A 115,343-nucleotide genomic window follows, 5' to 3' on the forward strand; every position below is an offset into this window, starting at 1 on the left:
CCGCTTCTTTAGGGTTAGTAGCTCCTATCAGTTTTCTGAAATCTTCTACTGCATTGTCTTTTTCAAGAATCATAGGCACTATTGCACCTGAAGACATATAAGTAGTAAGGTCGTTATAAAACGGTCTTTCTTTGTGTACTTCATAAAACTGACCTGCTCTTTCTTTAGTAAGCAAGGCCTTTTTCATTGCTACAATTTTAAAACCTGCTTCTTCAATCATTTTTATAATTGCTCCGGTATTACCTGCACCTACAGCATCAGGTTTTATCATTGTAAAAGTTCTGTTTCCAGCCATAATTGAATTTGTATTTTGTTGATCTCAGGCAAAGCTAAAAACAATCTTGAAATAAACGCTCTCTATGTTCTTAAAATCCTGCTTTTTGATAATCGTGTGGAGGTATTTTGTATATGAAGGATTTTATTATCAATTTTGCCGTTTATCAAAACTTAAACCAGCCTTTTCATTAGGCAGAGATAAGGAACAATGCAAAATCTGGAAGCTTTTAAAACGCTCATCAGTACTCCGAAGAAGGTGGTAATTACTACGCACCATAAGCCAGATGCTGATGCGTTAGGATCCTCTTTAGGTTTAGCTGAGTATCTAAATATGAAGGGACACGATGCTACCGTGATCACTCCTACTGATTATGCAGACTTTTTAACCTGGATGAAAGGTAATGATCAGGTGATAGTGTACGATGAGGGGAATGAAGAGGTATCATGTCAACTAATAAGAGAGGCTGATATAATTTTCTGTCTGGATTTTTCCAGTCTGCAGAGAATCAATGGCCTTGGCGATAAAGTAGCACAGGCACAATGTGCGAAGGTACTTATTGATCACCATCTGGAGCCTGAAGACTTCGCTGACTTTCAAATGTGGAGTACAGAAGCCGCGGCTACTGCTGAACTTATTTATGATCTTATTCATCTCTTAGGAGATGAAGCCTTAATCAATAAAGATATTGCTGAAGCCTTATATGCCGGTATTATGACAGATACAGGAGGTTTTAAGCATTCTAATACAACTCGCCACGTGTTTAGAGTATGCGGAGAGTTAGTAGATAAAGGTGCTGATGCCGCTAAAGTGTCTAAACTGGTATATGATACCAATAGCCTCGATAAACTCAAATTCTTAGGTTTCGCACTCAGCGAAAGACTTACAGTAATGCCTGAGTTAAACACCGCTTACTTTGCCATTTCTGCTGAAGACCTTGAGCAATTCCGGTCAAGAACGGGAGATACTGAAGGGCTGGTAAATTATGCCCTTTCCATAGAAGGAATTAAGTTTGCAGCACTAATGATAGACAGAAAGGATGTGGTTAAAATCTCTTTCAGGTCTGTTGGCGGTTTTTCTGCTAATGAATTTGCTCGTAAGCATTTTGAAGGTGGCGGTCATAAAAACGCAGCCGGAGGCATGTCTGGATTATCCTTAGAAGAAACCGTGGATAAGTTTAAACAACTACTCAACGAATATAAAAACGAATTAAGTAACCCTATAAATACATACGCTTAGATGATTAATAAAGTAAACCTAATGTTGGCGCTATTAGTGGCAGTGGTCTTGCAATCTTGCGGACAAAAAGAAAAACAAACTGCTTCTGGTCTTACCTATACTATCTTAGAAAAAGGGGATGGAGAGGTAATTAAAGACAGCCTCTTTCTTGTAATGAACATGTCATATAAGGATGATAATGATTCTACCTGGATGACCACTGCAGAAAAAGGTATTCCTGCCATCGTTCCTAAAAATGATTCTATCTGGAGTACTAGCCAGGGAAGTATTGAGGAAATATTAAATGAATTGAGCGTAGGAGACAGTGTAAGCTTTAAAATTAGCGTGGCTGACTTCTTTGCTAACAGCGTAAAATCACCAGTGCCTCCTACAGTAAATAAAGAAGGTACGCTTACTTTTAATATTGGTGTTGAAGATGCTATGACTCAGGATGAGTTTATGGCTTGGAGACAAGAAATGATGCAAAAACAACAAGCTAAAATGGCAGAAGAAGCTGATGCACAGTTAGAAACTGACGTTAAAATCATAGAAGATTATCTTGCTGAAAATAACATTGAAGCTGAGAAAACTGAGTCTGGATTATACTATGTGATTCAGGAAGAAGGAGAAGGAGATAAGCCTGAAGTAGGTCAAACTGTAGAGGTAAACTATGCAGGTCATGTATTAGACGGTCCTTATTTTGATACAAGCATTGAGTCTGTAGCTAAAGAGCAAGGTATTTATAATGAAAACAGACCAAACGGATATGCTCCTTTACAATTTCCACTAGGAAGAGGAAGAGTGATAAAAGGATGGGATGAAGGCGTTGCGTTATTAAGCAAAGGTGGAAAAGCTACTTTATATGTTCCTTCTGGTCTTGCTTATGGCCCCCGTCAAAGAAGTGAAGAAATCAAAGCTAACTCTATCTTAGTTTTTGATGTGGAATTAGTAGATATTCAGTCTGCTGACGCTAAATAAAAAATATTTTAATCGGTTCAATCAAGTAAGATGAAAATCTGCTTTGCTACCAATAATAAAAACAAACTTGAGGAGGTGCAGAATATGCTACCTCCTCATTTTGAATTAGTCTCATTAGAAGGCGTGGGCTGTACTGAAGAGTTGAGAGAAGATCAGGATACTCTGGAAGGAAACTCACTGCAAAAGGCACAATACGTTTTCGATACATTTGAATATTCATGCTTTGCTGATGATACCGGTCTTGAGGTGCCTTCTATCAATGGAGAGCCGGGAGTGAAATCTGCCAGATATGCGGGAGATCAGCGAGATAATGAAGCCAACATTCAACTTTTACTAGATAAACTTGAGGGGAAGGAAGATCGTAGTGCCCAATTTAGAACTGTGATCACATTGGTTACGCCAGATGAAACCAAGCAGTTTGAAGGAGTAGTAAAAGGAAAAATTATATCACAAAAAGTGGGAGAAAAGGGCTTTGGCTATGATCCTGTTTTTGTGCCAGAAGGGTATGACGTTACCTTCGCCCAAATGTCTATGGACGAAAAAAACAAAATAAGCCACAGAGCAAGGGCTTTTAATAAACTATCAGATTATTTATCATCTTCAAAATTTTAATTAGCAGTGAATCCTTATATAATTGGCATAACAGGCGGTAGCGGATCAGGAAAAACCCTTTTTTTTAAACAGCCTTTTACATCAGTTTGATAGTAATGATATCTGCCTCATTTCTCAGGATAATTATTACCTGCCTCGTGAGCAGCAGCCTTTAGATGAAAATGGGGTTAAAAATTTTGATACACCGGAGTCTATAGATGCTAAGGCTTTTGCTAATGACATAAGAAAAATAAAATCTGGTCAGCCTTTCGAACGTCTGGAGTATACTTTTAATAATCCTGCTGTAACTCCCAAAACACTCACTTTCAACCCTTCTCCTATTGTAGTGATAGAAGGCTTGTTTGTAATGTATTATAAAGAAGTAAGAGATTTGCTAGATCTAAAACTGTTTATTTCAGCCAAAGATCATATAAAGCTAAAAAGAAGAATCATTAGAGATAAGATAGAAAGAGGGTATGATCTTGATGACGTGCTTTACCGATTTGAAAAGCACGTGATGCCTACTTTTGAAAAGTACCTGGAACCTTTAAAGGATGATGCTGATTTGATCATTCCTAATAATAAGAACTTCGATTATGCGTTAGAAGTCCTTTCAGGCTTTTTCAAAACTAAACTTAATGAGTCCCATTCTTGATATATTTATGAATATCACTACATTTGTAGGCTCTTGATATAATGAAGACTAACTCAGCCATACGAAACTACAAGCATTCTATAGGTATTTGCCTGGGCATAATAGCCGCATTGGTAATTATTACCTCAGAAACATGCTACTATGGCTATCTCGCGAGTCAGACTTCATCAATAGAAGTATCACAGGATGATAATGGCGATGATGGAGAACATGCTATCATTAGCATTAGTAAAGATGCTGTTACCTCTATTGCTCATCTGTTTATACAGCAGGTACTACATTTTATATCAGACATATATTCTGCTAGTGCTGACGATGTAATAGAGATTCCAGAGAGCATCCCTGATTTTAATTCTTATTTCAGAACTCTTTTTCGGTTGATAATATCACCGAATGCCCCATGATTTAGATAATCCCTATCTAAAATATTTTACTATTTAATTTATATAATCGCCTGAAGTAAGCGTCAGGTGTATTTATAACTATTCAAGCTTACTAACATAAAACAAACTTTTAAAACAATGCGAAACAAAGGTGCAGTTATCGTTTTAACCGTCGTGGTTACTTTGCTTTGTATCTATTATCTCTCGTTTACTTTCGTTTCCAGAGGTATTCAGCAAGATGCAATAGATATAGCCACAGACGAATCTGGAGTGGTAGATTTAGGTAAAAAACAGGCCTATTTAGACTCTATTTATAACCTACCTGTTTATAATCTTTTTGGTGCTGAGTTCACTTATAAAGAAGTAAAAGACACAGAGCTGAACCTTGGGCTCGACCTTCAGGGAGGTATGCATGTTACTCTTGAAGTTTCTCCTATAGACATTATTAAAGGACTTAGCGGAAACAGTAATAATCAGGCATTCCTTACTGCTATAGAAAAAGCAAAAGAAAGACAGAGAGAAAGTACTACTCAATTTGCTGATCTTTTCCTTGAGGCTTATCAGGAAACTACTGATGTGCCATTGGCTAATGTTTTTGCTACGGCTGCTAATAGAGGCAGAATAAGCCGTGGTGATAGTGATGAGGCAGTAATGGATGTGGTGAAAAGTGAAATTGATGACGCTATCGATAGATCATTCATCATTTTAAGAACTCGTTTAGATGAATTCGGTACATCTCAGCCTGTTATTCAGAAACTGGAAGATCAAGGTAGAATTCAAATAGAAATACCTGGTGCTGATAATCCTGAAAGAGTAAGAAAATTATTACAAGGAGTAGCTAAGCTAGAATTTTGGGAAGTAGCAGAGCCTGCAACTCTTAATAACTCTTTAATGGCTATCAACAGTTTGTTGGTTAATGAAGAGAAAGCAAAAAGCGCTCTTGGAGAAGATACAGACTTGGCAGCTGATACTAAAGAAGAAGTAGCAGAGCAAGAAGAAGAGCAGGATCTTGGTGCGGCACTATCTGCAGAGGGAGATTCTTCTGAGGAAGTAAGCTTGGACTCAGCTTTAGGGAATACGGATTCTACTGCTAATGCCGTTGATTCTTTAACTAGCACGCAGTCTCCTTTATTTGAGCTTGCTGTTGGAGGTTTAATGTATGATCTTAGAGACACCGCTGTAATAGGTCAGATATTAAGGAGACCTGATGTGAAAGCTTTATTCCGAGGTGCTGTGAAACCTCTATGGGCTGTTAAACCAATCACTGATGAACAGAATGGTCGAGATTTATTACAACTTTATTTTGTAGAAACAGGAAGAGGAGGAGAAGCAAAACTTACTGGTGAGGTAATTACAGATGCTCGTCAAGAACTTGATCAGTATAGTAGACCTGCCATAAGCATGCAGATGAATGCTTTAGGTACCAGAGTTTGGGCTAAAATGACTGCAGAGGCAGCAAGTAAAAACCCTAGAGGCAGAATAGCTATTGTATTAGATAATGTAGTGTACTCAGCTCCTGGTGTTAATGGAGAAATACCTAATGGTAACTCTCAGATTACTGGAGATTTCACTCTGGATGAAGCTAAGGATTTAGCTAACATATTGAAAGCGGGTTCACTTCCTGCTCCTACAAAAATTGTAGAGGAAGCTATAGTAGGACCTACTTTGGGTGAAGTAGCTCGTAACCAGGGTATACTTTCTATGGTAGCAGGTTTGGCTATTGTAGTTATTTTCATGATTGGTTACTATGCAAAAGGTGGTATTGTAGCTAACATCGCTCTTGTATTTAACATCTTCTTTATTCTGGGAATTTTGGCTCAGTTAAAGTCAGCACTAACTCTACCTGGTATCGCGGGTATCGTGCTTACCATTGGTATGTCTATAGATGCTAACGTACTTATCTTTGAAAGAATAAGAGAGGAACTTAGAAATGGAGTGAAGTTGAAGGCTGCTATAACCGCTGGTTATCAAAAAGCATTTAGCTCTATTGTAGATGCTAACGTTACTACGTTACTTACCGCTATTATCCTTTTTGCTCTTGGTCAGGGACCTATCAAAGGTTTTGCAATAACCCTAATGATCGGTATTATTTGTTCTTTCTTCACTGCAGTATACATTACCAGAGTAATAGTAGAGTGGTGGACTAAGAAAGGTGATGAAAGCAAAATTTCATTCGAAACTCCATTCTCAAGAAATCTGATGGCTAACATGAATGTTGATTTCATGGGTAAGAGAAGAATGGCCTACATGATTTCATCTATAGTGATAGTAGTTGGTATAGCTTTGATTTTCATTCAAGGATTGAACCTTGGTGTAGATTTTAAAGGAGGTAGATCATATATAGTAAACTTTGGAGAGCCTGTAGTAGCTACAGATATGAAAGTAGCTCTTAGTAAGAGTTTTGAAGATGGTGGTACTGAAGTAAAGAATTACGGAAGCAACAGCATTGTAAAAGTGACTACTTCTTATATGATTGATGATGATTCTGATGAAGCTGATGATCAAGTACAATCAGCGCTTATCAAAGGTATAGCAGAATATACAGGTCAAGATTTCGTAGAGACTGACTCGCAGGTAGATTCAGAGCATTTCACTATCTCAGGTTCTTCTAAAGTAGGTGCTACTATAGCCGAGGATATTAAGAAGTCATCTTTAGAAGCTGGTATTTTTGCTATAATAGCTATATTCGTTTATATCCTTATCAGGTTTAGAAGATGGCAGTTTAGTACTGGAGCTATTATAGCTCTTATACATGATAGTTTATTTGTATTCGCAGCCTTTGGTATAGCAGGAGCGCTAGGATTTAAATTTGAAATTGATCAGGTTTTTGTAGCGGCTATACTAACTATCATTGGTTACTCTATTAACGATACCGTGGTAGTATTTGACCGTATTAGAGAGTACCTAGGCTTAGGTGCCGGTCGTGAGCGCTTAAAAGTGTTTAACACTGCTATTAACAGCACTATGAACCGTACTGTAATGACCTCATTCACTACTTTAATAGTTGTATTAATACTATTTATCTTTGGAGGTGAAGTATTGAGAGGGTTCTCATTCTCTCTACTTGTAGGTATTATTGTGGGTACTTATTCTTCAATTTTCATCGCATCTCCAGTGGTGGCAGATTTAGATAAGAAATTAACGGAATAGAACTGATAAAAATATTATAAGTTCAATAATAATCTTTAAAAAGCAGTAATTATTCAATAATTACTGCTTTTTTTATTATCAAAAAAGGTTTATAAATTATATAACATCGATATAAATTTCAATTAATATGATGTAATGTATTTTGATTATATTAACATTTATTGAAAAATAATGCGATTTAAATAAGTTAAAAGGTAACCTTTTTATTTTTCGTATTTATTAAATGATTGATATTGAGATATTAAAGGTTTTGTATAATTAAGGAGAGGGTTTTTTTATGTGATTGTTTACTCGTACAATAAACGCTTGTTATTTAAATTTTTTTGCCGGTCATTTTTGCGGAGGTTTCAGTTGTATTTAAAACTTAAACTATATTATGGCTGTAAAAACCTTACTACAAGAGAGCTATTGTGACATTACATTTGATGATTCTACCAAAGTGGTTACTGCGCAGTGGATTGGTTTCCTAAAAACGGATCAGGTTAAAAAAGGATGCGAACTTATGACCAAATTCATAAAGGAAAATGAAATTAAGCTGCACTTAAGTGATCACCGCCGTTTGAAAGTACTTTCTAAAGAAGTGCAGGAGTATTTGGGAGGGTCTTGGTTCCCTGAAGTGGAAAGCATTGGGCTAACTAAACTTGCGGTGCTTGTTTCTGATGATGTGTTTGCAAAAGCTACCGTAGACAAAGTAAATGAAACTGCGGTGGGATCATTAAAGATCCATACTTTTAATGCTGAGAAAGATTGTTTTGATTGGTTCAAGGAAGGAGAATATGCCGCAAACTCTTGATCAATCTTTCTTCTGGGAGAAAAAACTGTTTGTACAAGTAAGTCAGGATCTGTCTATAGCAGATCTTGACCCATTAGGAATGGATGATTTTTTCAAGCTTCTTCCAGAGTATAATAAAAAAGGTGATGTAAAAAAGCTTGTAGAAGGATTATACAAGCACTTGCCTTACCCTGATAAGTTGTCTGGTTTTAATTATGAAGAGGCTCTGGCTGCTATGAGAGACATAGGCATGCTATTAGGCTCTATTAAAAGACATGGCCACGAGCCTATAGATGAGGTGCCGGAGTTAGATTACGTTCTTGATATTTTGAGCGAAAAAAACGACCTACCCCCAAGAGATACTTTGCTACACTACTCAGTGTGGAACCCTGCCGGTGATAGAATGAGAACCTATACTCACTTTAATGATGAAAGAGGGTTAATAGAGAGTGTTAAAATGGCTATGACTCCGGTAGTAAAGGCGATTTATTACCTTATAGAACTGCATAATACTGATATAGATTCTAAGGAATTTGCTCCAATATGTGATATGGCAGATGCCTGCTTTAGGCAAATGGTGCAAGCCATAGTCTTTGCCAGAAAGAAAGTAGATACTGGTGTTTTTTCTCAGCATTTGAGATTTTACTATGATCCTATTAAATTATATGGCCGTGACTATCTAGGTCCGGGAGCAGTGGAAATGCCGGTATTTATTTATGATCACCTCTTATGGGGTTCAGATTGTGAAGATGAAGAGTATTATACTTTTCAGAACACTTACGTTCCTTACATTTTACCACAGCTGAGAGACGTTTATTATAACTACAGAGGTCAGGAGTCTTTGAGCTCTCGTGTTCAAAATAGTCTGCTGAAAGAAAATGTGTCAGAACATACAGTAAAATCAGCCGAAGCTCTAAGAAATATGTTCAAAACGCTTGTGAGCTTTAGAATGCCTCATAAGCATATGGCAGAAGAGGCTTATAGCAAACAATCAGAAAGAGCCACTGGTAGTGGCGGTTATAGTACTGGTATTTTAGCTGCTATAATAAAGATTATGAATGATAAGAGATATCAGCTAGATGATACTATGAAGTTAGCTGGTTATTTAAATAGTAATAATAAGATACCCGGATAATAGGTTATTCTTGATTTTGAACCTTAGCCAATTGGTAAAACAATTGGCTATTTTTTATTAACCTGATGTTACCTAATAGGTTAATATTAAGTGAATATGAACTCTCTCTTTCCTTTACATGCTGGTTTCTTTAAATAATTGTTAAAACTACCGGTAACGATTTAATTCCCTCATTTTACTTCCCTTCTTACGATTTCATTTTATAGTTATTAGTAAGCTAAATGGATTAAGCTCCTTTTATTAAACCATTGTTAATGAAGGCTCCATTTCATTAGCACTCTCATAATAAAAGCTTAATTCTGAGTTTCCAACCTCCGGAGATAATCTTCTCAACATTGCGGAAATAAATTTTTCAGATACCTGATCAAACTTATTTATATAACTAATCAAATCGTATGAAAAAATTCTATCAACTAGTTAAAGATACACGACATGGGCTACGTTCGGTAAGCATCATGTTGATGTCTCTTTTATTCTTGAGTGTACAGTTCTCTGCTGGGCACGCCGAGATCATGACCATTTCTAATAAGGAAATGCACGTGGTTGCAGCGATTACCGTAACAGGTACAGTGTTAGACGAAAACGGTATGCCTTTGCCAGGAGTGAATGTAGTAGAGAAAGGAACTAATAATGGTACTATTACAGATGCCAAGGGTAAGTTTTCAGTAAATGTAGCTTCTCCTCAATCTGTTTTGGTATTTAGTTTTGTGGGTACTACTACTGAAGAGGTAGTGGTAGGTAACCAGACCAGTATATCAGTAACACTGATGAACGATGTAAAGACATTAGGAGAACTGGTGGTGATGGGATACGGTACCCAAGAGAAGAAGGATGTTACCGGTGCTGTAGGTTCTATTGACAGTGAAGATTTTAATAAGGGTGTTATCACTTCACCTCAGCAATTACTTCAAGGTAAAATTGCCGGAGTAAGCGTTGTATCTTCTAGTGGTGAGCCTGGAGCTTCACAAAGCATGACTGTACGTGGCCCTAGTGGCTTAAGAAGTGGTAATAATCCTCTTTATGTGATTGATGGTATTCCTTTAGATAATTCTAACAGTGTAGGAGCTGTAGATCCGATGTCATTTATTAATCCGTCAGATATTGAATCTATAGATGTATTGAAAGATGCGTCAGCTACTGCTATTTATGGAGCCAGAGGAGCTAACGGTGTAGTAATGATCACTACCAGAAATGGAAAAGAAGGCCAATCAAGATTAGACTTCAGTTCTAGTGTTTCTTTTTCTAAAATAGCTCGTAAAATGGATGTTTACAGTGCTGATGAGTTTCGTGAGGTAGTTCCGGCTATTGGTGGTAACTTAAATGATGGCGGAGCCTCTACAGACTGGCAAGACCTGATTACCAGAACAGCCATTACGCAGAACTATAACATGTCATTAAGCGGAGGTACTAAAAACACTCAGTACTTTGCATCTGTCGGTTATCAGGATCAGGAAGGTATCATTAAAGAAAACGAGCTTAAGCGTTATAACGGTCGTTTGAAATTGACTCAAAATCTGGTAGATGACAGAATTAAAGTAGATGTTAACTTAAGTGCTTCGCGCGTAGATAATCAGCGTCCTAATTTTAATAATGTAATAGGAGATGCACTGGTAGCTAACCCTACCTATGCTGCTTATGATGCAGATGGCAACCCTGCTTATTATGGAGATGTGAGCAACCCGCTTATTCAGTTAGAGCAATATGATGATATTACCTCAACAGATAGAATAATAGGTAGCATTTCCCCTTCAGTAGAAATAATTAAAGGACTTACTTATAAGCTTAATTTAGGGGTTGACGTATCAAGAACTACCAGAGATGAGCAGTACATTCCTAACAGCAGATATGATCAGGAAGGAAGACTAAATTCTACTTTTTATAATAGAGATAACACTTTATTAGAGCATTACCTTACTTATGATTTTACTAAAGATGGTCATCATGCTAATATTTTAGCGGGTTATTCTTATCAAAAAGTATTTGAGCAAGAGAGATGGTGGAGCATTAGCAGGTTCCCGGAAAATGGTGTGGATCCAAGGTATAACCCTGGTCAGGGTCAAATTATTGACTTGAGCCAGGGAGATAACTACAGGGGTACTAATAAGCCTGACGGTTATGCTATTAAAAATGAGCTACAATCATTTTTTGGAAGAATTAACTATGACTTGTATGACAAGTATTTGTTCACTGCCAATGTAAGGGTAGACGGTAGCTCTAAGTTTGGGGAGAATAATAAATACGGTACGTTCCCTTCATTCTCTGCTGGGTGGAGAATTTCAGAAGAAGGTTTCATGGGTAATGGTCCTTTCTCAGATCTGAAATTAAGAGCAGGCTGGGGACAAACTGGTAATCAGGAAATTCCAGGAAAATTAAGCCAGGAATCTATTGAGTTAAGCACTGATGGTGGCGTGAGTTATCCTTTAGGCGATGGTGATTACCCTGCCGGTATCAACTATAATAGATATGCTAACCCAGATTTGAAATGGGAGGTAACTACACAAACCAATATAGGTTTAGACTTTGGCTTACTTGAAGGTGGCTTGTCTGGTTCAGTAGATGTATTCAGAAAAGTAACATCAGATGTATTATTATCTGTGCTTGATTCTGATCCTCTTCGTCCTCAAAATGCGGTTTATTATGACAACATAGAGGATATGGAAGTAATATCAAAAGGGGTGGAAGTTGCCTTAGATTATAAGCATAGCACTGCAGGAGGTGTTCGTTACGGAGTTGGTGCTAACGCCACTTTCCTTGATAATGAAATTACAGGTTCACCTTACACTGTAATCTACTCTGGTTCAGCGCAAGGTGGAGGTATGACTGGTGCTCTTGTTAATGGTTATGTAAATGGTCAGCCTATAGGTACTTTCTATTTACTTGATTTTATTGGGATAGACGAAGACGGAGCCAGCATGTACAGAGATGTAACTCCTGATGAAACCATTAATGATCAAGACAGGATTTCGGCAGGTAGCTCGTTACCTAAAACTACCTATAACTTCTATGGAAATGTAGGGTATAAAGGCTTTGATCTTTCTATAAACTTTAACGGTGTGTCTGGTAATAAACTTTATAATAACACCGCTAATGCTTTATTTACCAAAGCCAGATTATCAAGGTCACTTAATACTACGGATGCTGCTAATGCATATCCTAATGAGTCAATCAATAACTCTACCACTATATCTACGAGGTACCTGGAAGATGCTTCTTTCCTAAGGTTAAACAACCTTACACTAGCTTATACATTTAACACTGAAGATCTGAATATTAATGGTTGGGTAAAATCATTGAGGCTATCCGTAACAGGACAAAACCTGTTCGTGATTACTGATTATAAAGGATATGATCCTGAAGTAGATGTGAAAAGTAACTCAGGTGGATATCAGTCTTATGGTATCGATTACTTAGGGTATCCTAAAGCACGTTCAGTTGTATTTGGCCTTAATGTTTCATTTTAATTTATAGTAGAAAGTAATAATGAAAAAAATATTTTTATTAATCGGAATAATAGGTATTGCTTCTCTGTATAGCTGTACAGACTTAGAAGAAGAAATACTGGATGAGTCCACAGATGTAACTGGAGACGGTGGTGCAGAATCACTTTTAGCGCCTGCTTATGCTCCTTTACCAGAATTCTACAGACATACTAATTACTTTACTCTGCAAGAAGTAACTACAGATGAAGCTATTTTGCCATACCGTGGAGGTACTGATTGGGGGGATAATGGTAAGTTCATCAACTTGCATCAGCACACATTCACATCTACTAACGGAGCGGTGAATGATGCCTGGAATTCTATTACCACAGGTCTTACTTATTCTACTTCGGCAGTGGCCAGGTTAAGAAATGCTAATGATCCTGCTTTATCAAGCTTTTTAGCCGAAGCTCGTGGGTTAACAGCTTTTTATAACATGAAAAGTCTTGATTTATATGGTATAGTATTCAGGAAAAATGGGGTAGATTCTACCTCAGTAATACTGAGAGGAGAAGACGCATTTAACTATATAGAGAGTGAGTTATTAGACATAGTAGATGATTTGAGTAATGATGTAGGCCCAGGTCGTATTTCTCAAGATGCAGCTTATGGCTTATTGGCAAGATTATATTTGAATGCAGCGGTATATAGAGATGTATATGGAACTCCATCTTTCAGAAATGAGGATATGGATAAAGTGATTGATTATACTACCAGGCTTATTGAGTCAGGCAAGTATCAACTATCGCCTGAGTTCTTCGAAATATTTGATGATGAAAACCATACTAACCCAGAACTGATCTTTGCTATAGATCAAAGAGCTGATTTGAACGGACATAACCGTATGGCTTATTTCTCTTTATCAGGAAATCAGTTCCCATTACCTGACTACCCCAGAGCAAATGGTACTGACGGTGCAGCACTTACTTCTGATTATTACAGAACCTGGATTGAGGCCTACGGTGAAGATCCTCAAGGAATTGACCCAAGATTCCATAAGCACAATTTAGATACTACCATTACTTGTATTAATGGAGATGCCTTTGAAATTGACCGCGGTATTTTAAGAGGTCAGCAGTATGGGCTTCAGCATGATGCCAAGGGAGAGCCATTTGAAAGATGTGATGACGGTGGTTATGTAGTAGGTAAAATATATAATGTAACTCGCTCTGAGCCTGATGAACCCGTTATTTTTACAGAAAACATTGATTTCTCTCTAGAGGGCAGCGACTATGCTACCGGCTATAGAGTAGAAAAATATGAATTTAGTAAGCAGTCAGATACAGGAAGAAACAGAGGCGAAGCGGACCTTGTAGTACTTCGTTTGGCTGATATGTACCTGATGAGAGCAGAAGCTTACTTGAGAAGAAGCAATAATACAGCTGCTGCTTTGGAAGATGTAAACACTATTCGTGGTGCCAGAACTGCCAGATTTACTGCCCCTGATTTAAATTCAATTGATCTTGAGACACTTTACAGAGAAAGAGGTTTCGAGCTTTACTGGGAGCACCAAAGAAGAACTGATATGATCCGTTTTGGAAAGTATGAAGACACATGGACAGAAAAAAATAATTCTGATGTTACAAAAAGACTTTTCCCAATTCCTCAGTCTGCGATAGATGCTGCGTCTGATAGACCTGGATATTTGGTTCAAAACGAGGGTTATTAATCTTCAATAACTCATTTTTTTCAAGGATACCCGATGCTGTTTCGGGTATCCTTTCTGTTTTTTAATTATTTTAATTTTATATGAAAAGTACTTTAATATTATTGCTGATGAGCTTCTCTTCTGTGGTTTTTGCTCAGAAATATGCTACCTCTATTATTTTTGCGCATAATGATTATCAGCAGGCTATACCGTTATATGCGGCTTATCAGCAAAGAGTAGGTTATATAGAAGCAGATGTCTTTTTGGTGGATGGAGAGCTTATGGTGGCCCATACTAAGGAGGAGGTGAATCCTGGTCGAACTTTGGCAGTGCTTTACCTGGAGCCATTACATGAGCTGGTAGCTAAAAATAGAGGGCTGGCCTATGGTGAATCTCAGCAGAAACTCACTTTGATGATCGACCTGAAAACGGATGGTTTAGCTACCATAAAGGCAATAGTTAAGGAGCTGGAAAAATTTCCTGCATTGCTCAAGAGTCCTACCTTTAAAATAATGGTTAGTGGTAATGTGCCTGATCCGGCACAATGGGATCAGGTGCCTGAGTATATTCATTTTGATGGCCACTTGTCAGTAAATTATACTCCCACTCAGCTACAGCGCGTGGAGATGATCAGTGCAGATTTTACAAAATACACCCAGTGGAATGGTAAAGGCGTACTTACCACTCAGGATGCTAAGAAAGTGAAGGAGGCGATAGCCAAAGCACACGATTTAGATAAAAAAATAAGGTTTTGGGCTGCTCCAGATTTCATCAATGCCTGGATAGAACTGCGCAAGGCTGGGGTAGATATATTGAATTCTGATCATGTAGAGGAGCTAGCCGCTTTTATTAATGGTGCTGAAAAGAACTTTTATGTAAATGAAGATCTACATGAAGTATATACTCCCAAAAATGAGTTTAAAAAGAAAAGTCCAAAAAATGTAATTCTCCTGATAGGTGACGGAACAGGATTAGCACAGTGGTATGCTGGCTACACTGCTAATGGAGGTGCATTGAGCGTATTCAATATTAAGCACCTTGGCTACTCTAAAACTGATGCCAGTGATAGTTATATTACTGATTCTGCTGCCGGAGGTTCAGCTATGGCAGGAGGTAAGAAAACCAAGAATAGGTATATTGGGGTGGATCCTGCAGGTAATCCATTGCCTCTTATTACCGAAATACTGAAGAAAAATGATTTCAATACGGCTATTATTTCAGATGGTAATGTTACAGATGCTACGCCAGCATCTTTCTATGCTCATGTGCCGGAAAGAGGTATGAGTGAAGAAATAGCAGCTGATTTTCTAAAAAGTGATAATGATATACTCATTGGCGGCGGCTATAAAACTTTTACGCAAAGAAAAGATGAGAGAAATCTGGTAGAAGAACTGAAGGAGAAAGGATATTATGTTTCTACTTCATTTGAAGATATTCATAAGCAAGAGGCCAAGACTGTTTTGTTAGATGAGAAAGTTACCGCATCTATTAAGGATGGTAGAGGAGATTTTCTTACGCAGGCACTCATGGGGTCAATAGAAATATTAGAAAAGCAAAAGAAGCCATTTTTCATTATGGAAGAGTCTGCTCAGATAGATTGGGGTGGGCACGGAAATGATGTGAGCTTTTTAGTGAAAGAAGTGCTTGATTTTGACATTGCCATTGGTGAAGCTATGAAGTATGTAGATGAAAATCAGGAAACACTCCTTATTATAACGGCGGACCATGAAACTGGCGGGTTGGCTATAGTAGGAGGTGATTTCTCAGAGCGTTCGGTAAGGTCAACTTTTACTACTAATGACCATACAGGGGTGATGGTTCCAGTATTTGCTTATGGTCCGGGCTCTGAACTTTTCCAAGGAATATATGACAATACAGAGATTTATTCTAAAATACTATCTTTGTTAAAAGTAAAATAATTTGTGCCTTGTTTGTAATAAGGAGGTTGCATCAAATCTAGCTACTTAAGTAACTGATGATACAACCTCCTTGCATTGCTATGGTTAGGGATTATTATTTTTCAGCTTCACTATCCGAAATAATAGCACTTGGACCGGTAGATTCAAATAAGAAACCTCCATATGCCAGGTTGCCATGTTCGCTTAAGTCCATACCTTCCATTTGTTCGGCATCACTAGCTCTTAGGCCAACCGTCTTTTTAATAATAAAGAATACGATAAACATGGCTACGAAGGTGTAGATCATAACAGATACAATACCTACTAGCTGGATCCAGGTCTGGCCGAAGCCTCCGCCCATGAAAAGGCCGTCTTGTATGGTTGAGGTGTCATCCCAATACTGAACGTCTATGGCTCTTTCTCCAAAAAGGCCTACAGCTAAGGTGCCCCAGGCTCCACAAATACCGTGTACACTAATGGCGCCTACAGGATCATCTATTTTTAAAGTTCTCTCAAAGAATAAGCAAGAGAAGAATACAATAATACCGGCAATTAATCCAATGATTACTGCGCTGCTGGCGCTTACTGAAGCGCAAGGAGCGGTAATACCTACCAAGCCGGCCAACGTACCGTTTAAGGTCATAGACAGATCAGGTTTTTTAAATTTTATCCATGAAACTATTAAAGCTCCAATGGCGCCTGCGGCAGCAGCTAAAGTGGTAGTCACCGCCACATGAGAAATGCCTCCTATAGCTAAAAGGGTAGATCCCGGGTTGAAGCCGTACCAGCCAAACCAAAGGATGAAAACACCTAATGCAGCTAATGGCATGTTGTGCGCAGGTATAGCATTTACTTTTCCGCTCTTAGAATATTTGCCTAGTCGAGGGCCTACTAATATGGCTCCGGCCAAAGCGGCCCAGCCACCTACTGAGTGCACTACCGTAGAGCCGGCAAAATCACGGATACCCATGTCTGCTAACCAGCCGCCACCCCAGATCCAGTGGCCACTGATAGGGTATACTATAGCAGATAGTATGCAAGAGTACATGATGTATGAAATAAGTTTTGTTCTTTCGGCCATCGCTCCTGACACGATGGTGGCAGCAGTGGCAGCAAAAACTACTTGAAAGAGCCAGCCGGCACTAAGGCCATAGCCAGCATTGTCAGTAGGGGCGTTGGCTGAGCTTAAAAAGGCAAAGCTCGTGTCAAATCCAAGGAAGTTGGCATCTCCGCTACAGTACATAATAGCGTAACCTACCGCCCAGAATAATATGGCTCCGAAAGAAAAATCCAGTAAGTTTTTCATCATAATGTTTACTGAATTCTTGGCTCGGGTCAGGCCGGACTCTACCATGGCGAATCCTGCCTGCATGAAGAAAACTAAGAATGCTGCAAGGCATAGCCACATAATATCGGCTACCTCTTGCGGAAGATAAGCCACCTCTTCTACAGCGGGGGCTTCTTCTTCAATAACTTCAGTTACAGGTTCTGCTGAGGCTATGTTTTCTTCTGTTAATGTCGTGGTACTATCAGTGCTGGCGGCAGTGCTATCTTGAGCTTGTGTGCTTTGCGCAGCAAGTAATAAGGAAAGAGTGATAATTAAATATAGAAAATATGATATTGCCTTTTTAGTACTGGCAGGAATGATCCATCTGGAAGGAGATACCCACAGATGAGTAACTAATGATATGCTTTTCATTTACATTAGATTTTAGGGTTAAAAATTAGTTATGTCAGATAATTACAGGTAGGATAGGGTTTTAGAGAGCATCCTTGCCTTTATCTTTACTTCTGATTCTGTATAGTTCCAGCACCTCAGTAACTATGATTTTTCCATCACCTACGTTACCAGTGTATGCGGTTTCTAATATACAGTTGATCAGGTCGTCCAGAGTTTCGTCGGTGACTACTATTTCCAGACGTGTTCTGGGGATGAACCCCATGTCATAAGAGGTGCCTCGGTATTGCTGCTTGGCAGCATGTTCGGTACCAATGCCTTTAACTTCCGAATAGGTCATAAAGCCTATGCCTATTTTCGCAAGTTCAGCGTGAACTTCTTCAAATTTGGAAGTTCTAATGATTGCTTCTACTTTTTTCATGTTGGCATAATATTAATGTTACATCTACGAAATTTAGTTTATTTTTTTACCTAAATCTTCTTATTCAATGAATAATTTTTAAAAAATGAGTTAAAATTTATCCTTTTAGTCTTGATTTTAACAAAAATTAACCCGTGTTAACCTGCTTTTTATACCCGTAAGGCAGTGCTTTTCGTTTAAACATCATATATGGGCTGAGAAAGTAGCGTAGGAAGTAAGGCTGCTATGTGGAAGATAAGAGTATAAAGCAGTCTGAAAAGCAGGCCCATTTTAACGTAAGCTAATAGCTGTGTTATTAAAATTTAAAAAAGAAAAGTATGAATGTGCAAACAATATCACCCGACGAGGCTACCGAAACACTGCATGAGGTGTATGGTACGCTAAAAAAGAATAGAGGAAAAGTGGCTCGGTTATATGAGGCTCAAAGCCTTAACCCGAAAACCATGCAGCGAAGTGTTGATTTTAACATAGAGCTCATGTTTGGCCCTTCTCCTTTAAAGAGGTATCAAAAAGAAATGCTGGCGGTAGTAGTCTCAGTTTTTACAGACTGCAATTATTCACTGGCGCATCATAGAGAGGCATTATCGTATTATTGGAAAGCAGACCACAGGGTAACATCACTAATAGAAGATTATAATACGGCCGAAATAGGAAGAGCAAACCGGGCACTTTGTGCTTATGCAGAGGCGCTTACTAAAAACTTTGATGCCGCAAAGGTGAAGGAGGTAGTGCATAGGATGAAAGAGTTGGGAATGTCTGACAGAGAAGTGTTAGACGCCGCCACGATCATTAGTTATACCAATTTCCAGGTGAAGATGGTAAAGGGACTGGGAGTGGAGCTGGAGCCTGATGGAGGAGTAGGTTATTGGTATGATTAAAAAAAAGAGGGCTGCCTCAAAAGAAGTTAATCTCGAGGCAGCCTCTTTTTTAATAACGAATATAACTAGTCTATTGAATTTGCTTTAAGCAAAAATCACATTAACCCTTTTTTGGTAAGTAGCTTGCCGTTTGCATCAAAAGTGAGCAGCGTAGTTTCAGGCGCTTCAGCTTCCATGCTGTCATCTTCTTCTCCTTCCATATCTTCTTCATAGATTTCATCGGCCTGAATAGTAACAAGGTATAGGTTTTCATTTTTGCTGGTAGTGCGGTGCTCAGCAGCTATTATGCTGGAATCTAAAAAGTCATTAGAAATTTTATCAGCAATTTTTTCAGGTAAGTCGCTCTCATCTATCATTTGTGAGGTGTATAACCAGGTGCCATTAGCATCAAAGGCCACATTTTGCTCTGCTTCATCCATATAGAAATTGGCAACATAATGCTGAGCATCGTCTTTATCCCAGCTTACATCTTCAGCCTTGCTAAATTTGGTTTTGAATGTTTTCTGAACTTTTTCAGGAACTTTCACTGATTGCGCATTAGCCCAAATGGTGCATAGGACTAATAACATGGTTAGTAGATTTTTCATTGTTTTTGTTTTTTAATGGTTTTAAGATTTTTTTCAGTAGCCTTTTTTTCTTCGCATATCACTGCATGGTCAATGATTTGCTCTTCGCCAGGGGCATGGTCTATAGACGAGTACATCTGTTTAATTTTTTTCATATAGATGAAAATTTCAGATATGACGCAGACTCCTATTTGAAGTCACCTTCTTAAATCAGAAATATTTATAGTGACGTTTCAGGCAGCTTGCCGTCTAATAATGGATATGAAAAAAAGTATGCAGGATTTTATAGAATACAAGTTAAAAGCTTATCACTTTAAGCATAATATAGACGTAGCGGAGTGCCGTAAGCAGCTGATAGATATGGAGATTGCAGGCAGCAAAGGAGAGGTCTTTTATCAGTACGAAGCTGAAAAATATGCTTTTGTATTTAATTATGGGGTAGTAGTATTTTATAATTTCAGAAAGGAAGAGGTAAATCAGGAGCTGCAGCGCTTATTCCCTGAAGAGGAAAGAGAAGGTATGCTTAAAGATGATTTTGCCCTTTTGCTAAATGCTGAAGATGATATGAATATAAAGTTCAATCATTTGTCTTTAGCCAATATTAATGAAGGGGTGATAAAAATGGTGATGCTTAACCTGGCTCAAAGTCTGGCGCTTAGTTATTATGATCAGGTATCTCAGGAGCTGCTGGTAAAAATAAAAGTATTTACCAATCAGATGGAGGAGGAAGGTAAGCTGGAAATTGGTCGAAAAAACATTCAAAAATTTATAGGCAGGGCGTTAAACACCCAAAATAAAATAGCAGAGAACCTGTATATTTTTGATGCACCGCCTGTAACCTGGGAGAATGAATACCTGGAGCAGGTAAACAGAGTACTTTCCAGGCATTTTGATAGTGGGCCACGTTTCAGATCAATTGAAAATACTTTTAAAATAGTAGAGGCTAATCTTCAGGCTTTTATGGAGCTTTCTCATCATAAAGAGAGCAGTAAGCTTGAGTGGATTATCATTATTCTCATTTTGGTGGAAATAATGGATACTTTCATTACTAAGTTATTATAGGCTTAGGTAGATTTTTGTCTTTGTTTCATATAGAGTTTATTCAGCTTTTCTTTAGCTCTTTTTAATCGCATTTTTACCGCGCTTTCAGAGAGCCCCAAGGTAAGCTGTATATCTTTTATATGGTGCTTCTCTTTATACTTCATAAGTAACAGCAGTTTTTCTTCAGGCGAAATTTCTTCCAGCAGCTGGTTGAGAATGGTCATGGAAATTTCTTCTGGCACTTCGTCTACCCCTTCAATCATCTCAGAAATTTCATCCGCCATTTTTTCGGTAATTACCTGGGTAACATTTTTTTTGCTCTTCCTCAAATGGTCTATGCAGGTGTTATGAATAATAGAGAAAAGCCAGGTAGAGAATTTCGCTTGCCCTTTGAAGTCATTAACCTTTAGAAATAGCTTAATAAGTATTTCCTGACACAGGTCTTCGGCTTCGTCATCATCTTTTACATAACTGGTGCATTTTTTTAAAATATATTTTTCATGGCGCTCTGCTAAAAGCGTGAAATATGGCCCATTACCCCCTTTTTGGAGTAATAGTATCAGTTCTTCATCAGAAATTTTTTTATCAATCATAGTCTTACTGTGACTTTATTAAAGCCTTGCCGTCATATGGTGAAACAAATAAAACCATATTTCTAATCACCTCTGAGCATCCTGAAAAGGGCCTGAGATTCGGTCTGGTTTTAAGCGTGCTATTTTAATTTAATGATAATGATTTACACAGTAAAATGTTGCTTAAACTGAAAGAGAAAATTTTAGATCTGAATATAAAAGCACAGCCAGATGATGTAACCTGTGGGCCTACATGTTTGCATGGTGTGTATCAGTTCTATAAAGATGTGGTGCCTCTTAAGGAGGTGATTAATGAGGTGAAGCAGCTGTCATCAGGAGGTACGCTGGCTGTGGTATTGGCTAATCATGCGCTAAAGAAGGGCTATAAGGCTATTATTTATACTTATAACCTCAGCACATTTGATCTTTCATGGTTTAAGAATAAGGTAGACCTAAAGGAAAAGCTCAGGGCTCAGCTCGCTGTGAAAGGTGGTGACCCCAGGCTCAAGGTGGCTACTGATGAGTATTTGCAATTTTTAGAAAATGGTGGTCAGATTCGATTTGAAGAATTAACGCCTACGCTAATAAAAACTTTCTTAACTAAAGGCAGACCTATACTAACAGGTCTTAGCGCTACCTATTTGTATGAAAGCCCCAGAGAAACCGGAGAAGTGGTGATCCGCTATGACGATGTAGTGGGTGAGCCAGCAGGCCATTTTGTGATTATAAATGGCTTTAATCAGGAGGAAAGAATGGCTTATATAGCTGATCCATTAGATCCTAACCCTATAAGTGAAAAACAATATTATAAAGTGAGCTTTCAAAAACTTATTAACTCTATTATGCTTGGTGTAATGACTTATGACGCCAATCTTTTAATTATTTACCCTAAATAAATCATGCCTAAACTAATTATTACAGAAAATCCGGAGAAGTGGAATTTGAATTTTGAAGGGGTGGATGTTATCTCTCCGTCAGAATATTTTAGTAAGCCAGAGTATCAGGAAACCAAGAGATTTAAAATCATTAACCTTTGTCGCTCTCATCAATATCAGAGTTTAGGATATTATGTGTCACTGTTGGCGGAAGCTCGTGGTCATAAAGTAATACCTGAAATTGGTACGCTGCAGGATTTTAGGTTTCCTTCTCTTATAAAAGATGATGCAGAAGAGTTTGACGTACTTATTCAGAATAGCCTTAAAAAGGTTACTGAAGAGAAGGCGGTTATCAATATTTTCTTCGGACAGGTAGAAAACCCAGCTTATGCTAACCTGGGAGTTATGCTGTTTAACCTTTTTCAGATACCTATTATTCAGGCTGTATTTGTGAAAAAGGAGAAAAATAAATGGCAGCTGCACAGCCTTAAGCCATTGCACTTAAAGGAATTGGCTGCAGGTGATATTAGCAAGTTGCAAGAGGCACTTTATTATTATGCTACGGGTAAAAAAGTAGTACGTAAAAAATATAGCCGTAAAAAATATGACCTGGCTATAATGATGAGCCCTGATGATCCTAACCCGCCATCTAATGCTAAAGCGCTACAAAAATTTATAGCTGCAGCAGATAAGTTGGGATTTAATGCAGAGGTGATCACTAAGAATGATTTTGGTAAGCTGGTACAGTTCGATGCGTTGTTTATCAGAGAAACTACCAACGTAAACCACTATACTTATCGTTTTGCTAAAAAGGCAGAATCAGAAGGCTTGGCAGTGATTGATGATTCTAACTCAATACTTAAATGTACTAATAAAGTGTATTTGCATGAGCTGCTGGTGGCTCACAAAATAGCAGTGCCTAAGTCACATATTATTAGAAAAGATGATCACCAGATTCCTCCTGATTTTAACTATCCGTTGGTGATAAAACAGCCAGACGGTTCTTTCTCTAAAGGAGTGAAAAAAGTGGCCGATGAAGCGCAGCTCAAAGAAACGCTCAAAACATTATTTCAAAAATCAGAGCTACTCATTATTCAAGAGTTTGTGCCTACAGCCTATGACTGGCGTGTGGGGGTAATTAATAATGCGGCTTTATATGTGTGTAAATACTATATGGCGCAAAACCATTGGCAGATAGTAGATTGGAAAAAGAACGGAGAACACCGCGAAGGTAAAAGCGAAACGCTGGCGGTAGAAGATGCGCCCAAGGCTTTAATAGATACAGCCTTGAAAGCTACTTCTTTAATAGGAAGTGGACTCTATGGGGTGGATATTAAAGAGATCAATGGCAAGTTTTATGTCATTGAGATTAATGATAATCCCAATATTGATGCAGGTGTAGAAGATAAAGTAATTAAGAATGGCTTATACATGAAGGTAATGGAGACTTTCGTGGAGCGCCTCCATAAACGATGAATAACAGATTACATTTGTTCCAAGCCTATGGTGTAGAGCTGGAATATATGATTGTAGACAAAGAATCATTAGCCGTAAAGCCGGTTACTGATTTGCTTTTCAAAAAAATCACAGGAGAATTTGTAGGTGATATTGAGAACGGAGTCATTACCTGGTGTAATGAATTGGTGCTGCATGTGGTGGAACTTAAATGTACTGAACCTGAGCATAATCTTTCCCGGCTATTAGTGGAGTTTCAGGAAAACGTAGCTCAAATTAATGCTCATTTAGCTGATTTGGGAGCTATGCTGCTACCTACAGCGGCTCACCCGCTAATGGATCCGGCAAAGAACACTTTTTTATGGCCTCATGATAATAATGATATTTACGCGGCTTATAATAAGATTTTCAACTGCCACGGCCACGGGTGGTCTAACCTGCAAAGTACACACCTCAACCTGCCTTTTTATGATGATGAGGAGTTTGCCAGGTTGCATGCGGCTATTAGGTTAGTGCTGCCCATTCTTCCGGCTTTGGCGGCCAGCTCGCCCATTCTTGGAGGTAAGGACACCGGCTTTTTAGATAAGCGGCTAGACTATTATCAGAAAAACCAAAAGGTAGTGCCTTCTATTACTGGTAAGGTAATCCCTGAAAGAGCTTTTTCTAAGCGACAATATCATAAGCTTATTTATGATAGAATAGCTCACGACATAGCACCGCATGATACTACTAATATTTTGCAGCCTGTTTGGTTAAATTCTCGCGGAGCCATCGCTCGTTTTGATAGAGGCTCTATAGAAATAAGGCTGTTAGATATTCAGGAATGTCCGCAAGCAGATATGGCTATTGTGGGATTGATAATAGTGCTGTTAAAGATGCTAGTGAATGAAGAACTGATATCAGCTCATGAGCAGCAGCAGTGGGAAGTGCAGCCGCTTAATGATATTTTTCAGGAAACAGTAAAGTATGCTGAAAATACCATTATTACCAATCAGGAGTATTTAAAAATATTTGGAATAGAGAGCCAGTCAGCATCGGGCAAAAAGGTATGGGATAAAATTATTGCTTTGGCAGCGAAATCTTATCCTGAAGAGATGGAGCCATTATTGCCCTCTTTAAAGGTGATTTCAGAGCAAGGAACATTGGCAACAAGAATACTACATTCATTGAGTGGTGAGTATTCTACTGAAAACATCAAATTGGTTTATAGAGAGCTTTCAGACTGTTTGAAGTACAATGAAATGTTCCAGGTATGGATAAAAGAACAATCATAATTACCTGCGAACATGCAGGCAACTATATTCCGAGAGACTATCGTTTTTTGTTTAGTCACCAGGAAGAAGTATTGGAAAGTCACCGGGGCTGGGATCCTGGTGCACTCCCTATTGCCAAGTATTTAGCCAGGCAGCTGGAGGCACCGCTATTTTACCAGAAAATATCCAGACTGTTATTAGAAACTAACCGATCACTGCATAACTCAGAGTTGTTTTCTATTTATGTGCAAATGTTAGGCAGTGGTGTAAAGCAATACCTTTTAGAGAAGTATTATCACCCCTATAGAAATATGGTGGAGGAGAAAATTCAAAGGGAAATAGATCAAGGAAATACCGTGCTGCATATTTCTATGCATACTTTTACGCCTGTGCTCAATGGAGTGGTGCGTGCGGTTGATGTAGGTATTCTTTTCGATGAACGCTGCAGCGCCGAACTAGCCTTTTCGAAGGAATGGAAAAGCAGGCTCGATGAGCAACTCAAAGATTTCACAGTAATGCTCAATGTGCCTTATAATGGAGCTGATGATGGATTTACTACGTATTTACGTACTCGTTTTCCTGAACAAAAATATCTGGGTATAGAAGTGGAGGTAAATCAGAAGTTTGTTGATAGTGCAGAAATGAAATTGATAAAAGAAGCCCTTGTGGCCGGTTTAAATGAAAATGTGGTATACTAATATTTAAAAATGAAACCACCCGTAACAGTGCAATCGGGTGGTTTCGGCTTTTATGAGAATTTAATTTTTAATCAACTTAACTGTTTTTATCTCATTGCCTGTAGAAATTTCTGAGAAGTAGATACCATTAGGTAAATCTTCGGTTGAAAACTCTATTCTGTGTTGTCCTGCTTTTAGGCTTTCTGAAAGAACCACCTGTACTTGTTTGCCCAATTGGTTATAAAGTATAATGGAAGTGAAAGTCTCATTAGGTAATGAAAGTTCTATGGTTCCATTATTTTTAACCGGGTTAGGATATACCTTTATTTCAGTATTGATTGCAGTTAAACCGGAAGCTTGTCTGGCTGAAGCGCTTGAGTTACATGGGCCAATTACTCTCCATGCATCTGTTGGATTCACTTCAGGATTTTCTCCCTGAGTCCACCATTTAGCTTCATATTCTACACCGTTATAAGATACTCGTGTGCCTCCTACATAAGCTGTAGAATTATCCCAGGCTGGTGCATTACATGTACCACCTTCATTGCCTCCGTCATCATCTCCACATGGGCCTATTTCTAGCCATACTCCTGAAGTATTAGAGGCAGGGTTCTCTCCTTGGGTCCACCATTTGGCTTCGTATTCTACACCATTATATGATACATGGTCACCACTAACATATACGTTAGTTGATCCCCAGGCAGGAACGTTACATTCTGTGCCGTCTGTAATGGAAATAGTTACCTCTCTACTAGTGCTTAAGCCTTCGTTATCAGTAGCAGTAACCGTTATGGCATAAGAACCAGTAGTGCTGCTGCTCCAGGTAGCAGAATATGTGCTTCCATTGGCACCGGCAGTTATGTTTTGTCCATTTACATTGAATACTACGCTGGTAATACTTCCATCGCTATCAGAAGCTGTAGCGGTAAGGTTAATAGTGGTGTTCACCATAAAGCTGGCGCCGTTAGCCGGACTAGTAAAGCTTACGGTAGGTGCATTAGGATTTTGTTCACAATCACCTAATGCAGCATCAATTGCAGTAAGAAGGGAAGTTTCATCTTGAGTGTCCTGAGAGATTTCCCAGATCATAATTCCTGATCCTCTTTCTAGGGCTAAGTTAGTCTTATCCTGAATGGTGTTGATTCCATTATAGTAAACTCCATTAAATTCATCGGCATAAGGATCAGCACCCTGAGAAATAAGCGCACTGTAAGTTTGCCAGCTGGGTCTGCCGTAAAAAGGAACTCCCAATACAGCTTTAGAAGCAGGCAAGCCTCTTCCTAACCAATAATCAAGAGAAGAAGAAGCATAACTATAAGGGGAGTGAGCTGCTCCGTTTCCTCCATCATAGGCCATTAGGTTTAAGAAGTCTACGTCATCAAAAACACCATCAAGAATACCGTCAGCATTCCAGCCAGAAGCTACTACTGCAGCGGTAAGAATTTTGCCTTCTGCATGGAGTGCTGCGCCTAATTCCTGCATTAAGGTTTCAAAATCTTGTGGTTCATTGCCCTCTCTTGGGAACTCCCAGTCCATGTCTACGCCATCAAGATTATATTGGCTTACAAAACTCAAAACATTATTAACGAAAGCATTTCTGGTGGAAGTATTAGAAGCCAAAGCGGTAAAGTTGGAGTCGTTTCCATCATTCCAGCCACCAATGGCTATTTGTACTTTTACACCTGCCGCATGGGCAAGGCTTACTATTTGCTGTAGTTTGCTGGCATTTTCTATAGATTGAAGGCTTCCATCAGCATTAGGCAATAAAAATGAGTAGTTAATGTGTGTTAGCTTATCATATTGAATAGCCTGTGCAGTACCTGCCCAGCTAGGCATGTAGCCTACTACTCTAAAGTCTGCATTAGGGCAGTTGCCTTCGCCTCCGCCGTCATCTTCAGATTCTACAGTTATTGATATTGATGATGATGAAGTAGCTCCTTCGTTATCTATTGCTCTTGCCGAAAGAGAATAACTTCCAACTTGTGCGCCCGACCAGCTATAACTATATGGACTTGTAGCATCTTCACCTAACTTCACATTGCCATTGTAAAATTCCACTCTTGCAACAGAACCGTCACTATCGGAGGCACTCGCTTGTAAAGTGATGGCTGATCCTTCAGTAAAAGTAGCGCCATTAGCCGGAGAGGTGAAAGATATACTTGGAGGGGTGTTGGTGTTGCCGCCATCACCGCCATCAGCAAATTCTTCATTGATCAAATTGATTAGAGGAGAGCTTACATTAGACCATCTTTTCAGCTTAGTGCCATAACTGGTTGAGCTTCCGCTAAACTCTAAGTCGCCAAATACTGTCCAGATGATGGTTCCTCCTAACTGATGATCATTAATGTAATTGGCTTTTATTTCAATAGACTCTTCATCATCATAGCTTAAGAAATATTTGCCATTAGTCATATAAGGCACCTTAGCCTGATCATCCCAATGTCTGGTCCAGCCAGAAGTGGTTTTTTGTTTAATGAAGAAATAATTTGGAGTGCCATCGTATACATCTAATGGCCAGTTAGTATAATCTGCGCAAGTAGAAATTGGTCCATCAGGCTGTACAGTAACGCTGGTTTTTTGCGTAGCAGCATTTAGGGCGGCATTGCCTTGAGTTACCACACCTCTGCCGTAGAACGGTATACCAAAGTTGATCATGTCAGAAGGTATTCCCAGTGCCATTAGAGCGTTGTAGGTAGACTGCCAGTTAAAGGTAGGCTCTTCTGCGTCATCATAAGGGTAGACAGGCGCATTATGACCGGCTTTGTTAGACCAACCGCCATTATAGTCATAGGTCATCATATTGAAATAATCCATCACATTGGTCATAACACTCCAGTTAAAACCTTGAAGTTTTACAGGATCTCCAGACATGGCAGCGGTGATTAATTTATCAGGGCCAATAGCATTACGAAGTTCTGTTACCAATGTGGCATAATTAGCAAAATCTGCTTCCGAGCCAGTAAAATTCATTCCGGAGTAAGGGCCTGGATACTCCCAGTCAAGGTCGATACCATCAAAGCCAGTAGCAATTAACTTTTGACAGTCGGCAATGAATCGTGCTCGTTTGGTGGGGTCTGCTGCCATCTCAGGGAAATGTTTACACATACTCCAGCCTCCTATGGAAGCCACTACTTTTACGCCGTTGTTGTGCGCCATTTCAAGGAGTCCGGCAGCTCCGTCTTCTTTATGTAAGGGTAGCGGCAGGCTGCCACTTAAACCCCAGTTAGTGTTGGTCCAGGTGGTGCCACCTACTTCTACTTGGAAGCCTTGAGCTTGAGCACGGGCTTGCACTTGCTCATTAACCCATTGAATAGGCTCAATTTCTCCAAAAAGAATGTGCATATCCCAGCTGCTGTAAACATCAGTATAAAATATATCACCTGGTTGCTGTACTGCACCTTCCTGATATATGTTTTTGTTTCTTAAATCACCACTGTGAAGCGAACCATCATTAGCTACGCCAAAAAAGGAATAGTTTAAGATGGTATACTTAGAGTAATCGATATTCATGTGAGTTAATGCTCCGGCAGAGGGTAGACCTGCTGCATTACTTTTCCAGGCGTCCCAGTTGGTGATGTAACCGATCACTTGCTTTTGGTGATCAGACGTAGTAGCGTTTCCTCCTGTATTTACTTGTGCTATAGCTAACCATGGGGTGATCATTAGCAGTGTGAGTAACAGGTTTTTGTAAAGCAGGCGAGGCTTTTTTAAGAATGTACTTAGGTAGAATGGTAGGTACATGGTTTTAGGTTGTTTGGTATAAAATGAATTAAAAATAGCATGATTTCTTTTTTGAAAACATCTGCGTGTGCGCGCACACCACGAGACGTGCTATTTGTTTCGAATTTAGCGATAGCATGAGTTTTTGGATACTAATTTAGTTGAACTGCATTTATAATCTTTGAAATGCATTAAATGAAGGTTGAATGATTTCGTGTGTTTGTGTATTTTGAATTTAATGCTGTATTATTTAGTGTTTTCATATCTGGATTATGGGTGTAGATTTGAAATTGTATAATTCCAATTTATGTGCAAACATTAGTTAAGAGCTCAGAGTTTTAAATAGCTTTGTATTAAAGAGTTAATCATATGAAAGTAGATCTACGAAGTGATACGGTAACCAAGCCTTCTCAGGCTATGTTAGATGCCATGTTTTCTGCCAGGGTTGGCGATGATGTGTACGGAGAAGATGAGGAGGTGAATCAGCTAGAGGCTATAGCTGCAGAAATGCTGGGTATGGAGGCTGCACTGTTTTGCCCGACTGGCACTATGACTAATCAAATAGGTTTAAAGGTGCTATCGCAGCCTTATGAGGAGGTTATTTGCTATGAGGCCGCCCATATATACAAATATGAGGGTGGAGGGCTGGCCGGTACTAGTGGACTTTCTACTAAGTTATTAAAGGGAGATAGAGGCCGACTTTCTTTGAAGGACATAGAAGATGCTATCAACCCTGATGATATTCATGCGCCTGCTACTTCTATAGTAGCTTTAGAAAATACAGTGAATAAGGGTGGAGGTAGTTATTATACGCTTCAGGAAATAGCGCCGATATCAGATTTATGCCTTAGTCATAATATTTCGAGACATTTAGATGGTGCCAGGTTGTTTAATGCATTAGTAGAAACAGGTGATGCTGCTAGTCATTATGGACAGTATTTTGATACTATCTCAATTTGTTTATCAAAAGGACTTGGGGCGCCAGTAGGCTCGTTGCTGTTAGGAAGTAAGCAGGTGGTTCATCAGGCACGAAGAGTGCGCAAATATATGGGAGGCGGAATGCGACAAGCAGGGTATTTAGCAGCTGCAGGTATTTATGCTTTACAGAATAATGTAAATCGCCTTAAAGAAGATCATGCCAGAGCTAAAAAGCTGGAAGAAATCCTTGAAAAAAGGACATACGTTAAGCAGGTACTCCCCGTAGATACTAATATCGTAATCTTTGAATTAGCTGATGGAGTAGATACAATGAAGGTGTTAAATGAACTGAAAGAGCACCAAATCCATGCTGTCCGCTTTGGTAATAATGAGATTAGGTTAGTTACTCATCTTGATTTTACCGATCAAATGCTGGAGTATACAGAAGAGGTGCTGCTGAAGCTAAAATTTTAAATAGCTCTTTTTTTGTGTACGAAATAATAAATAATAGCCGTTAAGAAATTAGCTATTACAGCCAAAATAGTCCATAAAACTTTTGAAGTTTCATCCATTGACTTATTTACAACCCATACGTCATAAATCACCCATATTGCACATATGAGTCCGATTAAATAAAGAATTCCGCCCATTGGTTCTAGAGGTTAGGTTCGAATTGTGATTAGTTTCTTAATAACAATAGTAATCAAATTTAGTTGAATGTAATTGGCACCTTTGAAATAATATTGAAATTTACTGTAAAACAAACGTAAAAAATAAAATCATGTTTGATCTTAATTTACCACTGGCAGAGCGAATGAGGCCTACTCAATTAGAAGATTTGATAGGACAGGAGCACTTGGTGGGACCGAATGGTATATTAAGGAAGACTATTAAATCAGGAGTTATTCCTTCCATGATACTTTGGGGCCCTCCGGGAGTAGGGAAAACTACTATAGCCAATATAATTGCCAACGAAATAAATTCTCCTTTTTACACGCTTAGTGCTATTAGCTCTGGTGTGAAGGATGTGAGAGAAGTAATAGATAAGGCCAAGAGACAATCAAAGGCGATTTTATTTATTGATGAGATTCACCGGTTTAATAAAGCCCAGCAAGATGCCCTTTTAGGAGCGGTAGAAAAAGGAACCATTACCCTAATTGGTGCTACTACAGAAAACCCTTCTTTTGAAGTCAATTCGGCTTTGCTGAGTAGGAGTCAGGTGTACACTCTAAAGTCATTAACAGAGCAGGATCAGTTAAATCTCATTGATCATGTGCTGCACAAAGATGAAAAGCTAAAGAAGAAAACCGTTAACCTGGATGAGCACGGAGCACTACTCAGCATAGCAGGAGGAGATGCCAGAAAGTTACTGAACCTGCTGGATCTGGTTTGCGAATCTATTCCTGGTGATGAGATCAGTATTACTGATCAGCAAGTAATGGATATAGCACAGCAAAGAGTGGCTATTTATGATAAAACGGGGGAACAGCATTATGATATTATTTCTGCCTTTATCAAATCCATAAGAGGAAGTGATCCTAATGCTGCAGTTTACTACCTGGCTCGTATGATTGAAGGAGGCGAAGACGTTAAGTACATTGCCCGTAGATTGCTAATCCTGGCATCAGAAGATATTGGTAATGCTAACCCTACAGCTTTGGTTATAGCTAACAATACTTTTCAGGCTATTACGGTAATAGGTTACCCTGAGGCTCAGATTGTACTTTCTCAATGTACCACCTATTTAGCTTGTTCTGCTAAAAGTAATGCCAGTTATAATGCCATTAATAGAGCAAGAGCTATAGTGAAACAAACAGGTGACCTGAAAGTGCCTATGGCTATTAGAAATGCTCCAACCAAATTAATGAAAGATTCCGGCTATGGTCAAGGCTATAAATATGCTCATGACTATCCTAATAGCTTTGCTCATATGGAGTTTTTGCCTGATGAAATTAAAAATTCTGTTTTTTATGATCCAGGAAAAAATGCCAGAGAAGAAGAAATGCGGAAGCGTTTACGCGCACTTTGGAAGGACAAATACGGGTACTAATGGAGAACCAAAATTCCGCAATCGATTGCCGTTAAATTTATTCATTTTATAATAATAATTAAAAAAGTTTTTTCATTCAAGTTTTAGGTAAAGTTTAAAATAATATTTTGACATATTGATAAATACAGAATAATATTCTTTATTGTTTTGATTAATCAAAATATTAAACCTTACCTAAACCTTAATTCAATGAAAAAAATTGTACTTGCGTTAAGTGTCATTATTTTATTTTGTGGTAAAATAATGGCACAAAGCACTATTACGGTTTCAGGAAAAGTTATTTCCGGAACTGATAATAAGCCAATCCCAGGTGTGAATATCGTAGTGCAAGGGACGTCTAACGGAACCCTTACGGCTATGGATGGCTCCTATTCTATTAAGGCTCCTTCTGATGCTACTCTTTCCTTTTCGTTTATCGGCTATGAAACTATGGATATTAAAGTTTCAGGAAAGAGTACTGTTGACGTACAATTGGAAGAAACTACCTCTCAGCTTTCAGAAGTGGTGGTGGTAGGCTCCAGGTCACAAGGGCGAACCAAACTGGAAACTCCGGCACCGGTAGATATAATCAAAATTGATGAGTTGAGCACTAATATGCCTCAGGTGGGGCTGGCGGATATGCTGGTAGCTACAGCTCCTTCATTTAATGCTGTCCGTTCTCAAGGCTCTGACCTTTCTTCGCATGTAGATCCGCCTACTTTGAGAGGGTTGGCTCCTAACCAGATGCTGGTGCTCATTAATGGTAAAAGAAGGCATACATCAGCTTTGTTAAATGCTTCTCAAACGGGTACTATGGCTAATGCTGTAGACATGAGCTTTATTCCCACCGCCTCCATTGAGCGAGTAGAAATATTAAGAGACGGAGCTGCGGCTCAGTACGGATCTGATGCCATTGCTGGTGTAATGAATATTGTATTGAAACAAGGAACAGGGCGTTTTTCTGGTAGCTTTACCGCTGGTGGGTACCCGAATATGGCGCCAGATTTCAGTGACACAGATCTCACTCCAGAAGAATTAGCGCTGTCAAGAGAAACAGATCCTGATGGGTTTAGCTACCAGTTTCAGGCCAATTATGGTTTTCAGTTTAAAAATGATGGTTACTTAAATCTAACAACATCCATCAGGCAAGATAAACGAAGTGTTAGGCCTACAGTACTTGCTTTAGATAGAGCCCCCCTTTATAATAGTAGCTATTTAAATAACGAAAGAACGGACATCAATGGAATGCCTATTATCACTAATCCAGAGCTGGTTCAAGCTTTGGCGGCAGGAGATATGGCTTTGGCAGATGAGCTCCGAACCGTAGATGGCTTAATGAATGCCCGTGGTATAGATCAGCTAGATGTAGCTACTTATGCAGGGCAGCCCGCTATTAATTTAGGTTCCATGTCCTATAATTTTGGTATGCCTATAGGAGAAAACGCAGACTTTTATTCTTATGGAGATATAGGCTTTAAATATACAGAAGGGTTCAGCTGCTTTTATAGAAGGGCGGCGCAGACAGATAGATTTAACTATGATTTGTATCCTAATGGATTCAGGCCGCAGATGTATTCTAATCAGGTCAACGTTTACTTCACAAATGGTGTAGATGGCAAAATCGGAGAATTCAACTTTGATGTAAGTAATACCTTTGGCAGTAATTCTATGAACATAGGTATGTTCAATACCTATAATGCCAGTATAGGGCCAGATTCACCAATTGATATGGATTTGGGTAAGCATTCGTTTTTCCAAAATACAACTAATATTGATGTAAGTAGGTACCTGAATGATGTACTGGAAGGCCTAAATATAGCCGGAGGAACAGAAATGCGTATTGAAAACTACCAGATAGAAAGAGGACAAGAAGAAAGCTGGACAGCAGGTAATTATGGTATAAAAACGGCATCATCAGATAATCAAGAGCTAGTAGGGCCTGATGGCTTTCCTTTGGAAAATTTGTTGGGCGAACCATTGGTAGATGCTAATGGTAATCCTGTCACTCTTCCATATGCTGGTTACAGTCAAACAATCGTGAAAGGGTATTCACTCAATTGCCAATGTTTTAGAGGCTTCGGGCCAGAAAATGAAGGTAATGAGTACAGAACGGTCATGGCGGCCTATCTGGATTTAGAACTGGATGTAACTAAAAAATGGATGGTTGGAACTGCTGCCAGAGCAGAAAATTATTCTGATTTTGGAAGTGTAGTGACTGGTAAGGTTGCTTCCAGGTACTCTATAACTGATGATTTTGCTGTGAGAGGATCTTTTAGCACTGGCTTTAGAGCTCCCTCACTACAGGAACTGAACTACTCTCATACTTATACCTTCTTCGTAGACTTAGTTCCTTATGATGGTACTGTTTATCCTAATACCAGTACTGCAGCAAGAACTCTCGGTATTAAAGCACTTACTGAAGAGCGGTCTACTAACTTTAGTGTGGGATTTGCCGCTAAGCTTTTTGACAAATTGGATATTACCGTAGATGCTTACAAAATAGATATTAAGGACAGAATATTTGAAACCAGCGAATTTGATAAGGATGATGCGCCGGTATTACAACCCGTAATTGGAGAGGGTTTAGGAAGCTTTAGGATTAACGGTGGAGATGTAAGCACACAGGGAATAGAAGTGGTGGCTAATTATAGCACCAATCTGGGGCGCGGAATATTAACCACTACTTTATCAGGTACTTTCAGGGAAAATAAATTTGAAGGCGCAGATGTGCCAGACCTTAATGTGGAGCTTACAGAACAAGAGTTAGTAGATAAATATGTTGACAGGGGAGATGTAGGGCAGTTTGAGACAGGAACCCCTAGAACTAATATTATAGGCTCTTTAACCTATGGTATTGGCAAATTCTCCTTTATGGTAAGAGGGCACTACTATGGAGAAGTTACAGATAGAGATAATCAAATGAGAACTTTGTACAATGAACAAATAGGATTTGCTGATCAAACGTTCTCTGCTCAAACTACGGTTGATCTTGGAGCTACTTATAAGATTATTCCACAGCTCATGCTTACAGTAGGCGGTAATAATATCTTTAATAACTACCCGGATATTATCAGATATGAGAAAAGAGATTTTTATATCTATTCAAACTATCAGCAAGGCTCAGCCGGTGCTTATTATTTCGGACGGTTAAGTTTCAATTTCTAAAATCACTTAAATCATGAGGATTAATTCATTAACAATTGCTATATTTATTGTAGCTACTACTATTATTTTCTCTTCATGTGAGCAAGAGAGACTGGAGCCCATAACCACTGCTGCCAATGGTGGAGGTGCCGTAGAATCATACTATGCCTATGAAATAGATAGCATGGTTGGTCAAGGTACTAATGTCTACGGAAGAATAGTTTTCTGGAAAGATCAAGGCGGCAATACCCTCATACAAGTGGCTCTTCATAATACGATTGATGATACGGACTATCCAACAAGCATATTGGCTGGAAGTAAAGGTTCTGATACGGAAGAAATTTTATCTCTATATGAGGTGAATGGAAATTCCGGAGAATTTAGAGAATCCAAATTTTATGTAATAGGTGACTCAGAATACTTTGATAATATTTTGCTTATGAATGCCCATATAAATATTTATTTGACCGAGGATAAAAATACAATTGTTGCTTCCGGAAATTTAGGCGTAAATAACACCCCCGTAGGATCAGAATAAATTAAAAAAAGAAACAATCTAACTAAACACAAACCATGAACTCAATAAATAGAAGAACTTGGCTTCGTAGTAGCCTTATGACTGTGGGAGGAGCCGCCCTGCTTCCGCACTTATCATTTGGAGAAACAGCAAAGGCGCCGGTAATGCTTGATAAAGAAGGAAGAGCATTATACAGTCCTTTTTTCAAAGAATACATTCCTAAGAATGTGCATGAAGTAGCGCTTAAAGCCAAGCTCAATGCTAATGAAAATCCTTATGGTCCATCACCTAAGGCCGTTGCTGCTTTTCGTGAGAAAGCGGACTTGGGTAATAGATATGCCTGGAAAGAATTATTCGATCTTATAGATAAAATTGCAGAAAAAGAAGGCGTTTCTCGCCAGCATATCATTATGGGTCCCGGTTCTTCTGATCTATTGGAGAAATTCGGAATGGTATTGTTTTTTGAAAATGGAGGGAATGTGGTATCAGCTGACCCTTCATATATGTCATTAATGAAAGTGGCGGAGGCTACTGGCGCAGAATGGAAGCCGGTGCCTTTAAAAGAAGATTGGTCTCACGATCTTGATGCTATGGAGAAGGCCATAGACAGCAAAACCAAACTGGTGTATATCTGTAACCCTAACAACCCTACAGGTACCATTACTGATGGAGATGCCTTGTATGATTTCTGTTCCAGAGTTTCAGAGAAAGTGCCAGTATTTGTAGATGAAGCATACCTGGATTTCCTTCCTGAAAAGGATCAGAAAAGCATGGTATCTTTAGTAAGTAAGGGGAAAAATGTAATAGTAGCTCGTACATTTTCTAAAATACACGGTATGGCTGGTATTAGAGTAGGTTATGCAATAGGCTTACCAGAAACACTTAATCAAATTAATAAAATTACTAGAGGTGGAATGGGTATTACTTTACCTTCTGTATATGCAGCACAGGCTAGTATGGATGATCTGGAATTTCAAAAGAAAACCAGAAAACTTAATAATGAAACTAAAGATTACGTGTACAAAAGCCTTAAAAAAATGGGCTTTGAGTATGTGCCCAGCTATACCAATTTCATGATTTTCCCTATAGCTATGGAAGGGCAAGCTTTCTTGGATAAGATGTATGCTCAGGGAGTTGGCGTACGGTCTTTTAATATACTGGGTAAGAATTGGTGCCGCGTAAGTATGGGTACTATGGATGAAATGAAAATGTTTACTGCCGCACTGCAAGATGTAGCAGGTTAATTAAACTTAGTCAATTATAATAGCTTGCTCTCAAATTCGTAGAGCAAGCTATTCCTATTTATTTCTTCTTATTATTTAATATCTCAATGGGATTAGCCTTACAAAAAACCATAACCCTAGTCTTGTTTATAGGAATCGGTCTGGCCTTAAAAGCGAAATTTTCTAATAAGGATCAGGTTACAGGGATAAAGAACATCATCCTTACAATTGCATTGCCGGCTACTATTTTTGTAGCATTAATGGGGGTGAATATTAAGTTTTCTCTTCTAATATTGCCTTTGCTTGCCTTGGTGTTTAATGTTGTCATTTTTCTATTGACTCCAGTAATACTAAAGTTTTTTAGCATTCCCAGTGATTCAGCTAAGAGCAGAACCATTAGAATGTTATTACCTTCTCTGGCTCCGGGGCTTTCATGTTTTCCTTTTATTTTAGAATACCTAGGAGATAAGCCTTTGGCAGATGCAGCCTTGGCCGATGTAGGAAATAAAATATTCGGTCTTATATTTCTTTATATAGTAGCAATGAACTGGTACTACAAAAGAAATCAGACTGATCACTCATCTTCATCAGGAAAAATCAAGAGCTTATTAGGTTCACTGCTAAAGGAGCCTATCAATATTGTTATCATCGTAGCCATTGTATTGCTCAGCTTTAACTTTACTATGGATGATTTGCCTGACTTTTTGTCTAATGCCTTTGTGAGAATGAGCGCGCTAATGACACCATTGGTGCTGATGTTCATCGGTTTAGCAGTGAAGGTGAAAAAAGGTGGAATTGCCTTGGTAGTTTCAATGCTTTGCTGCAGAGCCGGTATAACTTTATTGCTAAGCGCTGCACTTATATTTGGGTTAGGACTTACAGGACCTACCGCGTTATTGGCCATTGTTTTTCCCCTTAGCTCATGTAGTTTTTGGCCGTTTGCTCACATGTCAGCATTCTCTTTAAAAGAAGAGCTCAAAGATGTTCCGGAAGAAAACAGAACCTTTGATTCAGAATTGGCAGTATTGGTATTAGCATGTTCATTGCCTTTTTCCACTATACTCATACTATCTATTTTATCATCAGGGGCGTTGTTTGTTCATTTGCCAGTGCTTATTATTTCAGGCGTAGCATTAGTCGCTATGGGCATTTTACCTCGTTGGGTTAAAAAGCTTTTTGGTAGTGATTATAAGGCGCAGGGAGAGATGGTGGAACAACGAGATTAAGAGCAGTTCCAATTTATGTAAAACATCGTTTTTACCTTAGTTGAATATACCTTAATTTGCACTACATCGTTTAAAGCTATGTGATGCAGAAACCAGCGTTAATTTTTGAAAGCTCGCCTTGGTTCATTTTACTATGTGTATTAGCAGGTGTAGGTTATGCCTATTTGCTGTATAGTAAAAATGGGCCATGGTCTATACAAACCAAAAGAGTATTATTTGCACTTAGAGCGTTCGCAGTAGCGGCTTTGGCTGCTTTATTAGTTTCTCCTGTTTTGAAGCAGGTAATTAATAATGTTGAAGAGCCCACTATTGTAGTGGCTATTGATAACTCTGGCTCTATTCCTGAAGTGAATGATAGCTATATGCTGGTTCAGGTAAAAAACAAACTTAGCGAATTAGGGCAGGAAGTGTCTGACGGGCAGCGTATAGAATACCGAACGCTCTCAGGAGAAGTTTCCCCAAAATTACCAGAGCAGATAGCGTATTCTGAGCAGGTTACTGATCTTAATTCATTCCTTGATAAAATAAAATCGGATTATGAAGGTCGGAACTTGGGTTCGGTAGTATTAGTTTCTGATGGCATCTATAATCAGGGCATCTCACCTACCTTTTCTGACTATAGCTTTAAAATTCACACCATCGGGCTGGGAGATACTATTCCTAAATCAGATATATCTATATCTTCACTGCTGTATAATAAGGTGTCTTACCAAGGAAATAAATTTCCTCTTGCAGTTCAGGTAGATCAAAAGAATTTTGATAATCAGACGGTGGCCGTCTCAGTAAGCAAGAGCGGAAAGCTGATAGATAGAAAGGAAGTAGTACTGGGCAGATCAGGAGAACCTAAAGAGGTATCATTTCTGGTTGATGCTGAGAATAGTGGTTTTCAGCGCTACCAAGTGGCTGTAGAGCGCAAGGAAGGTGAATTCACCTATTCTAATAATATAAAGCAGGCCTATGTGGAAGTAATAGAAGGGAAGGAGCAAATAGCTATTGTGGCTGCGGCACCTCACCCAGATATTAAAGCTATTAAGGCGGCCATAGAAAGTAATGCCAATTATAGCATTGATGAATATATAATGAGTATCCCTAAAGATATTACCAGCCTAAATGCAGCTACCAAAAAATATGATTTAGTTATTTTTCATCAATTGCCAGATGGTAGAAATATAGATAACAGGTTTAGGCAAAAAATGGCTAAAGAGGAGATTTCTACCTTATATGTGTATGGGGGCAATACTAGAATGTCGTCTTTTAACCAGGTTAATGGAATTCTTTCCATGCAAGCCGTGCCTAATGAATTCGATAATGTGGAGGCCTCGTTTAATCAGGGTTTTTCCAGTTTTAAGCTAACTGATGAATTGCAACAGGCTTTTAAAAATTGGCCACCAATTGTAGTGCCGTTCGGTAGAATTAATCAGGATCAAGGAGTTGAAGTGATGCTTAATCAGAAGGTGGGCAGCATTGTTACTGCTAAGCCGCTGATAGCTGTGAGTGCAGAAGGAAGCATGAAAAAAGGCCTCATTCTAGCTGATGGAATCTGGAAATGGAGGATGTTTGACTATGCTAATGAAGGTAATAATGATCTTTTTAATGAGCTAATTACTAAGCTGGTGCAGTACCTTTCTTCTAAAGAAGATAAGAGGAAGTTTAAAGTTTATCCGATAAAGAATGAATTTCTGACTAATGAAAAAGTCGTTTTTGACACTGAAGTGTATAACGAACTTTATGAACGCGTTTACGGAAATAAAATAGATTTGGTCCTTGAAAACTCAGAAGGAGATACCTTCAGTTATTCCTACGTGACCAATGAAAATAATACCAGTTATGTGATAAGTGGCCTGGCTGAAGGGGTATATCAATACAGAGCTACTACCTTGTTGGGCAATGATAGGAGAGAGGTAAAAGGAGAGTTTTTGGTGAAAGAATTGCAGCTGGAAAATATTAACCTGACCGCTGATTTTAATTTATTACGTAAACTCTCAGGTCAGTCTGGTGGCGAGTTTTATAAATCATCTGAATTAGATGAGCTGGAGAGTCATTTGGTTGAAAATAAAGCTAAGGGAATTATCCATAGTCAAGAGAAATATTTGCCTTTTATACAGTTAAAATGGCTTTTCTTTTTGCTCTTAGGGCTTCTGTCTGTGGAGTGGTTTATAAGAAAGTATAGTGGGTCTTATTGATCTTATAAAGGAGTTACTCTTGTTGAAGAGTAACTCCAAGTGCATTTATAGCTCGTAGCAAGTTAATTCTTGATTGTTTTCGTTTACGAAAACTCTTTTATCAACTTCATCTACAATATAGCTAGGTGTTTTATCTATTAGCTCTATTTTATAGTCAATTTCTCCAGTGCTTTTGTTTATAGCAAAGATGAAATTACGGCCACTATCTTCGTTTTTTTGTTTGGTTAAAATGAACTTGTGGTCCTTAGAGTTTTTAGAGTTGAAATATCTCGTTTTGGTAATTTCAAACACGGGTGACATATGCTCAGAATCTGGTCCTACATATAAACCTGCAACTACATTAGTTGATGAAGTACCTTCATTTTGGTCTCCAGCAGTTCTATAAGCACCATTACCTAGGCTTTTAAGAGTTTTAAGGTTATTTAATGAACCTTCTATGTCTATATCTATGCCAGCCATAGCTAAACCAGTTTGAGCCAAGTTAGTTAATCCTCCAACTGAAGTAACAGGAGGGAAATACTTAGTGTATATTATCTCACCCTTAGGGCTAAGAAGAGAAGCGTGTTGATCTGCAGAGATAAAGTATCCTGTTGTTAAATATTCCGCTTCTAATGGCGTTGATCTTTTTACTTCTTCCAATTCAACATCCTCAGCAAATAATGTGATCACGCCAGTTTCTAAGTCAAATTTATAGGCATTTTCATTTTCAAAAAGGACTACTTTGTTTTCTTTTTCGTCAAAAGTTACAGCTGGGATAGACTTGAATTTAACGTCTTTATCCCAAACGTCTTTTCCATCTTTGTAGCTAAGAATATTAGATCTTTGAGTTGAAATATATAGAACTCCAGCTTTTGTTGGTGTTGCGTAGTAAGCATAACCTTTCACTTTGCTGTCCCAAACTTTTTTTCCGTCTTTGTCAACAAATGAGATAGATCCATTTTTTTCGTCTTTACCAATTGCTATAAAACCATCTTTGTAGGGGATAACTTCATCAAGAAATTCGATTTTATAACTTTTTTTCCAAATTAGTTCACCGCTTTTAGGGTCTATTAAGTTGAATCCTTCTGTTTCTACTAATACAAGATGTCCTGCTTCATCTTCAACAATGTCCAGCATGGTGCCTTTTAACTTCAGTTTACCTGGAGTAATGTCTTTACCTGTAGAAGGATCTAATACGGTTAGTCTATTGCTCTTTTTTACACCTAGGTATAAGCTGTTGTTAAGGTCTGAATATACCAAAGCAGTTATTGGTTTGTCCGCTTCAAATTCCCAGCTAAGTTCACCTGTATTTTTGTTTATAGTATAAATGTCTGATTTTATGGCTATAATAAGTTCGTCTTTTTGAGTGAATATTGGGCCTTGTGTAATAAAGCTCATTCCGGCCAAGTTATTTAACTTATTAGTTAGGCCTTTAATTTTACCTAGATTAACGGTCCATTCTTCTTCCCAGGTTTTAAGGCTAAACTTCATAAGGTTTCTTTCCCCTTCACTAACTAGTTCAAAAAGAATACAAGCCTCTTGAGGTATAATGTGATATGTTTTAATGCTGTAGCCATCCGTTTTAGTGCTATAAACTATGTCACCGGTAGCTGCATTAATGATTAAGGCTCTTTTCTTTCCTGCCAGCGGAAAATACTCTGCGAAAAATAGAGGTAAACCTTCAATGTTTTGAAATGAATTACGATCAACCGCTTTTAATTCGCTGTTAAACCATATTTCTTCTCCTGTGGTGTTGTTTAAAGCCATAAGTCCCTTGTCTCCAGCGGCTATAATTACTCCATTATTTGCTTGCTCTATCCAGCTTACGCTATTAAGCTTAGATTTTAGGTTGACTTTCCACAATTTTTCTTGAGAATAAGTTATTGATGATATGAATAACATCAATAATGATAATGTAAAAAATAAAGTCTTTTTCATGTAAAAAATGTTAATGTATAATTCGGGCGGCAAGTTATGATTTAAAAGTTACTTTAAAAATAAAAAAGATTCTATTTGTGAGGTGTATGGATTTATTCGATTCTGGTATAAACACAAAAAAAGCCTTTCCAAATACATGGAAAGGCTTTTCTATTATAGCTTATTAGAAATTATTCTTCTTTTCCTTCTTTCTTAGAGGTTTTTGGCTTTTTTGATTTGAGTTTCAATTCTTCGCCTTTGCCATCATAGTCTGCTAAAATTATAGCTCCTTCTTCCAGCTCACCTTTAAGGATTTCTTCTGCTACAGGATCTTCAAGATACTTTTGTATCGCTCTGTTTAAAGGTCTTGCTCCGTATTGAGGATCATATCCTTTTTCAGATAAGAAGTCTTTAGCAGCTGTAGTTAATTCTACTTCATAACCCAAAGCTTTGATTCTTTGGAAAAGCTTATCTAACGTAATATCAATGATCTTGTGAATATCTTCTCTTTGTAGAGAGTTAAACACGATTACATCATCAAGTCTGTTTAAGAACTCTGGACTAAATGCCTTTTTAAGTGCACTTTGAATAGTCGCTTTCATTACCTCATCTTCGCTGTTTTTACGAGATGCAGGGGCAAAACCGATACCCGCTCCAAAGTCTTTAAGGTCTCTTACTCCGATATTAGAAGTCATGATGATGATAGTATTTCTAAAATCAACTCTTCTTCCAAGTCCATCAGTAAGTATACCATCGTCTAACACCTGAAGTAATAAATTAAATACATCAGGGTGAGCTTTTTCAATTTCATCAAGCAATACTACACTGTAAGGTTTTCTTCTTACTTTCTCTGTAAGCTGACCACCTTCTTCGTAGCCTACATATCCCGGAGGCGCTCCTACTAGTCTTGATACAGAGAATTTCTCCATATACTCACTCATATCTATTCGCACCAGACTGTCTTCTTTATCGAAGAGGTAAGTGGATAGCATTTTGGCTAACTCTGTTTTACCTACACCAGTAGGGCCTAAGAATATGAAAGAACCAATAGGCTTTTTAGGATCTTTTAATCCTACGCGTGTCCTTTGAATAGCCTTAGTAAGCTTTTTGATGGCTTCATCCTGGCCTATCACTTTGCCGCTAAGCTCAGTATTCATGCCTAGAAGCTTGTTGCTTTCTTTTTGAGCTATTCGTTTTGTAGGTATTCCGGTCATCATAGCTATAACATCAGCTACGTGATCTTCATCTACAGTATAACGCTTGCTTTTAGTTTCTTCTTCCCAGCGTACTTTAGCTTGCTCTAATTGCTCTAAGAGTTTTTTCTCTTTATCTCTCAGTTGAGCAGCTTCTTCGTACTTCTGACTTTTAACTACTTTATTCTTTTCATCCTTGATGTCCTCGATAGCAGCTTCAAGCTTCACTATATCGTCAGGCACATGGATATTGTTTATATGAACACGAGCACCAGCTTCATCAAGTACGTCAATGGCTTTATCTGGAAGATAACGATCACTGATATACCTGTCAGATAGATTTACACAAGCCTCGATGGCTTCTGGTGTATAATCTACATGGTGGTGACTCTCATATTTTTCTTTAATGTTGTCCAAGATTTGGATGGTTTCCTCAGGGGTAGTGGCATCTACCATTACCATTTGGAAACGTCTGGCCAAAGCGCCATCTTTTTCAATGTATTGGCGATACTCGTCAAGCGTGGTAGCACCGATGCATTGGATTTCTCCTCTTGCCAAGGCTGGTTTGAACATATTAGAGGCATCTAATGATCCTGAAGCGCCACCGGCACCCACGATCGTATGAAGCTCATCAATGAAAAGGATCACTTCAGGTGACTTTTCAAGCTCGTTCATAACGGCCTTCATTCTTTCTTCGAACTGACCTCTATATTTAGTGCCAGCTACAAGAGACGCCAAGTCAAGAGTAACTACTCTTTTACCGAAAAGTACTCTGGATACTTTCTTTTGAACGATCCTTAAAGCAAGTCCTTCTGCAATAGCAGTTTTACCTACTCCGGGCTCACCTATTAATATAGGATTGTTTTTCTTTCTCCTACTTAAGATTTGAGCTACACGTTCAATCTCTTTTTCACGGCCTACAATAGGGTCCATTTTATTTTCTTCGGCTAGCTTGGTAAGGTCGCGTCCGAAATTATCCAAAACTGGTGTTCGGGATTTTTCAGAACCTTTCTTCTCCTTACCTGCTCCGGCGCTTGAGCCTCCTCCAAATATTTTAGAAGAATCTTCGTCAGGATCATCTGTGTCTGAAGAGGCCATTGGGTTCTCTGCTTGATACTCCAATAGTTCTTTCACCACATCATAGTTGACGTCAAATTTCTCCAAAATCTGAGTGGCAATGTTATCATCATCTCTAAGGATGCTTAATAACAAGTGCTCAGTGCCAATAAGCTGGCTTTTGAAAATTTTAGCTTCCAGATATGTTATTTTTAATACTTTCTCTGACTGACGAGTCAAAGGAATGTTTGCCAAGTTCTTTACGTCATGAGAAGCGGTTCCTTTTGAAACTTTTTCTACAGCCGTCCTAAGATCTTCCAGCGATATCCCTAGCTTTTTCAACAGACCTACAGCTACACCCTCCCCTTCTCTTATCATGCCAAGTAGAAGATGCTCAGTACCTATATAGTCATGCCCAAGCCTCAACGCCTCTTCCCTGCTAAGGGAAATTACTTCTTTAACTCTATTTGAAAATTTTGCTTCCATATTTGAGCAATTCTAGTGACTAGTGTAAATGTATAATAACTAAAATATAAATACCACGATACATGTGATAATTTATCCTTGTAAAAACGAAATATTAATTCTAAATGTTCACTTTCAGTCTGGTAGACTGGTTTATGATATTTTTAGAATTAGGTCCTTCACAAAACAATAAATCAATAATACTTAAATTTTCTGCAAAACTCACGCCAAACACCTGAGGATATTCCTGAGGCTGATATATGGAGTTCGTTTTGTAGTCCTTTTTTGGGTGCACTACCGACCTATAATCCTTTATATTTGCTTCAGAGTATTTAATATACGAATTTGTAAACGTAATCGGTTTATCTATTTGAAGAAATTTAAGGCAGATTTTTAATAAATTCAAGTTAAGGTCAAATAAGAATTTGTCTCTTTTTTGGAAAATTTCCTCAAAGTGATCAATAAAGTATTCATAAAACGGCGCCTTTCCATAAGCAGATTGTATAGCTCTGAGATGATTAAGTAGCCATTTTTGAGAATAATCTATCTGTATATCCTTAACTTTTATCTTTTTTCTGCCGCCTATTACTGGTACTATAAGTCTTTCTGCCTTATTGGCAGATAAGATGTGACAGCGGTTTCTGTAGGATTGCTTTTCGAAGTATTCTTCCTGCTCTATAATTATATTATCAAACTGATTGATACAACAAAAATATTCCAAGGAAGGTAAATAATGTAGATCTAATACTACTGAGCTCATTCAATAATGTGTGTCAGATTTTATTATACGTAATCATTAATGTTTCCGAGCCCTTCTCTTATTATTTCAAATTCGTTTTGTGTGCAGTCTACCACGGTAGAGGGGATATTGCCTCCAAAACCACCGTCTATGATAATATCTACATGATGCTTAAAGTCTTCGTAAATAAGCTCTGGGTCAGTGGTGTATTCCAAAATTTCATCGTCATCTTTTATAGATGAGGTGATGATTGGGTTTCCTAATATACCTACGATGCTCCGGGTTATATTGTTGTCAGGAATACGGATTCCTACTGTTTTTTTATTGACATCTAATATTTTAGGAACATTACTGTTAGACTCCATGATAAACGTAAACGGACCAGGGAGGGCTTTTTTCAGTACTTTAAAGGTAGGGGTGTCCATTCTTTTTACATAGTTAGAGATATCACTGATATCATAACATATAAAAGAAAGGTTGAGGTTTTTGGGTTTGATAGACTTGATTTTGCATAGCCGATCAATGGCCTTGCGGTTAAAGAGATCACAACCTATACCGTAAACGGTGTCTGTGGGGTAAACTATAACCCCTCCTGATTTTAATACTTCTACGATCTGCTCTATTTTATGGCGCTCAGGGTTTTCTTCGTAGAGCTTTATGAATTCTGCGGGCATATCACAAAATTAAAAAAAAATAACGCTAAGACTGCGATATCTGGCGGGATTATGGTTTATTTGAGCTAATAGTAATATTAAAAAAACCAAATGAAAGCATTTTCTAAAGAGACTTATATCAAAAGAAGAGATATTCTAAAAAAGAATGTAGAATCAGGCATTATTGTGCTCATGGGAAACCAGGAAAGCAGTGCAAACTTTAAGGATAACTGGTATCCTTTCAGGCAGGATAGTACATTTTTATATTATATAGGAGTAGACTTACCCGATGTGATAGCCATTATAGATGTAGATTCTGGAGAAGAAGTGTTATTTGGAGATGATTTGAGCATTGACCATATCGTTTGGACGGGTCCACAACCTACCATTCAGGAGCTGGCAAGTGAAGTGGGGATAAGCAAGAGCTTGCCCTTGTCTAAGATAGAGGATTATATAAAAGCAGCTAGCTCTAGAAATGTTCACATATTACCTCCGTACAGACCTGAAAATACTGTGAGATTACAATCATGGGTGGGAAAAGTAGCTCCTTCAGAAGAATTGATCAGAGCAGTAGTAAAGCAGCGATCAATTAAATCTAAAGAGGAGGTGGCAGAAATAGATAAAGCCGTAACTATCAGTGCTCAAATGCACCTTGAAATTATCAGGAATGCACGCCCAGGCATGAAAGAACATGAGTTGGTAGGTATGGTGCAAGGTACAGCGGTTGGTGCTGGTGGTAATCTGGCATACCCGGTGATACTAACCGTTAATGGTCAGATTTTGCATAACCATTATTATGGAAATACTCTGAAAGAAGGGGATATGGTGCTTTGTGACACAGGAGCAGAAGCCGCCAGTCATTATGCGGGCGATCTTACCAGAACCTTCCCCGTAAGTAAGCAGTTCACTGCAGAGCAAAGAGATTTATATCAGATAGTGCTGGATTCTCAATATGCAGCTATTGAAATGCTTAAGCCAGGTGTGAAATTTAAAGATGTACACCTAAAAGCTTGTGCTACTCTGGTAGATGGCTTGAAAACAGTAGGCCTTATGAAAGGAGACACTGCTGAGGCTGTAAACGCTGGAGCGCATGCCATGTTTTTCCAATGTGGATTAGGTCACTTAATGGGACTTGATGTCCATGACATGGAAGATCTAGGGGAGCAATTCGTTGGGTATGATGAGCCTAAGAGTACACAGTTTGGCTTAAAATCTTTGAGATTAGGTAAAGAGCTGGAAGCTGGAAATATCGTGACTATTGAGCCTGGTATTTATATTATCCCTGAGCTGATCGACCTTTGGGGTAAAGAGAAGAAATTTGATCAATTCATTAATTATGACAAACTAAATGACTTCAGAGACTTTGGAGGAATAAGAGTTGAAGATGATTTTGTGATTGATGACAATGGATATACCTTATTAGGTGAACCTTTAGTGAAAGAGATTAAAGATTTAGAGGCTATAAGAGAGGCTTCACTTTCGTGAGAAGGTAATAGATGAAAATTTCAAAAAAGGGGATAGTGCGAGCTGTTCCCTTTTTTTGTGCCTAGATTTTATATTACAGGAAACTATTTTGACTTTATAAAAGTAGTTCATGTAGCTCTGGCTAAATGGATTTATGATTTTAATTATGTATTTGGGTTAGGGTAATTTGGGTATCTTTGAAGTTTGAAATAGTAATGCAATAGATAGAGATGAGAAATAAAAAAATATTTGTAATCTTCCTGCTCATATTTACGGTGCTGTTATCATCGTTTACATTTTATGCGTATCAGGTTATTTACACACCTAATATTTTAGTGGAGAAGGATGATCGTATATTTATTGTGAGTGAAGATGAGACCTTTAAAAGCTTGCAAGATAAATTACATAATCACAAGTATGTAAGTGATATGGTCTCCTTTAGTCTGGTGGCTAAGCTCATGAAATATGACAAAAATATTAAACCAGGTAGATATCTTTTAGAAGGTAACATGACTAATCTTGCTGCTGTGAGACTGCTCAGGTCTGGGAAGCAGGCACCCATAAATCTTACCTTTACTAACATTCGTTTAAAAAGTGAGTTGGCTGAGCGATTGACCTCTCATTTAGCTATTGGGGAAGAAGAGTTTAACCAGGCTTTAGAGAAATTTATCGATAATAATAAAGAGGGTTTTAACTCTAATAATATTATCAGCCTTTTTATACCTAATACCTATCAGGTGTATTATGATATTTCTGGCGAAGGCCTTATTGATAGAATGCTTTATGAATATAAGCAGTTTTGGAATGAGGACCGTAAGGCTAAGGCCAAAAGCATAGGGCTTACTCCGTTGGAGGTGTCTACTTTAGCTTCTATTGTGCAAGCTGAGAGTGTGAAAAGAGACGAAAGTCGGAAAATTGCCGGGCTATATATGAACCGATTAAAAAGGGGAATAGCACTACAGGCAGATCCTACTCTTGTATTTGCTTCTGGTGATTATGGTTTGAAAAGAGTGCTTAATGAGCATAAAGAAATAGACTCTCCTTATAATACCTATATGTATGCAGGCTTGCCTCCGGGCCCTATTAATATGCCCACCATTCATTCTTTAGATGCAGTGCTTAATTATGAAAAGCACGATTATATTTATATGTGTGCTAAGGAAGACTTTTCCGGGTATCATAATTTTGCGGCTACTTATAGCGAGCATATGAAAAATGCAAGGAGATATCAGAGGCAATTATCCATTGAGCAAAGAAAAGCAAGACTTAATAACCAGAATTAAATGTTTGAGCACAGCACTACAGTACGTGTAAGGTACGCAGAAACAGACCAAATGGGGTATGTGTATTATGGTAACTACGCCACTTATTATGAAGTGGGGCGGGTAGAATGTTTAAGAAGTCTGGGGTTGAGTTACAAAGAGCTGGAAGATCAGGGGGTAATGATGCCCGTGCTGGAGTGTCATTCTAAATATATAGCTCCTGGTAAATATGATGAGCAGCTGACTATAAAAACTACTATCAGACAAAAGCCTACTGCCAGAATTACCTTTCATTATGAAATCTCTAATGAGTCAGGTAAATTAATACATGAAGGAGAAACTACATTGGTTTTTGTTAACATGGAATCTGGCAGGCCTTGCAGAATGCCTGAGGCTATGGATAAGTTATTAAGCCCATTTTTTGATTAGATGAAGAAACGAATTACCAGATTAATAGTCAGATCTCATACTTATAAAACCTTTATTGAGTTTCTTAAGAGGATAAAATTTAAGAGGTATGAGGGGCTGAGCTTGTATGAGGTAATTATTGTTTTTATAGAGAAAATATCTAAAGATGAAGTCATAGAACGGGCCAATGGAGTGGCTTTTAATTTTACTATGGCAGTGTTTCCGGGTATTATATTTCTCTTTACACTCACACCTTATTTGCATGAGATAATACCAGGGGTGAGCAGAGTCAATATCATGCAGTTTATTGGTGATGTTATACCACCAAACATGTATGAGACGGTTTATACTACGGTAGATGATATAGTAGTGAACACCAGGGGTGGACTATTAACATTTGGTGTGCTCTTTTCATTATGGTTGGCTACTAATGGTATGATGTCTTTAATGAAGGCTTTTAACTCATGTTATAAAACCATAGATAAAAGAGGTTATTTTAAAATGAGGCTGGTTGCTACTGCACTTACGCTTATGTTGGCCATAGTGCTGATTTTAGCGAGTGTGCTTCTGGTAATAGGTAATTTTATTTTAGATATGGTTAATAATGTACAGTGGCTGGATATTGAGGAATTCATGATTTACGTATTCTTTTTTATCAGGTTTTTAGTGCTCTTCATTGTCTTTTTCCTCGCCATTTCATTTATGTATTATTTTGGGCCTTCAGTACATTATAATTGGCGTTTTTTTAGTGTAGGATCTTTTGTTGCTACATTTTTATGCATAGCCGTTACCTACGGTTTTTCTTTTTATGTTTCAAATTTTGCTAATTACAATAAATTATACGGATCCCTCGGGGTGCTTATAGCGCTGATGATCTGGCAAGAGTTGCTAGCTGTAGTCCTTTTGGTGGGCTATGAGGTAAATGCCAGTATACATCATGCTTACAGAATAGCAGGCATAGATGCCTCTAAGATCCAGTGAAGCAAAATTAGAAACCTATGATTTCAATAAAAACTCCTAATGTAAAGGAGACCATGACAATGGTGTATTCTACCATTGAGCGTTTTCCTTTGGCTGTGATAAGCGGCTGTATTGCGGTTTTTGCTTCTTGTTACTTTATAGACCTGGACTATAGTGATGAGGAACTTAAAAACACTATTTTGAGATTGATCATGGTGTCATCTCTCGGTATTGCTTTCTTTACGGCCCTTAAGCTCTTCGCAGAAAGTCTGCAGCAAGCTTTTTGGAGGTATGTATTAGGCGGAATAGGGGTAGCTGCCCTTGCTGTATATTATTATGGTATGCCTGCTGATTTGAAGGTGGTTGAATGGGTACGCTATATTTTATTTGGAATTATAGCTCATTTAATGGTTTCATTTGCGCCCTTTTTGCCTGGCAAATCCAAAGAAGGTTTTTGGAGGTATAATAAAAACCTTTTTCTGCAGATAGTTACGGCCTTCTTCTTTGCTATGGTTATTTATATGGGTTTGGCCTTAGCGCTATTAGCTCTTGATAAGCTATTCGATATCAATTTTAATTCTAAGCTCTATTTAAAGCTCTTTTACATAGTTTCTGGGATATTCTCTATGCTTTATTTTCTGGGAGGAATGCCCAGGCAGCAAGAGTTGTATGCTGATGATGAGGAGTTCTCTAAAGGACTTTCTGTATTTACTCAATACATACTTATACCCTTGGTAGGTATCTATAATCTGATTCTGTACATCTACACCATAAAAATTGCTATCAGCTGGGATTGGCCTAGAGGATGGTTGGGATATCTTTTTATTAGTTATTCTGCTCTGGGTATACTTTCTTATTTGCTCATATATCCGTTGGCAAAATCTGGTAAAAGAGCTTTGTTAAGGATATTTTCAAAATGGTTTTTCTTTTCTTTAATACCTCTGGTGGTAGTTTTGTTTTTAGCGATTTACCGTAGAGTAGATGAATATGGACTCACTGAGAATAGATATTTTCTCTATTTATTAGATTTTTGGCTGTTGGGAATTGCTGTCTATTTTTCGTTTTTCAAAAGTAAAAATATTAAGCTGGTTCCTATAAGCTTAGCTGTAGTCATATTGCTATCCTCATTTGGCCCTTGGGGAGCATTTGGTTGGTCTGCCAGAAATCAGGCAAATAGATTTGAAGAATTAATTAAAAAGGCAAAAGTAGGAGGGCTATCATTCGAAGAAAGGAAAGATGTGTCTTCGGTTATACAATACCTGGGTAGACGTAAAAAGTTAAGCCATTTACAACCCTATTTTAAAGCAGATATTGATTCACTTTATGAACATAATAGCAGTAGTTATGCGCAGGTTCTGCTTAATGAGTATAATATTAATTATGTGAACTCATGGCAGCGAGATAGTACTGCAGGGAGTTCTTTTGCTTATTACAGTATTAAAGAAAACTATTACCTTAATGTAGGGAGCTATGATCAGTTTTTAAGCTACAGTTATGGTGGGCAGTCAGATATGCTTAAGGCAGGTGATGGGCAAGCGCTTATAATAGACTCCTTAAATACTTCAATAGACTTAAAGCCTTTTATTTCACATTTGAGAAAGGAGCACCCGGGAGGTGATTATGAAATGCAGCCCGACCAGCTCATGATAGAGGGAAATAATGACGAGATTAGTTATAAAATATATTTCCTTTCATTGAGCCTTAGGAGAGATTCTGACAATAATTACCAGGCGCAGAGCTTACGATTTAATATGTTTTTCAATAAAAAAGCAAAAAAATAATCGAACAGTTTGTGTAATTAAAAATATAGTATACATTTGCAGTCCTGTTGGAAATCAGTTCCAGCAAAACAGATAGAGGAGTGGCAGAGTGGTCGAATGCGGCGGTCTTGAAAACCGTTGTACCGCGAGGTACCGGGGGTTCGAATCCCTCCTCCTCTGCTTAGAAGAAACCAAACAACAACAAAACCCTTCAAACGCTATGTTTGAAGGGTTTTTTCATTTAGCACCATTCGCAATAAACAAATAATTTTCGTAAAATCGGTTAGCAATTCGGTCTCCTAAAAAGTAGCTAACCGAATAGATTATTCCTGTCTAAATTGACCGATTTTTGGTTTGATTTGGTTTCCACGTACCCAAGGATTGAGACCCAATCCTTAACCGTTAGTTTCCTTTTCTATCAACAAAAAAGACATTGCTCATGTCTCATACCTTTAATGTGCTATTTTGGTTACAGAATTATAAGTTAAATAATGATACAGGAAAAGTTCCGGTTTCTGTGCGTATAACGGTGGATGGTAAAAGGGCTGAGATTGCCACAGGCAAAAAGGTGCCTGCTGATAAATGGAACTCTTCTTCCGGGTTGATGCGTGGGCAGAGTGTGGAGGCTCGTAGTATTAATAAGCATTTGAGGGATATTGATTATCGGTTACACGAAATCTATGATGAACTTGAGAGGAATGGAGAGTATGTTTCAGCGCAGGCGATAAAGAGCGTTTTTCAAGGTAAGAATATTAAACAGCATTCTGTGATAGAACTGTTTAAGTATCATAATAATCAGATAAAGAGTCAGCTGGGAAAAGGGTATTCAAAAGGGACTTTGGAGAGGTATCAGACTACATTGAAACATACATTAGGATTTATACAGCATCATTATAAAGCGGATGACTTTTTATTTAGAGATATGAAGTTTTCCTTCATAACGGAATTTGAGTTCTATTTGAAGGCGGTATGTGGTATTGGTCATAATACAGTGGTGAAATATCTTAGAAATTTTAAGAAGATAATCCTAATAGCTGTTAAAAACGATTATTTAAGCCGTGATCCGTTTGTTGGATATAAGATGTCTCTCAAAGAAGTGAAAAAGGATTATTTAACAAAAGATGAAATAGAAGCCTTGGTTAATAAAGAATTTACAATTGATAGGCTTGAGCATATTAGAGATATATTCCTTTTTTGCTGTTATACCGGCTTAGCTTATGCAGATGTTAAAAGACTTACTGCTGCCAATATATCTATAGGGTTGGATGGTGAATATTGGATTTTTATTAATAGGAAAAAGACAGGCTCCGAATCTAATGTGCCACTGCTACAGCCTGCTGTCGATATAATTGAGAAATATGAAGATTGTCCTATCACATCACATTCAGGTTATTTATTGCCTGTAATTTCCAACCAGAAAATGAATGCATATTTAAAAGAAGTTGGAACCTTGTGTGGTATAAATAAAACAATAACCTTTCATATGGCGCGTCATACATTTGCGACAACAGTTACTTTGGCTAATGGGGTTTCTATAGAAACGGTAAGTTCTATGCTAGGGCATAAAAATATAAGAACTACTCAGATTTATGCTAAAGTAGTTCAGGAAAAAGTAAGTGCAGATATGAGAAAATTGAAATCGCTAATGAGTAAAAGTAATTGATGGGTATTTTGTGATATTTTAAGCACTACCATTTCCCGAGGTAGACCGATGTTTAACCTCTTTGCCTCCTTTGCCGAGTTTGAAAGAGAAATGATCAGTGAGCGTACAAAGGCCGGATTAGCACATGCGAGAAAGTATGGTAGAAAAGGAGGTAGGAAGCCAGGTATATCAAAAGAAGGTAAAATAAAGGCCTGGGCAGCATTGAAGCGTGCCAGAGATTCAGATACACCTATTGCTCAGATTCAAAAGGAGCTGGGGCTTTCTAAAGCTACATATTATCGGTATCTTCAGTGGGCTGAAGGAGAAGAGAAGAAGAAATTAATATCAGAGTAAACGCTGTACTCATTTTTTATAATGTAGATGAAAAATGTTTGAGGCCACTCAAAAGAAGTTCTTCTAATTAAGTAAATTATAAGACGAGTCCTCACACCTTGTTGCTTTCATAATGAAAAAGTGGCAAGATAAAAATTAATTTATAAAAAGTAAATTTGTTGTGTACAAAATTAAAATGGATATACAGGTAATATCAATAATTAATTCAACAGAAGAAGATTTACTTGATCAATCAATAATTAAAAGATTAGATTTAGGCCTAACCCAAATTGGAGTATTAAATAAGAGCATTATTAATAATGGAACTGATTCAATTGATATAAAGTTTTGGGTTGACTCGAGTGAGAAGGTCAAAATAGCTGAAAATCTAATCAGGGAAATTTATAATAAGGATCACTTTCACCTTGAATTTATTTTTAAAACCTCTTCTTCTGGGGATTTTTAAGTTTAGTGTTAGAGCTCCTTTGTTGCCGTGCTCAGCATGGTGAAAATTACCTTAGCTCTTTTAAAAGACTGAACCAGTTTTATCATAGACATCAAAAGTCTCAGAAAACGCTTCTATCATTTTAATATTAAATTAATTAGATTGACTCCATAAAGGAAATAAGGGAATGTCTTTCCCTTATACAAATGTTAGCTCCAATAATCACCGTCATGAAAAACATTATTTTAACCTTCTTACTGTTAATCTCCTTCTTAACGAGTACTGCACAGGTTTATGTCAACGGTTATTATAGAAAGGATGGAACCTATGTCAAACCTCATTACAGATCAAATCCTGATGGAAATCCTTATAATAATTGGAGTTATCCTGGAAATGTTAATCCGTATACGGGCAAAGTAGCAACAGGAAACCCTTCAACTTATCTTCGCAACTATTACAAGATATACCCAAACAGCGGAACATCAAGTTCAGACTATTTCAATTATACCTCATGTCTTGTCTACACGAACTACAAAGGACTAAAAACAGGTTACTCGTACACTTTAACCAGCAATAATGCTTCAACTACTGGATACGTAAAGCATTACCAGAACAATAAATTCAAGATATACGATACTTCGAACAAACATATTGGATATGTCTACACCCGAAAGAAAGGAAGGCGTTATGAGGTTTACGATTTATATGGATACGAAGTAACATCCAACAGGTTTAGAATAAACTGGTCAACTGTAGGTTCTATATTTCTTGGAGGGGCATTAGTCTATTTATTGGTTGAAGCAACATCCTATTAACAAAAACTGGAGTAACAAACGTTTTTAATAGATCAATATTTTAAAGAAAGGGAGGTGCTTGTATTTGATTTTCTCAATAATTTCAGGTATTCTTTATTAATTCAAAATTAACCCACTTGAAAATAAGGCCTAAAATAACACCGCCTTTCAATAGTGAAAGGCTTTTAAAATCAACACTATCTAATTCTATGTTGTCAGATGCAAATGACTTTTTATGGAGGGTAGATATTGTGAAAAGTAACTCGGATTTTTTTGGGATATCCTTTATTAGCAAAATTTATGTAGAACTACTTATGGCTGTTGAATCAGACTTAAAGTCACTAATTATTTCATTGTCTTTGAGAAAAGAAACGCCAGAAGACGCATATATGGTTGCTAGAAACTGTGGACATGATATTTCAAAATTGTACAGTGAGGTTGAAAAAAGAGCTAAGAATAGAATTACACTTTTAAAACTAAAAGATAAGAATGAATTGCTTGAAAAAGCTACCCAAATTAAAGTTTCAAATAGATACAAACTTATAAGTTTATTAAAAATAAAAACTGATGATCCTTTAGATAGACTATTCGGAGTTGGTAAATATTCATCACTGTTAACGTATGAATATATTTCTGATCTAGAGAAAATCGCATTAAAGTTACATCAAATATCATCGAAGTCATCTAAAAGGTATTTAGATATGGTTGCTATGAATGGAAGGAATATTGGAAAATATGAAAGGAGAGTTAACCAGTTTAAAGAAAAATTGGGTAAAAAATTATAGGAAGATGGCTGTATGATTACATAGAGTTCATTTTCTGCTAGCCCTATTTTGTATTGAAATGAAAAATCCTAAGTTGTTCGTAGTCTGCGACTACGAACTTTCCAATGGTAACTAGTGTCTCTGACACGGTATTAAGCGATAAATTCTTGTCGTTTTAAGCAATTATTGTTTAGATTCATAACATGTCCGGTGGTTATAAAATAAGAAATCAGTCAGGCATTCATTTTCTTTCCTTTGCTGTAGTAGAATGGATTGATGTTTTTACTCGAAGAGTATATTGTGAGCTTATAGTGGAGAGCTTAAACCATTGCGTAAAGCAAAAGGGGTTAATTGTATATGCCTGGGTAATTATGAGTAATCATTTACATTTAATTGTGGCAGCCAAAAATGATAATCTTTCTGATGTGCTCCGTGATTTTAAAAAATTTACAGCCAGAGAGATTTTAAAATCTATTCATAGTGAAAATGTAGAGAGCCGAAAGAATTGGATGCTATGGCTTTTTCGATCAGCGGGTGCAAATAATAATAGAAATAAGGGATATCAATTTTGGAGACAAGATAATCATCCTGAAGAATTAGAAACCAATAATTTTAAGGATCAAAAATTAGACTATATTCACAGTAATCCAGTTAAAGCTGGAATTGTTGATGAGCCAGAGCAATATTGTTGGTCAAGCGCAAGAGACTATGCTGGAATGCAAGGGCTTGTGAAAATTGAATTTTTGTAAATGAAAGAAGTGTCAAATTTGCCGTGTCAGAGACACTCGTGATCATTACAAATCCTTAGTCGCCCTTCGGTAAGACTAAGGATAGCGGGGTAGCGAAGCAATACGCGTGCTCACTACAACACCGCTCCCACCATACTCCACATGGCGTCCCACCTCCAACATCTCTCACCAATCAACAAAGCCCAAAACCCCATCAACATACCTCAATCCCTTTGCTCTTAAAACAAAAACTTGTAAGTTAACGCTCCTTATAATTAACCTACTATCTTGAGTTTTTCGGAAGAACAAATCCAGTCTATTGCTCCCAATGCGTCAGCTTTTAGTGCTGGTAAAAAATTAAGTGGAAACAGTAAGTGGGAGTCGTTTGGTAAAAGTGATCGGGTGATCTGGGGTGCTATTAGAGGTAGTGGCAAAAATCCATATCTCACCCAAATTGATCTTAATGATATCGCTTTTAAATGCTCCTGTCCTTCTCGTCAGTTTCCTTGTAAGCATGCCATAGCGTTAATGCTTTTATACGGCAGTCAGGAGCAAAATTTCTCGACACAGGAGGAGCCGGAATGGGTGAGCACCTGGATGGATAGTCGTAAGGCAAGGCAGGAAAAGGCGGCAGAAGCCCCTAAGAAAACTAAAGCTAAAAGTGCCGCTAAGGATACTGTTGCTAAACGATTAGAGCAGGTACAGGCAGGCGCCGCTGAGCTGGAACTTTGGCTCAAAGACCTGGTAAGGATGGGCTTGCTAGAGCTCTCTTTTAAATCTGCCAAAGACTTTAAAAAAGTAGCGGCGCGCATGGTAGATGCCAAGGCTCCCGGACTCGCTTTTTGGGTGAGAGAACTCGGGCAGCTGAATTATAAAGACGGCAGCGTTTGGCAAGATGAATCTTTAAAGCTCATCTCTAAGCTTTTTCTACTGATCCAGGCCATTAAGAATTATGATCAATATGACGCACAGTGGCAATACACCATAAGAACACTTGCCGGCTGGAGCCAATCCAGTAAAGAATTATTGGCTGATGCCAATGCTGAAGTGGTAGATGATCATTGGCTGGTAGTAGGGCAGCTGGAAGAAACCAATGATGATATTGTAACGCAAAGAAACTGGCTGATAGGTAAAAGAAGCAATAGAAAAGCATTAGTGCTTAATTTCTCTACACGCTTTTCTTCTTTTGAATCTATCATATTACCAGGCAGTTATATAGAAGGGCAGTTGGCCTTTTTCCCTTCGGTGCAGCCACAGCGGGCAGTAATAAAAACACAAACCAATGCAGCTGATAAGTTTGATGTTGATTTTACTTTCACTGAAAACTGGTTAGAAGTACACCGTAAAAAGACTGAACTGATAAAGGAAAATCCATGGTCTAATGATCATTTGTTTATTTTAAATAACAGTAAATTGATCTTAAAAAATGATACCTGGTTCATGGCAGATCATGATCACTATCTTATGCCGCTCATGAAAGGCTATGACATAGACAAGTGCCTTAAAAGTTTGGCCATATGCGGCACTGCTTCCCACCCTATGGCGGTAGTAATTCGCAATGGAGAAGCCATTCCGTTAGGCATATTTCAAAATAACCAATATACCATTTTGTAGCTATGTGGGAGTCGTTAAGAAATATAGCTTTAATAGGCACGGAGAAAAAGCCGTTGGAAGCGAGTTTGCTGCCTTCTTCGATACAGGAAGCGCTGAAAGATACCGCTGAAACGCCTGAAGAGCATTTACTGCAGGCTGCTGCATACTTAACTTATTACCAGGAGGCAGGAGCGCTGCCGCCTTATGAGAAAGTAGAAGATAAAGCTGCTATTGAGGAAACATTAGCAGAAGCCCCTGAGCTACCGATGCGGGTTTTTCAGGCTATAAAAAATGCAGGGATTCAGTTGAGCGATTACCTGCTAGGTGATTGGCTAGACTGGCTGATTTCAAAACAGTGGAAAGTAGCTGGTAGTGAGAGTGTTAATTTAGTAAATCTTGCCCAAAGTATGCGCCTGGAGCTGCGTGAGAAAGCCGTAAAGGTGCTGGGCAACAAAGGTCGGTGGATGCTCTCTCATCATCCTAAAAAAGAGCTTTTCTCTGATTTTGAAAAATCAGATATATGGGAAGAAGGCACTGCCGCACAGCGAAAAAGCTTTTGGGCTGAACTGCACGCCACTGATCCTGAGACTGCAATACGGCTGTTGAAAAACACATGGGATACCGAGGCTATTATAACCAAAAAGGGTTTTCTGGAAGTTATGAACAGTAACCTGAGCAGGCTGGATCAAGATTTTCTCACCTATATTTATAATAATGAATTCGCCTATAAGGCAAAGGAGAAAAAAACAGAGAAGGAATGTAGAGCACTTGTAGCGGCCATGCTTTTAAGAATACCGGAAAGCGACCTGTATAAGGCCACGGCTCAAAAGCTATCTGCCTACCTAAAGACTTCTAAAAAGTCAGCCCTCATGGGGTTGATTTCATCCGATGCTGTCACCATCTCGGTGCCTGATGAAAGTCATCCGGATGACTTTTGGAATGATGAAAATATGCTTATTAGCTATGGCTTTGATCATCAATATGACATTGAATGGTTTAATGATAAACATCAATACTATTTGTCATATTTTCTTAGAGTAATACCTCTCTCTTTTTGGATACACCATTTCACGAAAGGTACAGCGGCTTTTGTTGATTATGTTTTAGGCAAAGATTTTCAAATGAATGCGGGTAAGAAAGTGCATGCTATGCATCAGGCAGCTCTTATTAAAAATGTCTCGTTAAACCATGACTCAGCGCTGGCCGAATATTTAATCAATAAACTACCTGCAGATCAAAATGCCTCTTTGTTATCTTATGTTAGTCAGGATGCTTTTGAGACTTATGTGAAAGAGAAAAAGCTTTGGACCTCCCATAATATTTTAGAGCAGACTCCGGGAAGAACCTGGTCATTACCTTTTTCAAATTATGTTTTAAAAGGACTATTTGAGTCCTACGGACAGCAGTATCATAGCATGCATAATCATGGTCAGGTATTATGTAAGTACCTGCATATTGATAGTGGTGATGAACTGCGCAGGCTTAATGAAAAAGCCCAAAGTGTCACTTATTATAAAAGCTGGGAGAAGAACGTATTTACTCCTGCTAAACTTGGATTAACCTTAAAAAAAGCAATCGCTTCATCTAATGAATAAAAGTATGGATATACTTAGACAAAATGCCGCCCTGCAGTTTGAAGAAGAACTGGAAAACCTGAAAAAACAAGACACTGGTGCTGTGCCTACAGGCTGGCAAATGTCGCCTCTGTCTGTAGTGACCTACCTGATGGGGGGTACCCTTAAAAATAAATTTGAAGTGACCCCGAAATACATCGGTAACAGAAGGTTAATGGAAATAGCCGTGGCCACGCTTACTACTGATAGAGCATTATTGCTATACGGTATACCGGGAACAGGTAAATCCTGGGTGTCGGAGCACCTTACGGCAGCCATCACTGGAGATCCTTCACTACTTATTCAGGGGACAGCCGGCACCGGCGAAGAAGCCATTCGCTATGGTTGGAACTACGCTAAGCTTTTGGCCGAAGGGCCTACAGAAGGAGCCCTGGTAGAAACCCCCATGATGCGAGGCATGAAACAGGGTAAAATAGTTAGAATAGAAGAGCTTACCCGTATTTCTGCTGATGTGCAGGATACCCTCATTACTATTCTTAGTGAGAAAATTATGCCTATTCCTGAGCTGTCTGCAGAAGTGCAAGCAGTGAAAGGGTTTAATGTAATTGCCACTGCCAATAACCGTGATAAAGGGGTGAATGACCTGTCATCTGCCTTAAAAAGACGTTTTAATACCGTTATTCTTCCTGTTCCTAACACGCCAGAAGAAGAAATAAACATAGTGCAGACCAGAGTGGCCAGTCAGATGAAAGCCCTGGAGTTGCCGGCAGAATTACCGGGACTGGAAGAAATTAAGCGCGTGGTGCAAATTTTCAGAGAGCTTAGAAATGGCGTTACCGAAGACGGCCGTACTAAGCTGAAGACACCGAGTAGCACGGTAAGCACGGCAGAAGCTATTTCGGTGGTGAACAGTGGACTATCATTAGCTGCTCATTTCGGAAATGGAAAGCTTTCGGCTCATGACATGGCTTCAGGCTTGGTAGGAGCCATAGTGAAAGACCCTGTTCAGGATACCGTAGTTTGGAATGAATACCTGGAGACCGTAGTAAAAACCAGAGAAAACTGGAAAGATATTTACAGGGCGTGCAAAGAAATCACTTTCTAATTTATGGCCATTCACGTTTTAGGCATACGGCATCATGGAGTTGGGTCAGCGCGACAGGTCAAAAAAGAACTGGAACGCTTGCAGCCTGACATCGTATTGGTAGAGGGACCACCTGAAATAGCCGAGGTTTTTGAATATGTGGGACATCCTGACCTAAAACCTCCTGTGGCCATAATGGTGTACAATAGCAATGTGCCTCAAGAGTCTACCTTTTATCCTTTTGCTGAATATTCACCGGAATGGGTAGCCATAGCTTATGCTAATGAGCATAAAATACCCGTTAAGGCCATTGACCTTCCGGCTAGTATTAGCTTTACCATGAGAAGGAAAGAGGCTAAAAATGAGCCATCCACACCTCCGCCGGAAGATCCACTTACACTCGTAGCCCAATCGGCCGGGTTTAAAAGTGGAGAAAGGTTCTGGGAACATCATTTTGAGCAATCTGCTGGCAATGAGCATTTTGAAAGTGTAATGCACGTGATGCAATCGCTACGTGAAGATGGCCTGGAGAGTGCCATGGATGCTGAGAACACACATCGTGAAGCGTATATGCGTATGCTTATTCAGGATAGTGTTAATGAAATGTATACCAACATTGCCATTGTATGTGGTGCCTGGCATGCTCCTACTTTGGTAGATCCTGCAGGGTATGCAAAAGAAGATAAGAAGGTGCTCAAAAAGCTGCCTAAAACTAAAACCAAGATCACCAGCACCTGGATTCCCTGGACTAATGACAGGCTCAGCATGCATTCAGGGTACGGAGCAGGTATATTCTCACCAGGATGGTATTCACATCTATGGCATAATACTGCCGAATATGAAATTCCCTGGCTCATTAAAGTGGCCAGCATGTTTCGGGAAAAGGGCATGGACATGTCTACCGCGCATGCTATTGAAGCTTTCCGCCTTGCTCGCAGTCTGGCTATTCTTAGGAATAATCATTATGTGTCGTTAGATGACTTAAATGATGCTGTGCTCTCCGTTATGTGTATGGGAGATGGCATATTGCTGGAACTGGTTAAAGACCAGCTCATTATTGGTGATGGCTTGGGAGAAGTGCCTGAAGACATGCCAAAAATGCCTCTTCAGGAAGACTTTGAACAGTCAGTAAAAAAGCTAAGACTTAAGCTTACAGCTGATCCTAAAGAGGTAAACCTCGATCTCAGAAAGCCCAACGATCTTGAGAAAAGCAAGCTCTTTCATCGGTTAGCCATTTTAGAAATTCATTGGGCCACACCCAGCTACTCCAGAGGTAAAGGTACCTTCAAAGAATCATGGCGACTGGAGTGGACAGTGGGCATGATGATAGAACTCATTGATAAAGCGTTTTTAGGAAACACCATTGCTTCGGCAGCTCAGGCAGTGCTGATCAAAAAAAGTAATGCAGCGCAAAAGGTAGATGATGTAGCTAAACTCATAGACCTGTGCATACCAGCGGCCTTGTTTGATGAACTGGATCATCTGTTAAACAAGGTGAATGAGCTGTCTAGTATTTCATCTGACATATTGGATCTGATGAAATCCTTACCACAATTGATCAATGTAGCTCGCTATGGCGATGTGCGAAATTCGGATATGGATGTGCTTGATCAGATCATACACCAGTTATTGATTAAGGTAAATGTTGGTTTGCCCAATGCAGTATATGGTTTAGATGAGGATAATGCTCTGGAAATGTTCGGCCAGATCACTGCGCTGCACCAGGCTATAAAAATCTACTCCAAACCGGAGGAAGAAGAACCCTGGTATTTTACCTTGCATCAGGTGCTCAATAAAGAAGATGTGCACAGTGTGATACTGGGCTGTGTTTGCCGGCTTTTGTTGGATAGTCAGCAGCTTAGTGAAGATGAAGCCGATATGTATATTTCCTATGCGCTCTCAGTTAACAATGATCCTATGGACGTGGCAGCCTGGATTGAAGGTTTCCTCAAAGGTAGCGGCTCTATTTTAATTTATGATAATCGTCTCTGGAACCTGGTTTTTGAGTGGGTAGAGTCCTTAGATAAGGATACATTCATTCAGCTGGTGCCCATGCTCAGAAGAACATTTTCAAAGTTTGAATATGCAGAAAGGCGTCAGCTAGGGCAGAAAGCCCGACAGGGACTCGCCAGTGATGAGCCGGCTACGACCTATAATACAGAGCAATTTGATGGTGAACTGGCCGATTCAGTGATACCTTATATTAGCAAATTCTTAACACCAAACAGCACTCACCATGAATAATGATGAATTAGAAATCCTGGAAAAATGGAGATTGATACTTGGTGGCGACGAGGCCGATGGTACGGAGGTAAAGCTCTCTGACCAAATGGATGGATTGGACCAGACGCTCTCTGCGCTGTATGAGTTTGAGCGCACTAAAAGCTTTGACTATGGAGCAGAAAAAGGTGCCGGAGGACAGGATAAATCGAACCCGGGAGTGGCCAGATGGCTGGGAGATATTCGTAAGTATTTTCCTAACTCCGTAGTTCAGGTGATGCAGAATGATGCTTTGAAATATCCTGATTTACAGAAGAAACTGATTTTTGAACCGGAAATACTGGAACAGGCAGAAGCCGATATTCATCTGGTGGCTACACTGATGCAACTGGGCAAGCTAATTCCTGCCAAAACCAAAGATACCGCCAAGAGAGTGGTTCAAAAAGTGGTAGATGAACTTATGGCCAAGCTAGAGCAAAAAACCGTTTCAGCTTTAAGTGGAGCTCTCAATAAATCAGCTAAGAAGTTTCACCCAAGGTATAATGAGATCAACTGGGATGCTACCATTCGGAAGAATCTTAAGCACTATCAGCCTGATTATAAAACCATTATACCTGAGGTGAGAATAGGATATGGAAGGAAGTCCAAAAGGTCATTAAAAGATATTGTGCTTTGCATAGATCAAAGTGGTTCCATGGGTACTTCCATTGTTTACTCTGGAATATTTGGCGCTGTAATGGCCTCCGTGCCGACTGTTAAAACAAAAATGGTGCTTTTTGATACTGATGTTGCCGATCTTACTGAAGACCTGAAAGACCCTGTAGATCTACTTTTTGGTGTGCAGATGGGTGGAGGCACAGACATTAACCTTGCCTTAAAATACTGTCAGGAACTAATAACAAAAGCTGATGACACTATTCTGGTGCTCATTACAGATTTGTATGAAGGCGGTAATGCCAAAGAAATGCTAAAAAGAGCACGGGACATGATAGAGTCAGGGATTCAGTTTATTTGTCTGTTAGCGCTAAACGATGAAGGCAGCCCCAGTTATGATAGCAATATGGCATCCAAACTATCGCAGATGGGCGCTCCGGTATTTGCCTGCACCCCAGATCAGTTTCCAGACCTCATGGCCGCAGCCATTCAAAAGCAAGACTTAAAGCAATGGGCCGGAGAGCATGAAATTGTATTGAAGGGGTAGGAGTGGTGAAGAATCGACGAGCTATTTTTGAGATCAAATGTCTGAACGGTTTTGCCTATGTCCTTATCTCCTATGCAAATGCCCAAACTTAGGTATTGAATATTACTAAATAAACTTACTCTTTAATAGAAGTACATAACATTAAAAACAAATGAAAAAATTAAACCTGCTATTACTAATAACACTATCCCTTCTGTTTTCTTGTAAGGATGATGATAGTACACCTGATGATGCCAGTGAGAAAGAAGCCATTAGTGCAAAATGGGTCGTAAATGATAATGACACATATCAATCATTTGAATTCAATAAAAGCTACACTTATATTGTTGTCAAAGTAGACCAAGTCAATGGTGCCCCGATAGTCTTGTTTGGCAACTATAATATTGTTGATAGTAAAACTGTCGAATTAGAGGATTTTGGAACCATTGAGATTGATGAGATCGATGATAATTCGATAAGTTTTGCACTTCAGGTAGATGGTGAAGATAAAGTTAATATCAGCGCTGCCAAGCAAGCTGAAATGAATAATTCCACCAGAACTGAATTATTATGCCGCACATGGCAAATGGTAACAGTTAATGGGGAAGAAGTGACAGGCACTGAATTTGATTTAACTGTATTATTTTCACAGGCAGGCACCTATTTTGTGGAGCTAGCAAATCCTGACGATGAAAATGAAGGAGGGCTAGCCAGTTGGAAATGGTATGATGACACTGAGACTCACTTTTTATATTCTTGGGGAGATCCTGCAGTATGGGATGAAGAGGATATCGTAGAGGTTGTTGAGCTAACAGACAATTCACTTAAAATACTAGAAATATATAGTAATGGCGATGAAGAGCTTTATGAAATGGCACCCGCTAATTCAAAATCGTCAAGGATAATGAGTAATGCTAGTGACAATAATATTAAGTTAAAAAGGGGATTTCTTAAACATTAAGAAAAACTCAAACAGTCGCTCGATTTCAACAGTCACCCGGTATGAGCCGGGCGACTGTTGAAATCGAGGCCTCTGGCCGGTTAGGTAAGGGTGAACAATATAGGATGTCAATTATTAATTAAATTTAAATTTTACCGGCATAGCCCATTTCAGATGGCTAATGATATTACTAATGCTAAGTCAGTAATGAAAATTAAAGCTTTTCAATTATCATAAGTCAGTGCAATTCCGGGTAGAGGTCTAAAGCAAAATGATCAAGTACTTCTCCTCCAAATAAGATAAGGAGATTTCTAAATTCACGATGTATGGTCAATGTTTCGTGATTGAGGTTGTAGGTGCTCCGATTAGGCTGGCTATTTTTATTAATAAATAATTGTATCTTGGGCTGCTATACTCAATCGCTCCCACTCAGTAGAGTCATATTTCATCTTAATTTTAATTTGTTGTGTAACATTATGAACTTCTCAGAAATATGTCATCTGTCAATCTTAGATTTTTCTTTGAAATCATTTCTTCTGAATTAGAAAGAATCGACACATCGGATCCTGATTCGAAACTTGTACTTAACCTTTCGCCTACTGACCAAAGTATTGTTTTAATAGCGGGGCTTGATTCGGAAACTTTAATTGATAAAGTTCAATTCGAAAGATACCTCAAATGTCGAATAAAAAAAGGAGACAAAATACCTTTCTTGAAATCATTAATTCAAAATGATATATCAAGTATCCTAGATACATTAAAAAACACACTTCTAGAAAGCATTGACCTATATTATCATTTTGAAGAGCTTCTTGACAGTACAAACCTTTTGGTCAATAACAATGATTGTGGCAATAAGGTAATTATCTCCAAAACTCCTAAAACCTCTCTAATAATTGGTCTTTTAAGTTCTTCAATCATAAAAATGATGTCCTCACTAGATATCGTTGTCAAATATTGTTACGCCCTTGAGGAGAAAGAAAACTTTAATTATAGTAAATATCATAAAATCAATAACAAAATTCTATTTGGAGACGCTAAACACTTGAAAAAAATTAAAGGAGTAACGGAAAGCATAAGCAACGTATCTAATGACATTCGCTTATTGGAAAACTTACGTAACGACTTTATACACAATAATTCCATAAATTCATTTAACAGAATCTATGTTAAAATTTTCAACAATAAAGTGATTGACAAATATATTTTAATTCCAGATTCTCAAGATGGACATTTCCTTAAATCGACGAATAGAAACCGTTTCTTCTCAAACGAAAATAAACTGAATGAGTTTGTTCCAAATGTTTACGAAGAGGTACTTAAAAAAGTGATTAACACTCTAAAGCAATATTAAACTTTACACTATGATTAGTACCAAACATTCGCTAGGACCCAACCTGGTCCAAGGTTTAATCTCTGGCGCAAGTGTCCACTTGTGCCTTTACTAATAGCCAACTGCTCCTACATTTAACTTCCGTTGCATAATACCAGCCCACTAACCTGCATATCTACAGCAATGCTCCTACTATTTGATTATTGACAGAATTGATCATGGTGGAATAGGTATAATTAAATGATTAAATATATTATTACCTGATAAGTCAATTATATTTAAAAATATCACTAAATTATATAAAGGCCCTTTGGCACTGAGTAGGTGTGATTTTACTATGGTGTTTAGAGGAGTTAAGCACAGCATTGAAATGAATCATAACATTAAAAATTAATACTATGTCATTAAATTAAATTTAAACCTAAATCAACTTAAACTCATGAAAAAAGTATTCACATTAATTTGTCTAGCAAGTGTATTGCTATTCAATTGTTCAGAAGAGAATGTTTCTCCTGATACTAAAGAAGTGTCTGCTGCAGGCGCTACTTATAATGTATCCTCTGAATCCGCACTACGGTCTGCTGTGGCTAATGCGCAGCCTGGAGATCAAATTAACGTTACTGGTACTATTTACTTAACCCAGACTCTGGAGCTTGCCAATAGTGGTACATCAAGTGCTAAGATCAACCTTACAGGAAATGGAACTTACCGAACCATTAACTGCTCGGGCGTAAGTGGCTGGGGTATTAAGTGCAATGCCAGCTACTGGAATATTTCCTGGCTAAATATAGAATACGCCGGTGATTGCGGATTGGTATTTCAATACGGAGGCTACAACTGGGTTAATAAATTACGAACCCGTGGTTGTGGAGATTCCGGTCTACAAATCTATAACAGCTCTCATCATAACAGTATTAATTATTCCACTTCATATGATAACTATGATGCAGGTAATGGTGGTGAAAATGCTGATGGTTTTGCTTGTAAACTTTCTGCCGGCCAAGGCAACCAGTTCTACAAATGTAACGCTTATAATAACTCAGATGATGGCTGGGATCTTTACGGTCAGCCTTATACTGTAGTTATGAATCACTGCCTGGCCAGAGATAATGGTTATGGATCTAATGGAGATGGCAACGGTTTTAAATTAGGTAGTGCTGGACAAAACGTGCCACATACCGTGACTAATTGTACTTCAAATAACAACCTTTCTTGGGGGTATGATGGTAATGGAAATACAGGCCACATTACATTAACTAATAGCGGTGGCTCAGGTAACGGTAAAGGCTTGTTTACAAGAATTTATTAAAATCATTTAAGTCAGATTGAGGTTTCTCGAAATCTTCGTTTTTTGAGTAGGGAGGTATTTCGAGTACCTCAATGTGACTTTTCTTTAGTTAATAAACCAGTTCAAAGTGACAGGCATTAATCAAGTAGACAGTCTTCCTTTTAGAGATCAACCTTCATTTGTGTTGTTTAAATACTTCGATTATTTCCTCGTTTTCAAGGTTGATAGCAATTTCATAAGCCGATTGTTCTTCAGGAATATTAGGATCAGCCCCTGATTCTAAAAGGAGTTTTACCATATCAGTATGCCTGTTTCTGCATGCCGCTATAAGAGGTGTGTTCTTATATTTATTGATATAATTCACATCTGCACCTTTGGAAATGAGAAGTTGACTGATGCTGTCTTTTCCTTGAATGGACATCATGAGGAGAATGCAATCATCCTCTGAGGTTTTGTAGTTGACATCGGCCCCTTGGTTAATCAGGGTTTTAGTGATTTCATAATTACCCCTTAATGCAGCATAGGCGAGAGGAGTGAGTCCTTCTTTGCTGGTGTCCTGCAAATGGGCTCCAGCTTCCGCATACATTTTGGCCAGTTCTGTAAACCCATAGCTGCTAGCATACATCAGTGGCGTTACATTTTCATCGTTTTTTACATTTACTGAGGCCCCTTTTTCCAGTAAATATTGTGCTACTTTCGGCCTGTTTTGCATAGATGCCATTAGCAATGCATTTTCACCATGACCTTCGCGTAAGTCTATATTAGCACCTTTATCAATCAGCCATATTGCCAAATCATCATGACCATAATAAATGGCCCATAACAATGGCGTATAACCGTGTGAGTCTGTTTTGTCAATCGTTTCTTGGGCAGTGGCGATATACTGTTGAATACAATCCATATCGTTTGACTTCGCATCTTCAATAATATCTCCACTGCAGGTGTGTGAACAGGATGATAAGTTGATCCATAATAAGGGCAGAAGTAAAAGTAAGGAAGTAATTTTTTCGGTATTCATATAATAAGGTAATTAGGTTGATTAATCTGTAATAATGATTTTTATAATTTTATTCACCCGAAAATCAGCACTCTGCACATGCATAAAATACATACCTTGATCTAATAATGATACTTGCACAGTGGCCTTTTCATGGGGGGTATTATTTAATTTTTGAGAAAGAATGAGTAATCCTTGAGAGTTGTATATTTTTAAATCTATTTTATCCAGATAAGGAGGCCACTTTAAGTTTATTACATCATTTGCGGGGTTGGGAAAGGCGGTGATAAGACTGCTTTCCGTTTGATCCCAACCAATACTTTTTAAGACATGATTAGTTCTTTCATCTATTTCATGAAAATAAGTGCCTGGATCAAAAAAAGGCCTCATTAGCGTGTTCGAAGTGTTTTCATCATGATCCCAATGGCTCAGGCTTACGCCTGAAGAAAAAGTGATCGGGCTATAGCATTTCCAATAGGAATCATTATCGGAAGTGTTACTAATGAAAATGTCACCCTCAGAAAGAAGGTCTTCCAGTAATTGTGGCGATTCGTAATTGATTAAACGAGTATGGTCCCCGGTCATCAGTAGGCGATCGAATACACTGAAACTTTCGTCAGTAGAAAATATCACGCCCTCAGGAGTTTGCTCTGCACTGGAAATGAAGCCCATGCCGTGGGTGATTTCATGGAGCAAAATAGTGTAGAGATCGATTTGGTTAGAATCACATTTACCATCAATTCCGAAATACCAGTTAATACCTGCGTTGAGCTTAATCTCAATTTCAAAATCATCTGGATTATTAAGTTCTTTTCCAGCTAATTTTTCAGCTAAAGCAATGGGATACCATATGTTGTTGGGAGTGTTGGTGCTGAAATTTCTAATAAATGAAGATGGCCTTGTCAGAGCCATGAAATTACCTGTTTCTGCCCACTCAAGGCTTATCTTGATGGGGGTGTTGGTAGTTACCTGAGCGTTCCATTTTGAGAGAACACTTTTAATTGCCGGCAGTGCCTCTGCTGGGCTATAGAGGGTAACTGCCCTGAAATTACCAACGGTTATTTCCTCTGAAACCGCAGTAGAAGGCTTTCTATTAACAGTTTGCACTTTGGAGCAGCTTATCCATTCACCAACACGCGAATTCTGAGCCGCTGTCCATTGCGGCAGCAGTATAATCAATAATAAAATCACCCCTATGGAGCTAACTCGTAATGGCATAATTAGGTTGAATAATGCTGTTGGGAGTTTTACTACTAGAAAAAATCAAAAATATTCCCCTATTAAAGATAATGAATTAACCCGGACTCTACGATTATTAAGTGGGTTGTTTGAGTGGTGTTGAGAGTATGGTATGATTCACGCAAATTGCTTTAATTCATCAGCGGTTCCTCATAAGGAGCTTCCGCTATATATTTTGCGGAAGCAAGTTTTACTACTTAATCATATAAATGAAAAGTATAAATTTGAGCCATTCTAAATGGTAGGTCTTCAGGTATAACTTATCAATACGTTTTTGTGTAATGGGGGATTTTCGAATATAGAATGAAGAATATCGTTTTAATAAAAAGCCTTTTGAAGCTTATGGCAGTGAGTGGATTTATCTGTAGTTGTAATAACTGCAGCTGCCCAGAAGTATCAAGTGCGCTGATAGGAAGGTACGAGCAGATAGAACGTGATTAAAGTAAAGAAGAAAGCGGAAAAGAGGAATACATTGATATCATTAACGATTGTACTTATGTTCATATCCTCCAAAAGGATACAATAGACTATAAGTTTAAGGCGTCATGGGACTATGATCCTATAAAGTGCAAAGTCTATTTATATAATTTTAATTATGTATATGAGAGATATCCAGGTCAGACAGCTTATGGAACCGAGGGATTAACCAAATATCATTATTGCAATAGCTATTTACGAATATCAAATGAGTATTTAGAATATAGAAAAATGAATTGACGATTAACCCTAATCTGGTCCAAGACTTAAACTCTGGCGCAAGTGTCCACTTGTGCCTTCTACGTTGAGAAGGTCTTTTTTCATTTAGCAGGGCACGTCAGCTATCTAATACAGGAGTAGTCTTAGCATATTATTTTTAAAGTTTGGATATTAACCAGGCATTACAAATGCCTGGGGAGATGTGGTCGCAATGCAATTGCGACCTAGCTGGTATTGATGAATATTTAACGGACTATTATATATCTATGAGTGACTTGGGGTATACGGTTAATGATTTTGAATTGTTGGTTAATAGTTTAAGTGAAGCAACTAATCAAAAAGAGGAAGAAGAATGAGGATAACAATCAAAAAATATGAATTGAGCATTAGTAAAAGCTTTTTTTTTAAGTCATTAGATAATAAGCAATTGTTAGCGGTGCCTATAAAAGGAACAGAGAATTATAAGATAAAAGCTCAAAATATAGGAACACCTGGTGTTTATCCCCTGGTTAATTTAAGGTGTGAAGGTGATAATTTGATTGTCACTTTTTATTACCCCTTAAGTAAAGTTTTAATATGGCTATTTTTAAACTTTTTTTTGTTCATTTGTTTGTTGGCCTTCATCAAAGAGGTGATTTTCGCCTCTCTACTTCTATTCTGTTTTATTGTAGCATTGAATATGTTCAATTTTTTATATGATTATCCGTAATTAGTCATATGCTGTAATGTTAGCTATAACGAGCCTATCAAAGAGCTTATCACCAAAGTATCGTCTATTGAGTTTGTAAACAAACTCATCGAGATACAATTGAAGGTACTTTCCTTTAATCTTATGGTAGTTCCCTAGAAATGTTCTTTTGGCATTGCTAATGGTGATATGCACCCATTTAAGTGTCTCGTTAGTGGTTTGCTTATTAGATTTCTCAGTAATGTGAAGCTCTATATAATCAGCAATGTTAACATAGGAAGTGCTTTGGTCTGAAAAAACAATACTTTGTTCATCAATGGATGATTGTAATACATGATCTACTTCCTGTGAACTGTGGCCTTTAAGTACTTTAGCTTTGAAATAACGACATTGGCGTTCTTTTTTTCCTGTTTCCAAGTCTTCTAAAGGAGTAGATTCAGCCATTACTGCTACATTTTGTTTTCCTGCCGCTCCTCTACCTCTTTTCCCTTTATTCTTCTCGATCTCAGTTGATTCCACTGTAAAATAGCCCTCATCCATCTCAATCATTCCCTCTAAAGTGTATCTGGAATCTCGATTTCCCATGGCTTTTCTCAGTTTATGAACCATTGCCCATACGGGCTCATATCGTTTCAATCCCAATTGCTTCTGAATCTCCTTGCTGGAAAAACCTTTTTTGGTAACACTCATTAAAAACATTGTTTTGTACCAAACCAGAAAAGAAAGGTTAGAGTCTTGCATGATCGTGCCGCTACGTAAAGAAGTTCTACTTCGGCAAGCTTTACACTCATAGCTCCATCGGCTTTTTATCCAATAATGCTGATCATGACCGCAACGGTGACATATAACTCCTAACTTGTCTCGTTCTCCTTTAAAATGCTCTCTGCATGATTGTTCATCACTGAAGTGGGTAGTGAAACTGAATATATCCATACACTAATTTAATACTTTTTTTACATTATGGGTAATTACGGATAATCATAATTTTTTATTGCTGAAAGCTTTTTTCAAAGGAATTAAAATTTCAGAAAGATGATTTCCCGTAGTCCTCGTTCCCGCCATGCTTTGCATAGTGGTTTGCCCGTTGTTCCGCATATGTCCTTAACTGTTGGCGCGCTGTTTTCAACGCGTGCCATTCTCTAGCTGTTAAGTCGCTCGGTTCTTACCGCTTGACCACTATTTCTGAAGCCTCTGGCCGGTTAAGTAGAGATGCATTTGCATAACAAAGTCTAACAAATAGGTGGATTTGCAACAAAAAACTGGACAATAAGTTAAGCACATTTTGAATAGTTATGGTTATTAAATTGTTCAGGCGTCTTATATCCTAAGTACGAATGTTTTCTTTTTCTATTATACCATATTTCTATAAATTCGAACAGGTCATTCTTGGCCTGAAGAATACTATAGAAATTGGTATGTTTGACCAGTTCTGACTTCAGTATCTTAAAGAAGTTTTCTGCCACAGCATTATCCCAGCAATTACCTTTTCTACTCATGCTTTGTTGTATACCCTTACTTTTGAGGTGATCTGAAAAAGAATAGGTGGCATACTGCACTCCCCGGTCGGAATGAAATATTAATTGGTTTGTTATTGGCCTATTAATTAAAGCCATTCTCCAGGCTGGCCATATTGTATCATGGCACGCCATAGACCTACTCAATGACCATCCTATAATCTTTCGATCGTACAAATCCATAATGATGGTTAAATACATCCAACCTTGACCAGTGGGGATGTATGTAATATCAGAGACCCATTTATGCCCCGGAAGGTTTGCCTGAAAATCTCTGTTTAATAGGTTTTTAGCTACTGGATAGTTGTGTCTTGATTGGGTGGTAGTTCCTCTGAACTTTCTGCAAATAATACTTCTAATGCCCTGGTTACGCATGATCCTGGCCACTCTGGGGCGAGAGATACGCCAACCCAGGTCTCGTAACTCCTCGGTGATCTTCGGGCTACCATACCTTCCTCTGCTATTGCTGTGTATAGTCCTGATATATGCGGATACCTTTTCATTCTCCAACTTTCTCATTGATGGCCTTCTGTTGCTCCAATTATAGAAACCACTTCTACTGACTTTAAGTACTTTACACATCCTCTCAACACCAAATCTGTGGTTGTATTCCTTTATGAACCGGAATATTTGTTGTCTCCCTTGGAGAAGATGCTTACTGCCTTTTTTAAAATATCCCTTTCTAGTTGGGCTTCACGCAGTTCTCGTTTTAAACGGGCTATCTCCTTTTGTTCTGAGGTTAAATTCTGATTACCATGACCTGAAAAACTACCTTCTTTGTACTCATTGTATTCACGTTTCCATCGGGTAACCAGCTCAGTCCTTAAACCAAGCTCATCAGCTACTTCTCTTGTACTTTTTCCTGACAGGCACAGGTTCACTGCCATCTGTTTAAACTCCTTGTCAAACTCTCTTCTTGCTCTTTTCATATTTAGTAAATTTAACTCAAAAGCGCTTAACTTACTGTCCAATCAAATGTAGCAGGTCCAAGGTTATGTCAAGTCAGTCTTTGCGCATTCCATTCAGTTACATGTTTTGAACGGTCAGTGCAATATCGGCCAGAGGCCTAAAGCATTATGATCACTCGTCTGGAGCCAAGCGATTGTTTTGGGTACGACGAGTTGGGAAAAGCAGGCTTTCACACATACGAATTGGCAAATAAAAGCCGTCATTCCTGAATTATGGAGCATAGTGCAATGGTATCAGGAATCTCACTGTTCGGTTAGTGCTACCTGAACAGTGAGATCCCGGCTCTTCACTTCGTTGCGGCCGGGATGACGTTATAGAGTTATGACTAATCACTCAACCTGTTCCAAAGACCTAAACTTTGGCGCAAGTGTCCACTTGTGCCTTTCACGTAAGCAATTGAGGAAAATCTTGATTATTTAAACTTTGATCCTGTAGAATCGGGAGAAGTTGATGGGCCTTGTCGTTATCTTTATAGCTCAGCTAGCGACTGAGTAGGAGATTTGGCGTAAGTTTAATGAGATGAAGCAGTACCACCATGCAGAGCATGGCGGGAACGGAGATATATGGATCATTGCCCATGCTAAAGGTCAGTTTGGACAGGAATAAGTGTTCCTGAAAGGTTGGCTCTAAACAAGATAGTATTAGATTAGGGCATGAATTGTAAATATAAAATTAAGGAATTGATATTGTTATGCTTTTTGGCGCTTCAAGGGTGCTCTAATGGGCAGCCAGATCAAAACGTATTAAATGACCATAAGTATTCTGTAATGATTTTACATGGCATTGAAAGAAGTGTTATAGAAAAAGAAATGAGTTTAGCTTCTGAAAAAGGCGCTAAAGAATTAGTAAGTACATTAAGTGATATCAATGAATTTAATGATAAGCTAATAGAACAGGCTGGAGGTATTAAATCAGAAGGATATTTTCCTGCAATTAGTTATCCAAATAACAGAGGAAGTGTTGCTAAAAATCTAATGCAAACGTATAATTTCCAATTGCTTCTTGAAAATTATTTGTCACTTCAGTTGTTGAACGGGCGAATTGATAAGGAGCAGCATAAGACATTGATAAGTGTGCTGCACAATTATTTAGATAAAAATAATGGTATTTTAAAACCAAGTACAATAGAAAAGGGAAAGATTAGTGATGTTATAGTACATATATTATTATTGGAAATGTGGCTTACTGATTTATAATTTTATTAACCCAATCTGGTTCAAGATCATCAACTCTGGGCAAGTGTCCTTTTCTGCTAATTGAAGTAAGTTTTATTTTTCCATTTTCCACTTTTTGGAGTCTTTTGACGTGTGAAATACCGCAAGGATAAGGATGGAATTTGTGGCTTCATTCACTCTAAAATGAATGCCAAATGGGAATTTTTTCAAGAAGAAAACCCGGATGCTGTCATACCGAATTTGAGTTTTAAAAGGGTTACTGCGGATGCTTTCTACGGCTTTTAAAATATGCTTTTCGAAACGAAGCCCTAGATTATCGTTTTTGTCTTGGTACCAAAGAAACGCTTCTCGGATATCTGCTTCAGCAGCCTCGGCAATAGAAACAGAGTAGTTCACTTTTCGAAGAGATCCTCTTTAGCATCTTTCCAATTCCGTGTTTTCATGTCTTGTTTATCAACTAGTTGCATTCTTCTGTGTACTTCATCTTTTTGCCATTGAGGTGTTCCATCTTCCTGATTAATAGAAACGTAATTCAATGTTTTGATGAATTTAAGAAAAGTATCATACTTGCTGTCTTGTATATCTAGTGTGATCTTCATGATTAATAAATTATAGATTGTTATAAAATATAGATAAATATATTTTTAGCGGTTTCAACCTGGTGAAAAGTCTAATTTTAAGTAAATCAATGATTAAACTGTCTATGTACTTTTCCTTATTGTAATAATGAATGTTTTGTACAAACAAATATATATAATTAATCGATCCCGATCATTTTTAATTGGCTTAGTAATGCATGCTTTGAAGTCGCAATCTTTTCCAAAGACCTAAACTCTGGCGCAAGTGTCCACTTGTGCTCTTTACGATCCACTCCTGCCTCATCCCACATTCTAACTTGATAATTTCTTCCACATATAAATCAGCCATCCGAAGCCGGCAGCAGAAATTAGAGTGAGTATAATGGCTACGCTCGTTCTGCCATAGATAAAATAGCCAGTGGCGAACAGGGCACTAAATACGGCTATGGTTCCTATGAATACACTTAGAATCTCAAGGGTTAAACTGTGCTTTTCTTTTTCTATAATAATTCCTTCTTCAGCTACAGCTTTTTTTACTTTAGCCCAGCCCGGGCCTGCTGGCCGTACTTTTACATAGAACTGAACCAGTTGTTTCATGTCAGTTTCTCTAGTTAGGAAAGTTACAATCAACCAGACCACAGTAGTTACGGCTACACCTATTATTAGTCTTTCCCAGCCAGCTAGTGGAGCAAAGCCAATGGCCTCATGAATAAGCTCAAAATAGATAGCCATAAAAAAGGATATAAACATGCCTGCTAGTTCGGTGAAGGCATTAATTCGCCACCAAAACCACCTTAAAATAAAGATGAGTCCCGTTCCTGCTCCTATGGTGAGCAATATTCTGAAAGCCTGAATGGCGTTTTCTAAATAGAGCGCTAGTATGGCCGAAAATACCATCAGCACTACCGTAGATATTCTGCCTACGTTTACTAAAGCCTTATCTGAGCTCTCGGGGTTCACAAAGCGTTTATAAAAATCGTTAACCACATAACTGGAACCCCAGTTAAGGTGCGTGGATATGGTAGACATAAATGCAGCAATTAATGAAGCTATAACCACTCCCAGCAAGCCATGCGGCAGATAAGTGAGCATGGCAGGATAGGCCAAATCATTTTTAATGATGCCCGGTGCTACATTAGGAAATGCTGCCTGAATAGACTCCAGGTTAGGAAATACTATTAAAGAGGCCAGTGCTATCAATATCCAGGGCCACGGTCTTAGGGCGTAGTGTGCTACGTTAAAAAACAAAGTGGCACCGATAGCATTTTTCTCATCTTTGGCAGAAAGCATACGCTGTGCTATATAGCCACCACCGCCAGGTTCTGCTCCCGGGTACCAAACGCTCCACCACTGTACGGCTAGTGGTATTACAAAAAGAGGAACCAGCGTTTCTGTTTTAGTGAAGTCAGGCAATATGTCTAGCTTAGTGGCTACTACCTCATGAGAAAGCATGTTGCTGAGTCCGCCTACCTCGGGTAAGTTTATGATTACGTAAGAGGCCCATACAGAGCCAATCATAGCTATAATAAATTGAACAAAATCAGTGATCAATACCCCTTTTAGTCCACCAAGGGAGCTATATATTACCGTTACTACTGAAGCTATTAATAAGGTTTGTACCGGAGTAAGGTCTAGCAGCACGCCTCCAATTTTAATGGCGGCGAGGCACACGGTGGCCATAATCATGATATTGAAAAACACACCCAGATAAATGGCTCTAAAGCCTCTCAGAAAAGCCGCTGTTTTGCCGCTATATCGCATCTCATAAAACTCAAGGTCGGTAAGCACTTCGGAGCGGCGCCATAGCTTGGAGTATACAAACACGGTGAGCATGCCGGTGAGCAAAAAGGCCCACCATTCCCAGTTTCCTGAAACACCATTTTCTCTTACTATGTCTGTTACTAGGTTCGGGGTGTCAGCAGAAAAGGTGGTGGCCACCATAGATACCCCCAGGAGCCACCAGGGCATTTCACGACCAGAGAGAAAAAATTCTGATACGCTGGAGCCAGCCTGTCGGGCTACCCAGATACCAATAAAAAGAGAGACAGCAAAAAAAGCAATTATGAAGAGCCAATCAACGGGTTCTAGTATCATTTAAGTAATTTTAGGTAAGGTGATGTTAGGTTTATGAAAAATAAAATCAAGAAAAATTTCTTCCAATATAACCTCAAACTAACGAAGAACAATGCCGTCTGTATAAATAATCTGCTCCATGTCAGGCCTACTTTTTTGAGTATGAATTAAAATATTGCAACTTCACAGCACACAAACACATGCTTGTGTATGATTATATTGAGAATAAAATAACTTTTTCAGATTAAGGTATTAAAAAAATTCAATTCGATTTATTTGACAATATTTCGTTTATAAATTTGCAGGTAAATGACTCTCATAATGAAAGTAACTTATTCGGTCTTATTGGTTTTCGCTGTATTATTTGGTACAAAGGTTCAAGCTCAGGAGTTTATTTTCCCCAGTGACCCAGACTGGAATATACTAGAAGAAGGAGACTCCCTATCTTTTACATTGAAAGTGGAAGGAGATACCAGTTATGATTATAAATTCTCTGTTTATGGAGATCGTGGATTAGAGCTACATTTAGATTCTCTAGGAAATTTCAACTGGGTGCCATCTTATGATTTGGTAGATCGGGTAACGGAGAAACAAGAGTTTAGCGTAATATTTGAAGCCATTTCCAGTACAGGAAATAAAATAAGGAAAGAAATTCCCTTTACAGTTATGCATAAAAACAGGCCGCCATCTATTGGTGAGCTGCCCGTGTTTTATGTAAGACAGTACTCAGAAAATGAGTTCAATCTCAAGCAGCTGGACCAAATCAATGATCCTGATGATGATCCTATTGTTTTCAAATCTATTTTATCAGAAATGCCCGAAGGAGCATCACTTTCTGAGTTAGGAATATTTAGCTGGAAACCATCTAGAAATCAGTTTAGAAGCATAAGAAGAGAACATTTAAAAGTGCATTTTCTGGTGCAGGATCAGCCAGAAAAATCAGAAACAATGGGTACGCTTATCATAGCACCTACTCAGCTGGATTTACCTCCAGAAATACTCATGGTACCGAATGACACCTTAGTAACCATGAAGGAAGATGAAGTGCTTAACCTTAATTTTTACGTTTCTGATCCTAATGGTGATGATAATATCAGAGATGTATCCTTTGTGTCTAATGACTTGAGAATCCCTAAAAGTGGACTTACCAGTAATACCGCTACGCAGTGGGAGTTCACCTGGACTCCGGGCTATGACTTTGTGGGAGAGCAAGAGCGTTCTGTAACTGTAGAGATCGTTTTTTATGTGTTAGACGAAAGTAATAAAAGAGCAGAGAAAAGTCTGAAGGTGGAGGTGCTTGACACTGAGAACCTGGAGCAGAAAGATAAAAGGCTTTATGCCAAATATAAAACTATGCTTATCCAGACCATGGATATGATTGATCAGCTAGACGAAAATCAGAAGAATCTTAACAAGCAGCTGAAGAGAGCCAAGAAAGGCAAAAGACACAGATCTATTGTTAACGCATCTTTAGGAGCGGTTACTGGTATTAGCCCTGTGTTTATGGAAGACAATAGCAAAGACTATGTTACCGGAGTAGGCGGTACGGCCGTACTTACCTTGGGTACGCTGGAGGCTACTGAAGTATTAGGTAAGTCAAAAGATGATATTCTGGAAAGACTAAAACTAAATATTGACATCAGAAATGCATTACAGGCAGAAGGTGATCAATTTGCCAGAAAATATGCTTTGCGCTCTCAAAGAAGAGATAAGAACTTTTTTAATGATGTTGATAAGCTGAAAGCACAGCTTAATAATAAGAAGATGATCCTGCTGGAACTGGATGCCAGCTGGGAAAACCCTACAAAACCCTCAGATAAGAACCTGAAAAAGCAGTTTCCTGATTTTAACAATGAAGGATTTGAAGACTAGGAATGCAGCGGCTTTTTCTATCTAAAATGTATGAATGACTGACGATTTCAAACACCTGGCAGCGCTCCTTAAAAAGGAAAAGGAAGAGGATCTGCTGCAGTATAAACTAAAAATGACGGGCACTTCTTTTAATGAAAGAAGGAAGCAAGGCGTGTGTTGGTATCCTGTGTTTTTAGACCGAACCAAGTTTGATGCAGGAGAAAGATTGGTAGTGAAAGTCTCCCGACCCAAGGAGCATACTGAGTCTCACATGTTTTCATCAGGAAAGTTAGTAAGTCTGTTTTCTACCGCAGGGGATAACAGTGAGACTGAAGAGACTGTAAGCGGAGTGGTTAATTATGTGAATAAGCAGGAAATGATGATCACGCTTAACCATGATTTTGCTCCTGACTGGCTGAGAGATGGGAATTTGGGCGTGCAGCTCCTATTTGATGAGAGTTCTTATCGGGAAATGGAAAAGGTGTTGAAATACCTGGCTAAAACCGATTCAGGCAGAATAAATCAGTTAAAGAAAATACTCCTTGGTGGTAGTGAGGCGGGGTTTAAGAAATTAGATCAGCTTAACAGCCCGGGTCTAAACCCAAGCCAAAATGATGCTCTCAATTTAGTGAACAGAGCGCAGGATGTAGCCATAATCCATGGCCCTCCGGGAACTGGTAAAACTACTACGCTCATAGAAGCCATACTTCAAACGCTCAAGCAAGAGCGGCAAACGCTGGTTTGTGCGCCTAGTAATGCTGCGGTAGATTTATTGGTAGAAAAGCTGGGCGAACATGGCGTAAATGTGTTGCGCATTGGTCATCCGGCCAGGGTTACGGAAGAAACACTCAGTAAAACGCTAGATGTGAAGGTGGCGCATCATCCGGATTATAAAGAGCTGAAAAACTTAAAGAGAAAGGCCGAAGAATACCGAAGTCTGGGTAAGAAATACAAACGCAATTTTGGCCATGCCGAAAGACAGCAGCGCCGTATGTTGTTAGATGAAGCTCGCAGCCTTAAAGATGATGCCGATCAGCTGAGTTATTATATTACCAATGATATTTTAAATAAGTCTCAGGTGATAGCTTGTACACTGGTTGGAGCCAGTAACAATGTTATCAAAGGTATTTCTTTCAATACAGTTTTTATTGATGAAGCTGCTCAGGCACTGGAGCCCGCTTGCTGGATTCCCATCATTAAAGCTGAAAGAGTGATATTTGCGGGAGATCATCAGCAGTTGCCGCCTACCATAAAATCATTCCAGGCAGCGAAAGAGGGACTGGAAGTCACCCTTTTTGAAAAGGCCATTAAAAATAATAAGGCCGATGTAATGCTCAAAGAGCAATATAGAATGCATACTGATATTATGAATTTCTCCAGTAGCATTTTTTATAATAATGAACTCATAGCCAATAAAAATGTGGCTTCCTGGACGGTTTTTGAAGGAGACCTTGCCGTAGAATTTATAGATACTGCGGGTTGTGGATATTTTGAACAGGTAGATCCGGAAAGCAAAAGTTCTTTTAATAAGGAAGAAGCTGAATTACTCGGTACACATCTGAAGCAATATATTGAGCAAATAGAGGCTGTTGGTAAAATTGATGAGGTGGAAAGTGTGGGGGTAATAGCGCCTTATAAAGCACAAACCGGTGCGTTAGTAGATCACCTATTAGACAATAAACATTTGCCGGAATCAATTATTGATAAAACAGATATTAATACCATCGACTCATTTCAGGGGCAGGAAAGAGACATTATTTACATTACCCTGGTAAGGTCTAACGAGAAGGGCGAAATAGGCTTTTTGTCAAATACCCGTAGAATGAATGTGGCTATGACCAGAGCTCGTAAGAAGCTGGTAGTAATAGGAGACAGTGCTACCATCGGTCAGCATGAGTTTTATGCGGCCTTTTTAGACTATGTAAATGAAATTGGCGCCTATAAAAGTGCCTTTGAATATATTTATTAATTGAAAAGAGGTTGTACCAAAAGTGAATCATAAAGAGTATCAATATGACGCTCATTAAAGAAGTGACTACTTTTGATACAACCGTCTTTCTTAACTATTCATTAAACAAACCTCTATCTGATCACTTTAGTAGCGCTTACTATTATGGCTGCTAACTTCACAGAAGCAAAGATTTTCTCTTCAGTCACTCCCAATTCTATTAATGATTGCTCGTGAGATTTTACGCACATTTCGCATCCATTTACTGCTGATACGGCCAGGCTCATCAGCTCAAAGAATGCCTTGCCAGTAGCCGGTTTCATCATAATGTTCATTTTAATGCCGGCTGGTATAGTATTATATTTTTCTTTATCAGTGAAATGACGAAACCTGTAAAGCACATTATTGCTAGCTAGCAATGAGGCGCAGGCCACTGCTTCGCCTATTTCTTCAGCGTTGGCTTCGGCGTCATAAGCTTTTTGAATGAAGAAGCGCTCAAATACTTCAGCTCTTTCATTAGAAGCTATAGCCAAACCAATAAGCGCCACCTCTTTTTCGCTAAGCTGCCCTGGCTTTATAGCATTTTTAAGATTTACTTTTAGGTCTCTTATCCATCGGCTTTCTCCTTCTGATAAGGCATCGAAAGCCGCATTACTGTTCTCTGGTTGTATATTTAAGTCTTCTGATATTTCTGCTAAATGAGTATTCATAGTCTATTTTTTTAGGATTAAGGAGTAAGTTGAAAATTAGGCTACCAGTGTTTCTTGGCCTTTTTCCCAGTTACAAGGACATAATTCATCTGTTTGCAGGGCGTCTAAAACTCTTATCACCTCTTCTACATTTCTTCCTACATTTAAATCATAAGCAGCTACCCATCTTACTATTCCGTCAGGATCAATAATGAATGTGGCTCTGTAGGCTACTTTTTCATTGGCCTCTAAAATACCTAGTTCTTCAGCTAGTGATTTAGAAGTGTCTGCTAGCATTGGAAATTTCAGATCTCTTAAGTCATCATGATCTTTTCTCCAGGCCAGGTGAACATATTCTGAATCAGTAGATGCTCCGATAAGATTGGTGTCTCTGTCTACAAACTCACTATAGTTGTTATTGAATTCAGCTATTTCTGTAGGGCATACAAAAGTGAAATCTTTTGGCCACCAGAACATCACTGTCCATTTGTCTTCATCATTTTTTAAGCTTTCTGAGCTGATAGATGTGAACTCTTTACCTTTTTCAATAGATACAGTGGCTTGTTTGTTAAATTCAGGAAAATGTGATCCGATAGTAATCATAGTTATGTCTTTTTTGTTGTTTTAATAATTAATTATGGTTCAAAGCTATCGGACAGCTTTCGATAGATCAAATTGATTGTATTAATAAAGATATAGATTTAGACTATATTAAAAATAAAAATTCAATTTAATCTAAAATAGAGCAGATATTACGTATTTTTAGTAGACCCATAATTTCAACTTAACGTATGTTTCAACCTATTTACCAGAGAGGGAAGAGAAGTATTCAACATAATAGTAATGAACATAGACATGAATTTATTAAACATATTCGGATCAGGGGATGACAAGAGAAAGAGTCATGTGAAAAATCTAATTACCGTAGCCATGGCTGATGGGCACTTGGCTAAGGAAGAGTGGGACCTTCTGGTGACTATAGCTCGTAAGTTAGAAATGAGTAATGATGATATTCAGAATATTAAGAACAATCCTGAGGACATTAAATTTACTCCACCGAAGAAGTATGATGAGAAGATCCAGCAGGTAGAGGATCTGGTAGCCGTAATGATGATTGACGGCGATGTAGATAAGAATGAGATGGAACTTTGTAAGAAGTTAGCCCTTAAGCTAGATCTCTTGCCGCGTGTAGTCAATGATCTTATTTATGAAACTTATAAAAAGAAGATTGCACATCGTTAATTGTCTATAGGCCGGCTTTGTTTCCGGCCTTTTTTTTATGCTAATGCATGTTCATTTATTTTCTCTTCGGCCAGCTTAGTTAATTTTTCTGCGGCATCTTTTTCCTGTTCCAGGCTTTCCATTACTAAATCAGCTACTTCATCAGCATCCGCACATCTGGCATAATGCAGGATGGCTCCGTAACCGGCTATTTCATAATGGGCCATTCTTTGGGCCTGAGCTATAAGTTTTGCATCTACTACATCAGCTTCAGCGCCTACTGTTATAAAATCAGATAGTTCTTTAACAATTTCTGCTATGGCAGAGCAGATGTGGCCTTTAGGAGTAATGTCCAGTACCATGCATGCCTCTTCTAGTCTTCTTCTTTGTTCCTTGGTGTCTTTGAAATGTGCTTCTATTGTAGTTTTTAAACCTGAGTCAGTGGCCTTTTTTAGCATTATCGGCAGCACATCCAAAATTTGTGTTTCTGCACTGTAAAGATCTCTCAGCTCATGCTCTAAAAGATCCTGCAAGGTCTTTTTTTTACTCATGACTTATATTTTTTGTTTAGTTGGTTTTCCTTTTAACATATGAGATTATAGTGCCAAACCTAAATCAGCCTTTAAACCGTTTTAATAACGGTGGTTTTCAGGTTGCTGATGATTTTTCACCACGTATGTGGTATTAGCCATTCATCAGTTATAATTCAGAATAAGTTTCACTTCCGCTTTCGTAGCGATTGAAAGAGAAGATGAAGCCATTGTTCAGCATGTACAGTAGCAGCACTTAAGATACTAATTATTTCAGAGTAAGGCCAGTAAATCAGGGCTTTATTATAGGCGCACTAGCAATAAAGCAATACGTACTTGTCATTATTCTATTATAAAACATAAAATGGCTGCAAAAGTTAATTCAAGGCCATTTTTTATGTTTACTTTCATTATTAGTATAGGTAAATGAGAAGCTGGGTGAATAAGAATATTCCTATGTTTGTGGTCACATAAAATATTATTTACTCTATTCATCAGGCATGTTCATTAGAGATGTCACTTTTTCTTCGGTACCTATAGTTGCTCTGCTTATTATTATGCTGGCTGGCTGCTCTACGCAAGATCAGGTATCTGTAGCCGATGTAGAGCTGGTGAAATCACTTTTGACAGATACTCCACAGCAATCGATCATGGCTCTCGATAGCGTTATAAAAAAACAAAAGTATGATGGTATCCAGAAAGGGCTCATGTATTTTGAGCAAGGTAAATTATGGTCTAAAATGCATAATTCTACCAAGTCTATTCAAAGTTTAGAGTCAGCATTAGAAATTTTTACAAGCCATGAAGACAAGGTTTATATCACTAAAACGCACTGGCTGCTGGGCTCAGAAAACGCTTACATTTCTAATAAAGAAGAGGCTGTAGAGCACTTGCTTAAGGCACTAAGTTATTCGCAGGAGCTACATAACCAAACAGATGAAGCCAATACCTATTCGGCGCTAGCGCATACTTATTTTCAATATCAGGATTTTAATAGATCTATTGAGTATACTGAGAAAGCCATTGCCATTCAAAAGGAGCTGCAAGACTCTGTCGGTCTTTCTGCCACTTATAATAATCTGGCTGTGATTTACAGAAATATCGGTAATTTCCCTGAGGCCATTGAGTATAACCTAAGGTCTCTGGATCTCAACCTACTACTGAACGATAAAAATGCCATAGCCAAATCGTACAATAACCTGGGTTTGCTTTCTGAAGAGTTGGGCGATGTACATGAAGCCGTTGATTATTTTTTGAAAGCAATAAAAATCAACTATGAGCTGGGTACCCTTAATGAGAACCCGCTTAAAAATTTGGGTGACCTTTACTTACGAACTGATGATCTGGAAAATGCACAGAAATATTATGAGCAGGCTTTGTCTATTTCAGAACAAAATGAAGACCTGGCGAGCCAAAGAGATATTTATAATATTTTGCTCAATGTAGCACTTCGGCAAAAAGACTTTGAACGATCTATAGAGTATGCGCGGCTTCGAGATCATTACATGCGGCTGCAAAACAAACGTGATTTGCAGGAGAAACTAGAGTTAGCAGAAAATCAGTATAAATTGGCCGCTAAAGAGAAGGAGCTAAGCTTGGCACTGGAAGTGAACCGGAGAGAAAAGATTATTTTTATAGTGGCCATTGGTCTGTTGTTGCTATTAGTTTTATTCTGGATACAGTCAGTCAAAAACAAAAAGCTGCAGGCAGAAAAGGAGAAAATGGTGCTGGAACAAAGTGTTTTGCGCTCGCAGATGAATCCTCACTTTATTTTTAATGCACTTTCAGCTATTCAAAACTCTTTATTAGATAACAAACCCATAGAGTCAGCCACTTATTTATCACGCTTTGCCAGGCTTATCCGCCAGAATTTCGAATTTATAAATAAGAAATATATTACCCTTGCTGATGAGATAGAGCTACTGAAAAACTATTTCAGCACCCAGATGATCCGTTTTAAAGATCGGTTTGATTATGAAATTAATGTAGACAATCTGGATGAGGAGGATACAGAAATACCACCTATGTTATTGCAGCCATTCGCTGAAAATGCCATAGAGCATGGTTTTAAAAGTAAGAAAGAAAAAGGCCTTATTATCATTAATATTAAGGGAGAGGAAGAGCGGATTATTTTTGAGATTATTGATAACGGCATAGGCTTCACTCCCAAAGAAAATGATGGAAAAACGCATTCTATAGATGTGTTTATGAAAAGGCTTCAGTTGATTGGCAAAGGAGATGAGCGCTCAGTAAGTATAAACAGTTCGGAAGCAGGGACAACCGTAAAATTTCACCTCAGGAGATGATAAAAGTAGTAATAGTAGAAGACGAAATTAATGCGAGAAACAGCCTTAAGAAGTTGCTTTCTTTGCTTAATAGTGATGTGGATATAGTAGGAGAAACGGGCTATGTTTCTGAGGCATTGGAGCTTTTAAGTACGCAGGAAGTAGATTTAGTGTTTTTAGATGTGAGGTTAGAAGATGGCACCGGATTGGATATTTTGGAGCAGCTGGAAGATATCTCCTTTAAAATTATTTTCACTACGGCTTATGATCAGTACGCCATTAATGCTTTTAAATACAGTGCCACAGATTATTTACTTAAACCGCTGGATCCGCTAGAGTTAGATGAGGCCATAAAAAAGGCTCAATCATCAATAGAAAATGAAAAGCAGCGGCAGGAATTATTGGAAGTGCTAAAAAATAATTTAGCCAAAAGGGAAGCTCAAATAGTAGTGAAAACTACTGAGCAGCAGTATATCCTTAAACTGCAAGACATAGTCAGGCTCGAAGCAGATGCTGCTTATACTGTTTTTATTACTACAGAATCACGAATTATCGCATCTAAGAACCTGAGGCACTATCAGGAAATGCTAAGTGAAGATTTTGTGAGGTGCCACCAATCACACCTGGTCAATATGAAGCATGTTAAAAGCTTGTACAAAGGCAAGTTTTTAAAAATGACTAATGATGATTTAGTAGCCATTTCCACTCGTAAGCGGGCCGATATCATTAGTTTGCTAGATCGAAATTAACCTTCTTCGTCGCCTTCTTCCAAGCTCAGATAGAGCACTTTTTATTCAAATATCAACTGATCATTGACACTTATCAATTGATTTTCGCAGTTATCAGGTAGCATCATAGTTTTGAATTGTTAGCGCCGGAAAAAAATATTTCCAAAGGCATTTTTAAAACAAATTCAAAACATGAAAAGAATAGGTTCTTCATTTCTAATATTCGGCTTAGCAGCCATAGTTCTCAACTTCCTTGATCTTATGCCTCGCAGAGTCCGCTGGATCTACGCCTGGGGAGAAACCACCGCCTGGATCATCATGATCTCGCTCGTAGTGGTGGGTGCACTAATCACTTTTGCCACCAAAAAACAAAATCAAAGCGACTTAAAAGTACAGCCCCAAGGAAAAGAAACGGAGGCTTAATAAAAATTCGCTCATTAATAATTACAGACTTTAATAACTGAAAATACCATGTCATTTTTTAATCCATTTTTAAAGAAAAGCAAACCTTTAGATGAAGCCTTGCTAGAGGCCATAAAGAAGGATAATCATAAAAAGGTAGAGGAGCTGATAGCCAAAGAAGATATTAATAAAGAGGACAATGAATTTATGACGCCATTAATGCATGCTTTGAAGTATGATAGCTTCAATGTATGTCAATTTTTAATGGATAATGGCGCTACTCTGGAGCCCTCTATAGATTCTGATTCCATTATTTCTTATCTGGTGAAATGTAATGCTTCTACCGAGTTAATCAACTATATGTATAACCGTGGGGCTTCTACTGAAGCACAATATGGCGTGCCACCTTTTGAAATGGCCGTGCAAGTGGATAGTGATTTTGAAACCTTCCAAAACGTGGCGCGTATCGCTGGCATTAAGGAGCGGGACGGGGCCAAACCAATGATCCATCAGGTAATAGAATCTGAGGCTATGGACCTTAAAACTAAGGTGCAGGTATTGACAATGCTTATAGAAGAATATAATTGTAACATTAATGAAGAAAGTAAAGAGCTGCCTGTAAGCACTAAGCTGTTTAATAAAAGAGATTTCGACCTGCTGGCGGAAGTGATAAAACTAGGTGCTTCTGTAAACAGCATAGCAGGGAACCTACAGCAATTTTTAGGCGCTAAAAAAGTGAAAGAGCTGGCACCGTATATCATGCAATACCCAGAGGTGAACAAGCCGGAGTATTTCCTTCAGATCTTAGATAAAAATACGTTTAAAGAATATATTCAAAATCAGGGTAGCGTGGCTGGTCAGGGTGTTATTCCGGCTATTGTGCTAAACTCTGTTATTAATGATAAAGAAAAAGCTGAGGTAACAGAATTGGCTTTGCAAAAAGGAGCTGATATTAATGAGCTCAGCAGTGAGAATAACCCTACCAATGCGCTGTGTCTGTTTATAAGGAATTATGACATCGGTAAAAATGATCATTATGTAAAGTTCCTGTTGGAGCATGGTGCTAAAATAGAAGATGAAGGTTTTAGTGCGCTGATGTTTGCGGTAATGCATAATGACGCTCATTTGGTAGAGCTTTTATTATCTCAAGGAGCTGATATTAACTATGTCAACTACTATGATAATACAGTGCTAAATGCAGTGATTATACCAGGAGATGAAGATTATTCCAATGAGCAAGAAAGGTTGGATATGCTTAAGCTACTGGTAAAACACAATGTAGATATTCATCAGCCCATTTCTCATTATAAAGATGCTACAACTAATGACACCTCATTTTTTGAGGCGGTTGTTGATCTGGAATATTCAGCAATAGGCCACTATCTGATTGATAATTTCGATGTGGAAATCAATGATGTTATTATGAGGATGAGCGTTAAGAAAGACCTGGATATCGATTTGGCAAAAAAGATAATTGATAAAAATCCGCAGGTAGTATTTACCAATTATCTCTATTGTAAGGTGAGAGATGCCCATTTTGATACCGGCCTATTGCCACTGGCTATCAACCATGATAAAAATGAACTCGCCGAATATATTTTAGATAACTATGAGGGTATCATAGCCCACCAAGAAACCAATGCTTTACCTATGATTGCCCTGCGCAGTGGCTATAGCCTTGATTTTGTGAAGAAGCTGATCTCTTTAGATCCTGATATTAACAGGTTATACTACAGTATTTATGATGATGATGTTGATGGAGCTCATTCTAAAAACATCATAGATATACTGCTCAGAGGTAATCAGGATTATGATGAAGATATAAGAGTAGAGTTAGGTGAGCTCATGATAGAGAAAGGAATAGACCTGAGCGAGCCCAACAAACGTCTGGTAGTAAGGCCTACTCACCTGGATGAAGAAGGAATAATCATTGGAGCTATTAACTCTAAAAAATATGAAACTAAGGTGCTGAGCATGCTTATTAAGCATGGAGAAGACCCTAATAAGCCAGTAAACAATCAAAATGAATCACAAATTCAAAGCATTGTTAACCGCTACACAGGCATGCCTGATGACTTAATGGTACAGTACCTGGATTTCTTTTGGGAGGCCAGTGGAGTAGATCTCACCTATAGAAATAATTATGGCACCACCATACTACTAGGTGCAGCCATGCAGTGTAGACCTAAAACTATCAAATGGTTGGCAGAAAAAGGAGCTGATGTACATGCTATTGGTGGTTTTGATAACTCACCTGCTTTGCATAAGGCTATTTCCAATTATAGTTCTAATAGCAAAACAGATCGTGCTAACACCGTTCAGGCATTAATAGACTGTGGAGCAGACATAGAGCAGTTTGACTCTGAGCAGTTCACTCCTCTTATGAGTGCGGCTAACTACGGCTGTTTTGAATCAGTAATTTGCTTGCTGAAAAATGGAGCTAACCCTAATGTTATGAACGAAGCCGGAGAAACGGCAGTACACAGAGCCATATTAGGAACAGAAACTTATGAAGATTCTGAAAACCCGGAGCTTACCAGGTCTAAAATATTGGCTGTTCTGAAAGACGGAGGAGCTGACCTGAATCTGGGCTCAGAGCAACAGTTACCACCATTATCATTAACTATTGTAAACCAGCAAAAGGAATTCTTTAATACCCTTATGCAGCTGGAAATTGATATTAACCAACCAGATATGGCCGGGCGTACCCCTATCATGCTGGCAGTGGCTTATGGTGATAGTTTCTTCATAAACACACTTCTGAGTCAGAAGCAAATACAACTGGATGTGATAGATGCTAATAATGAATCAATCCATTTCTCAGCGGTAATGCGCATGAATGAAGAGGAAGGTGTAAATATGCTTAAGTATTTTCTGGAGCAGGGCATTCCGCTAAGTGAAGGACGAGACGGACTGAACTTACTGCATATAGCTGCTTATTACGTTAATCCATCAGCATTTGAAGTGATCAAACCTTTGTTTAATGATATCAATCAGCCAGATATTAAAGGGTTTACGCCACTCTTCTGGGCTGCTTACTCTAATGTGGATGTAGATCCTCAGAAAAGGGTTTATATGTTAAAACTCCTTATTGAAAATGGAGCTGACCTGGAGCATCAGTTAGAAGATGGAGCCAATGCCTTAGCACTGGCAGTGCTGGCAGGTTACAAAGAGGTAGCGGATGCACTGATCGAAGCCGGAATAAACACAAAGGCCGCTTTATATTATGTGGAAAAAATTGAGGGAATAGCACCTGAAGCAATAGAATATCTAAAATCAAATATCTGATAACATGTCATTTTTAGATAAACTTTTTGGAGGAGAGAAGAAAGAAGAGCCTATTTTTCAGGCGACCCAAAAGTTTTTTGAAGACCACCCAGAAAGCCTGGAACAAGTGATAAAGGGTGGCAACCTGGAGCGCATCAAGTCTTTACTTGATGCCTCCAACTTTCAAAAGGCTGATGAGAATAATCACAAGCCCTTTTTCTATGCTACCTTATATGCTAAAACTGATGTAATAGAATATCTTTTCTCTTTAGGTAGCGTTTTTGAGGAAGCTCGTAAAACACCTATGAGCTCTGCTTTTAATACCCTTATTGAAAGTGGAAGTGCGGAGGTATTGCAGACTTTTATTAAACACGGTTACATTGTGCCCTTGGGAGATAAAGGTGCTCCTGTAATTCAGAAGGCCATTCAGGCCAGAGCTTCTAAAGAATTTGTAGAGATCCTTCTGGATAAAGGCGCAGAGCTCAGTATTTATGAGGGCATGTCTCCTTTAGAAACGGCCATAGTAGAAAACAGTGATGAAGAGATTATTCTTTTGCTCATGGATGTGAACTGCCCGCTTAGTGAGGGGAGTAATATCAAGTTTGTGGAGCGACTGCTTTTGGCTCCATTAGGTCCGAATAAAAAAGGAAGAGTGTTGAAAAAGGCCGTGGAGCTTTACAATATTGACCTCAACCAACCCATTGAAGATAAAACCATTTTGGAATTAGCCATAGAATACAAGCTTAGCTCTTTTGTGTTGAATTTGATTATTAATGGCGTTAAGTTTCAATCACATTTACATGAAGTAACTTCACTTTTATCTCATAAGCAGATGGAGAAGTTGGCTGAATTTTTGTCGACTGAGAAAAGTGATATTTCTGAATATCTGTCACTGCTTTCATATACGTATTTGAAGGCTTATGTAGATGATAATAATGACCTCTCTGATAAGTATGTGGTAGAAGGAATTACGCTAAACAGAAGAATCAAGTCCGATGAAAGGTTAGCGTTATTGCAAACCTGCATAGAAAAAAAAGCAGATATTAACCTTTGTTCTGATGAAAAGCATAATCCGCTTTATGCCATGACTAAAAACATTCATCCTGAAGAGCCACTTGATGTTATTTCATTTCTTCTGGAAAATGGAGCGCTGATAGAATATAACGGTTATAGTGCGCTTTTTTATGCGCTCAGTAATTACCATATGGGTTTAATAGGGCTGTTTTTGGAAAATGGTGCTAATGTTAACTTCATAGATGTTAATAATGAAGGCGTGGCTAACTACTTCTTCAAAGAACATGCGAATCTTAATTCTTCTTTAAAAAGGCGGGAAGTACTTAAGCTTTTAATAAAGCATGGTATGGATGTGAACAACAAGACTGTTTATATCTCAAATACAGATCAAGAAAATAACTCTGAAAAGGACCATAAACCAGAAAGGCAGGAAGTGAGTGCAGTTGGTCGTTTTATGATAGAGAAGGAGTTACGATTGTTAGATGTGATTTTGGAAGATCCTGAAATAAAGATCACTGATGAAGACATTATTTTCTATGCTATTGAAAATGTTTCCAGAGACCATTTCATTAAAGAGCTCATAGCACTAAATCCTGCTTATGTTAAAAAGGATTATTACAAAAAAGGTGCGCAAAGTGCAGATGCTAATATCCTCAACCTGGGATTAAGGAAATTCACACCTCAGCTGCTGGATTATATTCTGGATAACTACCCTGAAATATCAGTAGATAATGAGGTAGAACCTGCTATACTGGATATTCTTGATAATAATTATTATCCCATAGAATTGATGAAAAAGCTAATCAGCAAGCTCAGTGATATCAATCGAACTTATTTGTTTACTGAAGATAAAACGCAGTATACTAGCACTTTGCTCTTAGAATACGCTAAAAAGAATAGAAAGGTAAGGGGCAATGAAAGGTATCATACCATTCTAAGTTATTTATTAGAGCAAGGCGCTGATCCTAAAGCTACAGCAAAATCAGAAGAAGTAGCTGAGGGCCAACTCAAAGAGAGAAGCATTTTTATAGAAGCCAGACCTATAGATGTTTTGCCATTGGAGGTATACGATCTATTGTATGCATATGGAGCTTCATTGAGTGAGCCTGTAGGAGAATCACATGAAAGTCCATTGATGTCGCTAATCTCTCGTTATGATGTGAGAGATGAAACCCTGGGGGAATTGATGGGCTATGCCTTTTCAAAAGAGGCCTTTGATCTTGAGCAAAAGGATAAGTCAGAATATACGCTTTTGTTGGCTGCAGCCGCCTATGGCTTGCCACATACCACACAAAGTCTGATTACACTGGGCGCCGATATTGAAGCCAAAGGAGGAGCAAATCAGTCACAGGCATTGCATCATGCAATTACCAGTGTGCCTAATGTATTAGCTACTTTGCGCTTGCAGGTAGCTCAGAGACTGTTGGACGCAGGTATTAATTCCGAAGTCAAAGATAAATTTCAGATGACACCACTTATGGCCGCAGCTGAAGTGGGAGCAGGCAGCGTGGCGCATGAGTTAATCACTCGCGGAGCTGATGTAAACGCTACTGATGCTAATGGTAGTTCAGTATTGCACAGAGCTATTTTGGGTAGAAATAGCTATGATATGCCTCACCGACATGGTAGTGTTAAAAGCAAAATTATAGTGGAGCTTGTGGAGGCAGGTGCCAATATTAATCATGTGGCAGATTACGGCGGTTCAGCCCTGGTATATGCTATTGATTATGGTGATAGAGAGATTTTTGATACGCTACTTAGGTTAAATGCCGATATCAATACTACCTGTAGTGAAGGCTTTTTGCCACTCTATTACGCTCAGCTTATTAGGGATCAGTATTTTGCCAATACGCTATTCAGGAATCCAGATCTCCAAATCAATAAAGCCGATGGCCAGCATCGTACCATTTTACATCAGTTACTGGAAGTGGATTTTCCATTGGTGGTTTTCGAGAAAATATTGAAGAGCATGACAGATCATGGTGCCGATATTAACCATCATAATGAAATAGACCCGCTGCTACTTTACTATGTGAAGATGATGAGTTTTGTAAGCCGTAGAGAAGTAGGTTTTACCAGAAAAGAGAAAACCATTGATCCTGTAGAAGATAAAAAAGCAAAGGCTATTGTAAAGGCAGGAGCCGATGTGAAACTGGCAATAGAAATAGCTGAAACGAATAAAGAAAGTGATGAAATTGTAGAATATTTAAAAACTTTACTTGCTGATAGTTAAACGCTTACAGATTTTCTTCGTTATAGTACCTTCAAGTTAAAATTGTAAAACGATAATTACTGCCAGCATGTGGCAGACCTAAAAAGAATAAAGAATGTCAAAATCATTTATAGAAGCCTGTGCTAATGGTAATCGCAGGATTGCAGAGATGCTACTGGAGAAGGATGAAGAGATAGAAGTAAATTATACTGATGAGCAAGGCAGAACGGCTATGCACTTTGCTGCTGGCAAGGGATACCTTGATATCATTAAAAATCTTATTAATCAGGGGGCCGATAAAGACTATGAAGATCATAAAGGCATAACGCCGCTTTACTATGCTATTGAAGGCAGGCAGAAGCACGTGGCTCAGTTTCTTTTGGAAGAAGGTGCCCGACCTGATATTAAGGATAAGGAAGAAAATACCCTTTATCACTTGGTGGCTACATCCGGTCAAAAGGAACTTCTTCAGTTATTGCTAGATGCGGGAGTAGATGTAAATGTGGCTAATAGTCATTCTGAAACCCCTTTATTATTGGCTATAGCCAAAAGAAAAAAGAGACATAGTACAATCATTATTAGAAAATGGTGCTGACCTTTCTCTTACTGATGAAGATGGCAATAGCCCGCTTTTAGTGGCTACCAGTACGCTGAATAAGCCTATTATTACCCTGCTTTTAGACAATGGTGCTGACTTAAATGAGACAAATGACTCTGGTTATACACCGCTTTTCTGGGCTTGCCTCAAGCGAAATAACATGCTGGTAAAATACTACTTGGAGCAAGGAGCAGATCCTTTTATAGAATCTAATGAAGGGCTTTCTCCTGTGTGGCTGGCTTGTTCAAACAATCAAAAAGATTTGGTTAAGGCCTTTTTAGATTTTGGGGTAGATGTAAACACTACTAAAAACCATCATGGAAACTTCGTGCTGGAAAATTACCTCAAATGGATAACAAATAGCTTTGACAGTGCCATAGAAGATTATAGTCAGATGGCTTGTGATGGTGAGAGCCTGCTACACGTGGCTGCTAAGAAAGGACACCTGAGCATGGTTAAGCTCCTGACTGATGCTGGCGCTGATATTGATCTGGTAGACCAGGCAGGAAATTCGGCATTGCACTATGCTGCTGCTGCGGGGAAAAAGGATGTAGTAAAACATCTGTTGTCATTAGACGCTGATTATACTTTGGTGAATAAAGCAGAGCAAACCGCCATGGATTATAGCAACATCAAAGGGTATAACGAGATTACAGAAATGCTTCTCGCTAAAAAAATGGAGGGATAAGATGGATAGAAAGAAGGCTTCTCTTACGGAAGTAATAGCCAATGACCTGAAGAAAGGATATTGGAAAGCGTCAGATGCTGCCCGATATGCGCCTATGCTTTTTGCTATGGTGCCACCAGAAGAAATAGAGCGGCAGGCAGTAGCTGCCATACAATGCAGCCAGGAGAAGGAAGCAAACCTGAAGCAGCTACGGCTCTTTTTACAGAAGGAGCAAGATGGGCAAAGTATGATGAAAGACTTTGAGCAAATAATGCATGGCGGTAAAGATAAACTGCTAGGAGGTAAGGATGATAATAACCGTGATTATAAGGAAATTATCATGATGCTTTTGGCTACTAATTTTGCCTCTCATAAAAGCTCAGTGACACTATCAGCTAATGTAAATGATCTCTATAAGCAAGTCTATGAGCAGTGTAGTGGCTGTGAGCTGTTAAAAAATTGTAAAAGTGCCTCGGCTATATTAACAGAATACATAGTGAAGGCGCTGAAAGAATTAGGTACAGATATTATAAATAACCCCTCATAAAACGATTTTAATATGACGCTTGTAGAAGCTATTAACAATAAAGATTATGCTCTTGCTGCTGAGTTGGTAGAGGGAAGTATGAAAAAGGACATAAAAGCAGCGTTGGAACAAACTTATTTTTTCCAGAATATGCATCAGCATGCTGCTGGTCTTGCTATGCTCAATGCTTTGGCAGATAAAGGGCTTATTGAGCTGGATGTATACGAATACAATAATCTGGATACTTCAATACTGGGTAAGGTTATATCCTATTTCAAATGGAATGACCCCACTGATTCACTTGAGGAGCTAAAATCACTGTTGCAAAAAGCTGAGAACATAGATGAGCCTATCCGAGGAACGAATTTATTTAGTTTTGCTATCAGTCAAAACGTTCCGGTAGAAGTACTCAAGTGTATGAATGAGGCGGGTTGTGATATCCAATTTGTTGATGATAAGGGCGAGAATTACTTACATAAGATTGCTGTAAATGATGCGCAGCTCGCATCGGATTATATAGAATATTTAGTGAGTGAAGGCGTAGATATTGATGCCGCAAATAATTGGGAGCAGACACCCCTTCTGCGTCAGCTAACTAATAGTAATAGCTATTCTAAAGCAACCTTTATAGCACTGTTAGAGAATGGGGCGGATCCTTTTGTAGAATTGAATGGTAAGAATGCGTTGGAGTTGGCCTTGGTAAATTTCAATGAAGAGCAATTTGAAATACTAGAAAATCATGGATTAACCCTGGAGCTGGAAAAGCAGGATAATGAGCAGCAAAGCGTTGTTTTTCGCTTTTTGAATAGCACTTCTGACACGCTTAGCAGTACAGACGAGACCTTTTTCACTAAGTTACTGGAAATAGGTTTTGATCCTTACCAGATTAATAAAGGCAATTATCAGAAGGAGCAGACGCCATTAGACTTAATACTGAATAAAAAGGCAGAGTACTTAGAGCTGTTTTTGGAATACGTAGATTTCGATCCAAATGTGGTTGATCATGAAGGGAATAGCAGCTTGCATAAGGTTTGTAACTATAATGTAAACTTCGAGGATAGTAAGGCCAAAGAGGTATATCGGAAGGTAAAGCTTTTGGTGAAGGCTGGAGCAGATCCTATGCTGCAAAATAACAAAGGGCAAACCCCGCAAGACTTAGCTGCCCGAGACAGCAAAAAGTATATGACGGTAGAATATTTAATGAAGAAAGTGGATAAGTAGTTAGTTTAAACGGGTTCAGCTTCTTGCTCAATCATGAGGCTGACCTTTTTAGAAAACTCTTTAACCCGTTGCCAATTTGTAAATTCCATAGGCCCATCAGTATGGGTGGGGCCATCAGTCATTTTCATAATTAGCCTGATCATAAAGCGATCTAGTGGAGAATAGGAATCGTAGTCAAGTACTCCGGCAAAAACATCACAAATATCAGGATGCCAATTGATTTGCTTGAAGAATTTCACCACATAAGGATTGGTGCCGCAGGTGTTTTTGGCTTCTTTGCGCGCTACTAAATTGACAGAAAAAAAGGCCGTTTTAATATTAGAAAGAGGCTTATGGTGTTTTTTGATGAAGTTTAACACCTTTTTATTATGTTTTCCGTATCTGATGCTGGCTCCAATAATGAGGAAGTCATAATCAGTAACTTGCTGGTCAAAGGAGCCTAACTCCGCCAGTTCGCAGGCATGACCGTAGGCCTGCAAATGCCCGCTAATGCGCTGGCAAATTTTTAACGTCTGGCCATCCACCGTAGAGTACAAAATGCCTATTTTTTGACTCATTTTTCTTCTCTCTTGTTGCTAACAAATTAACTCAAAATGAATGACTTTTGGTTAATGGAAAGAGGAAAGTTTGCCAATAAAACAGGCCTGAAATCACTTCTTAACCAAGTAAGCACAGCGTCTGGCTCCGGCCAGGATATGGTCAATTCTTTCTATTTTAATTTCTTGATTCCTGTTGTTCAAAGCTTTAAATTAAGAATTATATTAACGGTAATGATTATTGCTTCTTTAATATAATGTTTTAAAAATCTATAAATTTAATTATTTGCAATGCCTGAAGAAGCTGGTCAAAATTAGATTCTTTAAGAATAAAAAGTCGTTGTCAGGTAAGAGACATTTTGGGTTTTCCTTTGGTAAGTCAGGCTGGTTGGTCAGGGTTTATGATTATATAAAAGTAAAATTCGAATTTTTAATACGGCAAACGTAAAGTTTGATTCCTATTAGTTTATGTTTAGTATGATTATCCGTAATTACCCATAATGTAAAAAAAGTATTAAATTAGTGTATGGATATATTCAGTTTCACTACCCACTTCAGTGATGAACAATCATGCAGAGAGCATTTTAAAGGAGAACGAGACAAGTTAGGAGTTATATGTCACCGTTGCGGTCATGATCAGCATTATTGGATAAAAAGCCGATGGAGCTATGAGTGTAAAGCTTGCCGAAGTAGAACTTCTTTACGTAGCGGCACGATCATGCAAGACTCTAACCTTTCTTTTCTGGTTTGGTACAAAACAATGTTTTTAATGAGTGTTACCAAAAAAGGTTTTTCCAGCAAGGAGATTCAGAAGCAATTGGGATTGAAACGATATGAGCCCGTATGGGCAATGGTTCATAAACTGAGAAAAGCCATGGGAAATCGAGATTCCAGATACACTTTAGAGGGAATGATTGAGATGGATGAGGGCTATTTTACAGTGGAATCAACTGAGATCGAGAAGAATAAAGGGAAAAGAGGTAGAGGAGCGGCAGGAAAACAAAATGTAGCAGTAATGGCTGAATCTACTCCTTTAGAAGACTTGGAAACAGGAAAAAAAGAACGCCAATGTCGTTATTTCAAAGCTAAAGTACTTAAAGGCCACAGTTCACAGGAAGTAGATCATGTATTACAATCATCCATTGATGAACAAAGTATTGTTTTTTCAGACCAAAGCACTTCCTATGTTAACATTGCTGATTATATAGAGCTTCACATTACTGAGAAATCTAATAAGCAAACCACTAACGAGACACTTAAATGGGTGCATATCACCATTAGCAATGCCAAAAGAACATTTCTAGGGAACTACCATAAGATTAAAGGAAAGTACCTTCAATTGTATCTCGATGAGTTTGTTTACAAACTCAATAGACGATACTTTGGTGATAAGCTCTTTGATAGGCTCGTTATAGCTAACATTACAGCATATGACTAATTACGGATAATCATAATGTTTAGATATACAAATCTATCTTACAAAAGACGGGTAAGTTAATTCGTAATAGTTTTTAAAAGAATGAATAGATTCTTGATGATGTTAATACTTATTGTTAAGTGGAGTGGGTGGAATTCTTTTAAGAATAAAGGTTTGAGGGGAGATTGAAGATGATGCATGTTAAAAACGAATTGCCAACAGCAATTTTACATAATAAAAGATAACACCTGTGTAGGAAATGTATACCATATGAGGTTATTAAAAATTAAACGAAGCATTTTTGCTAACTTTCCATGTTTACATAAGCCGATAAAATATTTTACTTGCTTCCTGAGAGGCGCTATACTATAATATTTTTAACTTCAGAAAACGCAATAATGGGGCTTTTGAAAAGAAGCAAATAGATCTTAAGATATTTTGACTAACACTCGCATCGCTCTTAGATACAAAATTTTAAGAGTTTAACAATTCAATCCTTCTCTTGTAAAACACTAAGATCAAAAAAATTGGCAAAGCCAACAGAATATCAGCCTTGAGGATTATGAAATTTATAGCTTCTTCTCAATGAGTTGAGATAATATTTATCTGATGTTAATCAAGTCCTTATCGAAGCATTATGGAACTTAAAATAGCACTGAAATATGGTTGAAAGTTGGGAGTGTTAGCTCATCTCTGTCAGCTCCCCTCCCAGGGGCTAGCCCCTGGGAGGGGAATTTTTTATTTTTTGGTTTGACTGGTTTTTAGTTCCAGTTCCAATCTTCCCTCAAATCTAATGGCTAATTGCTGCACCGTCAAACCCCAATTCCGCAAAGGTGAAGTCCATTTTTTCTCAATACGTCTGCAAACTAAGTAAACTAATTTCATCAAGGCCATATCACTGGTAAATGCTCCCTTACTCTTGGTAACTTTTCTTACTTGTCTATGAAAGCCTTCCACTGGATTTGTAGTGTATATTAACTTTCTTATGGGTTTACTGTAATCGAAATAAGTGCTAAGTAGTTCCCAGTTATCATTCCAAGATCGTATCACTACAGGATATTTCTTCCCCCATTTTTCTTCCAGTTCTAATAAAGCAGTCTCTGCCTGATCTTTTGTGTCTGCTTGATAAACTAATTTAAGATCTTGTATAAACACTTTCTGTTCTTTACTGGCTACATATTTCAAGCTATTTCGAATCTGATGAACTACACAAAGTTGAACATCTGTTTGTGGGTAGATGGAGTGTATCGCTTCACTAAAACCTTTCAAGTTATCAGTGCAGGCTATCAAAATATCTTTCAAGCCTCTATTTTGTAGCTCAGTAAGTATCTGAAGCCAAAAATTAGCTCCTTCGCTTTCTGATAGGTACATGCCCAATATCTCCTTGTTGCCCTGCTTATTGATCCCTAAAATATTATAAAGGGCTTTATGCTTTACCTTACCTTCATCTCGCACCTTGAAATGCATGGCATCTAGCCAAACAATACAATAGACCGATTCTAATGGCCTATTTTGCCACTCCTTTACTTTAGGGATCACTCGGTCTGTGATATCACTTAACACCTCTGTTGATATATTTGTGTCATACATCTCCTTGATGTGCTCTTGAATATCTCTCAAACTATTACCTAGCCCATACATGGCTATTATTTGCTTCTCTAGGTTGTCAGCCAGTATACGCTGGCGTTTCTCTACTATTCTTGGCTCAAAGCTGCTATGACGATCTTGAGGAGTATTTATCTCAACGTCTCCTAAACTACTCTTAACTGTTTTCTGGCCTTTGCCATTGCGCTTATTACCATGAGAGCGTCCTTTTTTCTTCACTGGATAGGTGATCCTCCATTTCTGCTTCCAGAGCTTCTTCTAAGAACTCCTTCAACATGGGGCTGAAAGCCCCATCCTTACCAAATAGAGATTCTCCTTTTAAAAATTGTTTAAGTGCTTTTTCCTTTAATTCTTCTTTCTCTTGTTTGTTCATTGCTCTTTAGTCTAAACATTATTTCTTTATATCCAAAGTTTAGACAGAGATGAATTGACAGTCTCCTTTTGATCAATAATACTTTCGTACATTTTACCTAAACTGACAGACTTCAGGATTAGCCATCAACCAGATAAGTAGCCAACGACTGCTGGAGAACTTCTTATAATATCATTTAGAATAAGTCCTAATTTAAATGCAGGCTATCGAAGCCTCATTCTTATGTCTTTGTACTTCTGCTATTTTCAATAATTATCAGTTTTATTACTAATTATGGTTAATTAGTTTTATATTAATATACCATTAGTTTAAATATAGAATTATGTTTATTGCATTGTGTTTATATCATAAAGTGTTATATTAAAAATAAATGAAGAGAGCTATGAAAGGAGTTTTTGTTTATCTGATCTTTATTTTTTTGTGTCCCCATTTGGTATCCTCACAAGTTAAACCCGATTCTACTCTTGAAAGTGAGCTTACATTGGAAGAGTTGATGAACATCCCTATTGCAGTGGCATCTTCACAGGCACTTTCTCCACGTGAATCTCCAGGTATAGTTAGCTTAATAACAGCTGATGATATTGCCAAAAGTGGAGCGCGGGATATGATTGATGTTTTAAGAACGGTTCCAGGTTTTCAATTAGGTATGGATGTTTCAGGAGTTTTAGGTATAGGCATTCGAGGTAATTGGGCGTTTGAAGGAAAGGTTTTAATCCTTTTAGATGGCCATGAAATGAATGAAACTTCTTATGCCACTACGTCTATAGGAGATCGTTTCCCATTAGATCAAATAGAGAGAATTGAGATAATAAGAGGTCCGGGATCAGCGCTTTATGGTGGTTACGCAGAATTAGGCGTAATAAATATAATAAGTAAGAAGGCGGAGAATATTAGTGGTGCTTCGGCTGCTATCTCTTATGGTCAAATGCAGAGTGATTTTGGTAGGTTTAGTAGTACAGTGATGGTAGGGAAGGAGTTAGGAGATTTTGCTTTCGATGCAAAGATCACATCCTCCAAACACCTAAGGAGCAATCGGACGTATACAGATATTGTTGGTTCTTCTTATGATATGACTGATTATTCAGATATAAAAAACATACATATCAATGGGGGTTTTTCTTATAAAGGGCTTTCATTAAGATTGTTACACGAGAATCATATCATTGAACAAAGAGACTTATTCTATGACATCATGCCTGAAGCTATCAATTTGGAATTTGAAACCACCGCGGTGAATATAAAGTATAACTGGGTGATATCAGATAAAGTAAATATAATACCTCAATTTCAATATAAAGATCAATCTCCCTGGAAGTCTTATGGAGAGACTGCTCAAAGAATGGATGAATTAGGGTACATTGGCTCTTACTCATATAGGGAGGTGTCTAAGATATCAGGAAACATTAAATTGAACGTTGACTTTAATCCTTCAATAAACCTAATTAGTGGTGTAGAGGTATATGAAAATAAAGGTGAATTCAAGACAGGAGTTTATCAATTCAATAGTTCTCCGAATATTAGTTTTCAGAATTTGTCAATTTTTAGCCAAGCACTTTTTAAGACCAGCTTTGCTAATATTACTGTGGGTGCTAGGTTTAATGACCATGAGCAGTTTGGTAGTTCTTTTGTGCCACGGGTGGCAATGACTAAAACCATTAATAACTTTCATTTTAAATTGCTAGCGAGTCAGGCTTTTAGGGCACCAAGTATTCAGAATATTGATTCTAATACAGAAATAGATCCTGAGCAAACGTCTGTATTAGAGGTGGAGGCTGGCTATAAGCTAACCGAAAATATGCTCATTACAGCTAACTTATTTAAGACGGTAATTGATGATCCTATAGTTTATTTTTATGATGTAAACACAGATACGGAAGGATATGATAATTTCAATAAAACGGGCTCTCAAGGGATAGAATTAGTATATATTTATCAGAGCAGTAGAATTTCAGCAAACCTTAATTACTCATACTATCTTACTAAAGATAATAAGGTGGAATCTTATAAGGTGCCAAGGCAAGATAATATGATGCTTGGATTTGCTAAAAGTCAGATTAATTTGCTGGCAGGCTTACATATTACTGATAATTTCACCATAAATCCATCTGCAACATATCTTGGTAAACGCTACGGGTATAGTTCCATAGATGATAACTTTGAGCCTGTATTGGAAGAGTTCGATCCAGTACATTTCGTAAATGTCTATTTAAATTACAATAACTTGTTCGTGAAAAACCTGGATGTGGGAGTAGGAGTGCACAATCTTACCAATAACGATTATTCCTTTATTCAACCCTACAATAGTGGACATGCTCCTTTGCCTTCAAAATCAACTGAGTATGGAATAAAATTAGTCTATAAAGTAGGCTTTTGATTTTTCATTATTGTTTTAAAAATCTTCTAGCGCGTAGCGAAGCAATCCGTGTGCTACTACAGAGATTTTAAAAAGCATAGCAACAAAAAGCTTATAGAAGAAATTAAATTGATCAATGAAAGCAGAAGTGAATGGCTACTAAGAGCATATGAAAAAGCAGGAAGATTATTAAAAAGAATTACAGCTAATAAATTATGGAAAGATGGGAACCATCCTGTAGAATTGTATAGCGCGGAACTGGTAGAGCAACGTGTTGATTATATTCATAATAATCCAGTAGAGTCAGAGATAGTAGATGAGGCAGAAAATTATTGGTACAGTTCCGCACGGGATTATGCTGGAAGAAGGGGATTGATAGATGTTGAATTAGTGCGGTAGTCACGCGTATTGCTTCCCAGTTAGCGCGCGTTTAGCGATAGCGTAACGCGTGCTTCTATCCCAGTTCTTTCGCATGTGTCCTGGATTTGCAACAAAAAACTGGACAATAAGTTAAGCGCATTTTGAATAGTTATGGTTATTAAATTGTTCAGGCGTCTTATATCCTAAGTACGAATGTTTTCTTTTTCTATTATACCATATTTCTATAAATTCGAACAGGTCATTCTTGGCCTGAAGAATACTATAGAAATTGGTATGTTTGACCAGTTCTGACTTCAGTATCTTAAAGAAGTTTTCTGCCACAGCATTATCCCAGCAATTACCTTTTCTACTCATGCTTTGTTGTATACCCTTACTTTTGAGGTGATCTGAAAAAGAATAGGTGGCATACTGCACTCCCCGGTCGGAATGAAATATTAATTGGTTTGTTATTGGCCTATTAATTAAAGCCATTCTCCAGGCTGGCCATATTGTATCATGGCACGCCATAGACCTACTCAATGACCATCCTATAATCTTTCGATCGTACAAATCCATAATGATGGTTAAATACATCCAACCTTGACCAGTGGGGATGTATGTAATATCAGAGACCCATTTATGCCCCGGAAGGTTTGCCTGAAAATCTCTGTTTAATAGGTTTTTAGCTACTGGATAGTTGTGTCTTGATTGGGTGGTAGTTCCTCTGAACTTTCTGCAAATAATACTTCTAATGCCCTGGTTACGCATGATCCTGGCCACTCTGGGGCGAGAGATACGCCAACCCAGGTCTCGTAACTCCTCGGTGATCTTCGGGCTACCATACCTTCCTCTGCTATTGCTGTGTATAGTCCTGATATATGCGGATACCTTTTCATTCTCCAACTTTCTCATTGATGGCCTTCTGTTGCTCCAATTATAGAAACCACTTCTACTGACTTTAAGTACTTTACACATCCTCTCAACACCAAATCTGTGGTTGTATTCCTTTATGAACCGGAATATTTGTTGTCTCCCTTGGAGAAGATGCTTACTGCCTTTTTTAAAATATCCCTTTCTAGTTGGGCTTCACGCAGTTCTCGTTTTAAACGGGCTATCTCCTTTTGTTCTGAGGTTAAATTCTGATTACCATGACCTGAAAAACTACCTTCTTTGTACTCATTGTATTCACGTTTCCATCGGGTAACCAGCTCAGTCCTTAAACCAAGCTCATCAGCTACTTCTCTTGTACTTTTTCCTGACAGGCACAGGTTCACTGCCATCTGTTTAAACTCCTTGTCAAACTCTCTTCTTACTCTTTTCATATTTAGTAAATTTAACTCAAATGCGCTTAACTTACTGTCCAATCAAATGTAGCAGGTCCAAAGGTATTTTATGATAAACGAAAAACAAACCTGTGGTAGAGTCATCTATCCATTTAAATGAATGAACTTTTAGCTCTTCCACTTCTTCTTTTGAAGGTTTATCAAAATTTATAGAGTCTAATTCTTCTCTTAATGTGAGTAAAGTGGAATCAGTAGTAGAATAATCTGTAGAGAAATCATATCTAAAAAAAGCATCCTTAAATATTACTATTTGATCTCTAGACAACTCCATAACTGTCTTTTTTGGCTCTTGATCTGTACATGAATATAGGAAGAAGCAAACTACAGTAAATATTAAACCTTTATACCTCATCAATACCCTCCTTCTCTTTTTTTCATCACCGCTTCTTTTGTGTGGAATTCTTTCCTTAATCGTACTGTGTTCATAAAGCATCCTTTTCATACAAAAAAACAATTTATTTTATATTCAATGTAGTTTAAAAGATGAAATTGGTTTAATCTTCCCACTTCGTCCAAGGTTATAAATAAAGCCTAGCGCACGTGTCCGCTTGGGTCTTATCTAGCATGCGTAGCGAGTGCTATAGGTATAGTGGCCTCTCATAAAGTCTAGCTTGGTAGCAATAGATTGCGGGTGAAATATCCATGGGCATTTGTAATACTATTTCTTGGTTTTGTAAATAGGTCAGAGGAGATTATCTTGGTCATAATCATAATAGGAGGAGGCTATGAGGTGGTTGGTTATGGTTATTAATCTATTTTAACTGCTAAACCTATTTCTGAAATTGACGAAACCTGACCGATTACTTTCTTTAGATGTTTTTAGGGGCATTACCATAGTGGCTATGCTTATAGTAAATGATCCTGGCTCCTGGAGTTATATTTACCCGCCTTTAGAGCATGCATCCTGGCATGGATGCACTCCTACAGATCTCGTGTTTCCCTTCTTTTTGTTTATTGTAGGTGTTTCCATAAGTCTATCATTAAAAAAGGCGAGGTATGAGAAGGAGCATCATAGTAGCCGAATTGGGCATATTATTAAGCGGAGTATAATACTTTTTGGCATTGGTTTATTTCTCAATGCTTTTCCTTTTTTTCATTTAGAAAGCATTCGTATTCCCGGGGTGCTGCAGCGGATCGCCATTGTATTTTTAGTTTGTGCTGTGCTCTTTCTGAAAACAAGTTGGAAGTCTCAAGTGATTATTTCCATTATTGTGTTGCTGCTGTATTGGCTTCTAATGGCGGTATTTCCTATGCCTTATAATCAAAATTTGCTTCCGGGAGATAATTTAGCCGCACATATAGATGCTTATTTTCTATCGGGGCATATGTGGTCGTCTACTAAAACCTGGGATCCGGAGGGGCTTATGAGTACCTTCCCGGCCATTGTAACAGGTGTAATTGGAATGTTGGCAGGGCAGTGGTTACAACTAAAGCAAAGCAAAGAAACGGTGGTCATAGGCCTGTTTGTGGTTGGAAATGTGTTAATAGTCCTTGGCTTGTTTTGGGATATGACCTTTCCTATTAACAAAAGCTTATGGACTAGCTCTTATGTGTTGTACGCCGGCGGCATTGCATTAAATTTTCTTGCCATTTTGTACTGGTTGCTAGATGTTAAAATGTGGAGGAGCGTATTTTGGTTGCCTTTTAAAGCATTCGGGGTCAACGCTATTTTTGCTTTCATATTTGGGGTGTTACTTTCGTATGCTTTTGGTTATACTATCCAGGTGCCTTTATTTCAATTCTTAAAAACCATAACCGGAAACCCGAAACTAAGCTCATTGATCTATGCGCTGTTTTTTGTCTGTGTTACTTTTATCCCGGTATGGATTCTGTATAAAAAGAAGATTTTTCTAAAAGTGTAGGATGAGGCATCGGAGTCTACATTTTTGAGTAAAGTATTTCTCAATAATTCTTGCAAATACCTTCTAAAACGGCCTCAGTGGCTCAAAAATGCCATTTGGCATAGTTGTTTCATTTAGTCAGTCAAAATCAAACGTAAACTAAAAATATGAAACAAATTAATTTTAAACTAGGAATTGTGGCTGTCTTGTTAATGTTGGTAGGTGTTAAACAAGCGAGTGCTCAGGAGGCGAGATCTGGTATAAAAGGTGGTTTAAACTTAAGTAATTTATATGTAGATGATGTAGATGATGAGAGTGTAAGAGTAGGTTTTAGTGCCGGTGTTTATACTCAGTTAATGCTTGGAGAATCATTCGCTATTCAGCCAGAATTGTTATACTCTACTAAGGGAGCAAGTACTGAGTATGGAAGTAATGACCTTTTTGATATTAACGGAGAAGCCGATTTCAACCTAAACTACATTGAATTGCCTGTGTTGGCTACTTTTAAGCTAGGTGATGCAGTGGATATTAATGTTGGTCCTTATGTGTCTTATCTGGTAGGTGCTAGTATAGATTCTGATGATGACTTATTTGGTGAAAATAGTTATGATCTTGATAGAGATGACTTTAAGAAATTTGACTACGGTTTAGCAGGTGGAATAGGATTTAACTTCTCAGCTATAACTGTAGGTGCAAGGTATAACTACGGTCTTGCAGAGATCGCTGATAGTGATGAAGCAGACACTTTTTTAGGAGATGCTAAAAACTCATCGGCTACAGTATTTGTTGCTTTTAACTTGCAGTAACAACGACTCGAGATAAAATTGAATGCAATACATTTGAAGAAGCCTTTTGATAGAAATGTCAAAAGGCTTTTTTAATTTCATTTAGTAGTGCTTTCTACTTTAGTGGTAGATGAAGAAGAGGATAAACTATTGTTATTACTCTGTTCAAATTCAATTTTTTTTACGGCTTTGCCCATGTTGCATTTTCCATCAAATTTAGCTCCGGCTTCTACTACTAGTTTATTAGTTATAATATCGCCTTTAATACTACAATTTGGCTTTAAAATTAAAAGGTCAGAAACTTCTACCGAGCCTTTTACTTCTCCTTCAATTTCAGCTACCTGAGAGAGAATGTTGCCTTCTATAATAGCCGATTGACCTACCGCTACTTTAGATTTAGACCGCACATCACCAATAATTCTGCCCTCGACCCTAAGGTTACCATAGGTCTCAATGTTGCCAGAAAAGGTGCTGCCTTTACCTATTATGTTGTTAGAATTAATAAACTCCTGAGAAGATTTGTCTTCTCTTCCTTTCACTTGATTATTCTTATTAAACATGAGTCACTTTTTTATCTAAGGTATAGAATGGAATTAATTGTAACTACCAGATGTCTGTAGTTAGCAGTAATACTAGGTTAAATACAAAATTCTAAGATTATTGGTTTTCAATATGTTAGTTTTTTGTTGGGACAAATTTTAAGCAATATTTCATCAGTGGAGCCGATGCAATTATGGTTACTACTACCATCACCAATATGGCTACAAAAATCTCATCAGTAATCAGTCCTTCGTTTAGTGCTATGGCTCCTAAAATTACTTCTAAAGTGCCGTGGGTGTTCATGCCAAAGCCTACTGCCATAGATTCGTATTTTGATAAACCACCCATTCTTGCACCCACCGTGGCTCCAAGTACTTTGAATATAAAGGCCAGCACCAGTAGCACTAATATAATCTGTAAGTTAAAGGCTGAAATAAAGTCAATACCAAGCCCTATGGAAATGAAAAATAGCGGGGCAAAGATGTTATTGATAAACTGATGGATAATTTCTTTGGCTCTTTCTGATAGATGCTTGGAGTCTCCTAAGGCTACACCTATTATAAAGGCACCGAAAATGCTGTGAATACCTATGTATTCTGTAAAGGCGGCACCTAAAAAGCAAATGGCTAATGATAGTGACAGCAAGCCGCCGGGCCAGGCAAGTCTTTTGTTGATCCAGGGAAGAGCCTTGTTAATCAGTCCCTTGCCTACAGTGAGCATAAGTACGGTAAATCCTATAGATATCCATATAGTTTTGCTAAGGCTTAGAGACTCTGAGTTGCTGCCCATCATGTTCAGGATAATGGTGAATATAATCCACCCCACCAGGTCTATAATCATGGCAGAGGCAATGATGAGCATTCCCATTCTGGTTTTAAAAACTTCCAGATCCATGAGCACACGAGCTACTACGGGCAGAGCAGTGATAGCCATTACAGTACCGATGAACATAGCAAAAACGAGCTGTTTGCTTTGATCAGTGTAATCAAATATTTCAGGAAAGAACCAGGTAACAATAAAGCCAGCCACAAAAGGTACTATTAAAGATACTAAGCTCACGTACAAGGCTTGCTTTCCTTGCTGCCAAACAATGTGAAGATCTACTTCCAGACCAGCAATAAATAATAGAAGTACTACCGCTATTTGTATAAAGCCATCTAGCACTACGGCAGAGGCTCCGGAGGTAGGGAATAACATTTCAAATGCCTCAGGGGTGAAATTTCCTAATATGGTAGGCCCAAGAATAATCCCGGCCAATATTTCTCCTACTACAGCAGGCTGTTTAAACTTTCTGGCTAGCTCAGCCATAAGTCGCCCTAAGCTAAGCATAACGCATAGCTGTATGAGTAGGTTGATTACTTCACTGTGGTTAAGCTTATCCATTCTTTCTCTTTGGGTTAACAATAAGGATGTCGCAAGGTAAGTCAGCGAAGATATACTCTAGATCATGCGGAAATACTCTGTCGAAAATACCCATTTTTCTATTCGGCGCGCCTACTATAAGCAAGTCCGACTTGGTGCGGTTGCAAAAGTTGGCCAGTTCAAAGCCTGATTTACCGGAAATAACTTTTATGTTGATTTTTAAGCCTTTGGTGTCTACTTCTTTAAGAATGTCCTCTACTATCTTAATCTCTTCGTTTACCAGATTTTTGCGTATTTCTGATAGTTCATCTTCGGTTCTTTCGCTGCTTACAGACATGGCGAGGCCATATAGTTTTATTTCTCTTACTATATGTAGCTGAGCGGTACTCTGTATCTTGCCTATATAGGTGCCCACTTTTATAGCTTGCGTAGCATACGGACTGTCCTCAGCGTGTATCACCATTCTTTGAGAAGGATTACTCTTTAATGATGGTTCGGTGAGCATCAGTACTGAGCAATCAGCTTTTCTTAGTATTTTTCTGGCTATAGACCCCAGATAGTAGTTAATAAAATCTTCTTTTTTCAGAGCTCCAGCCACGAGCAGGTCTACTTTCTCCTTTTTGCAAACCGATAGTATGCGTTTAGCCGGATCGCCAGATTCCCATATCACTTTTATATTTTCCTGTAGGCCGGCCTCTTTTAAGCTGCTTTCCATTTTCATGTCATCTTCCTGGGTATGGCTGCCCACATGGATGATGATCAGCTCACTATCAAAGAGCTGTTGTATGCGATTGGCTTCAGCCAGCAAAGTTTGTAGGCGAGGAGAAAAAGCTATGGCTATGGCTATTCGTTCAAACATATTGTTACTTTACGGATACACCTAAAATAATGATTTTAAATTAACTTACTAATTGTTCACTTTACTAACTACCAATTAATTTGTGTAGTATATGTAAATGACTATTAAAAAATTATGGCGGATAAAGGGAGCTTTTTTGAAGATGTATATGATGTGGTGCGCCTTATTCCTGAAGGGCGTGTTACCAGTTACGGAGCTATAGCTCATTACCTGGGAGCAGTTAAAAGTGCGCGTATGGTGGGCTGGGCTATGAATGCCGCCCATGGCTTAGATGATGTGCCGGCTCATAGAGTAGTTAACAGAAAAGGCATGCTGTCAGGCAAAGCTCATTTTGATCCTCCCGAAAAAATGCAACAGGCCTTAGAAGAAGAAGGTGTGAAAGTGAAAGATGATGCTATTCAGGACTTTACCACAGTATTTTGGGATCCCTCCGAAGAACTTTCTGTTTAATCCCAGAATTGGAAGAGTATTCCTGTTTTTGTATCTAATGGCATTATACTAGATGTAATAAATTGCCTTTAAATGAAGAATTTATGCGTTGGCATAATCTTAGGTAATAGACTACATATTATTTTTAATCGCTATTATTTAAGTAAAATTTATGAAGGCTTTCAGGAATTTGAATTCTCAGGAATTCGTTGAGCTTTATAATTCTACTCCATTTGCGGTACTTTTAGATGTAAGAACTGAAAAGGAATTTAAGCAAGAGGCCTTTAAGAGTGCTCTTAATATTCCTTCAACACAACTGGATGAATTGAAGAAGCTGGATAAGAGTAAATCTTATTTTATCCACTGCAGAATGGGAGGAAGAAGTGCTATGGTTTCTATGATTATGGCACAAGAGGGGTTTAGCCATATTTATAATCTGAATGAAGAGTTTAGTAAGCTACAAGCTCTGAGTATTAACGGAGATTTGAGAATTAGAAAAGTTTCCTAAAATGAGACGGATTGTGTTAAAAGAAGGTGTTGTAGGCTTATTTGAGGTTGATTTGTTCTTTGGCACACCAGTTGTTATCTCATTATTAGGTTTAGGTTGATTAATAGAGCTGTATATTTTTCGTTTTTAGTTGGTTTTAATATACAGCTTAGAGCCGCCCTCTGGTAAAGGGCGGCTTTTTCTTTTATTGATTAAATCTTGTAATATATTAAGTGCGTTTCAGATGAGGGATATGAGAAATAATCATTTTTGGGTCGAAATCTCAAAATGAAACTACAAAACCTAAAATGGGAGAAAGTAGAGATTTGAAACCTCTAAATTACGTTTTTTAGCCACTTTTTGCTGTTGGCACACCAATTGACTTATAGTTAAACGTTAGGTTTAGGTTAAAATAAGCTGTAGTTGTATTTAGTTGGTTTTAAGATTTACAGCTTATGAAGCCGCCTTTGTGGTTAGGGGCGGCTTTTCTTTTTTACTAACATCAACAATCCCACAAAAGTAAAAGCTCCATTCAGGATTAATATCTCAAAACCGAATTCGTAGCCTCCGAGTAATTCCTTAGAATAATTGTTTATAAGTAAGGATAAAATAGGAGATATGATACATACCAATGGTACCCATTTGTCTTTAATATCCATTTTAGTAAACAGGCCGAAAGAATAAAGTCCCAATAGTGGTCCATAAGTATAGCCCGCAGCTTTAAATACCGAGCTTATTACAGCTTCATTATTAATTTGCTTGAAAATAATAATCACCAGGAATAGTATAAACGAAAAGCTTAAATGAACCATAAGCCTTGTTTTCTTTTGTTTTTGCTGGGTTTCAGGAGAATCGTCTTGCGGGTTGAAGTTGATGAAGTCTACACAAAACGAAGTGGTGAGGGCGGTAAGTGCAGAGTCAGCGCTACTATAGGCTGCAGCTATAATTCCTAATAGAAATACTACGCCAGCAAATAACGTAAAATGGTTCAGAGCCAATAATGGGAATAAGTCATCTGACTTTTCTGGTATGGCTATGCCATTAGCGTTTGCATACATGTATAAAAGGGCTCCCATGGTGAGGAAGAGTAAATTTACAAATACCAAAATGATTGAGAACCAAAACATGTTTTTCTGAGCCTCACCTATGCTTTTGCAGGTTAGGTTCTTTTGCATCATATCCTGATCAAGGCCAGTCATTACTATTGCAATAAAAGCTCCTGAAAAGAACTGCTTAAAGAAATTGTTGCCGCTTTTCCAATCCCAAAAAAAGACTTTTGAATATTCACTGCTTTCTACTGCGCTGATCATATCGCCTACAGAAAGCTTTAAGTCCTGGCTGATTAGATAAATAACAGTAACTACCGCTGTTATCATAAATAATGTTTGTAAAGTGTCTGTCCATACAATGGTTTTTATACCACTCCTAAAAGTGTAAATCCAGATCAGCGCTATTGTAACTAGTACGGTAACAGAAAAGTCTACACCCAACTGACGAAAAACGGCAAACTGCAATACCCCAGCCACAAGAAATAGTCTGAATGATGAGCCTACTATACGAGAAATTATAAAGTAGAAGGCTCCTGTTTTGTATGACCAAAACCCAAAACGCTGCTGCAGGTATTCGTAAATAGAAGTAAGGTTCAGTTTATAGTAGAGAGGCATGAGTACGGTTCCTATTACCAGATAGCCGACTAGGTAGCCCAGTACCACCTGCATATAGCCAAACTGAGTAGATGCCACCCAGCCCGGTATGGATACGAAAGTGACTCCTGAAAGTGAAGCGCCAATCATTCCAAAGGCTACCAGGTACCAGGGAGATTGCCTGTTAGCGGTGAAGAATGTTTTGGAATCCGTGTTTTTTCCTGTAATGAAGGAGATAAGGATTAATACTGCAAAATAGATTGCAATGACAGATAATACTAGGGTTGGGGTCATAAAATGTGCTCTAATTCGGGCTAAAGTTCTAATTTTTTTTTTACTTTTGGCAAGTAACGCTAAAGCTCACTTTATGGATTTTGGATATAAAGAAGAAGAATTAGTTGATGTTTTAGAGGATGTGGAGGGTGTACGTGACCTCATGGTGTTCAATGATGACGTGAATACTTTTGATCACGTAATCGAAACATTGGTGAGAGTATGCAAGCACAGTACTACTCAGGCTGAGCAGTGCGCATATATTATCCACTACACTGGCAAATGCTCTGTGAAAAAAGGTGCTTTTGCTGATCTTAAGCCTATGAAAGAGGCTATTTGTGAGGTGGGTATCGATGCTCAGGTAGTCTAACCATTCCTTTATTAAGTCAAAAATGCTATTACCCCTGATTGAAAGCAGGGGGTGGGAAGCGTTTATCTAAATTAAATCATTCTACCTTGTCTTTTTTGTAGGTGCAAGTCTTGTATCTTTGAGGTGATATGGAATACCCTTCTAAATTAATAGAGCAGGCCGTGGAAGAAATTTCTAAGCTTCCAGGCATAGGAAAAAAAACAGCACTGAGGTTGGCTCTTTATTTATTAAAGGAATCTGAAGATCAGACGCTTGCCCTTTCTCATGCGCTCAATGAGCTGAGACAAAACATTCGCTATTGTAAATACTGTCATAACATCTCTGATGATGATGTGTGTAATATCTGTGCCAGCCACAGACGCGATAAATCTATCATTTGTGTGGTGGAAGATACCAGAGATGTGATGGCCATTGAGAACACCTCGCAATATACTGGCTTGTATCATGTGCTGGGTGGGGTAATCTCTCCAATAGAAGGAGTAGGCCCTTCAGATCTGAATATAGATGCTCTGGTAAATAGAGTAAAAGATGCTCAGGGCGGAGTGAAAGAAGTGATTTTTGCGCTGAGCTCTACTATGGAAGGAGATACCACCACTTTTTATCTAACCAAAAAGCTTAAAGAATACCAAGTGTCATTAAGTACCATCGCCAGAGGTATACCTATTGGAGGTGAGCTTGAGTACGCAGATGAAATAACTCTTGGCAGAAGTATTTTGAGTAGGACTGCTTACGCAAAAGACTGATGCAGAAGGTGACACGATCTTTATTTTAATAATTTTTGTTAAATCATAATTATTAGATTTAAATAAAGAGTTTCATTGAACGTTCACCTATCAATATCGGGGGTTCATTAAAAGTATTTCAATTTTGTGGTAACTCTTTGGTAGAATCTATACTTTTGACCCGTTTTTAAAAATAAAATTAAAATGAGTGAATTACTAACCTTTCAATTGTCTGACAGAATTGCAAACATGGAAGAATCCGCAACTTTAGCTATGGCAGCTAAGGCCAGGGAATTTAAGTCCAAGGGAATAAATGTTATTAGTCTTAGCCTGGGAGAGCCTGACTTCAAGACCCCTAAGCATATTCAAGATGGAGCCAAACAGGCGATTGATGAAGGTAAGTACTTTGCCTATCCTCCAGTACCTGGTTATCAGGATCTGAGAGAGGCTATCGTTAAGAAATTTAAAGAAGAAAATAACATCTCTTATCAGCCGGAAAACATAGTAGTATCTAATGGTGCTAAGCAGTCTATTGCTAACGTTATGTTTGCCTTGCTTAATCCTGGAGATGAAGTGGTAGTGTACTCTCCTTACTGGGTAAGCTATTCTGCACTTATTCAACTAGC

At 38.3% G+C, this 115,343-nt stretch carries 97 protein-coding genes, 1 tRNA gene and 2 pseudogenes (2 of these 100 cut by a window edge); 68 read left to right on the forward strand and 32 right to left on the reverse strand.

The features are described from left to right. Nucleotides 1–295: the 5' portion of a nucleoside-diphosphate kinase gene (locus tag LVD15_RS09900; protein WP_202244763.1), read on the reverse strand. It extends 125 nt beyond the left edge of the window; 295 of the gene's 420 nt are visible here — the first part of the coding sequence; it begins with the start codon at nt 293–295; its stop codon lies off the left edge, out of view. A gap of 189 nt (nt 296–484) precedes the next feature. Between LVD15_RS09900 and LVD15_RS09905 the strand changes: the two genes are divergently transcribed. The 11 genes and pseudogenes from LVD15_RS09905 (at nt 485) to LVD15_RS09955 (ending at nt 16,202) form a co-directional block, all read left to right on the forward strand. Further along, nucleotides 485–1,513 carry a DHH family phosphoesterase gene (locus LVD15_RS09905; RefSeq protein ID WP_233780123.1) on the forward strand — a complete coding sequence of 343 codons (1,029 nt, stop codon included), beginning with the start codon at nt 485–487 and terminating at the stop codon, nt 1,511–1,513. Beyond that, a complete protein-coding gene (locus LVD15_RS09910; protein WP_233780124.1) occupies nt 1,514–2,470 on the forward strand; it encodes an FKBP-type peptidyl-prolyl cis-trans isomerase in 957 nt (318 codons plus the stop codon). It abuts the gene before it with no gap. Nucleotides 2,471–2,500: 30 nt separating this feature from the next. Next, nucleotides 2,501–3,082 (forward strand): non-canonical purine NTP diphosphatase, encoded by a 582-nt coding sequence (locus tag LVD15_RS09915; protein ID WP_233780125.1) that lies wholly within the window; start codon nt 2,501–2,503, stop codon nt 3,080–3,082. A 6-nt stretch (nt 3,083–3,088) separates the two neighbouring features. Next, a pseudogene (locus tag LVD15_RS09920) lies at nt 3,089–3,716 on the forward strand (uridine kinase family protein). 41 nt (nt 3,717–3,757) lie between these two features. Continuing rightward, nucleotides 3,758–4,120 carry a hypothetical protein gene (locus LVD15_RS09925; protein ID WP_233780126.1) on the forward strand — a complete coding sequence of 121 codons (363 nt, stop codon included), beginning with the start codon at nt 3,758–3,760 and terminating at the stop codon, nt 4,118–4,120. A gap of 117 nt (nt 4,121–4,237) precedes the next feature. Then, complete coding sequence (gene secDF / locus LVD15_RS09930) at nt 4,238–7,249, forward strand: protein translocase subunit SecDF (protein WP_233780127.1); 3,012 nt, start codon at nt 4,238–4,240, stop codon at nt 7,247–7,249. Between the two features lie 376 nt (nt 7,250–7,625). Beyond that, a complete protein-coding gene (locus LVD15_RS09935; protein WP_233780128.1) occupies nt 7,626–8,042 on the forward strand; it encodes a hypothetical protein in 417 nt (138 codons plus the stop codon). After that, complete coding sequence (locus tag LVD15_RS09940; protein WP_233780129.1) at nt 8,026–9,156, forward strand: monodechloroaminopyrrolnitrin synthase PrnB family protein; 1,131 nt, start codon at nt 8,026–8,028, stop codon at nt 9,154–9,156. The genes LVD15_RS09935 and LVD15_RS09940 overlap by 17 nt, the downstream gene beginning before the upstream one ends. A 395-nt stretch (nt 9,157–9,551) precedes the next feature. Continuing rightward, a complete protein-coding gene (locus LVD15_RS09945) occupies nt 9,552–12,617 on the forward strand; it encodes a SusC/RagA family TonB-linked outer membrane protein (protein WP_233780130.1) in 3,066 nt (1,021 codons plus the stop codon). Nucleotides 12,618–12,636: 19 nt separating this feature from the next. Beyond that, nucleotides 12,637–14,304 (forward strand): RagB/SusD family nutrient uptake outer membrane protein, encoded by a 1,668-nt coding sequence (locus LVD15_RS09950; RefSeq protein WP_233780131.1) that lies wholly within the window; start codon nt 12,637–12,639, stop codon nt 14,302–14,304. Between the two features lie 80 nt (nt 14,305–14,384). Continuing rightward, nucleotides 14,385–16,202: an alkaline phosphatase gene (locus LVD15_RS09955; RefSeq protein ID WP_233780132.1), complete on the forward strand. Its 1,818-nt coding sequence runs from the start codon at nt 14,385–14,387 to the stop codon at nt 16,200–16,202. Between the two features lie 94 nt (nt 16,203–16,296). Here the strand turns inward: LVD15_RS09955 and LVD15_RS09960 are convergent, their stop codons facing one another. Beyond that, complete coding sequence (locus tag LVD15_RS09960) at nt 16,297–17,880, reverse strand: ammonium transporter (RefSeq protein WP_233780133.1); 1,584 nt, start codon at nt 17,878–17,880, stop codon at nt 16,297–16,299. A gap of 61 nt (nt 17,881–17,941) precedes the next feature. Continuing rightward, the gene (locus LVD15_RS09965; RefSeq protein WP_233780134.1) at nt 17,942–18,280 is read right to left on the reverse strand and encodes a P-II family nitrogen regulator; all 339 of its coding nucleotides are present in this window, start codon (nt 18,278–18,280) and stop codon (nt 17,942–17,944) included. Nucleotides 18,281–18,597: 317 nt separating this feature from the next. Here LVD15_RS09965 and LVD15_RS09970 point away from each other — a divergent pair, with 317 nt between their 5' ends. After that, nucleotides 18,598–19,158 carry a peroxidase-related enzyme gene (locus LVD15_RS09970; RefSeq protein ID WP_233780135.1) on the forward strand — a complete coding sequence of 187 codons (561 nt, stop codon included), beginning with the start codon at nt 18,598–18,600 and terminating at the stop codon, nt 19,156–19,158. 95 nt (nt 19,159–19,253) lie between these two features. On the opposite strand, the gene LVD15_RS09975 is transcribed toward LVD15_RS09970, so the two are convergent. Next, a complete protein-coding gene (locus LVD15_RS09975; RefSeq protein WP_233780136.1) occupies nt 19,254–19,745 on the reverse strand; it encodes a PepSY-like domain-containing protein in 492 nt (163 codons plus the stop codon). Beyond that, nucleotides 19,742–19,879, reverse strand: coding sequence for a hypothetical protein (locus LVD15_RS09980; RefSeq protein ID WP_233780137.1), 138 nt, complete (start codon nt 19,877–19,879; stop codon nt 19,742–19,744). Before LVD15_RS09980 ends, LVD15_RS09975 begins: the two co-directional genes overlap by 4 nt. 106 nt (nt 19,880–19,985) lie before the next feature. On the opposite strand from LVD15_RS09980, the gene LVD15_RS09985 reads away from it, so the two are divergent. Further along, on the forward strand, nt 19,986–20,786 hold the full coding sequence (locus tag LVD15_RS09985) for an RMD1 family protein (RefSeq protein ID WP_233780138.1): 801 nt from the start codon (nt 19,986–19,988) through the stop codon (nt 20,784–20,786). 2 nt (nt 20,787–20,788) lie between these two features. Here the strand turns inward: LVD15_RS09985 and LVD15_RS09990 are convergent, their stop codons facing one another. Next, complete coding sequence (locus LVD15_RS09990; RefSeq protein ID WP_233780139.1) at nt 20,789–21,358, reverse strand: RNA polymerase sigma factor; 570 nt, start codon at nt 21,356–21,358, stop codon at nt 20,789–20,791. A 155-nt stretch (nt 21,359–21,513) separates the two neighbouring features. On the opposite strand from LVD15_RS09990, the gene LVD15_RS09995 reads away from it, so the two are divergent. Genes LVD15_RS09995 through LVD15_RS10010 form a run of 4 tightly spaced genes read left to right on the forward strand, consistent with a single transcriptional unit; the run spans nt 21,514 to nt 25,618 of the window. Then, nucleotides 21,514–22,233: a C39 family peptidase gene (locus tag LVD15_RS09995; protein ID WP_233780140.1), complete on the forward strand. Its 720-nt coding sequence runs from the start codon at nt 21,514–21,516 to the stop codon at nt 22,231–22,233. A gap of 3 nt (nt 22,234–22,236) precedes the next feature. Next, the gene (locus LVD15_RS10000; RefSeq protein WP_233780141.1) at nt 22,237–23,688 is read left to right on the forward strand and encodes a RimK family ATP-grasp domain-containing protein; all 1,452 of its coding nucleotides are present in this window, start codon (nt 22,237–22,239) and stop codon (nt 23,686–23,688) included. Continuing rightward, entirely contained in the window at nt 23,685–24,941 is a 1,257-nt protein-coding gene (locus LVD15_RS10005; RefSeq protein ID WP_233780142.1) for a carboxylate-amine ligase, read from the forward strand. Before LVD15_RS10000 ends, LVD15_RS10005 begins: the two co-directional genes overlap by 4 nt. Further along, nucleotides 24,920–25,618, forward strand: a complete 699-nt coding sequence (locus tag LVD15_RS10010; protein ID WP_233780143.1) for an N-formylglutamate amidohydrolase — start codon at nt 24,920–24,922, stop codon at nt 25,616–25,618. The genes LVD15_RS10005 and LVD15_RS10010 overlap by 22 nt, the downstream gene beginning before the upstream one ends. A 60-nt stretch (nt 25,619–25,678) precedes the next feature. Here LVD15_RS10010 and LVD15_RS10015 read toward each other — a convergent pair whose 3' ends face one another. Then, the gene (locus LVD15_RS10015) at nt 25,679–29,338 is read right to left on the reverse strand and encodes a glycosyl hydrolase family 18 protein (protein ID WP_233780144.1); all 3,660 of its coding nucleotides are present in this window, start codon (nt 29,336–29,338) and stop codon (nt 25,679–25,681) included. 348 nt (nt 29,339–29,686) lie between these two features. Here LVD15_RS10015 and LVD15_RS10020 point away from each other — a divergent pair, with 348 nt between their 5' ends. Continuing rightward, nucleotides 29,687–30,709: a threonine aldolase family protein gene (locus LVD15_RS10020; protein ID WP_233780145.1), complete on the forward strand. Its 1,023-nt coding sequence runs from the start codon at nt 29,687–29,689 to the stop codon at nt 30,707–30,709. On the opposite strand, the gene LVD15_RS27265 is transcribed toward LVD15_RS10020, so the two are convergent. Continuing rightward, nucleotides 30,706–30,885 (reverse strand): PLDc N-terminal domain-containing protein, encoded by a 180-nt coding sequence (locus LVD15_RS27265; RefSeq protein ID WP_370687406.1) that lies wholly within the window; start codon nt 30,883–30,885, stop codon nt 30,706–30,708. The two genes, LVD15_RS10020 and LVD15_RS27265, sit on opposite strands and share 4 nt — an antisense overlap. Before the next feature lie 131 nt (nt 30,886–31,016). Between LVD15_RS27265 and LVD15_RS10025 the strand changes: the two genes are divergently transcribed. From LVD15_RS10025 to LVD15_RS10050, 6 genes are all read left to right on the forward strand, one after another. Continuing rightward, nucleotides 31,017–32,285, forward strand: coding sequence for a replication-associated recombination protein A (locus LVD15_RS10025; protein WP_233780146.1), 1,269 nt, complete (start codon nt 31,017–31,019; stop codon nt 32,283–32,285). A gap of 189 nt (nt 32,286–32,474) precedes the next feature. After that, nucleotides 32,475–35,429, forward strand: coding sequence for a TonB-dependent receptor (locus tag LVD15_RS10030; RefSeq protein ID WP_233780147.1), 2,955 nt, complete (start codon nt 32,475–32,477; stop codon nt 35,427–35,429). A gap of 13 nt (nt 35,430–35,442) precedes the next feature. After that, a complete protein-coding gene (locus LVD15_RS10035) occupies nt 35,443–35,946 on the forward strand; it encodes a hypothetical protein (protein ID WP_233780148.1) in 504 nt (167 codons plus the stop codon). A 35-nt stretch (nt 35,947–35,981) separates the two neighbouring features. After that, a complete protein-coding gene (locus LVD15_RS10040; RefSeq protein WP_233780149.1) occupies nt 35,982–37,169 on the forward strand; it encodes a pyridoxal phosphate-dependent aminotransferase in 1,188 nt (395 codons plus the stop codon). 86 nt (nt 37,170–37,255) lie between these two features. Then, nucleotides 37,256–38,374, forward strand: coding sequence for an AEC family transporter (locus LVD15_RS10045; protein ID WP_233780150.1), 1,119 nt, complete (start codon nt 37,256–37,258; stop codon nt 38,372–38,374). 83 nt (nt 38,375–38,457) lie between these two features. Beyond that, nucleotides 38,458–40,557 (forward strand): vWA domain-containing protein, encoded by a 2,100-nt coding sequence (locus LVD15_RS10050; protein WP_233780151.1) that lies wholly within the window; start codon nt 38,458–38,460, stop codon nt 40,555–40,557. A 45-nt stretch (nt 40,558–40,602) separates the two neighbouring features. Here LVD15_RS10050 and LVD15_RS10055 read toward each other — a convergent pair whose 3' ends face one another. The 4 genes from LVD15_RS10055 to LVD15_RS10070 form a co-directional block, all read right to left on the reverse strand. Next, nucleotides 40,603–42,474, reverse strand: a complete 1,872-nt coding sequence (locus LVD15_RS10055; protein WP_233780152.1) for an outer membrane protein assembly factor BamB family protein — start codon at nt 42,472–42,474, stop codon at nt 40,603–40,605. Nucleotides 42,475–42,644: 170 nt separating this feature from the next. Next, nucleotides 42,645–45,188 (reverse strand): ATP-dependent Clp protease ATP-binding subunit, encoded by a 2,544-nt coding sequence (locus tag LVD15_RS10060; RefSeq protein WP_233780153.1) that lies wholly within the window; start codon nt 45,186–45,188, stop codon nt 42,645–42,647. 100 nt (nt 45,189–45,288) lie between these two features. Beyond that, a complete protein-coding gene (locus tag LVD15_RS10065) occupies nt 45,289–45,927 on the reverse strand; it encodes a WbqC family protein (protein ID WP_233780154.1) in 639 nt (212 codons plus the stop codon). A gap of 23 nt (nt 45,928–45,950) precedes the next feature. Further along, on the reverse strand, nt 45,951–46,580 hold the full coding sequence (locus LVD15_RS10070; protein ID WP_233780155.1) for an L-threonylcarbamoyladenylate synthase: 630 nt from the start codon (nt 46,578–46,580) through the stop codon (nt 45,951–45,953). A gap of 90 nt (nt 46,581–46,670) precedes the next feature. On the opposite strand from LVD15_RS10070, the gene LVD15_RS10075 reads away from it, so the two are divergent. From LVD15_RS10075 to LVD15_RS10170, 20 genes are all read left to right on the forward strand, one after another. Continuing rightward, nucleotides 46,671–48,044, forward strand: coding sequence for an aminopeptidase P family protein (locus tag LVD15_RS10075; RefSeq protein WP_233780156.1), 1,374 nt, complete (start codon nt 46,671–46,673; stop codon nt 48,042–48,044). Nucleotides 48,045–48,253: 209 nt separating this feature from the next. Beyond that, complete coding sequence (mltG, locus tag LVD15_RS10080) at nt 48,254–49,306, forward strand: endolytic transglycosylase MltG (protein WP_233780157.1); 1,053 nt, start codon at nt 48,254–48,256, stop codon at nt 49,304–49,306. Further along, nucleotides 49,307–49,714, forward strand: a complete 408-nt coding sequence (locus LVD15_RS10085) for an acyl-CoA thioesterase (RefSeq protein ID WP_233780158.1) — start codon at nt 49,307–49,309, stop codon at nt 49,712–49,714. Next, nucleotides 49,715–50,674 carry a YihY/virulence factor BrkB family protein gene (locus LVD15_RS10090; protein ID WP_233780159.1) on the forward strand — a complete coding sequence of 320 codons (960 nt, stop codon included), beginning with the start codon at nt 49,715–49,717 and terminating at the stop codon, nt 50,672–50,674. It begins immediately after the preceding gene. Nucleotides 50,675–50,691: 17 nt separating this feature from the next. Further along, complete coding sequence (locus tag LVD15_RS10095) at nt 50,692–52,434, forward strand: DUF4153 domain-containing protein (protein ID WP_233780160.1); 1,743 nt, start codon at nt 50,692–50,694, stop codon at nt 52,432–52,434. A 74-nt stretch (nt 52,435–52,508) separates the two neighbouring features. Continuing rightward, a tRNA-Ser gene (locus LVD15_RS10100) sits at nt 52,509–52,593 on the forward strand. A 259-nt stretch (nt 52,594–52,852) separates the two neighbouring features. Next, complete coding sequence (locus LVD15_RS10105; protein ID WP_233780161.1) at nt 52,853–54,076, forward strand: site-specific integrase; 1,224 nt, start codon at nt 52,853–52,855, stop codon at nt 54,074–54,076. Between the two features lie 48 nt (nt 54,077–54,124). After that, the gene (locus LVD15_RS10110; protein ID WP_233780162.1) at nt 54,125–54,409 is read left to right on the forward strand and encodes a recombinase family protein; all 285 of its coding nucleotides are present in this window, start codon (nt 54,125–54,127) and stop codon (nt 54,407–54,409) included. 175 nt (nt 54,410–54,584) lie between these two features. Beyond that, a complete protein-coding gene (locus tag LVD15_RS10115) occupies nt 54,585–54,854 on the forward strand; it encodes a hypothetical protein (RefSeq protein ID WP_233780163.1) in 270 nt (89 codons plus the stop codon). Nucleotides 54,855–55,063: 209 nt separating this feature from the next. Then, nucleotides 55,064–55,648 (forward strand): hypothetical protein, encoded by a 585-nt coding sequence (locus tag LVD15_RS10120; RefSeq protein ID WP_233780164.1) that lies wholly within the window; start codon nt 55,064–55,066, stop codon nt 55,646–55,648. A gap of 116 nt (nt 55,649–55,764) precedes the next feature. After that, nucleotides 55,765–56,412: a hypothetical protein gene (locus LVD15_RS10125; RefSeq protein WP_233780165.1), complete on the forward strand. Its 648-nt coding sequence runs from the start codon at nt 55,765–55,767 to the stop codon at nt 56,410–56,412. A 182-nt stretch (nt 56,413–56,594) separates the two neighbouring features. Beyond that, entirely contained in the window at nt 56,595–57,140 is a 546-nt protein-coding gene (locus LVD15_RS10130) for an REP-associated tyrosine transposase (RefSeq protein WP_233780166.1), read from the forward strand. Between the two features lie 267 nt (nt 57,141–57,407). Beyond that, nucleotides 57,408–58,733, forward strand: coding sequence for an SWIM zinc finger family protein (locus tag LVD15_RS10135; RefSeq protein WP_233780167.1), 1,326 nt, complete (start codon nt 57,408–57,410; stop codon nt 58,731–58,733). 2 nt (nt 58,734–58,735) lie between these two features. After that, entirely contained in the window at nt 58,736–60,307 is a 1,572-nt protein-coding gene (locus tag LVD15_RS10140) for a DUF5691 domain-containing protein (RefSeq protein ID WP_233780168.1), read from the forward strand. A gap of 4 nt (nt 60,308–60,311) precedes the next feature. Beyond that, on the forward strand, nt 60,312–61,391 hold the full coding sequence (locus tag LVD15_RS10145; RefSeq protein ID WP_233780169.1) for an ATP-binding protein: 1,080 nt from the start codon (nt 60,312–60,314) through the stop codon (nt 61,389–61,391). Nucleotides 61,392–61,394: 3 nt separating this feature from the next. Beyond that, nucleotides 61,395–63,614, forward strand: coding sequence for a DUF5682 family protein (locus LVD15_RS10150; protein WP_233780170.1), 2,220 nt, complete (start codon nt 61,395–61,397; stop codon nt 63,612–63,614). After that, nucleotides 63,607–64,791: a VWA domain-containing protein gene (locus LVD15_RS10155; protein ID WP_233780171.1), complete on the forward strand. Its 1,185-nt coding sequence runs from the start codon at nt 63,607–63,609 to the stop codon at nt 64,789–64,791. The genes LVD15_RS10150 and LVD15_RS10155 overlap by 8 nt, the downstream gene beginning before the upstream one ends. Nucleotides 64,792–64,942: 151 nt before the next feature. Continuing rightward, on the forward strand, nt 64,943–65,731 hold the full coding sequence (locus LVD15_RS10160) for a hypothetical protein (protein ID WP_233780172.1): 789 nt from the start codon (nt 64,943–64,945) through the stop codon (nt 65,729–65,731). A 472-nt stretch (nt 65,732–66,203) separates the two neighbouring features. Beyond that, nucleotides 66,204–67,064, forward strand: a complete 861-nt coding sequence (locus LVD15_RS10165; RefSeq protein ID WP_233780173.1) for a hypothetical protein — start codon at nt 66,204–66,206, stop codon at nt 67,062–67,064. A gap of 418 nt (nt 67,065–67,482) precedes the next feature. Next, entirely contained in the window at nt 67,483–68,352 is an 870-nt protein-coding gene (locus LVD15_RS10170) for a right-handed parallel beta-helix repeat-containing protein (RefSeq protein WP_233780174.1), read from the forward strand. A 154-nt stretch (nt 68,353–68,506) separates the two neighbouring features. On the opposite strand, the gene LVD15_RS10175 is transcribed toward LVD15_RS10170, so the two are convergent. Both LVD15_RS10175 and LVD15_RS10180 read right to left on the reverse strand, forming a co-directional pair. After that, nucleotides 68,507–69,349 (reverse strand): ankyrin repeat domain-containing protein, encoded by an 843-nt coding sequence (locus LVD15_RS10175; protein ID WP_233780175.1) that lies wholly within the window; start codon nt 69,347–69,349, stop codon nt 68,507–68,509. A gap of 21 nt (nt 69,350–69,370) precedes the next feature. After that, a complete protein-coding gene (locus LVD15_RS10180; protein WP_233780176.1) occupies nt 69,371–70,546 on the reverse strand; it encodes a T9SS type A sorting domain-containing protein in 1,176 nt (391 codons plus the stop codon). Nucleotides 70,547–71,463: 917 nt separating this feature from the next. On the opposite strand from LVD15_RS10180, the gene LVD15_RS10185 reads away from it, so the two are divergent. Further along, entirely contained in the window at nt 71,464–71,619 is a 156-nt protein-coding gene (locus tag LVD15_RS10185; RefSeq protein ID WP_233780177.1) for a hypothetical protein, read from the forward strand. A gap of 353 nt (nt 71,620–71,972) precedes the next feature. On the opposite strand, the gene LVD15_RS10190 is transcribed toward LVD15_RS10185, so the two are convergent. The 3 genes from LVD15_RS10190 to LVD15_RS10200 form a co-directional block, all read right to left on the reverse strand. Then, nucleotides 71,973–72,884 (reverse strand): IS1595 family transposase, encoded by a 912-nt coding sequence (locus LVD15_RS10190; protein ID WP_233775934.1) that lies wholly within the window; start codon nt 72,882–72,884, stop codon nt 71,973–71,975. 338 nt (nt 72,885–73,222) lie between these two features. After that, nucleotides 73,223–74,095, reverse strand: a complete 873-nt coding sequence (locus LVD15_RS10195; RefSeq protein ID WP_306416977.1) for an IS3 family transposase — start codon at nt 74,093–74,095, stop codon at nt 73,223–73,225. Beyond that, complete coding sequence (locus tag LVD15_RS10200; protein WP_233776495.1) at nt 74,080–74,394, reverse strand: transposase; 315 nt, start codon at nt 74,392–74,394, stop codon at nt 74,080–74,082. Before LVD15_RS10200 ends, LVD15_RS10195 begins: the two co-directional genes overlap by 16 nt. Before the next feature lie 693 nt (nt 74,395–75,087). Here LVD15_RS10200 and LVD15_RS10205 point away from each other — a divergent pair. Then, nucleotides 75,088–75,630, forward strand: coding sequence for a hypothetical protein (locus LVD15_RS10205; protein WP_233780178.1), 543 nt, complete (start codon nt 75,088–75,090; stop codon nt 75,628–75,630). Between the two features lie 72 nt (nt 75,631–75,702). Here the strand turns inward: LVD15_RS10205 and LVD15_RS10210 are convergent, their stop codons facing one another. The 3 genes from LVD15_RS10210 to LVD15_RS10220 form a co-directional block, all read right to left on the reverse strand. Beyond that, nucleotides 75,703–76,005 (reverse strand): type II toxin-antitoxin system RelE/ParE family toxin, encoded by a 303-nt coding sequence (locus tag LVD15_RS10210; protein WP_233780180.1) that lies wholly within the window; start codon nt 76,003–76,005, stop codon nt 75,703–75,705. Continuing rightward, complete coding sequence (locus tag LVD15_RS10215) at nt 76,002–76,208, reverse strand: hypothetical protein (RefSeq protein ID WP_233780182.1); 207 nt, start codon at nt 76,206–76,208, stop codon at nt 76,002–76,004. The genes LVD15_RS10210 and LVD15_RS10215 overlap by 4 nt, the downstream gene beginning before the upstream one ends. 291 nt (nt 76,209–76,499) lie before the next feature. Continuing rightward, entirely contained in the window at nt 76,500–78,281 is a 1,782-nt protein-coding gene (locus LVD15_RS10220) for a sodium:solute symporter family protein (protein WP_233780183.1), read from the reverse strand. Nucleotides 78,282–78,581: 300 nt separating this feature from the next. Between LVD15_RS10220 and LVD15_RS10225 the strand changes: the two genes are divergently transcribed. Both LVD15_RS10225 and LVD15_RS10230 read left to right on the forward strand, forming a co-directional pair. Continuing rightward, a complete protein-coding gene (locus LVD15_RS10225; protein ID WP_233780184.1) occupies nt 78,582–80,132 on the forward strand; it encodes an Ig-like domain-containing protein in 1,551 nt (516 codons plus the stop codon). Between the two features lie 34 nt (nt 80,133–80,166). Next, nucleotides 80,167–82,080, forward strand: coding sequence for an AAA domain-containing protein (locus LVD15_RS10230; RefSeq protein WP_233780185.1), 1,914 nt, complete (start codon nt 80,167–80,169; stop codon nt 82,078–82,080). Between the two features lie 113 nt (nt 82,081–82,193). On the opposite strand, the gene LVD15_RS10235 is transcribed toward LVD15_RS10230, so the two are convergent. Then, on the reverse strand, nt 82,194–82,769 hold the full coding sequence (locus LVD15_RS10235) for a carboxymuconolactone decarboxylase family protein (RefSeq protein ID WP_233780186.1): 576 nt from the start codon (nt 82,767–82,769) through the stop codon (nt 82,194–82,196). A 36-nt stretch (nt 82,770–82,805) separates the two neighbouring features. Next, a complete protein-coding gene (locus LVD15_RS10240) occupies nt 82,806–83,351 on the reverse strand; it encodes a peroxiredoxin (protein ID WP_233780187.1) in 546 nt (181 codons plus the stop codon). Between the two features lie 240 nt (nt 83,352–83,591). On the opposite strand from LVD15_RS10240, the gene LVD15_RS10245 reads away from it, so the two are divergent. Beyond that, nucleotides 83,592–83,990, forward strand: a complete 399-nt coding sequence (locus tag LVD15_RS10245) for a tellurite resistance TerB family protein (RefSeq protein ID WP_233780188.1) — start codon at nt 83,592–83,594, stop codon at nt 83,988–83,990. Between the two features lie 35 nt (nt 83,991–84,025). Here the strand turns inward: LVD15_RS10245 and LVD15_RS10250 are convergent, their stop codons facing one another. After that, on the reverse strand, nt 84,026–84,520 hold the full coding sequence (locus tag LVD15_RS10250; protein WP_233780189.1) for a YciE/YciF ferroxidase family protein: 495 nt from the start codon (nt 84,518–84,520) through the stop codon (nt 84,026–84,028). 479 nt (nt 84,521–84,999) lie between these two features. Here LVD15_RS10250 and LVD15_RS10255 point away from each other — a divergent pair, with 479 nt between their 5' ends. From LVD15_RS10255 to LVD15_RS10295, 9 genes are all read left to right on the forward strand, one after another. Further along, nucleotides 85,000–86,805 (forward strand): tetratricopeptide repeat-containing sensor histidine kinase, encoded by a 1,806-nt coding sequence (locus LVD15_RS10255; RefSeq protein WP_233780190.1) that lies wholly within the window; start codon nt 85,000–85,002, stop codon nt 86,803–86,805. Then, nucleotides 86,802–87,533: a LytR/AlgR family response regulator transcription factor gene (locus LVD15_RS10260; RefSeq protein WP_233780191.1), complete on the forward strand. Its 732-nt coding sequence runs from the start codon at nt 86,802–86,804 to the stop codon at nt 87,531–87,533. Before LVD15_RS10255 ends, LVD15_RS10260 begins: the two co-directional genes overlap by 4 nt. Nucleotides 87,534–87,704: 171 nt before the next feature. Beyond that, nucleotides 87,705–87,935 carry a hypothetical protein gene (locus LVD15_RS10265; protein ID WP_233780193.1) on the forward strand — a complete coding sequence of 77 codons (231 nt, stop codon included), beginning with the start codon at nt 87,705–87,707 and terminating at the stop codon, nt 87,933–87,935. Between the two features lie 48 nt (nt 87,936–87,983). Next, nucleotides 87,984–91,202: an ankyrin repeat domain-containing protein gene (locus tag LVD15_RS10270; RefSeq protein WP_233780195.1), complete on the forward strand. Its 3,219-nt coding sequence runs from the start codon at nt 87,984–87,986 to the stop codon at nt 91,200–91,202. A gap of 4 nt (nt 91,203–91,206) precedes the next feature. Further along, nucleotides 91,207–94,428 (forward strand): ankyrin repeat domain-containing protein, encoded by a 3,222-nt coding sequence (locus LVD15_RS10275; RefSeq protein WP_233780197.1) that lies wholly within the window; start codon nt 91,207–91,209, stop codon nt 94,426–94,428. A 94-nt stretch (nt 94,429–94,522) separates the two neighbouring features. Beyond that, nucleotides 94,523–95,002, forward strand: coding sequence for an ankyrin repeat domain-containing protein (locus LVD15_RS10280; RefSeq protein ID WP_233780199.1), 480 nt, complete (start codon nt 94,523–94,525; stop codon nt 95,000–95,002). Further along, on the forward strand, nt 94,971–95,693 hold the full coding sequence (locus LVD15_RS10285; protein ID WP_233780951.1) for an ankyrin repeat domain-containing protein: 723 nt from the start codon (nt 94,971–94,973) through the stop codon (nt 95,691–95,693). The genes LVD15_RS10280 and LVD15_RS10285 overlap by 32 nt, the downstream gene beginning before the upstream one ends. A 1-nt stretch (nt 95,694) precedes the next feature. Continuing rightward, complete coding sequence (locus tag LVD15_RS10290) at nt 95,695–96,219, forward strand: hypothetical protein (protein ID WP_233780201.1); 525 nt, start codon at nt 95,695–95,697, stop codon at nt 96,217–96,219. A 12-nt stretch (nt 96,220–96,231) separates the two neighbouring features. Continuing rightward, complete coding sequence (locus LVD15_RS10295) at nt 96,232–97,419, forward strand: ankyrin repeat domain-containing protein (protein ID WP_233780203.1); 1,188 nt, start codon at nt 96,232–96,234, stop codon at nt 97,417–97,419. 5 nt (nt 97,420–97,424) lie between these two features. On the opposite strand, the gene hemG is transcribed toward LVD15_RS10295, so the two are convergent. Continuing rightward, nucleotides 97,425–97,976 (reverse strand): menaquinone-dependent protoporphyrinogen IX dehydrogenase, encoded by a 552-nt coding sequence (gene hemG / locus LVD15_RS10300; RefSeq protein WP_233780205.1) that lies wholly within the window; start codon nt 97,974–97,976, stop codon nt 97,425–97,427. Nucleotides 97,977–98,481: 505 nt separating this feature from the next. Between hemG and LVD15_RS10305 the strand changes: the two genes are divergently transcribed. Continuing rightward, nucleotides 98,482–99,393, forward strand: a complete 912-nt coding sequence (locus LVD15_RS10305) for an IS1595 family transposase (RefSeq protein WP_233775934.1) — start codon at nt 98,482–98,484, stop codon at nt 99,391–99,393. A 717-nt stretch (nt 99,394–100,110) separates the two neighbouring features. Here the strand turns inward: LVD15_RS10305 and LVD15_RS10310 are convergent. Continuing rightward, nucleotides 100,111–101,350, reverse strand: a pseudogene (locus LVD15_RS10310) (IS256 family transposase). Nucleotides 101,351–101,732: 382 nt separating this feature from the next. Between LVD15_RS10310 and LVD15_RS10315 the strand changes: the two are divergent. Both LVD15_RS10315 and LVD15_RS10320 read left to right on the forward strand, forming a co-directional pair. After that, nucleotides 101,733–103,724 carry a TonB-dependent receptor plug domain-containing protein gene (locus LVD15_RS10315; protein ID WP_233780207.1) on the forward strand — a complete coding sequence of 664 codons (1,992 nt, stop codon included), beginning with the start codon at nt 101,733–101,735 and terminating at the stop codon, nt 103,722–103,724. Between the two features lie 48 nt (nt 103,725–103,772). Beyond that, complete coding sequence (locus LVD15_RS10320; protein ID WP_233780209.1) at nt 103,773–104,102, forward strand: hypothetical protein; 330 nt, start codon at nt 103,773–103,775, stop codon at nt 104,100–104,102. A gap of 111 nt (nt 104,103–104,213) precedes the next feature. On the opposite strand, the gene LVD15_RS10325 is transcribed toward LVD15_RS10320, so the two are convergent. Genes LVD15_RS10325 through LVD15_RS10335 form a run of 3 tightly spaced genes read right to left on the reverse strand, consistent with a single transcriptional unit; the run spans nt 104,214 to nt 105,677 of the window. Beyond that, nucleotides 104,214–105,086, reverse strand: a complete 873-nt coding sequence (locus LVD15_RS10325) for an IS3 family transposase (RefSeq protein ID WP_306416977.1) — start codon at nt 105,084–105,086, stop codon at nt 104,214–104,216. After that, nucleotides 105,071–105,385 (reverse strand): transposase, encoded by a 315-nt coding sequence (locus LVD15_RS10330; RefSeq protein WP_233777529.1) that lies wholly within the window; start codon nt 105,383–105,385, stop codon nt 105,071–105,073. The genes LVD15_RS10325 and LVD15_RS10330 overlap by 16 nt, the downstream gene beginning before the upstream one ends. Before the next feature lie 31 nt (nt 105,386–105,416). Then, the gene (locus tag LVD15_RS10335) at nt 105,417–105,677 is read right to left on the reverse strand and encodes a hypothetical protein (protein WP_233780211.1); all 261 of its coding nucleotides are present in this window, start codon (nt 105,675–105,677) and stop codon (nt 105,417–105,419) included. A 511-nt stretch (nt 105,678–106,188) separates the two neighbouring features. Here LVD15_RS10335 and LVD15_RS10340 point away from each other — a divergent pair. After that, on the forward strand, nt 106,189–107,268 hold the full coding sequence (locus tag LVD15_RS10340) for an acyltransferase family protein (RefSeq protein ID WP_233780213.1): 1,080 nt from the start codon (nt 106,189–106,191) through the stop codon (nt 107,266–107,268). 146 nt (nt 107,269–107,414) lie between these two features. Beyond that, complete coding sequence (locus LVD15_RS10345; protein ID WP_233780214.1) at nt 107,415–108,053, forward strand: porin family protein; 639 nt, start codon at nt 107,415–107,417, stop codon at nt 108,051–108,053. Between the two features lie 77 nt (nt 108,054–108,130). Here LVD15_RS10345 and LVD15_RS10350 read toward each other — a convergent pair whose 3' ends face one another. The 3 genes from LVD15_RS10350 to LVD15_RS10360 all read right to left on the reverse strand — a co-directional run bounded on the left by LVD15_RS10350 (nt 108,131) and on the right by LVD15_RS10360 (nt 110,793). Beyond that, nucleotides 108,131–108,592 carry a bactofilin family protein gene (locus LVD15_RS10350; protein ID WP_233780216.1) on the reverse strand — a complete coding sequence of 154 codons (462 nt, stop codon included), beginning with the start codon at nt 108,590–108,592 and terminating at the stop codon, nt 108,131–108,133. Nucleotides 108,593–108,707: 115 nt separating this feature from the next. Next, nucleotides 108,708–109,955 (reverse strand): cation:proton antiporter, encoded by a 1,248-nt coding sequence (locus tag LVD15_RS10355; RefSeq protein WP_233780218.1) that lies wholly within the window; start codon nt 109,953–109,955, stop codon nt 108,708–108,710. Then, complete coding sequence (locus LVD15_RS10360) at nt 109,948–110,793, reverse strand: universal stress protein (RefSeq protein WP_233780220.1); 846 nt, start codon at nt 110,791–110,793, stop codon at nt 109,948–109,950. The genes LVD15_RS10355 and LVD15_RS10360 overlap by 8 nt, the downstream gene beginning before the upstream one ends. Before the next feature lie 114 nt (nt 110,794–110,907). Here LVD15_RS10360 and LVD15_RS10365 point away from each other — a divergent pair, with 114 nt between their 5' ends. Then, nucleotides 110,908–111,243: an MGMT family protein gene (locus LVD15_RS10365; RefSeq protein WP_233780222.1), complete on the forward strand. Its 336-nt coding sequence runs from the start codon at nt 110,908–110,910 to the stop codon at nt 111,241–111,243. Nucleotides 111,244–111,394: 151 nt separating this feature from the next. Further along, nucleotides 111,395–111,730 carry a rhodanese-like domain-containing protein gene (locus LVD15_RS10370; RefSeq protein WP_233780224.1) on the forward strand — a complete coding sequence of 112 codons (336 nt, stop codon included), beginning with the start codon at nt 111,395–111,397 and terminating at the stop codon, nt 111,728–111,730. A 452-nt stretch (nt 111,731–112,182) separates the two neighbouring features. Here LVD15_RS10370 and LVD15_RS10375 read toward each other — a convergent pair whose 3' ends face one another. Continuing rightward, complete coding sequence (locus tag LVD15_RS10375; protein ID WP_233780226.1) at nt 112,183–113,646, reverse strand: sodium:solute symporter; 1,464 nt, start codon at nt 113,644–113,646, stop codon at nt 112,183–112,185. Between the two features lie 73 nt (nt 113,647–113,719). Between LVD15_RS10375 and LVD15_RS10380 the strand changes: the two genes are divergently transcribed. From LVD15_RS10380 to LVD15_RS10390, 3 genes are all read left to right on the forward strand, one after another. Next, nucleotides 113,720–113,995 carry an ATP-dependent Clp protease adaptor ClpS gene (locus LVD15_RS10380; protein WP_233780228.1) on the forward strand — a complete coding sequence of 92 codons (276 nt, stop codon included), beginning with the start codon at nt 113,720–113,722 and terminating at the stop codon, nt 113,993–113,995. Between the two features lie 128 nt (nt 113,996–114,123). Next, on the forward strand, nt 114,124–114,738 hold the full coding sequence (recR, locus tag LVD15_RS10385; protein ID WP_233780230.1) for a recombination mediator RecR: 615 nt from the start codon (nt 114,124–114,126) through the stop codon (nt 114,736–114,738). A 183-nt stretch (nt 114,739–114,921) separates the two neighbouring features. Then, on the forward strand, nt 114,922–115,343 hold the start of the coding sequence (locus LVD15_RS10390) for a pyridoxal phosphate-dependent aminotransferase (protein ID WP_233780232.1). Its footprint extends 790 nt past the window's final position; 422 of the gene's 1,212 nt are visible here — the first part of the coding sequence; its start codon is at nt 114,922–114,924; the stop codon falls past the right edge of the window.

The sequence above is a fragment of the Fulvivirga maritima genome (assembly GCF_021389955.1).
Taxonomy (GTDB): Bacteria; Bacteroidota; Bacteroidia; order Cytophagales; family Cyclobacteriaceae; genus Fulvivirga; species Fulvivirga maritima.

What these genes read in the sequence shown, in the direction of transcription:
- LVD15_RS10225 (WP_233780184.1), top strand. Translation starts at nt 78,582, where the DNA reads ATGAAAGTAACTTATTCGGTCTTATTGGTTTTCGCTGTATTATTTGGT.
- LVD15_RS09915 (WP_233780125.1), top strand. Translation starts at nt 2,501, where the DNA reads ATGAAAATCTGCTTTGCTACCAATAATAAAAACAAACTTGAGGAGGTG.
- LVD15_RS09940 (WP_233780129.1), top strand. Translation starts at nt 8,026, where the DNA reads ATGCCGCAAACTCTTGATCAATCTTTCTTCTGGGAGAAAAAACTGTTT.
- LVD15_RS10220 (WP_233780183.1), bottom strand. Translation starts at nt 78,281, where the DNA reads ATGATACTAGAACCCGTTGATTGGCTCTTCATAATTGCTTTTTTTGCT.
- LVD15_RS10365 (WP_233780222.1), top strand. Translation starts at nt 110,908, where the DNA reads ATGGCGGATAAAGGGAGCTTTTTTGAAGATGTATATGATGTGGTGCGC.
- LVD15_RS10130 (WP_233780166.1), top strand. Translation starts at nt 56,595, where the DNA reads ATGTCCGGTGGTTATAAAATAAGAAATCAGTCAGGCATTCATTTTCTT.
- LVD15_RS10150 (WP_233780170.1), top strand. Translation starts at nt 61,395, where the DNA reads ATGGCCATTCACGTTTTAGGCATACGGCATCATGGAGTTGGGTCAGCG.
- LVD15_RS10015 (WP_233780144.1), bottom strand. Translation starts at nt 29,338, where the DNA reads ATGTACCTACCATTCTACCTAAGTACATTCTTAAAAAAGCCTCGCCTG.
- LVD15_RS10245 (WP_233780188.1), top strand. Translation starts at nt 83,592, where the DNA reads ATGAACATAGACATGAATTTATTAAACATATTCGGATCAGGGGATGAC.
- LVD15_RS10350 (WP_233780216.1), bottom strand. Translation starts at nt 108,592, where the DNA reads ATGTTTAATAAGAATAATCAAGTGAAAGGAAGAGAAGACAAATCTTCT.
- LVD15_RS10330 (WP_233777529.1), bottom strand. Translation starts at nt 105,385, where the DNA reads ATGAAAAGAGTAAGAAGAGAGTTTGACAAGGAGTTTAAACAGATGGCA.
- LVD15_RS10005 (WP_233780142.1), top strand. Translation starts at nt 23,685, where the DNA reads ATGAATAACAGATTACATTTGTTCCAAGCCTATGGTGTAGAGCTGGAA.
- LVD15_RS10030 (WP_233780147.1), top strand. Translation starts at nt 32,475, where the DNA reads ATGAAAAAAATTGTACTTGCGTTAAGTGTCATTATTTTATTTTGTGGT.
- LVD15_RS10010 (WP_233780143.1), top strand. Translation starts at nt 24,920, where the DNA reads ATGGATAAAAGAACAATCATAATTACCTGCGAACATGCAGGCAACTAT.
- LVD15_RS10025 (WP_233780146.1), top strand. Translation starts at nt 31,017, where the DNA reads ATGTTTGATCTTAATTTACCACTGGCAGAGCGAATGAGGCCTACTCAA.
- LVD15_RS09995 (WP_233780140.1), top strand. Translation starts at nt 21,514, where the DNA reads ATGTTGCTTAAACTGAAAGAGAAAATTTTAGATCTGAATATAAAAGCA.
- hemG (WP_233780205.1), bottom strand. Translation starts at nt 97,976, where the DNA reads ATGAGTCAAAAAATAGGCATTTTGTACTCTACGGTGGATGGCCAGACG.
- LVD15_RS10295 (WP_233780203.1), top strand. Translation starts at nt 96,232, where the DNA reads ATGACGCTTGTAGAAGCTATTAACAATAAAGATTATGCTCTTGCTGCT.
- LVD15_RS10000 (WP_233780141.1), top strand. Translation starts at nt 22,237, where the DNA reads ATGCCTAAACTAATTATTACAGAAAATCCGGAGAAGTGGAATTTGAAT.
- LVD15_RS09950 (WP_233780131.1), top strand. Translation starts at nt 12,637, where the DNA reads ATGAAAAAAATATTTTTATTAATCGGAATAATAGGTATTGCTTCTCTG.
- LVD15_RS09925 (WP_233780126.1), top strand. Translation starts at nt 3,758, where the DNA reads ATGAAGACTAACTCAGCCATACGAAACTACAAGCATTCTATAGGTATT.
- LVD15_RS10335 (WP_233780211.1), bottom strand. Translation starts at nt 105,677, where the DNA reads ATGGAGTTGTCTAGAGATCAAATAGTAATATTTAAGGATGCTTTTTTT.
- LVD15_RS09975 (WP_233780136.1), bottom strand. Translation starts at nt 19,745, where the DNA reads ATGAAAAATCTACTAACCATGTTATTAGTCCTATGCACCATTTGGGCT.
- LVD15_RS10280 (WP_233780199.1), top strand. Translation starts at nt 94,523, where the DNA reads ATGTCAAAATCATTTATAGAAGCCTGTGCTAATGGTAATCGCAGGATT.
- LVD15_RS10115 (WP_233780163.1), top strand. Translation starts at nt 54,585, where the DNA reads ATGGATATACAGGTAATATCAATAATTAATTCAACAGAAGAAGATTTA.
- LVD15_RS10235 (WP_233780186.1), bottom strand. Translation starts at nt 82,769, where the DNA reads ATGAATACTCATTTAGCAGAAATATCAGAAGACTTAAATATACAACCA.
- LVD15_RS10095 (WP_233780160.1), top strand. Translation starts at nt 50,692, where the DNA reads ATGATTTCAATAAAAACTCCTAATGTAAAGGAGACCATGACAATGGTG.
- LVD15_RS10265 (WP_233780193.1), top strand. Translation starts at nt 87,705, where the DNA reads ATGAAAAGAATAGGTTCTTCATTTCTAATATTCGGCTTAGCAGCCATA.
- LVD15_RS27265 (WP_370687406.1), bottom strand. Translation starts at nt 30,885, where the DNA reads ATGGGCGGAATTCTTTATTTAATCGGACTCATATGTGCAATATGGGTG.
- LVD15_RS10370 (WP_233780224.1), top strand. Translation starts at nt 111,395, where the DNA reads ATGAAGGCTTTCAGGAATTTGAATTCTCAGGAATTCGTTGAGCTTTAT.
- LVD15_RS10055 (WP_233780152.1), bottom strand. Translation starts at nt 42,474, where the DNA reads ATGAAAAAGACTTTATTTTTTACATTATCATTATTGATGTTATTCATA.
- LVD15_RS10345 (WP_233780214.1), top strand. Translation starts at nt 107,415, where the DNA reads ATGAAACAAATTAATTTTAAACTAGGAATTGTGGCTGTCTTGTTAATG.
- LVD15_RS10360 (WP_233780220.1), bottom strand. Translation starts at nt 110,793, where the DNA reads ATGTTTGAACGAATAGCCATAGCCATAGCTTTTTCTCCTCGCCTACAA.
- LVD15_RS10090 (WP_233780159.1), top strand. Translation starts at nt 49,715, where the DNA reads ATGAAGAAACGAATTACCAGATTAATAGTCAGATCTCATACTTATAAA.
- LVD15_RS10140 (WP_233780168.1), top strand. Translation starts at nt 58,736, where the DNA reads ATGTGGGAGTCGTTAAGAAATATAGCTTTAATAGGCACGGAGAAAAAG.
- LVD15_RS10165 (WP_233780173.1), top strand. Translation starts at nt 66,204, where the DNA reads ATGTCATCTGTCAATCTTAGATTTTTCTTTGAAATCATTTCTTCTGAA.
- LVD15_RS10105 (WP_233780161.1), top strand. Translation starts at nt 52,853, where the DNA reads ATGTCTCATACCTTTAATGTGCTATTTTGGTTACAGAATTATAAGTTA.
- LVD15_RS09970 (WP_233780135.1), top strand. Translation starts at nt 18,598, where the DNA reads ATGAATGTGCAAACAATATCACCCGACGAGGCTACCGAAACACTGCAT.
- LVD15_RS10160 (WP_233780172.1), top strand. Translation starts at nt 64,943, where the DNA reads ATGAAAAAATTAAACCTGCTATTACTAATAACACTATCCCTTCTGTTT.
- LVD15_RS10075 (WP_233780156.1), top strand. Translation starts at nt 46,671, where the DNA reads ATGAAAGCATTTTCTAAAGAGACTTATATCAAAAGAAGAGATATTCTA.
- LVD15_RS10240 (WP_233780187.1), bottom strand. Translation starts at nt 83,351, where the DNA reads ATGATTACTATCGGATCACATTTTCCTGAATTTAACAAACAAGCCACT.
- LVD15_RS10110 (WP_233780162.1), top strand. Translation starts at nt 54,125, where the DNA reads ATGTTTAACCTCTTTGCCTCCTTTGCCGAGTTTGAAAGAGAAATGATC.
- LVD15_RS10040 (WP_233780149.1), top strand. Translation starts at nt 35,982, where the DNA reads ATGAACTCAATAAATAGAAGAACTTGGCTTCGTAGTAGCCTTATGACT.
- LVD15_RS10065 (WP_233780154.1), bottom strand. Translation starts at nt 45,927, where the DNA reads ATGAGCTCAGTAGTATTAGATCTACATTATTTACCTTCCTTGGAATAT.
- LVD15_RS10230 (WP_233780185.1), top strand. Translation starts at nt 80,167, where the DNA reads ATGACTGACGATTTCAAACACCTGGCAGCGCTCCTTAAAAAGGAAAAG.
- LVD15_RS10170 (WP_233780174.1), top strand. Translation starts at nt 67,483, where the DNA reads ATGAAAAAAGTATTCACATTAATTTGTCTAGCAAGTGTATTGCTATTC.
- LVD15_RS09910 (WP_233780124.1), top strand. Translation starts at nt 1,514, where the DNA reads ATGATTAATAAAGTAAACCTAATGTTGGCGCTATTAGTGGCAGTGGTC.
- LVD15_RS10275 (WP_233780197.1), top strand. Translation starts at nt 91,207, where the DNA reads ATGTCATTTTTAGATAAACTTTTTGGAGGAGAGAAGAAAGAAGAGCCT.
- LVD15_RS10050 (WP_233780151.1), top strand. Translation starts at nt 38,458, where the DNA reads ATGCAGAAACCAGCGTTAATTTTTGAAAGCTCGCCTTGGTTCATTTTA.
- LVD15_RS10305 (WP_233775934.1), top strand. Translation starts at nt 98,482, where the DNA reads ATGGATATATTCAGTTTCACTACCCACTTCAGTGATGAACAATCATGC.
- LVD15_RS10020 (WP_233780145.1), top strand. Translation starts at nt 29,687, where the DNA reads ATGAAAGTAGATCTACGAAGTGATACGGTAACCAAGCCTTCTCAGGCT.
- mltG (WP_233780157.1), top strand. Translation starts at nt 48,254, where the DNA reads ATGAGAAATAAAAAAATATTTGTAATCTTCCTGCTCATATTTACGGTG.
- LVD15_RS09960 (WP_233780133.1), bottom strand. Translation starts at nt 17,880, where the DNA reads ATGAAAAGCATATCATTAGTTACTCATCTGTGGGTATCTCCTTCCAGA.
- LVD15_RS09990 (WP_233780139.1), bottom strand. Translation starts at nt 21,358, where the DNA reads ATGATTGATAAAAAAATTTCTGATGAAGAACTGATACTATTACTCCAA.
- LVD15_RS10045 (WP_233780150.1), top strand. Translation starts at nt 37,256, where the DNA reads ATGGGATTAGCCTTACAAAAAACCATAACCCTAGTCTTGTTTATAGGA.
- LVD15_RS10155 (WP_233780171.1), top strand. Translation starts at nt 63,607, where the DNA reads ATGAATAATGATGAATTAGAAATCCTGGAAAAATGGAGATTGATACTT.
- LVD15_RS09985 (WP_233780138.1), top strand. Translation starts at nt 19,986, where the DNA reads ATGAAAAAAAGTATGCAGGATTTTATAGAATACAAGTTAAAAGCTTAT.
- LVD15_RS10180 (WP_233780176.1), bottom strand. Translation starts at nt 70,546, where the DNA reads ATGCCATTACGAGTTAGCTCCATAGGGGTGATTTTATTATTGATTATA.
- LVD15_RS10200 (WP_233776495.1), bottom strand. Translation starts at nt 74,394, where the DNA reads ATGAAAAGAGCAAGAAGAGAGTTTGACAAGGAGTTTAAACAGATGGCA.
- LVD15_RS10290 (WP_233780201.1), top strand. Translation starts at nt 95,695, where the DNA reads ATGGATAGAAAGAAGGCTTCTCTTACGGAAGTAATAGCCAATGACCTG.
- LVD15_RS09905 (WP_233780123.1), top strand. Translation starts at nt 485, where the DNA reads ATGCAAAATCTGGAAGCTTTTAAAACGCTCATCAGTACTCCGAAGAAG.
- LVD15_RS10315 (WP_233780207.1), top strand. Translation starts at nt 101,733, where the DNA reads ATGAAAGGAGTTTTTGTTTATCTGATCTTTATTTTTTTGTGTCCCCAT.
- LVD15_RS10060 (WP_233780153.1), bottom strand. Translation starts at nt 45,188, where the DNA reads ATGGAAGCAAAATTTTCAAATAGAGTTAAAGAAGTAATTTCCCTTAGC.
- LVD15_RS09935 (WP_233780128.1), top strand. Translation starts at nt 7,626, where the DNA reads ATGGCTGTAAAAACCTTACTACAAGAGAGCTATTGTGACATTACATTT.
- LVD15_RS10185 (WP_233780177.1), top strand. Translation starts at nt 71,464, where the DNA reads ATGTGGTCGCAATGCAATTGCGACCTAGCTGGTATTGATGAATATTTA.
- LVD15_RS10205 (WP_233780178.1), top strand. Translation starts at nt 75,088, where the DNA reads ATGAATTGTAAATATAAAATTAAGGAATTGATATTGTTATGCTTTTTG.
- LVD15_RS10270 (WP_233780195.1), top strand. Translation starts at nt 87,984, where the DNA reads ATGTCATTTTTTAATCCATTTTTAAAGAAAAGCAAACCTTTAGATGAA.
- LVD15_RS10255 (WP_233780190.1), top strand. Translation starts at nt 85,000, where the DNA reads ATGTTCATTAGAGATGTCACTTTTTCTTCGGTACCTATAGTTGCTCTG.
- LVD15_RS10260 (WP_233780191.1), top strand. Translation starts at nt 86,802, where the DNA reads ATGATAAAAGTAGTAATAGTAGAAGACGAAATTAATGCGAGAAACAGC.
- LVD15_RS10215 (WP_233780182.1), bottom strand. Translation starts at nt 76,208, where the DNA reads ATGAAGATCACACTAGATATACAAGACAGCAAGTATGATACTTTTCTT.
- LVD15_RS10250 (WP_233780189.1), bottom strand. Translation starts at nt 84,520, where the DNA reads ATGAGTAAAAAAAAGACCTTGCAGGATCTTTTAGAGCATGAGCTGAGA.
- LVD15_RS10070 (WP_233780155.1), bottom strand. Translation starts at nt 46,580, where the DNA reads ATGCCCGCAGAATTCATAAAGCTCTACGAAGAAAACCCTGAGCGCCAT.
- LVD15_RS10145 (WP_233780169.1), top strand. Translation starts at nt 60,312, where the DNA reads ATGGATATACTTAGACAAAATGCCGCCCTGCAGTTTGAAGAAGAACTG.
- LVD15_RS10085 (WP_233780158.1), top strand. Translation starts at nt 49,307, where the DNA reads ATGTTTGAGCACAGCACTACAGTACGTGTAAGGTACGCAGAAACAGAC.
- recR (WP_233780230.1), top strand. Translation starts at nt 114,124, where the DNA reads ATGGAATACCCTTCTAAATTAATAGAGCAGGCCGTGGAAGAAATTTCT.
- LVD15_RS10175 (WP_233780175.1), bottom strand. Translation starts at nt 69,349, where the DNA reads ATGAATACCGAAAAAATTACTTCCTTACTTTTACTTCTGCCCTTATTA.
- secDF (WP_233780127.1), top strand. Translation starts at nt 4,238, where the DNA reads ATGCGAAACAAAGGTGCAGTTATCGTTTTAACCGTCGTGGTTACTTTG.
- LVD15_RS10355 (WP_233780218.1), bottom strand. Translation starts at nt 109,955, where the DNA reads ATGGATAAGCTTAACCACAGTGAAGTAATCAACCTACTCATACAGCTA.
- LVD15_RS10380 (WP_233780228.1), top strand. Translation starts at nt 113,720, where the DNA reads ATGGATTTTGGATATAAAGAAGAAGAATTAGTTGATGTTTTAGAGGAT.
- LVD15_RS10375 (WP_233780226.1), bottom strand. Translation starts at nt 113,646, where the DNA reads ATGACCCCAACCCTAGTATTATCTGTCATTGCAATCTATTTTGCAGTA.
- LVD15_RS10035 (WP_233780148.1), top strand. Translation starts at nt 35,443, where the DNA reads ATGAGGATTAATTCATTAACAATTGCTATATTTATTGTAGCTACTACT.
- LVD15_RS09955 (WP_233780132.1), top strand. Translation starts at nt 14,385, where the DNA reads ATGAAAAGTACTTTAATATTATTGCTGATGAGCTTCTCTTCTGTGGTT.
- LVD15_RS10190 (WP_233775934.1), bottom strand. Translation starts at nt 72,884, where the DNA reads ATGGATATATTCAGTTTCACTACCCACTTCAGTGATGAACAATCATGC.
- LVD15_RS09945 (WP_233780130.1), top strand. Translation starts at nt 9,552, where the DNA reads ATGAAAAAATTCTATCAACTAGTTAAAGATACACGACATGGGCTACGT.
- LVD15_RS10120 (WP_233780164.1), top strand. Translation starts at nt 55,064, where the DNA reads ATGAAAAACATTATTTTAACCTTCTTACTGTTAATCTCCTTCTTAACG.
- LVD15_RS09980 (WP_233780137.1), bottom strand. Translation starts at nt 19,879, where the DNA reads ATGAAAAAAATTAAACAGATGTACTCGTCTATAGACCATGCCCCTGGC.
- LVD15_RS09965 (WP_233780134.1), bottom strand. Translation starts at nt 18,280, where the DNA reads ATGAAAAAAGTAGAAGCAATCATTAGAACTTCCAAATTTGAAGAAGTT.